This is a genomic window from Paraburkholderia jirisanensis (genome assembly GCF_054782355.1).
This window is the reverse complement of sequence record NZ_BAAGSQ010000021.1, coordinates 435,374-550,716: the sequence shown is the minus strand read 5'-3', so window position 1 is coordinate 550,716 and position 115,343 is coordinate 435,374. Positions and strand designations below refer to the sequence as shown.

85 protein-coding genes and 2 tRNA genes (2 of these 87 running past the window's edge) are annotated in these 115,343 nt (G+C 65.3%); 49 read left to right on the top strand and 38 right to left on the bottom strand.

What is annotated here, in order from left to right; genetic code table 11:
* From ACYVNQ_RS11600 to ACYVNQ_RS11570, 7 genes are all read right to left on the bottom strand, one after another.
* On the bottom strand, positions 1-712 hold the 5' portion of the coding sequence (locus ACYVNQ_RS11600) for a chromate transporter (RefSeq protein WP_460902704.1). The gene continues 500 nt to the left of window position 1, outside the view; only the first 712 of its 1,212 coding nucleotides appear in the window; it begins with the start codon at positions 710-712; its stop codon lies off the left edge, out of view.
* Positions 713-875: 163 nt separating this feature from the next.
* Positions 876-3,257, bottom strand: coding sequence for a bifunctional diguanylate cyclase/phosphodiesterase (locus ACYVNQ_RS11595; protein ID WP_460902615.1), 2,382 nt, complete (start codon positions 3,255-3,257; stop codon positions 876-878).
* 520 nt (positions 3,258-3,777) lie between these two features.
* Complete coding sequence (locus ACYVNQ_RS11590) at positions 3,778-4,695, bottom strand: PhzF family phenazine biosynthesis protein (protein ID WP_460902614.1); 918 nt, start codon at positions 4,693-4,695, stop codon at positions 3,778-3,780.
* 129 nt (positions 4,696-4,824) lie between these two features.
* Positions 4,825-5,289, bottom strand: a complete 465-nt coding sequence (locus ACYVNQ_RS11585; RefSeq protein WP_460902613.1) for a RidA family protein — start codon at positions 5,287-5,289, stop codon at positions 4,825-4,827.
* 100 nt (positions 5,290-5,389) lie between these two features.
* Entirely contained in the window at positions 5,390-6,595 is a 1,206-nt protein-coding gene (locus tag ACYVNQ_RS11580; RefSeq protein ID WP_460902612.1) for an aminotransferase-like domain-containing protein, read from the bottom strand.
* Between the two features lie 109 nt (positions 6,596-6,704).
* Positions 6,705-7,613, bottom strand: a complete 909-nt coding sequence (locus tag ACYVNQ_RS11575) for a DMT family transporter (protein WP_460902611.1) — start codon at positions 7,611-7,613, stop codon at positions 6,705-6,707.
* Between the two features lie 63 nt (positions 7,614-7,676).
* Positions 7,677-8,363, bottom strand: a complete 687-nt coding sequence (locus tag ACYVNQ_RS11570) for a VOC family protein (protein ID WP_460902610.1) — start codon at positions 8,361-8,363, stop codon at positions 7,677-7,679.
* Positions 8,364-8,717: 354 nt separating this feature from the next.
* Here ACYVNQ_RS11570 and ACYVNQ_RS11565 point away from each other — a divergent pair, with 354 nt between their 5' ends.
* Both ACYVNQ_RS11565 and htpG read left to right on the top strand, forming a co-directional pair.
* Positions 8,718-10,172, top strand: coding sequence for an aminotransferase-like domain-containing protein (locus tag ACYVNQ_RS11565; protein ID WP_460902609.1), 1,455 nt, complete (start codon positions 8,718-8,720; stop codon positions 10,170-10,172).
* Between the two features lie 123 nt (positions 10,173-10,295).
* Complete coding sequence (htpG, locus tag ACYVNQ_RS11560; protein WP_460902608.1) at positions 10,296-12,194, top strand: molecular chaperone HtpG; 1,899 nt, start codon at positions 10,296-10,298, stop codon at positions 12,192-12,194.
* Between the two features lie 156 nt (positions 12,195-12,350).
* Here htpG and ACYVNQ_RS11555 read toward each other — a convergent pair whose 3' ends face one another.
* Positions 12,351-12,617, bottom strand: a complete 267-nt coding sequence (locus tag ACYVNQ_RS11555) for a hypothetical protein (protein ID WP_460902607.1) — start codon at positions 12,615-12,617, stop codon at positions 12,351-12,353.
* Positions 12,618-12,735: 118 nt separating this feature from the next.
* Between ACYVNQ_RS11555 and ACYVNQ_RS11550 the strand changes: the two genes are divergently transcribed.
* The 11 genes from ACYVNQ_RS11550 to ACYVNQ_RS11500 all read left to right on the top strand — a co-directional run bounded on the left by ACYVNQ_RS11550 (position 12,736) and on the right by ACYVNQ_RS11500 (position 26,440).
* Positions 12,736-14,160: a hypothetical protein gene (locus tag ACYVNQ_RS11550; protein ID WP_460902606.1), complete on the top strand. Its 1,425-nt coding sequence runs from the start codon at positions 12,736-12,738 to the stop codon at positions 14,158-14,160.
* 119 nt (positions 14,161-14,279) lie between these two features.
* Positions 14,280-15,047 (top strand): chorismate--pyruvate lyase family protein, encoded by a 768-nt coding sequence (locus ACYVNQ_RS11545; protein WP_460902605.1) that lies wholly within the window; start codon positions 14,280-14,282, stop codon positions 15,045-15,047.
* Entirely contained in the window at positions 15,047-15,532 is a 486-nt protein-coding gene (locus tag ACYVNQ_RS11540) for a DNA-deoxyinosine glycosylase (protein WP_460902604.1), read from the top strand. Before ACYVNQ_RS11545 ends, ACYVNQ_RS11540 begins: the two co-directional genes overlap by 1 nt.
* 193 nt (positions 15,533-15,725) lie before the next feature.
* On the top strand, positions 15,726-16,658 hold the full coding sequence (locus ACYVNQ_RS11535) for a class I SAM-dependent methyltransferase (protein ID WP_460902603.1): 933 nt from the start codon (positions 15,726-15,728) through the stop codon (positions 16,656-16,658).
* A gap of 263 nt (positions 16,659-16,921) precedes the next feature.
* Positions 16,922-17,167: a DUF3311 domain-containing protein gene (locus ACYVNQ_RS11530; RefSeq protein WP_460902602.1), complete on the top strand. Its 246-nt coding sequence runs from the start codon at positions 16,922-16,924 to the stop codon at positions 17,165-17,167.
* Positions 17,164-18,714 (top strand): monocarboxylate uptake permease MctP, encoded by a 1,551-nt coding sequence (gene mctP, locus ACYVNQ_RS11525; protein ID WP_460902601.1) that lies wholly within the window; start codon positions 17,164-17,166, stop codon positions 18,712-18,714. The genes ACYVNQ_RS11530 and mctP overlap by 4 nt, the downstream gene beginning before the upstream one ends.
* Before the next feature lie 296 nt (positions 18,715-19,010).
* Positions 19,011-20,828, top strand: coding sequence for a methyl-accepting chemotaxis protein (locus ACYVNQ_RS11520; protein WP_460902600.1), 1,818 nt, complete (start codon positions 19,011-19,013; stop codon positions 20,826-20,828).
* Positions 20,829-20,952: 124 nt separating this feature from the next.
* Entirely contained in the window at positions 20,953-21,720 is a 768-nt protein-coding gene (locus ACYVNQ_RS11515) for a gluconate 2-dehydrogenase subunit 3 family protein (protein ID WP_460902599.1), read from the top strand.
* Between the two features lie 2 nt (positions 21,721-21,722).
* Positions 21,723-23,495, top strand: coding sequence for a GMC family oxidoreductase (locus tag ACYVNQ_RS11510; protein ID WP_460902598.1), 1,773 nt, complete (start codon positions 21,723-21,725; stop codon positions 23,493-23,495).
* A gap of 200 nt (positions 23,496-23,695) precedes the next feature.
* Positions 23,696-24,925: a c-type cytochrome gene (locus tag ACYVNQ_RS11505; protein WP_460902703.1), complete on the top strand. Its 1,230-nt coding sequence runs from the start codon at positions 23,696-23,698 to the stop codon at positions 24,923-24,925.
* 366 nt (positions 24,926-25,291) lie between these two features.
* Positions 25,292-26,440 (top strand): FUSC family protein, encoded by a 1,149-nt coding sequence (locus ACYVNQ_RS11500; protein WP_460902597.1) that lies wholly within the window; start codon positions 25,292-25,294, stop codon positions 26,438-26,440.
* A gap of 27 nt (positions 26,441-26,467) precedes the next feature.
* Here the strand turns inward: ACYVNQ_RS11500 and ACYVNQ_RS11495 are convergent, their stop codons facing one another.
* The 5 genes from ACYVNQ_RS11495 to ACYVNQ_RS11475 all read right to left on the bottom strand — a co-directional run bounded on the left by ACYVNQ_RS11495 (position 26,468) and on the right by ACYVNQ_RS11475 (position 31,874).
* Complete coding sequence (locus tag ACYVNQ_RS11495) at positions 26,468-26,899, bottom strand: VOC family protein (protein WP_460902596.1); 432 nt, start codon at positions 26,897-26,899, stop codon at positions 26,468-26,470.
* A 349-nt stretch (positions 26,900-27,248) separates the two neighbouring features.
* Positions 27,249-28,202 (bottom strand): transaldolase, encoded by a 954-nt coding sequence (gene tal / locus ACYVNQ_RS11490; RefSeq protein ID WP_460902595.1) that lies wholly within the window; start codon positions 28,200-28,202, stop codon positions 27,249-27,251.
* Positions 28,203-28,414: 212 nt separating this feature from the next.
* Positions 28,415-29,635, bottom strand: a complete 1,221-nt coding sequence (locus ACYVNQ_RS11485) for a benzoate/H(+) symporter BenE family transporter (protein WP_460902594.1) — start codon at positions 29,633-29,635, stop codon at positions 28,415-28,417.
* Positions 29,636-29,816: 181 nt separating this feature from the next.
* On the bottom strand, positions 29,817-30,992 hold the full coding sequence (locus ACYVNQ_RS11480; protein WP_460902593.1) for a vWA domain-containing protein: 1,176 nt from the start codon (positions 30,990-30,992) through the stop codon (positions 29,817-29,819).
* A 39-nt stretch (positions 30,993-31,031) separates the two neighbouring features.
* Positions 31,032-31,874: an AAA family ATPase gene (locus ACYVNQ_RS11475; RefSeq protein ID WP_460902592.1), complete on the bottom strand. Its 843-nt coding sequence runs from the start codon at positions 31,872-31,874 to the stop codon at positions 31,032-31,034.
* Between the two features lie 318 nt (positions 31,875-32,192).
* On the opposite strand from ACYVNQ_RS11475, the gene ACYVNQ_RS11470 reads away from it, so the two are divergent.
* Entirely contained in the window at positions 32,193-32,561 is a 369-nt protein-coding gene (locus ACYVNQ_RS11470) for a c-type cytochrome (protein WP_460902591.1), read from the top strand.
* Positions 32,562-32,622: 61 nt separating this feature from the next.
* Positions 32,623-33,009, top strand: coding sequence for a c-type cytochrome (locus tag ACYVNQ_RS11465; RefSeq protein WP_460902590.1), 387 nt, complete (start codon positions 32,623-32,625; stop codon positions 33,007-33,009).
* 310 nt (positions 33,010-33,319) lie between these two features.
* Here ACYVNQ_RS11465 and ACYVNQ_RS11460 read toward each other — a convergent pair whose 3' ends face one another.
* The 3 genes from ACYVNQ_RS11460 to rsxB form a co-directional block, all read right to left on the bottom strand.
* The gene (locus tag ACYVNQ_RS11460) at positions 33,320-33,754 is read right to left on the bottom strand and encodes a DUF1841 family protein (RefSeq protein ID WP_460902589.1); all 435 of its coding nucleotides are present in this window, start codon (positions 33,752-33,754) and stop codon (positions 33,320-33,322) included.
* A 216-nt stretch (positions 33,755-33,970) separates the two neighbouring features.
* Positions 33,971-34,615, bottom strand: coding sequence for an endonuclease III (nth, locus tag ACYVNQ_RS11455; RefSeq protein WP_460902588.1), 645 nt, complete (start codon positions 34,613-34,615; stop codon positions 33,971-33,973).
* Positions 34,616-34,632: 17 nt separating this feature from the next.
* A complete protein-coding gene (gene rsxB, locus ACYVNQ_RS11450) occupies positions 34,633-35,835 on the bottom strand; it encodes an electron transport complex subunit RsxB (protein WP_460902587.1) in 1,203 nt (400 codons plus the stop codon).
* A 641-nt stretch (positions 35,836-36,476) separates the two neighbouring features.
* Between rsxB and ACYVNQ_RS11445 the strand changes: the two genes are divergently transcribed.
* Positions 36,477-37,109, top strand: a complete 633-nt coding sequence (locus ACYVNQ_RS11445) for a TetR family transcriptional regulator (protein ID WP_460902586.1) — start codon at positions 36,477-36,479, stop codon at positions 37,107-37,109.
* Positions 37,110-37,219: 110 nt separating this feature from the next.
* Here the strand turns inward: ACYVNQ_RS11445 and ACYVNQ_RS11440 are convergent, their stop codons facing one another.
* Entirely contained in the window at positions 37,220-38,497 is a 1,278-nt protein-coding gene (locus tag ACYVNQ_RS11440; protein WP_460902585.1) for a polyhydroxyalkanoate depolymerase, read from the bottom strand.
* Positions 38,498-38,717: 220 nt separating this feature from the next.
* Entirely contained in the window at positions 38,718-40,586 is a 1,869-nt protein-coding gene (locus ACYVNQ_RS11435) for a glycoside hydrolase family 15 protein (RefSeq protein WP_460902584.1), read from the bottom strand.
* Between the two features lie 270 nt (positions 40,587-40,856).
* Between ACYVNQ_RS11435 and ACYVNQ_RS11430 the strand changes: the two genes are divergently transcribed.
* Complete coding sequence (locus ACYVNQ_RS11430) at positions 40,857-41,102, top strand: hypothetical protein (protein WP_460902583.1); 246 nt, start codon at positions 40,857-40,859, stop codon at positions 41,100-41,102.
* Between the two features lie 266 nt (positions 41,103-41,368).
* Here ACYVNQ_RS11430 and ACYVNQ_RS11425 read toward each other — a convergent pair whose 3' ends face one another.
* Entirely contained in the window at positions 41,369-41,509 is a 141-nt protein-coding gene (locus tag ACYVNQ_RS11425; protein WP_460902582.1) for a DUF3096 domain-containing protein, read from the bottom strand.
* Between the two features lie 369 nt (positions 41,510-41,878).
* On the opposite strand from ACYVNQ_RS11425, the gene ACYVNQ_RS11420 reads away from it, so the two are divergent.
* Positions 41,879-43,030, top strand: a complete 1,152-nt coding sequence (locus ACYVNQ_RS11420; protein ID WP_460902581.1) for a lactonase family protein — start codon at positions 41,879-41,881, stop codon at positions 43,028-43,030.
* 85 nt (positions 43,031-43,115) lie between these two features.
* Here ACYVNQ_RS11420 and ACYVNQ_RS11415 read toward each other — a convergent pair whose 3' ends face one another.
* Together ACYVNQ_RS11415 and ACYVNQ_RS11410 are read right to left on the bottom strand one after the other, a co-directional pair.
* Positions 43,116-47,333, bottom strand: coding sequence for an FtsK/SpoIIIE family DNA translocase (locus tag ACYVNQ_RS11415; RefSeq protein WP_460902580.1), 4,218 nt, complete (start codon positions 47,331-47,333; stop codon positions 43,116-43,118).
* 161 nt (positions 47,334-47,494) lie between these two features.
* Entirely contained in the window at positions 47,495-48,001 is a 507-nt protein-coding gene (locus tag ACYVNQ_RS11410; RefSeq protein WP_460902702.1) for an META domain-containing protein, read from the bottom strand.
* A gap of 494 nt (positions 48,002-48,495) precedes the next feature.
* Between ACYVNQ_RS11410 and purT the strand changes: the two genes are divergently transcribed.
* The 5 genes from purT (at position 48,496) to ACYVNQ_RS11385 (ending at position 68,608) form a co-directional block, all read left to right on the top strand.
* Complete coding sequence (gene purT, locus ACYVNQ_RS11405; RefSeq protein WP_460902579.1) at positions 48,496-49,710, top strand: formate-dependent phosphoribosylglycinamide formyltransferase; 1,215 nt, start codon at positions 48,496-48,498, stop codon at positions 49,708-49,710.
* Between the two features lie 233 nt (positions 49,711-49,943).
* Positions 49,944-50,303 (top strand): MliC family protein, encoded by a 360-nt coding sequence (locus ACYVNQ_RS11400; RefSeq protein WP_460902578.1) that lies wholly within the window; start codon positions 49,944-49,946, stop codon positions 50,301-50,303.
* 624 nt (positions 50,304-50,927) lie between these two features.
* On the top strand, positions 50,928-64,433 hold the full coding sequence (locus ACYVNQ_RS11395; protein WP_460902577.1) for an autotransporter-associated beta strand repeat-containing protein: 13,506 nt from the start codon (positions 50,928-50,930) through the stop codon (positions 64,431-64,433).
* Positions 64,434-65,289: 856 nt separating this feature from the next.
* Positions 65,290-66,777 carry a DEAD/DEAH box helicase gene (locus ACYVNQ_RS11390; RefSeq protein WP_460902576.1) on the top strand — a complete coding sequence of 496 codons (1,488 nt, stop codon included), beginning with the start codon at positions 65,290-65,292 and terminating at the stop codon, positions 66,775-66,777.
* Between the two features lie 454 nt (positions 66,778-67,231).
* Positions 67,232-68,608 (top strand): FAD-dependent oxidoreductase, encoded by a 1,377-nt coding sequence (locus tag ACYVNQ_RS11385; RefSeq protein WP_460902575.1) that lies wholly within the window; start codon positions 67,232-67,234, stop codon positions 68,606-68,608.
* A gap of 93 nt (positions 68,609-68,701) precedes the next feature.
* Here the strand turns inward: ACYVNQ_RS11385 and ACYVNQ_RS11380 are convergent, their stop codons facing one another.
* The 4 genes from ACYVNQ_RS11380 to ACYVNQ_RS11365 are packed head-to-tail and all read right to left on the bottom strand — an operon-like array spanning position 68,702 to position 73,844.
* Positions 68,702-69,568 (bottom strand): efflux RND transporter periplasmic adaptor subunit, encoded by an 867-nt coding sequence (locus ACYVNQ_RS11380; RefSeq protein WP_460902574.1) that lies wholly within the window; start codon positions 69,566-69,568, stop codon positions 68,702-68,704.
* A gap of 18 nt (positions 69,569-69,586) precedes the next feature.
* Positions 69,587-69,790: a DUF1656 domain-containing protein gene (locus ACYVNQ_RS11375; RefSeq protein WP_460902701.1), complete on the bottom strand. Its 204-nt coding sequence runs from the start codon at positions 69,788-69,790 to the stop codon at positions 69,587-69,589.
* On the bottom strand, positions 69,787-72,003 hold the full coding sequence (locus ACYVNQ_RS11370) for an FUSC family protein (RefSeq protein ID WP_460902573.1): 2,217 nt from the start codon (positions 72,001-72,003) through the stop codon (positions 69,787-69,789). The genes ACYVNQ_RS11375 and ACYVNQ_RS11370 overlap by 4 nt, the downstream gene beginning before the upstream one ends.
* A 17-nt stretch (positions 72,004-72,020) precedes the next feature.
* Positions 72,021-73,844, bottom strand: coding sequence for an efflux transporter outer membrane subunit (locus tag ACYVNQ_RS11365; protein WP_460902572.1), 1,824 nt, complete (start codon positions 73,842-73,844; stop codon positions 72,021-72,023).
* Between the two features lie 160 nt (positions 73,845-74,004).
* On the opposite strand from ACYVNQ_RS11365, the gene ACYVNQ_RS11360 reads away from it, so the two are divergent.
* Together ACYVNQ_RS11360 and ACYVNQ_RS11355 are read left to right on the top strand one after the other, a co-directional pair.
* Positions 74,005-74,943, top strand: coding sequence for a LysR family transcriptional regulator (locus tag ACYVNQ_RS11360; RefSeq protein WP_460902571.1), 939 nt, complete (start codon positions 74,005-74,007; stop codon positions 74,941-74,943).
* Between the two features lie 229 nt (positions 74,944-75,172).
* Positions 75,173-75,334 (top strand): hypothetical protein, encoded by a 162-nt coding sequence (locus ACYVNQ_RS11355; protein ID WP_460902570.1) that lies wholly within the window; start codon positions 75,173-75,175, stop codon positions 75,332-75,334.
* 50 nt (positions 75,335-75,384) lie between these two features.
* Here the strand turns inward: ACYVNQ_RS11355 and ACYVNQ_RS11350 are convergent, their stop codons facing one another.
* The 3 genes from ACYVNQ_RS11350 to wrbA form a co-directional block, all read right to left on the bottom strand.
* Positions 75,385-76,293 carry a metallophosphoesterase gene (locus ACYVNQ_RS11350; protein ID WP_460902700.1) on the bottom strand — a complete coding sequence of 303 codons (909 nt, stop codon included), beginning with the start codon at positions 76,291-76,293 and terminating at the stop codon, positions 75,385-75,387.
* 269 nt (positions 76,294-76,562) lie between these two features.
* Complete coding sequence (locus ACYVNQ_RS11345; RefSeq protein WP_460902699.1) at positions 76,563-76,892, bottom strand: DUF2069 domain-containing protein; 330 nt, start codon at positions 76,890-76,892, stop codon at positions 76,563-76,565.
* Between the two features lie 146 nt (positions 76,893-77,038).
* Positions 77,039-77,644, bottom strand: coding sequence for an NAD(P)H:quinone oxidoreductase (wrbA, locus tag ACYVNQ_RS11340; protein WP_460902569.1), 606 nt, complete (start codon positions 77,642-77,644; stop codon positions 77,039-77,041).
* An 87-nt stretch (positions 77,645-77,731) separates the two neighbouring features.
* On the opposite strand from wrbA, the gene ACYVNQ_RS11335 reads away from it, so the two are divergent.
* Complete coding sequence (locus ACYVNQ_RS11335; RefSeq protein ID WP_460902568.1) at positions 77,732-79,087, top strand: YihY family inner membrane protein; 1,356 nt, start codon at positions 77,732-77,734, stop codon at positions 79,085-79,087.
* Positions 79,088-79,168: 81 nt separating this feature from the next.
* On the opposite strand, the gene ACYVNQ_RS11330 is transcribed toward ACYVNQ_RS11335, so the two are convergent.
* The 3 genes from ACYVNQ_RS11330 to ACYVNQ_RS11320 form a co-directional block, all read right to left on the bottom strand.
* Positions 79,169-79,495, bottom strand: coding sequence for an Mpo1-like protein (locus tag ACYVNQ_RS11330; protein WP_460902567.1), 327 nt, complete (start codon positions 79,493-79,495; stop codon positions 79,169-79,171).
* A 213-nt stretch (positions 79,496-79,708) separates the two neighbouring features.
* Complete coding sequence (locus tag ACYVNQ_RS11325) at positions 79,709-80,551, bottom strand: alpha/beta fold hydrolase (protein WP_460902566.1); 843 nt, start codon at positions 80,549-80,551, stop codon at positions 79,709-79,711.
* Positions 80,548-81,909, bottom strand: a complete 1,362-nt coding sequence (locus tag ACYVNQ_RS11320) for an O-acetylhomoserine aminocarboxypropyltransferase (RefSeq protein ID WP_460902565.1) — start codon at positions 81,907-81,909, stop codon at positions 80,548-80,550. Before ACYVNQ_RS11320 ends, ACYVNQ_RS11325 begins: the two co-directional genes overlap by 4 nt.
* A 352-nt stretch (positions 81,910-82,261) precedes the next feature.
* On the opposite strand from ACYVNQ_RS11320, the gene ACYVNQ_RS11315 reads away from it, so the two are divergent.
* The 4 genes from ACYVNQ_RS11315 (at position 82,262) to ACYVNQ_RS11300 (ending at position 87,847) form a co-directional block, all read left to right on the top strand.
* Entirely contained in the window at positions 82,262-82,714 is a 453-nt protein-coding gene (locus ACYVNQ_RS11315) for a CBS domain-containing protein (protein WP_460902564.1), read from the top strand.
* 324 nt (positions 82,715-83,038) lie between these two features.
* A complete protein-coding gene (locus tag ACYVNQ_RS11310) occupies positions 83,039-84,976 on the top strand; it encodes an MFS transporter (RefSeq protein ID WP_460902563.1) in 1,938 nt (645 codons plus the stop codon).
* A gap of 186 nt (positions 84,977-85,162) precedes the next feature.
* On the top strand, positions 85,163-86,263 hold the full coding sequence (gene aroC / locus ACYVNQ_RS11305; protein ID WP_460902562.1) for a chorismate synthase: 1,101 nt from the start codon (positions 85,163-85,165) through the stop codon (positions 86,261-86,263).
* A 102-nt stretch (positions 86,264-86,365) separates the two neighbouring features.
* A complete protein-coding gene (locus tag ACYVNQ_RS11300) occupies positions 86,366-87,847 on the top strand; it encodes a glycosyltransferase family 9 protein (RefSeq protein ID WP_460902561.1) in 1,482 nt (493 codons plus the stop codon).
* A 114-nt stretch (positions 87,848-87,961) separates the two neighbouring features.
* On the opposite strand, the gene ACYVNQ_RS11295 is transcribed toward ACYVNQ_RS11300, so the two are convergent.
* Positions 87,962-89,635 carry an electron transfer flavoprotein-ubiquinone oxidoreductase gene (locus tag ACYVNQ_RS11295; protein WP_460902560.1) on the bottom strand — a complete coding sequence of 558 codons (1,674 nt, stop codon included), beginning with the start codon at positions 89,633-89,635 and terminating at the stop codon, positions 87,962-87,964.
* 187 nt (positions 89,636-89,822) lie between these two features.
* Here ACYVNQ_RS11295 and ACYVNQ_RS11290 point away from each other — a divergent pair, with 187 nt between their 5' ends.
* Positions 89,823-90,599 carry an SDR family oxidoreductase gene (locus tag ACYVNQ_RS11290; RefSeq protein WP_460902559.1) on the top strand — a complete coding sequence of 259 codons (777 nt, stop codon included), beginning with the start codon at positions 89,823-89,825 and terminating at the stop codon, positions 90,597-90,599.
* A gap of 80 nt (positions 90,600-90,679) precedes the next feature.
* Complete coding sequence (locus tag ACYVNQ_RS11285; protein ID WP_460902558.1) at positions 90,680-91,111, top strand: acyl-CoA thioesterase; 432 nt, start codon at positions 90,680-90,682, stop codon at positions 91,109-91,111.
* 23 nt (positions 91,112-91,134) lie between these two features.
* Here the strand turns inward: ACYVNQ_RS11285 and ACYVNQ_RS11280 are convergent, their stop codons facing one another.
* Complete coding sequence (locus ACYVNQ_RS11280; RefSeq protein WP_460902557.1) at positions 91,135-91,680, bottom strand: helix-turn-helix transcriptional regulator; 546 nt, start codon at positions 91,678-91,680, stop codon at positions 91,135-91,137.
* Between the two features lie 294 nt (positions 91,681-91,974).
* Between ACYVNQ_RS11280 and ACYVNQ_RS11275 the strand changes: the two genes are divergently transcribed.
* The 15 genes from ACYVNQ_RS11275 to ACYVNQ_RS11205 all read left to right on the top strand — a co-directional run bounded on the left by ACYVNQ_RS11275 (position 91,975) and on the right by ACYVNQ_RS11205 (position 106,394).
* The gene (locus ACYVNQ_RS11275) at positions 91,975-92,679 is read left to right on the top strand and encodes a CoA transferase subunit A (RefSeq protein ID WP_460902556.1); all 705 of its coding nucleotides are present in this window, start codon (positions 91,975-91,977) and stop codon (positions 92,677-92,679) included.
* A 2-nt stretch (positions 92,680-92,681) separates the two neighbouring features.
* A complete protein-coding gene (locus tag ACYVNQ_RS11270) occupies positions 92,682-93,323 on the top strand; it encodes a CoA transferase subunit B (RefSeq protein ID WP_460902555.1) in 642 nt (213 codons plus the stop codon).
* Positions 93,324-93,642: 319 nt separating this feature from the next.
* Positions 93,643-94,581 (top strand): alpha/beta fold hydrolase, encoded by a 939-nt coding sequence (locus ACYVNQ_RS11265; RefSeq protein ID WP_460902554.1) that lies wholly within the window; start codon positions 93,643-93,645, stop codon positions 94,579-94,581.
* Positions 94,582-94,697: 116 nt separating this feature from the next.
* Positions 94,698-95,051 (top strand): RidA family protein, encoded by a 354-nt coding sequence (locus ACYVNQ_RS11260; protein WP_460902553.1) that lies wholly within the window; start codon positions 94,698-94,700, stop codon positions 95,049-95,051.
* Positions 95,052-95,159: 108 nt separating this feature from the next.
* On the top strand, positions 95,160-97,466 hold the full coding sequence (locus ACYVNQ_RS11255; protein WP_460902552.1) for a RelA/SpoT family protein: 2,307 nt from the start codon (positions 95,160-95,162) through the stop codon (positions 97,464-97,466).
* A gap of 199 nt (positions 97,467-97,665) precedes the next feature.
* Positions 97,666-97,742, top strand: a tRNA-Val gene (locus ACYVNQ_RS11250).
* 330 nt (positions 97,743-98,072) lie between these two features.
* Entirely contained in the window at positions 98,073-99,980 is a 1,908-nt protein-coding gene (gene thrS / locus ACYVNQ_RS11245; protein WP_460902551.1) for a threonine--tRNA ligase, read from the top strand.
* 49 nt (positions 99,981-100,029) lie between these two features.
* Complete coding sequence (gene infC, locus ACYVNQ_RS11240) at positions 100,030-100,554, top strand: translation initiation factor IF-3 (protein WP_460902698.1); 525 nt, start codon at positions 100,030-100,032, stop codon at positions 100,552-100,554.
* Positions 100,555-100,854: 300 nt separating this feature from the next.
* The gene (gene rpmI, locus ACYVNQ_RS11235; RefSeq protein WP_460902550.1) at positions 100,855-101,052 is read left to right on the top strand and encodes a 50S ribosomal protein L35; all 198 of its coding nucleotides are present in this window, start codon (positions 100,855-100,857) and stop codon (positions 101,050-101,052) included.
* 30 nt (positions 101,053-101,082) lie between these two features.
* Positions 101,083-101,442, top strand: coding sequence for a 50S ribosomal protein L20 (gene rplT, locus ACYVNQ_RS11230; protein ID WP_006052502.1), 360 nt, complete (start codon positions 101,083-101,085; stop codon positions 101,440-101,442).
* Positions 101,443-101,618: 176 nt separating this feature from the next.
* Positions 101,619-102,632, top strand: a complete 1,014-nt coding sequence (pheS, locus tag ACYVNQ_RS11225; RefSeq protein WP_460902549.1) for a phenylalanine--tRNA ligase subunit alpha — start codon at positions 101,619-101,621, stop codon at positions 102,630-102,632.
* A gap of 176 nt (positions 102,633-102,808) precedes the next feature.
* Positions 102,809-105,241 carry a phenylalanine--tRNA ligase subunit beta gene (gene pheT / locus ACYVNQ_RS11220; RefSeq protein ID WP_460902548.1) on the top strand — a complete coding sequence of 811 codons (2,433 nt, stop codon included), beginning with the start codon at positions 102,809-102,811 and terminating at the stop codon, positions 105,239-105,241.
* An 88-nt stretch (positions 105,242-105,329) separates the two neighbouring features.
* The gene (locus tag ACYVNQ_RS11215) at positions 105,330-105,740 is read left to right on the top strand and encodes an integration host factor subunit alpha (RefSeq protein ID WP_460902547.1); all 411 of its coding nucleotides are present in this window, start codon (positions 105,330-105,332) and stop codon (positions 105,738-105,740) included.
* A 47-nt stretch (positions 105,741-105,787) separates the two neighbouring features.
* Complete coding sequence (locus ACYVNQ_RS11210; protein ID WP_460902546.1) at positions 105,788-106,198, top strand: MerR family transcriptional regulator; 411 nt, start codon at positions 105,788-105,790, stop codon at positions 106,196-106,198.
* A 119-nt stretch (positions 106,199-106,317) separates the two neighbouring features.
* Positions 106,318-106,394, top strand: a tRNA-Pro gene (locus ACYVNQ_RS11205).
* Positions 106,395-106,629: 235 nt separating this feature from the next.
* On the opposite strand, the gene ACYVNQ_RS11200 is transcribed toward ACYVNQ_RS11205, so the two are convergent.
* Together ACYVNQ_RS11200 and ACYVNQ_RS11195 are read right to left on the bottom strand one after the other, a co-directional pair.
* Positions 106,630-108,135 (bottom strand): MDR family MFS transporter, encoded by a 1,506-nt coding sequence (locus ACYVNQ_RS11200; RefSeq protein WP_460902545.1) that lies wholly within the window; start codon positions 108,133-108,135, stop codon positions 106,630-106,632.
* Between the two features lie 169 nt (positions 108,136-108,304).
* The gene (locus ACYVNQ_RS11195) at positions 108,305-108,754 is read right to left on the bottom strand and encodes a winged helix-turn-helix transcriptional regulator (RefSeq protein WP_460902544.1); all 450 of its coding nucleotides are present in this window, start codon (positions 108,752-108,754) and stop codon (positions 108,305-108,307) included.
* Positions 108,755-108,834: 80 nt separating this feature from the next.
* Here ACYVNQ_RS11195 and ACYVNQ_RS11190 point away from each other — a divergent pair, with 80 nt between their 5' ends.
* Complete coding sequence (locus tag ACYVNQ_RS11190; protein ID WP_460902543.1) at positions 108,835-109,707, top strand: NAD(P)H-binding protein; 873 nt, start codon at positions 108,835-108,837, stop codon at positions 109,705-109,707.
* Between the two features lie 170 nt (positions 109,708-109,877).
* On the opposite strand, the gene ACYVNQ_RS11185 is transcribed toward ACYVNQ_RS11190, so the two are convergent.
* Genes ACYVNQ_RS11185 through ACYVNQ_RS11175 form a run of 3 tightly spaced genes read right to left on the bottom strand, consistent with a single transcriptional unit; the run spans position 109,878 to position 114,081 of the window.
* On the bottom strand, positions 109,878-111,317 hold the full coding sequence (locus ACYVNQ_RS11185) for an efflux transporter outer membrane subunit (RefSeq protein WP_460902542.1): 1,440 nt from the start codon (positions 111,315-111,317) through the stop codon (positions 109,878-109,880).
* A gap of 8 nt (positions 111,318-111,325) precedes the next feature.
* Positions 111,326-112,897: a DHA2 family efflux MFS transporter permease subunit gene (locus ACYVNQ_RS11180; RefSeq protein ID WP_460902541.1), complete on the bottom strand. Its 1,572-nt coding sequence runs from the start codon at positions 112,895-112,897 to the stop codon at positions 111,326-111,328.
* The gene (locus ACYVNQ_RS11175) at positions 112,894-114,081 is read right to left on the bottom strand and encodes an HlyD family secretion protein (protein ID WP_460902540.1); all 1,188 of its coding nucleotides are present in this window, start codon (positions 114,079-114,081) and stop codon (positions 112,894-112,896) included. The genes ACYVNQ_RS11180 and ACYVNQ_RS11175 overlap by 4 nt, the downstream gene beginning before the upstream one ends.
* Before the next feature lie 284 nt (positions 114,082-114,365).
* Between ACYVNQ_RS11175 and ACYVNQ_RS11170 the strand changes: the two genes are divergently transcribed.
* A protein-coding gene (locus tag ACYVNQ_RS11170; RefSeq protein ID WP_460902539.1) for an alcohol dehydrogenase crosses the window boundary here: on the top strand, positions 114,366-115,343 show its 5' portion. Its footprint extends 48 nt past the window's final position; 978 of the gene's 1,026 nt are visible here — the first part of the coding sequence; the start codon lies at positions 114,366-114,368; the stop codon falls past the right edge of the window.

The window sequence follows — 115,343 nt, the reverse complement described above, 5'->3', positions numbered from 1 at the left end:
CCGCAAGGCGCGGCCACAACAGTGCGAGGTCGTAGCGATGCGGCAGCGGTACCGCGAACAGTGCGACCAGCACGGCCAGCGCGGCAATCAGCCGCCAGTCGTGCGCGCTGATCGACGTGACGAGGCGCACCCCGCGCACGGGGCTCGTGAACCAGCCGGCGCCGAACGCCGCCATCAGCATCAGCACATAAGCGGCGGCGCTGTGTGCGAACAGCAGCGCGATGCAACCGAGCACGGCTGCGCACCATTCGAGCGGCGTGCGCACCAGCGTGCGGGTCTGCTTGTACCAGGTGACGCCGATCAACGTGCCGAGCACGACGTTGAAGTGATGCAGCAGCGTGCCCGAAGCGGCCGCGCGTACCAGCGGCGTGCGATAGAACACCGCGAACGCGGTCATCAGCAGGAAGAACGGCAGCACACTCGCGATGCCGGCGATCCATGCGCCGGCGCGGCCGCGCAGCGCGTGCCCGAGTTGCACGGCGACGTTGCAGCCGACCGGCCCCGGCACCATCCACGCCAGCGCGATCAAGTCGGAAAACGCGAGCCGCGACAGCCGCGCTTCACGCTCGACGTAGTGGTTCTCGAGTTGCGCCATCAGAGCGAGGCCGCCCCACGACAGCGCGGACAGGCCGAACACCACGCGAAACAGCGTCCACAGCGGTTCGCGTTCGCCACGGCGGGTGGCGTCGTTGCGGGTGATGAGGGTCTGCATGCCGATGCGCAGCGCGCCGCCGTCGGCCGCTGCTTCTCCTGTTGAGGTTTGAATGGCTGCGCCGGCAGCGATGGGCACGTGAGCGAAAACCATGACCCAGCGAAGACGCAGCGAAAGCGCGACGACAAACCGGGCGATCGACCGACCGCGACGCCGCACGGTTTCAGGCAGACTGGCCGCTCGTGCTCGTGCTCGGTGCCGGTGCGTCGCTGGCGCCATCGTCGCTGCCGACCTGCAACGGCGGACGGCCGCGCATGCCGCACACGCCGAAGCGTTCGAGCAGCGCCGCAATGCCTTCCACCGGCACCGGCCGCGAGAACAGGAACCCTTGCGCCTCGATATGGCCAAGCGCCGCGAGCCATGCAATCTGCTCTTCGGTTTCGGTGCCCTCGACCACCACCGTCAGCCCGAGCGAGCGCGCAAGGTTCACGATCGCGGTGACCATCACGCAGACGCTGCGGTCGCCTGGAATCGCCTGCACGAACGAGCGGTCGACCTTCAGCGTATCCACCGAAAAGCGGTTCAGATACGACAGCGACGAATACCCGGTACCGAAGTCGTCGAGCGCGATGCGCACCCCGAGGCGCTTCAACGCGAAGATCTTTTCCGACACGAGATCCGGATACTCCATCATCGCGGTCTCGGTGATTTCCAGTTCCAGCCGGCGCGCCGGCACGCCGGCGTCTTCAATGGCGCGCGCGATCGTTTCGAACAGGTCGCCGCGCCAGAATTGCACGGCAGAGATATTCACCGCCAGCGACAGCGACTCATAACCTTGCTGCTGCCACTGCGCGAGCTGCCGGCACGCGGTGCGGATCACGAAGTCGCCGATCGGCACGATCAGGCCGGTCGATTCCGCGACCGGAATAAACTCGTTGGCCGGAATCAGCCCGTGCTGCGGATGGTTCCAGCGCACCAGCGCCTCGAAGCCGGTGATGCAGCGGCGCGTCAGATCGATCTTCGGCTGATACGCGAGGAACAGCTGGCCTTCGGCCAACGCGATGCGCAACTGCTGTTCCCACTTCATCAGATGGTCCGCGCGGTGCGACAGTTGCGGAGAATAGAACTGGTAGCAGTTCTTGCCCGCATCCTTCGCGCTATACATCGCGAGGTCGGCTTTCTTCAGCAGGTCGATCTCGCTTTCGTTGGCGATCGAGTACAGCGCGATGCCGATGCTCGCATGCAGCACGAAGGTGCTGCCGCGCACTTCGAACGGCTTGGCGAACACGTCGAGCGTCGCTTCGGCGAGCGTCACCGCGCGATCCTCGACTTCGTCGCCGCGGATGACCACGACGAACTCGTCGCCGCCGATGCGCGACAGCGTGCCTGCGTCGCCCACCGCATCGGCCAGACGCGCGGCGGTCATCTGCAGCACGATGTCGCCGGCGTTATGGCCGAGCGTGTCGTTGACGGTCTTGAAGTTATCGAGGTCGATGAAGAGGATCGCCAGGCGCCCGACGTTGGTGCTCTGCGCGACGTCGTGATGCAGGATCTGCAGCGTCGAATAGCGGTTGCGCAGGCCGGTCAGCAGATCGTATTCGACCAGATGCGTCATCTCGCGCTCGCGGCCGAGCAGCTTGCCGATCAGGCCGGTCGCGACCGCGAAGAAACCGAGCATCGCCAGCGAGATGAAGCTCGCCATCAACAGGTAGACGTTGCGCGTGTGGTTGTAGTCGGCGAACTCTTCGGCCTGCGACAGACCGACCAGCACGCCCAGCGGATAGCCGTCGATATGCCGGTACGACACGATGCGCGTGACGTTGTCGATCGAATCGACGTAGGTACCCGACACATGTTCCGATGTGGGGTAGGTGCCGCTCGCGGTGAACACGCCGGACGCGCGCTCGTTGCTGCCGGTGCGGCGCGCGAGCACGGTGCCGTTATCGGCGATCACCGAGATCACGCCGTCGCGGCCGATCGCCGCGTTGTTGTAGAAATCGCTGGTGAAATAGCTCGGATCTTCCGAGACCACCACCACACCCGCGAACGAGCCATCCGGATGATTCAGACGCCGCGTCATCTGCAGCGTCCAGTGGCCGGACACCCGGCCGAGCACCGGCTTGCTGATATACAACTGGTCGTCGTTCTCGTGCTCGTGAACCTTGAAATGGTCGCGGTCCGACAGGTCGATACGCTTCGGATTCTGCTCGGCGGTGGTCGAAACCAGCGTGCCGCGCTCGTCGATCAGCGACACTTGCACGAGCGTCTCGCTCTGCACCACACCTTTCTCGACCGTGCTGGCCAGGTCGAAATGCTCGGGCGACTTCTCGAATTCGTATTTGACGAAGCGGGTGATCTGGTCGACCTGATGGATCGCCTTCACCGTATGCTGTTCGAGCGCGGCAGAGAGGATGGCTGCGGAAGCCATTGCTTCACGGTTAGTGGAGTCCTTCTCCACCGAAAGACGCGCGAAGATGACGGTCCATAGCAGCACGAGCACCAGCACGCCGAGCGCGGGAATCGCGAGCAGCGCGCGGCGGCGCGAGGCGGCCGGGTCGGGCCGGTGCCGGGCGTCGCGGGCACTTGAGTGTGGATGCTGATTCATCGAATAAACCGTGACCTGTGCTTGGCGGCGCTATGAGTTTCGATCGACGACTACGCTCTTTGTGAACCAGGCTGCATGGTAAGCGAAGTATCGCTATCGCTGCGGAAATTGGCGGAGCGTCGTGCCGAACCATCGGGGGATCATCGGTTGCGTTTTCGATATTACTGAATGGCCGGGGATTAAGAAAGAGCCGGGCCTGGGGGTATACGCGCGGCCCGTCGGGCACGCGTGAGCCGCGCGGGGCGGGCGTGGCGTCGGCATCGGGCTGGCTATTTCGCCAGTCATTTCATTCAATTTGTCAACAAATGTCGGCGATTTTTTGAAAGCACGGCCGTATCGAATTGCGAATGCGCTTTGCAATAGGGTTTGCAAATGCTTGATGAATGATGCATGTCGCATCGAGCGCGCGGCAAATGGTGGGATTCACCGGCGCTATGCGATATTTCGGTAGGGGTATTGAAAGTACTTCAATTCGTGTTGCGAATCGCGGCGGGGCGCGGCACCGCCTGGGCCACAGGCGTCAAGCGAGCCTGAACGTGCCGTCGACGATCGTCACCGAGGCGCCGCCGATCCACGTCTTGCCGGCGTCGTCGTCGTAGAGCACCTCTATGTCGCCGGCGCGGCCGATCGCGGTGCCCTGGCGGACCGTGTAACGCGGGCCGGGGCGCCGCTGCTGTGCGGTGAGCAGTCCCGCCAGCGCGGCGTTGGCGCTGCCGGTCACCGGGTCTTCCCCATTGCCGAATGCGCGGCCGACCATCAGGCAGCGCACTTCGAGGGTTGCCGGGCCTCCCGGCGGATGCGGCGCATAGGCTGCGAGACCATGGGCGCCGACACTTGCGGTGATTTGCGCCAGTGCTTGCGTATCGGGCGCGAGCGCGAGGCAGTCCGCGGCAGTCGCCATGCGCACCACGAGCCACGGCGCGCCGTTGTCGACACCACACGGCGGCGCGCTGAAATCGATCGCATCGCTATGCAGCGCCGCGGCAAGCGCTGCGTATTGCGTCGGAGCAAGCGGCGTGACGCGTGCCGGCGGTGCGGCAAAGGCCCACGCGCCGGTGGCCGCGTGGCCGTTGCCGGCACCGTGACGGCTGTCGAGCGCCTTCAGTTCGACCAGCCCCGCGCCGCATTGCTGTACGAGGCGCCCCGGCTGCTTCGGCTGGTAGCCGCTTTCGAGCAGCGCGTGCGCGGTGCCGAGCGTCGGATGGCCGGCGAACGGCAACTCGCGTCCCGGTGTGAAAATGCGCACGCGATAGTCGGCTGCGGCGTCGGTCGGCGGCAGCAGGAAGGTCGTCTCGGACAGATTGGTCCAGCGCGCGATGGCCTGCATCTGAGCGGTGTCGAGCGAGTCCGCATCGAACACGACGGCGAGCGCATTGCCCTTGAAGGGCACAGACGTGAAAACATCGACCTGCTTGAAGCGGACAGTGCGGTGGTTCATCGGATCTCCTCGTTGAGCGATGGCGGCGTGCGTATTCAGGTAGCGCTTAGCCGCACAAAACAACGCGCCACGGGCAGTGAGCTGCCGGTGGCGCGAAATAAGGCATCGCGCGTCGCCGCGCGCGGCGGATCAGCCGACTTCAGCGATCAGTTCGATTTCGACGCATGCGCCCAGCGGAATCTGCGCGACGCCGAACGCCGAGCGCGCATGCTTGCCGCGTTCGCCGAACACTTCGACAAACAGTTCGGACGCGCCGTTGGTTACCAGATGCTGTTCGGTAAAAGCGAGCGTCGAATTAACCAGACTCATCACTTTGACGATACGCGTAACGCGGTTCAGATCGCCGACGTGCGCATGCAGCGTTGCGATCAGGTCGATCGCGATCGAGCGCGCCGCGGCCTGGCCTTCCTGGGTGGAGAGGTTGTCGCCGAGCTTGCCGACGTACGGCTTGCCGTCCTTCTTCGCGATGTGCCCCGACAGATATACGGTGTTGCCGCTTTGCGCGCTCATCACATAAGCGGCGGCGGGTGCGCCGGCCGTCGGCAATTCGATGCCGAGTTCCTTCAGCTTGTCATATACATTTGCTTGAGCCATGACCGTGTCCTTTCGACGAGTGTGAATCAGTGTGGAGCGCGACGACGCGCTACGAGGCATCATGCCAGCCGCGCTGGCAGCGGCACGATGCGCAGAGACTTCAGGCATACGCACGGATCAGTGCTGCGAGCCGCGCGATGCCTTCATCGATCTTCGCCGGCGGCACCGTCACGAACGACAGACGCAGCGTGTTGAGTTGCGCGTCGTCCGCAAAGAACGGCGCGCCCGGCACGAATGCGACGTTCTGCGCGATGGCCTGTTCGAGCAGCTTCATCGAATCGATTGCCGCCGGCAGTTGCACCCAGATAAACATGCCGCCTTCCGGACGATTCCAGCTGACGCCTTCGGGCATCTCGCGGGCGAGCGCCGTCAGCATCGCTTCGCACTGGTCGCGATAGAGCGTACGGATCTGCGGCACGTGCGTGTCGAGAAAACCATCCTTGACCACTTCGTGCACGATGCGCTGCGTGAAGCTCGGCGTATGCAGGTCGCTGGCCTGTTTGGCCTGCACGAGCTTGAAGTGCAGCGGTTCGGGCGCGACGATGTAGCCGACCCGCAAGCCCGGCGCCAGCACCTTCGAGAACGAGCCGAGATGCACGATGTGCTCGGGCGCCATCGACAGCAGCGTCGGCAGCGGTTCGCCGCGATAGTCGAGTGCGCCGTACGGATCGTCTTCGATGACCGGAAACGCGGCGCGTTGCGCGAAGGCGGCCAGTTCGCGGCGGCGTTCGACCGGCAGGCGGCGCCCGGTCGGATTCTGGAAGTTCGGCTGCGCATACAGCAGGCGCGCGCCGGCGGTCAGCTCCGGCGTGAGGCCGGCGGGAATCAGGCCGGATTCATCGGTCGGCACCTGCACGTAATTCGGCTCGTACATCGAGAACGACTGCAGCGCGCCGAGATAGGTCGGCGTTTCGACCAGCACCGGGCTTTGCGGACACACCAGCACCTTGCCGAGCAGATCGAGCGCCTGTTGCGAGCCGGTGGTGATCAGCACCTGCGACGTACGGATCTGCACGCCGCCCACCGAATAGCGCGCGGCCACCCATTCGCGCAGCGGCAGATACCCTTCGGTGGCGCTGTATTGCAGAGCGGCGCCGGGCGCGTCGCGCAGGATCCGGTCGGACGCGGCGCGCATCTGTTGCGCGGGGAACGTGGCCGGCGAAGGCAGGCCCCCGGCGAATGAAATGACCTCGGGCCGCTCGGTCACCTTCAGGATCTCGCGGATCGCGGAACTGGTGAGCTTGCGGGCGCGTTCGGACAGTTGCCACGCGCCGGCGCCGACGTTGGTCAGATCGCTTTGATCCATGATCTCCTCGATATATTGAGCGGTGAAAGCGTGATGGGGCGGTTCGACGCTGCGTGCGGATGCTGGGGGCGTTGTCGCAATGCAGCGCAAAGGTCAATTATGCGCGATTTCAGTTGACGCCCGCGGGCCGCGGCGCAGTCTGAATCGATGCCCGGCGGCCGAGCATCACAGTGGCGATCACTGCGGCGGCGAACAGCCACGTCGACGGCGCGACCGTCTCGCCAAAGAACCGCGCCGAAAACGCCATCGTGAAGAAGATCTGCAGCAGCTGCACCTGGCCGACCCGCGCGATGCCGCCGATCGCAAGGCCCGCGTACCACGCGAAAAAGCCGAGGAACTGCGAGAAGAACGTGACATAGGCGAACGCGAGCCACGTCTTGAGCGCGACCGGTTCGGGGTGATGCACATGCTGCTGCCACGCGAGCCAGCTGACCGGCAGCAGCAGAAACGGCGCGGATACCACCAGCGCCCAGCAGATCACCTGCCAGCCGCCCATCTGTCTGGCGAGGCGCGCGCCTTCCGCATAGCCGAGCGCGCCGATGCCGACAGCCACCAGCATCAGCAGATCGCCGGTCTGCGGCGTGCCGCCGCCGGCCTGCAGCGCAAACACGACGACGATCGCGCTACCGGCCAGCGCGCTGACCCAGAACATTTTCGACGGCCGCTCGTGCGACAGCCACGCCGCATAGAGCGCCACGCACAGCGGCTGCAAACCGTTGACCACCGCGCCATGCGAGGCCGGCACGGTCTTCATCGACCATGCGGAGAACACCGGAAACGCGACGATCACACCGAGCGATACCACCGCGAGGCTTTTCAGCTGCGGCCAGGTGGGCCAGCGTTCGCGGCGCCATGCAAGCAGCGCGGCGGCCGGCAACGCGGCGAGCAGCGCGCGCCCGAGGCCGTTCAGCAGCGGATGCCACTGCGCGACGACGATGCGTGTCATCGGCAGCGTCAGGCTGAAGACGATCACGCCGGCGAGGCCGAGCAGCATGCCGTGGGATTCGCGGGACTTCATGGCAGTGGGGGTCTCCGTTGATGAGCGGCAGGCGCGCGATGCGCGTGCGCGATTTGAGTGTGGTTATCTGAGCGTGCGCAGGCCGGCCGGCGTGTCGAATTCGGCGATCAGTGCGGGCGCTTCGGCACTGGCCGACAGTTCCAGCAGATGCGCGGCGCCAAGCCACGTCAGATGCGTGGCGATCAGTTCGGCCTGCGGGTGGTGGGCGCGCAGGGACTTCAGCGCGATGCCCGAATCGGGCAACACGTGGGTCGGATGGTGCGCGGTATCCCATTGAATCAGCGACGGCACGACACCGTCGCCAGCTTGCTGCCACGCGGGAAACGCGCCGTCGTCGGGCACCGTCAGGCCCCACGTGAAATCGCCGCGCGTCATCGGCACGACCGGCGGGATGTGCTGCGGGTATTGCGACTGCCAGCGTGCCAGGTCCTTCGGACGCTCGACGCGCGCCACCCAATGCGACAGATAAGGGCCCTGCGCGAGCCGCGCCTCTACGGCGGGCGCGTCGAGCGCGAACAGGCGCGGGCGGGGTGCTTCGGTATCCGGCGCGCCGGCTTGCGGGTCGATCGCGATCACTTCGAGGTACACGCCGTCCCACAGGTTCAGCAGCCGGTTGGCGGTGCGCATCAGCGGGTGCGAGCCGCCGCCGGACGGCGCGACGCCGAGCGTATCGGCGACATATTGCGTGCCTTCGTCGAGCGTGCGGGCGGAAACGACGAGGTGATCGAGGCGAAGCGAATGAACGGTCATGGCGAGTCGAAAACGGTTGTGCTGCGGGCGGTGAGCGGCGGGCGGCTGCGCGGCGGACTGCGGCTTGGCTGGTGGCGATCCTGCAAATTGCGTTGTCAATGGGGCTGCCGACCACAGGGCTGCCGACCAGGTTGCAGGTGCCGTTGCCTGCTGCACTGCGGCGCGAACCCGCGCGGACCAACGGTGAAAGCTTGAAGCATAACCGCCGGCGACACCGCCGTCGCGCTGTTCGCAACACCGGCCAGCCACCTCCCGCCCAAGGCTGCCGTTCGAATGTATCGTCAGCGACCTGCACAGTAACGGTACAATCGCGTCGGTAGTCTTCAGTACAGTTGCAGACAATGGAGCCCCGCCGTGTCCGTTCCGCTCGACCAGATTCCCGCCCCGCATGACGCTTCCGCGTTGACGCTCGTCGATCAGCTGGTGCAGTGGGCGCGCCGGCGCATCGAGGAGCGCGTGTTCCGCCCCGGCATGCGCATGCCGTCCATCCGCAAGCTCGCGCTCGACAAGGGCGTGTCGCGCTTTACCGTGGTCGAGGCGTACGAGCGGCTGGTCGCCCAGGGCTTGCTCGACTCGCGGCGCGGCTCCGGCTTCTACGTGCGCGAGCGTTTCATGGCGCCGGTGCCCGGCGAGCGCCGGCCGCTGGTCGAAGCAGCGCCCGCGCCGAGCACGATCGACGTGGTCTGGCTGTTGCGCAATATGCTGCATACGTCCACGCGCCCCGAGCGCGGCCCGGGGCTCGGCTATCTGCCGTCGCGCTGGCTCGACGGCGAACTGATCTCCGGCGCGTTGCGCACGATCGGCCGTCAAAGCGGCGCGCAACTGCTCGGCTTCGGCACGCCGCAAGGCTTCCTGCCGCTGCGCCAGCAATTGCAGACGCGCCTCGAAGAGCTCGAGATCGGCGCCTCGCCGGAGCACATCGTGCTGGTGTCCGGCATCACCCAGGCGATCGATCTGCTTGCGCGGCTCTACGTGCAGCCCGGCGACGCGGTCGTGGTGGGCGACCCGGCGTGGTTCCAGATGTTCGGCCGCTTCGCGTCGCAGGGCGCACGCCTGATCGGCATGCCGTACACGCCCGAGGGCCCGGACCTCGACGCGCTGGAAGCGCTGGTCAAGGCATGGCGGCCCAGAATGCTGGTGATCAACTCGGTGCTGCACAACCCGACCGGCACGTCGTTGTCCGCGGCGCAGGCGTTCCGCATCCTGCGGCTCGCGGAGGAATACGATTTCATCGTGGTCGAAGACGATATTTACGGCGACCTGTGCCCGCCCGGCTATCCGGCAACCCGTCTGGCGAGCCTCGATCAGCTCAAGCGCGTGATCTACCTTGGCAGCTTCTCGAAGACACTTGCCGCGAACCTGCGGGTCGGTTTCGTCGCGTGTGCGCCGGACATCGCGCAGGCCATCGCCGACCAGAAAATGCTGGTCAATATGACGACGCCGGAACTCAACGAGCGTCTGCTGTACAAAATCCTCACCGAAGGACACTACCGGCGCCATGTCGAGCGGCTGCGCGCGCGGCTCGACGGGGTGCGCGACAAGGCCTGCCGGATGCTCGAGCGAACCGGGCTGCGGCTCTTCCTGACGCCCGGCGCGGGCATGTTCGTGTGGGCCGATACGGGCGTCGATGCCGATGCGCTGGCCGCAGCCGGCCACGAAGGCGGCTTCCTGCTGACGCCGGGCAGCCTGTTTTCGCCGCAGCAGTCGCCGACCACGTGGATGCGTTTCAACGTGGCGAACTGCGCCGATCCGGCGTTGCCGGCGTTTCTTTCGGACTATCTGGAGAGCGTGGTGCGCCGCGCCTCTTGAAATCACGCGCGGCGCCCTCATTTGGGCCGGCGATTCGCGAGTCCGCGCACCGCATCGCGCGGCGCCGCATTCATTCCGAATTCTGAATTCTGAATCAACCTGCAATCGAGAGGACGTCCGACCATGGCACAAGAAACCATGAGCTTCCAGGCGGAAGTGAAGCAGCTTCTGCACCTGATGATTCATTCGCTGTACAGCAACAAGGAAATTTTCCTGCGCGAACTGATTTCGAACGCATCCGATGCCGCCGACAAGCTGCGCTTCGAAGCGATCGCCAACAACGCGCTGTACGAAAACGATCCGAACCTGCGCATCCGCGTGGCGTACGACAAGACCGCGCGCACCATCAGCATCGACGACAACGGCATCGGCATGAGCCGCGACGAAGCGATCTCGAACCTCGGCACGATCGCGCGCTCGGGCACCAAAGAGTTCTTCGGCAAGCTGTCGGGCGACCAGCAGAAAGATGCGGCGCTGATCGGCCAGTTCGGCGTAGGCTTCTATTCGGGCTTTATCGTCGCCGACAAGATCACCGTCGAGACGCGTCGCGCCGGGCTGCCGGCCGCCGAAGGCGTGCGCTGGGAAAGCGCGGGCGAGGGCGACTTCGAGGTGGACACGATTGAACGCGCCGCACGCGGTACGACGATCACGCTGCATCTGCGCGCCGAGGAAGACGAGCTGCTGTCCACCTACAAGCTGAAGTCGATCATCCAGAAGTACTCGGATCACGTCGCGCTGCCGATCCTGATGCAAAAGGAAGAGTGGGACGCGGAAAAGAGCGAGATGGTCACGAAGGATGAAGACGAGACCGTCAACCAGGCCAGCGCGCTGTGGACCCGCTCGAAGAACGACATCACCGAAGAGCAGTACAAGCAGTTCTATCAGCATCTGTCGCACGACCATCAAGACCCGCTGACGTGGACGCACAATCGCGTCGAAGGCCGCAGCGAGTATACGCAGCTGCTGTATGTGCCGGCGCATGCGCCGTTCGATATGTACAACCGCGATCACCGCGGCGGCCTGAAGCTGTATGTGAAGCGTGTGTTCATTCTCGACGACGCCGAACAGCTGCTGCCCGGCTATCTGCGCTTCGTGAAGGGCGTGGTCGATTCGAGCGATCTGCCGCTCAACGTGTCGCGCGAACTGCTGCAGGAAAGCCGCGACGTGAAGGCGATTCGCGAAGGCGTGAGCAAGCGCGCGCTGTCGATGCTCGAAGAGCTGGCGAATGCGGAGACCGACGCGGACAAGGAAAAGTACACGACGTTCTGGAGCGAGTTCGGCCAGGTGCTGAAGGAAGGCATCGGCGAAGACTTCGCGAACAAGGACCGCATCGCGAAGCTGGTGCGCTTCGCGTCGACGCATAACGACACGGCCCAGCAGAACGTGTCGCTGGCCGACTATGTCGCGCGGATGAAGCCGGAGCAGTCGAAGATTTACTACGTGACCGCCGATACGTGGCAGGCCGCGAAGAACAGCCCGCATCTGGAAGTGTTCCGCAAGAAGGGCGTCGAAGTGCTGCTGCTGACCGATCGCGTCGACGAGTGGATGCTGTCGTTCCTGAATGAGTTCGATGGCAAGCCGCTGGCCAGCGTGGCGCGCGGCGATCTCGATCTCGGCGAGTTGAACGACGAAGAGAAGCAAGCGCAGGAAAAGGTCAGCGAAGAACTGAAGCCGCTCGTCGAGCGGATGAAGGATGCGCTGAAGGACAAGGCCAAGGACGTGCGCCTGACGTTCCGGCTGACCGATTCGCCGTCGTGCCTCGTCGCCGACGAAGGCGATATGAGCGGCTACCTGCAGCGCATGCTGAAGGCCGCGGGCCAGCAAGGGCCGGCGTCCCAGCCGATTCTCGAAGTGAACCCGGAGCATCCGCTGGTCAAGGCGTTGCATACCGATAATGCGAACTTTGACGATTGGGCGCATCTGCTGTTTGACCAGGCGATGCTGGCCGAAGGCGGTGCGCTTGAAGATCCGGCGAGTTTCGTCAAGCGTACGAATGCGCTGCTGTTGACGCGCGCGGGATAAGTTCGTGGCGGCAGTGTGCCGTGCCGCTAGCTTGTGATTTTTTGTTGTTTGAAGATGCGCTGCATTTGAAATGCAGCGCATTTTTTTTGCCTGCTGCTTTGAGTGTTTTGTTTGCTTTGCGGCGGGCGATGCGCTTGCCCGCTTGTCCGCTTGCGACTAGCGCTCGGGCATCCGTTCCGCTAGACCACGCACTTGCGCCAGAACCGAGCCGGCCAACTCCTTAGCCTCGGCGCACGCTTGCAGATCGGCCAGTACCTTGCCGGCTACTTTACCGATGGCCGTGCTGGTGTGCTTGGTTGTGTGATGTTGCGCCAAGGCCGAGCCGGCTAATTCTTTTTCGATATGAGACACGCCGGGTTTTTTAAGAACCACGGCCGCGAGATGCGCGATTCTATCGGATGTTTCCTTCGTATTCTTATTCAAGTCTTACTCCTTTTGGATGGCTTTTTTAATACGGGAATCTGCGTTCAAATATGTCCGCGCCGAACGCTTTTTAAGTATGGGTTACTGATCAATAATTTTCAACGCGGGGAGGTTTGTCATGTCGATGAATATGTCAGGCAGGGCGGCGGAGCGTCGCGATGCGTTGTTGCGGGCGTGCGCGCTCGACCCGCATCTCGATGCCGCGTTGCGTTTGCAACTGGTGCTGGTATTTCGTGAAGCGCGCGACTGGCGCACGGTGGCGCAAATCGCACGCGCCGCGTTGGCGCGCGATCCGGCGGACGCGGAAATGGCGTGGCAGTTGAGCCATGCGCAATGGCAATGCGGCGATGCGCAGGCCGCCGAGCTGACGATGGGCGCGGTCGGCGCGCGTGCGCGAAGCAATGGCGCGGTGCTGGCGGCGATCGGCACCTATCGCGCAGAGCAGGCGCGCTATCGCGACGCGGAGGCGGCGTTACGCGAGGCGCTGACGGTCGAGCCGGACCTGGTGCAGGCATCGGTCGATCTGGCGGAACTCGAATTGCGCCGCGGCATATGGACAGGCGCGTGGCTGCGCTACGAGGCGCGGCTCGCGCGCACCGATCGCGAGCCGAACAATGTCGTTCATCTGTTCGCGCAGTCGTATCCGCGCTGGTGTGGCGAACCCGTCGACGGAAAAACGCTGGTCGTGTATAGCGAACAGGGCTGCGGCGACGATATCCAGATGGTGCGTTTCGTGCCGACGTTTGCCGCGCGCGTGCGGCAACAGGGCGGGAGTCTCGTGCTGGCTTGCCGTCATGCGTTGCAGCCGTTGTTCGCGCGGTTTTGCGCGCCGTGCTCGGTGCCGTGTGTCGCGATCGAAGAGGGGGTACCCGACGCGCACTACGCATTGCCGATGATGAGCCTGCCGTATGAAATCGGCTTGCTGCCCGAGCAGGTGACGGGCTCACAATATCTGCGCGCGGACAACGGATTGATCGCGGCGTGGCGCGAGCACGTGCAGGCGTTCGAGCGTGCCAATCCGCAGGCGCGTGGCGAGCGGCATCGCGCCTTGCGTGTCGGCCTCGTCTGGTCGGGGAGCGCGACGCACCGGCGCGACGCAAAGCGATCGGTTCGACTGGACGCATTGGCGCCGCTGGCGGATTTGCAAGGCGTCGTCTTTCATCCGCTGACTCCGGGCAAGGAAGCCGACACAGCCGCGCTCGCCGCGCAGGGTCTCGCTGTTTGCGATCTGACTGCCCAGTATCGCAACGGCTTTGACGACGTGGCGGCGCATATGTCCGCGCTCGACGTGCTAGTTACGATCGACAGCGCGCCACTTCATCTGGGCGGTGCATTGGGACGCCCGGTGCTGGCGCTGCTGGATCATGTGTCGCATTGGTGTTGGGGCATTGGCGAATCGCAGAACTGGTATGACTCGGTCGAACTGTTCCGGCAACCGGCGCCAGGCGAATGGGGGCCGGTGGTGGCGCGGGTAACGGGGCGGCTCGCAGAAATCGCGCAGGCGGTCGTGGCTGACGAGACGGTTCTCACGCAATCGGGCTAGAGGGCATAGGTAGCGACCATCGCAGCGTGCCAGCTGGCGTGCGCGCGATGGCTCAGGCGACAGATTGATGACCGGCCGTGTTGCTGCACGGGTGCCTCGCGCACCCTATAATGCGGCGCATGCCTACCTGTTTCGATCCTGCCGACGCGCATTGGCGCGTCGCCCCATTGCCTCGCTTCACCTCCGACCAGAAAGACTGGCTCACGCGTGGCGGTTCGCTGACCGCGCATTTGCGCATGCTTGGCACGGTGGCCGTGCGCGTGACACGCGAGGCGGTTGCACAACCGTGGGCCGACGAGCATCGCGCGTTGGGCGCGAGCGCGCGTGCGCCGGTGTGGGTTCGCGAGGTGGTGTTGTCGGTCGACGGCACACCGTTCGTGGTTGCGCACAGCATCGCGCCGGTGGCGGCAAGCGTAGGCGTGTGGCAGGCGATGCGGCGTCTGCGTACGCGGCCGCTTGCTGAGCTGCTGTACAGCGACAGCAGCGTGGCGCGCTCTGCGTTGGTGAGCCGGCGCCTGACGGCGCGGCATCCGCTGTATGCACTGGCGGCGCGCGAGCTTGACGCGCGCAGTGAAGCACAGCCGCATTCGCTGGTGGCGCGCCGTTCGGTATTCGAGCGGCACGGCGAGCCACTGATGGTGACCGAGTGCATGTTGCCGGCGCTGTGGGCATATCTGTCGGCGCGCGCGGCAAATCAGCGCGCAGGTCAGCCTACAACCCAGCCTGCAACCCAGCACGAGCAGCGTCAGGTCTCCCGTGAACACGGAAGAGCGCTTGAACACACGTCGGCGCGCTCGCATCAGATCGCCGCGCACGGCACGCACAACGCACACACCGCGCGCGATGCCACCGCTGCCCACGCAGCCGATAGCGAGACCCAACGCTGATGTTGCGCGGCTTCCCACCCATCGCCGGCGCCGACACGCACACGATGATTCTGGGCAGCTTCCCCGGCGAGGCATCGCTGGCGGCCACGCAGTATTACGCGCATCCGCGCAATCAGTTCTGGCGCCTGCTGGGCGCCGTGCTTGGCGAAACGCATCTGCACGACATGCCATACGACGCGCGACTCGAACGCGTGCTGTCGCACGGCATCGGCATCTGGGACGTACTCGACGCGTGCCATCGCGAAGGTAGTCTCGATTCGGCGATCCGCAACGCGCAGCCGAACGATTTTGCGTCGCTGCGCGAGCACGCGCCGTTGCTGCGAAAAGTCTGCTTCAACGGCAAGACGGCAGGGCGCTTCGCGCCGGTCATCGCGGCGGCCGGCTACACGACGCTGGTGTTGCCGTCGTCGAGTCCTGCTCACGCGACACTATCCTTCGAGCAGAAACTGACGCTATGGCGCGAAGTACTGGCCTGGCCGAATTAGCGCGCGATCGCCGCGCAGACATCGGCGTAATAGCGCTGAAACGTGAAATCGCGACATCACATGAGGCATGCAATACAAGCTACACATGACATGCCGCCGGCCTCCAGCGAGCCCGCATTTGCCCGCCAATGCTATCCTCTCGTTCGCCTCAAACCTCACGCACCTCAAACGCTCCCAAGCGCTCCCCAGATAGATGACAAAACTGATCAAACGCGCGTCAGCCGAAGCGCGCGCCTTCCGCCGCGAAGCTACCGACGAAGTCGCCACGAAACTGAAGCAACCGCGCGCCAAGACCCGCACGCCGCGCGGCGCGAACGTCGACGCTGACGGCAGCATCGCCCATGCCCCGCAAATCGAAGCGCCGCGCAAGCCGCGCTTCGCGCCGGTGACGTTCTCGGAAGAGGGCGGCGTGCGCTATCTGCATTTCGGCACGGAATGGGTGCAAGGCGCGATGCGTCTGCGCAAGCCCGACCAACTCGAACTCGAATACGCGCAGCAGATGATGGCCTGGCTGCTGTTTATCGAAACGCCGAAGCGCATCGTGCAACTTGGCCTCGGTTCGGCTTCGCTGACAAAGTTCGCGTATCGCTTCCTGAAGCGCGCACACGTCGAAGCGGTCGAACTGAACCCCGCCGTCGTGGTCGCCGCCCGCACGATGTTCGATCTGCCGCCGGACGATGCGCGTCTCACCGTGCGCGAAGCCGACGCATGGGACTTCGTCAACGACCGCACCAACCACGGCACGATCGGCGCACTGCAAATCGACGTCTACGATGCAACCGCGCGCGGCCCGGTGCTCGATAGCGTGGCGTTCTATCGCGCGGCGCGCGCGTGCCTGACGGATGCGGGCGTGGTCGCGGTCAATCTGTTCGGCGATCATCCGAGCTACGTGCGCAACATGAAGCGCATGAACGAAGCCTTCGACGGCCGCGTGGTCGCGCTGCCCGAAGTGCATGACGGCAACCGCATTGCGCTCGCATTCTCCGGCCCCGCGCTCGAAGTGCCGTATGCGCAGTTGCAGCAGCGCGCGAAACTGATCGAAGCGCAACTCGGCTTGCCGGCGCGCAAGTGGATCAAGGGCCTGCAGGCATCGTTGCCGCAAGACGGCACTGCTTTCCGCATCTAGGCCACAGCAAAGCCAAAGCAACCGCAAAGCAACCGCAAAGCAACACCAGCAAACCCCACGCAACACACGGCAAGCCCACGGGCTTGCCGCTCTCCCTTTCATACCCCTTCCGCACATTCGCGCTGCATTGCCGCTTGACAAGTGCGCAACGCATCGGGTCCGCCCTGCTTGACCGGTCGTTCGCCACTCCTATACTCTTTCGAAGCTTTCGGGGTACCCGACCGAGCTCACATCACAATTCAAAACACGAAAGAGGAGACGTCATGGCTCATGACGCCAACAAGTCCAGCAAGCATTGGTTATGGCTGCTGTTGCTGCCCTGGATCGCGATGATCTGGGTGCCGTCGTACAACAGGCTCGAGCCGACGCTGTTCGACTTCCCGTTCTTCTATTGGTACCAGCTGTTGTGGGTGCTGATCAGCGCGGTGATCACGGCGCTGGTCTACTTCAAGACCAAAGCGAAGAAGCCCAACAACCTGAAGAACGGTTCGCAAGGAGGCACGCGATGAATCCGATCGCTACTTTCGTGTTCGTGCTGTTCTTTATCGGCGTGACGATTCTCGGTTTCGTCGCCGCGCACTGGCGTCGCGGCGACCTCGCGCATCTGGAAGAGTGGGGTCTCGGCGGCCGCCGCTTCGGCACCATCGTCACGTGGTTTTTGCTCGGCGGCGACCTGTACACGGCGTACACCTTCGTCGCGGTGCCGGCGCTGGTATTCGGTGCGGGCGCCACCGGTTTCTTCGCGCTGCCTTACACGATCCTGATCTATCCGTTTGCGTTCGTGGTGTTTCCAAAACTGTGGAGCATCGCGAAGCGTCAGGGTTACGTGACCTCGGCGGACTTCGTCAACGCGCGCTACGGTAGCCGCATGCTCGCGCTCGCGGTGGCGGTGACCGGCATCGTCGCAACCATGCCGTATATCGCGCTGCAGCTGGTCGGCATCGAAGTGGTGATCGGTGCGCTCGGCTTCGATACCACCGGTTTCGTCGGCGACCTGCCGCTGATCATCGCGTTCGCGATTCTCGCCGCTTACACGTACACGTCGGGGCTGCGCGCGCCGGCGATGATCGCGGTGGTCAAGGACGTGCTGATCTACATCACGATCGCCGCGGCGGTCATCTGGATCCCGCCGCAACTGGGCGGCTTCGGCCATATCTTCAGCGTGGTGCCGCCGGCCAAGCTGCTGCTGAAGGCGCCGGACGTGTCGAGCCTGAACGGCTATAGCGCATACGCGACGCTCGCGGTCGGCTCGGCGCTCGCGCTGTTCCTGTATCCGCATTCGATCACCGCGGTGCTGTCGTCGTCGTCGGGCAATACGATTCGCCGCAACATGGCGATGCTGCCGGCGTACTCGCTGGTGCTGGGTTTTCTGGCGCTGCTCGGCTTTATGGCGCTCGCGGCCGGTGTGAAGGACATGCCCGAGTTTGCGCCGTACTTCAAGGCGTTCGGCCCGAACTTCGCGGTGCCCGCGCTGTTCCTGCACTTCTTCCCGTCGTGGTTCGTCGGCGTCGCGTTCGCGGCGATCGGCATCGGCGCGCTGGTGCCGGCCGCGATCATGTCGATTGCGGCGGCGAACCTGTACACGCGCAACATCCATAAGGAGTTCGTCAATCGCAACATGACGCACGAGCAGGAAACCAACATCGCGAAGCTGGTGTCGCTGATCGTCAAGGTGGGGGCGGTAGCGTTCATTCTCGGCTTGCCGCTCACGTACGCGATCCAGCTGCAACTGCTGGGCGGCATCTGGATCATCCAGACGCTGCCGGCCATCGTGCTCGGCCTGTACACGCGCGTGCTCGATTATCGCGGCCTGTTGATCGGCTGGGCGGTGGGCATCGCGACCGGCACGTGGATGGCCGTTTCGCTGAAGCTGGCCGGCTCGATCTACGTCGTGCATATCGGCGATTTCGCGATTCCGGGTTATGCCGCGGTGTGGTCGCTGATCGTCAACCTGGTGGTGTCGGTGCTCGTGAGCCTGCTGGTGCGCGCGATCGGCATGAAGCGCGCGGAAGACCGCACGCGGCCCGAAGATTATCTGGACGTAGTCGAAGGCTGAAGCAACGAAGTTTATTCGCGCGATACGCTCAACCCCGAAAGCCGGATATCCGGCTTTTGGGGTTTTTATTTACTGGCGCAAGCAATTCTTTCATTTACTTCTTTCGCCTGCTTCTTTCGCATTGAAAGACTGTTGCTGAATGGTTCGATAGCGCACCGGCCCTGTGCAATACAAGCTGAACCGCTCACGCCGCAATGAGTTTTGAAGCCTTTGCTAAAGATACTGGCGTGGTCGTCGTTAACCCCGACATTACCCAAATCAAATCAAATCAAATCAAAAGCCCAGGGGCTCGGACCATGCGTCTCTCGATCAAATCTCGTCTCGCGTTTGCGATGGGTCTGCTGTCGGTGCTGTTGCTGGTGATCGGCGCGCTCGGCATTACCGGCATGACCAACAGCAACGATGCGAACCGCGACACCTACAGCAACAAGCTGCCGAGCACGACCTACATCGGCGACGCCGAGACCAGCCTGCAGCGCGAACGCGCGACGCTGGCGCGCGCGGCGCTCAATCCGACGACGCCGGACCTGCGCAGCATCCTCGCGCACTCGCGCGACTATCGCACCGAAGCGCGCGCGAGTCTCGACAATTACATGAAGCTTCCAAGAGACGACGACGAAGACAAGCTGGCCCGCGACCTGTTGCAGAAGCGCGCCGCGATGGACGAAGGTCTCGAGGCATTTTCGAAGGCGCTGCTAAGCGGCGACAGCGCGCAGATCATGCACGCGACGGTGGCCAACAACGAGCTGTTCGCCACGTATCACACCAGCAGCGCGGCGCTGCGCGCCTACCAGTACACGTCGGCGAAGAAGAGCTTTATCGCGCAGGAGCAGTCGTTTTCGCTGTTCCGCATCGTCACGCTCGCGGCGGTCGCGCTGGGTCTCGTCACCGCGATCGCGAGTTTCTTCAACCTGCAGCGCGCGATCGGCCGGCCGCTCGACGATGCACTCGAACATTTCGACCAGATCGCACAAGGCGACCTGACGCGCCTGATTCAGGCCAGTTCGCACGACGAGATGGGGCAACTGCTGCAAGGCATCGCGCGCATGCAGGAGCGTTTGTCGGGCACCGTGCGCAACGTGCGCAGCGGCAGCGAAGCGATCGCCACCGCGACGCGCGAGGTCGCGGCCGGCAATCAGGACCTGTCCGCGCGCACCGAGGAGCAGGCGGCGTCGCTGCAGGAAACCGCGGCGAGCATGGAAGAGCTGACCTCGACGGTCAAGCACAACGCCGATAACGCGCAGCAGGCCAGCCAGCTGGCAGCGACGGCGCGTCAGGTGACCGTGGAGGGCAACCAGATCGTCGGCCAGGTGGTGCAGACGATGACCGGCATCGGCGACAGCTCCGGCAAGATCGCGGAAATCACCAGCATCATCGAAGGCATCGCGTTCCAGACCAACATCCTTGCGTTGAATGCGGCGGTGGAAGCCGCGCGTGCCGGCGAGAACGGCCGCGGCTTCGCGGTGGTGGCGGCCGAAGTGCGTTCGCTCGCGCAGCGTTCGAGCTCGGCGGCCAAGGAGATCAAGGACCTGATCGGCACCTCGGTGACACGGGTGCGCGAGGGTACCGAACTGGTCGCGCGGGCGGGCAATACGATGGAGCAGATCAGCCAGTCGATCGAACGGGTGCACGACATCGTCGGCGAGATAGCGGCGGCGTCGAACGAGCAGAGCCGCGGCATCGAGCAGGTCAACCAGGCGATCTCGCAGATGGACCACGTGACGCAGCAGAATGCCGCGCTGGTCGAGCAGGCTGCGGCTGCAGCAGCTTCGCTCGAAGACCAGGCGGGGCAGTTGCGCGCGGCGGTGGTCAGCTTCAAGATCGAGCAGGGCGGCTTTGCGGCACAGGCGCTTGCGCCGCGTGTTGCGTTGGCTGCGGCGTCGCCGTCGGCGAGCGCGGCTGCCGTGCGTCCGGCGGCAAGCCATGCACGTCCCGCGCGTCGCGCGGCGGGTGCGAGCCCGGCGGCACAAACGCAGGCAGGCGCGGGCAGGAAGGCTGCAAGCGGCGCCGCCAGCACTACCGCTTCCACTGCTTCTACCGCGCAAGCGGCCCAGCCGGGCGTTGCAGCGGCGACCGCGACGACCGCAGCCGCGGACGACTGGACAACCTTCTAACCGCACGCAGTCCGCACTACTTGCGCGACCTGCTGCGCGTCGCGTTCGCTGCAAGCCCACGCTTTTTACCGCACCGGCCGTGTGCCGGTGCGTTCCACGCATTAGCCGAACCCCACGCTACCCAATGAATAACGACGATCAGCCGCGCAGAAAATTTCTGCGTCAGGTATTCACGATTCTTCCCGCGACGGCGTTGACCCCGGTGCTGGTCGCACAGGAAGGCTGTACCCGCTCGAATGCGGCGGTCGATCTGGGCCCGGCCGCGTCCGCCGCAGTGGCACCGGCACCGGCCGCAGCGAGCAACGACAAGGCGGAGTACGCGCCGGTCTACTTCACCACGTCGGAATGGACCTTCCTGCACGCGGCCGTCGACGAGCTGATTCCCGCCGATGCAACCGGCGCCGGCGCACTCGAAGCCGGCGTGCCCGAGTTCATCGACCGCCAGATGGAAACGCCCTACGGCCACGGCAAGCTGTGGTACATGCAGGGCCCGTTTCATCCGGAGGTGGCCACCGAACTCGGCTATCAGTTGGGCCTCGTGCCGCGCGACATCTACCGGCACGGTATCGAAGCGTGCAACGTGTGGTGCGTGCACGAACACGGCCAGCCGTTCGCGTCGCTGCCGCCTGCGGTGCGCGTGCAGATTCTCGATCAGCTCGAAGCGGGCCAGATCCATCTCGACGCGGTGCCGTCGAAGCTGTTCTTCAACACGCTGCTGCAAAACACGAAGGAAGGCTACTTCGCCGATCCGATGTACGGCGGCAACAAGGGCATGGCCGGCTGGAAGATGATCGGCTTCCCGGGTGCCCGCGCGGACTACGCGGACTGGGTTGAGCAGCCAGGCGAAAAGTACGCGCTGGGTCCGGTATCGATTCTTGGAGAGCAGGCGTAACGATGGCGATCAAAAAAGACAAGGTCGATGCGGTGATGGTCGGGTTCGGCTGGACCGGCGCGATCATGGCGCAAGAGTTGACCGAAGCGGGCCTCAGCGTGCTCGCGCTCGAGCGCGGCGAAATGCAGGACACCGCCAACAACGCGAAGTATCCGAATGTCGCCGACGAACTCGCGTATGCGATTCGCGGCGAGCTGTACCAGGATCTCTCAAAGGAAACGCTGACGTTCCGCCACGCGCCCGATGGGCTTGCCGTGCCGTACCGTCAGCATGGTGCGATGCTGCTGGGCAATGGTGTGGGCGGCGCGGGCTTTCACTGGAACGGCCTGACGTGGCGGCCGCAGGCGTCGGACCTGCAATTGCGCAGCCACTATGAGGCGCGTTACGGCAAGCAGTTCATCCCGGATGACATGACGATTCAGGATTTCGGCGTGACCTACGACGAACTCGAGCCGTACTTCACGCGCTTCGAGGAGGTGGCGGGCATCTCGGGCAAGGCCGGCAATCTGAACGGCACGGTGGTGGCGGGCGGCAACCGGCTCGAGGCGTGGCGCGGCAAGGAGTTTCCGCTGCCGCCGCTGAAGGACGTGTACGGCGCGCAACTGTTCGCGAAGGCGGCGCGCGAACTCGGTTACGAGCCGTTCCCGATACCGGCAGCCAATGCGTCGCAACCGTATACGAACCCGTACGGCGTGCGGCTCGGACCGTGCAACTTCTGCGGCTTTTGCGAGGACTTCGGCTGCTACATGTACGCCAAGTCGTCGCCGCAGACGACGATTCACCCGGTACTGCTGCAGAAGAAGAACTTCGAGTTGCGCACGCGCTGCCAGGTGCTGCGCGTCAATCGCGATGCGAGCGGCAAGGTCGCGACCGGCGTCACCTATATCGACGCGCAAGGCCGCGAGATCGAGCAGCCGGCCGATATCGTGGTGCTGAGCGCGTTCCAGATGCACAACGTGCGCCTGTTGCTGCTGTCGGGGATCGGCGAACCGTACGATCCGGCGAGCGGCGCAGGGGTAGTCGGCCGGAACTTCGCATACCAGATGAACGGCGGCGTCAACGCGTTCCTGCCGAAGGGCACCCAGTTGAATCCGTTTATCGGCGCGGGCGGGGGCGGCCAGGCGATCGACGATTTCAACGGCGACAACTTCGATCATGGTCCGCTCGGTTTTATCGGCGGTGCGAATGTGCGTCACAACCGCACCGGCGGACGGCCGATCGGCCAGGCAGGCGCGCCCAAAGGCGCAAAGAACTGGGGCAGCGGCTGGAAAGCCGCGGTGCAGGACAGCTACCAGCGGATGATGACGATCGTCGCGCAGGGCTCGGTGATGTCGTACCGCGACAACTATCTGAGTCTCGATCCGAGCTATCGCGATGCGTATGGCCAGCCGCTGTTGCGCGTCACGTTCGACTGGCACGACAACGAGCTGAAGATGACGCAGTACACGGTGGGCCAGGCCGAGCGCGTCGCGCGCGTGCTGACGAACCAGGTCGATTCGAACGCGCGCAAGCTGGGCTCGCACTTCGATACGCGCGTTTATCAGAGCACGCATACGACCGGCGGCGCGGTGATGGGCGCCGATCCGAAGACGAGCGTGGTGAACCGGTATCTGCAGAACTGGGACGTGCATAACGTGTTCGTGCTGGGGTCGTCGGCGTTTCCGCAGAATTTTGGCTACAACCCGACGGGGTTGGTCGGCGCGCTCAGCTATTGGGCCGCGCGTGCGATTCGCGAGCAGTATCTGAAGAACCCCGGACCGATGGTGCAGGCATGAGAAAGAAGGCGATTGCGCTTCGTTTGGGGGCGGTGGGGCTGGTCGCGGCGATGGCGGTTGCGGCGAGCGGAACGGCGGTATTGGCGGCTGTGACTGGAGATGGGGGTGCGGCTTCGACGTCGGCTGCGGCGCTCGCTTCGGCACCGAGTGCTGCCTCCGCGGTGACTTCGTCCGCGGCGCCGGTTGCGACGCCGTCTGCGATGCGCGCCGTAACTGTATCCGCCGCCGACGCCGCGCTCGTCAAACGCGGCGAATATCTTGCGCGTGCCGGCGATTGCGTCGCCTGTCACACCTCAAAGGGCGGCAAGCCGTTTGCCGGTGGCCTGCCGCTCGCGACGCCGCTTGGCACCGTCTACTCGACCAACATCACGCCGGACGCGCAGACCGGCATCGGCAGCTATACCTACGCCGACTTCGACCGCGCGCTGCGCCACGGCGTCGCGCAGGCCGGCTATTCGCTGTACCCGGCGATGCCGTATCCGTCGTACGCCCGCGTTCAGCCCGACGACGTCAAGGCGCTTTACGCGTACTTCATGCACGGCGTCGGCGCGGTTCATCAGGCGCGGGTGGCCAATACGATTCCGTGGCCGTTGTCGATGCGCTGGCCGTTGAGCCTGTGGCGCCGCGCCTTCGCGCCCGGTGTCGCGCTACAGGCCGACGCGGCTGCGCTGGACGGCAGCACGGTGTCGCTCGAGCGTGGCCGCTATCTGGTCGAAGGGCTGGGTCACTGCGGCGCCTGCCATACGTCGCGCGGCACCTTGCTGCAGGAACAGGCGCTGAGCGATGCCGGCGGCCTGTCGTTCCTGCGCGGCGGCGTGGTCGAGCAATGGTTCGCAAACAACCTGCGCGACGACCGCGCGGACGGCCTCGGCGACTGGAGCAGCGACGACATCGTGAGCTTCCTGAAGGCCGGCCGCAACGCGCACTCGGCCGCATTCGGCGCGATGCACGACGTGGTGCAGGACAGCACGCAGTATTTGAGCGACGCGGATCTGAACTCGATCGCCGAGTATCTGCAGGCGCTTGCGCCGGCGGGGCAGCGGGCGTCGCTGGTGTACTCGGACGAGACGGCGCAGGCGCTGCACGCGGGGCAGGCCACGCTGCCGGGCGCGCGCACCTTCCTCGACAATTGCGCCGCCTGCCATCGCAGCGACGGCAAAGGCTACGACGGCGTATTCCCGCGGCTCGCGCTGAGCTCGACGGTCAACGCGCAGGATCCGACTTCGCTGATCAATATCGTGCTGCACGGCGCGTCGATGCCGGGCACGCAAACGGCGCCGACCGTGTTCACGATGCCGTCGTTCGCGCAACGGCTCGACGACAGTCAGATCGCGAGCGTCGTGACGTTTATCCGTAGTGCATGGGGCAACGACGCGCCGGCGGTCGATGCGGATGCGGTGCGGCGCGCGCGCAAGCAAAGCGGGCCGTGACGGTGGGCCGCTGAGCGCACCGGCGCCAGTCGTGTGCGCCGCTAGCGCGTGAGCGCGAGCGCGCCGTGCATGGCCAGCCGCACAGCGCGGAAGACGCGTGTGTCAGGCGACGTGTGATGCGGAGCCGCTGTGCGCCGCGGACAGTTCCGCAACGTCACGCGCCCACGCCACCGCACGCCCATACCGCCGCGCGCTGCTGCAATGCAGCGTGCAAGTCTCACTCCACCTCCCATCGCCCGGCCGACCCCCGCCGGGCTTTTCTATTTGTGCGCCGCGTTGCTGTCAGACGCCATCAGGTGCGCGATACTGCGCACTTCACCCCCGCGCTGCACCGATCCACGATTCGAACCATTGCGAGGACGAACCATGGCTCTGGACCATTCCCCCTCGGCTGGCCGCGCCAGCCTGGCGCACGGCGGGCACCGCCGCTCCGCGATCGCGCGCCTGCTGCGCACCATCACCTCACCGTATTACCGCTACCGTCACGCCAGGGTGCTGCACGGCTTGCGCGTCGGCGTCGCGATGCTGGTGTCGGTGCTGCTGACCGCGTACTTCGAATTGCCGCACGGTATCTGGGCGTCGATCACCGTGCTGATCGTGATCGGCGGCCTGCAGCATCACGGCAATATTCGCCGCAAGGCAGTCGAGCGGACCATCGGCACGTCGATCGGCGTGATCTTCGGGCTCGGTCTGATCGTCCAGCACAGCGTGTTCGGCTCGCTCGCGGTGACCGCCGCGCTGATGTCGGTGTTCGCCGGCGTATGCAGCTATTTTGCGATCGGCTCGACCGGCTATATGGCGCTATTGACCGCGATCACGATGTGCATCGCCGGCGGCTTCGGCGACAACCATATCGCCGACGGTCTGTGGCGCTCCGCCGACGTCGCGCTCGGCACGCTGATCGCGCTGGTGTTCTCGTTCGCGCTGCCGCTGCATGCGACCTATTCGTGGCGCTATCTGCTGTCGGACAACCTGCGCGAATGCGCGCGCATCTACGCGCGCCTCGCGAACGGCGAGTGGCTGTCGGAGGAGGAGCAGGCGGCGTCGTATCTGCGCATGGCGCGGCGGCTCGTGCAATTGCGCGCCGTGATGCCGTGGGTTGCAAAGGAGACCGATATTGCGCAGGCGCGCATCGACCAGATCCAGCAGTTGCATCGCAGCCTGCTAAGCGCGCTCGAGATCATGTCGAACGATGTGCTGACGCGCGCCGATCAGGCGACTCGCGAAGCATTCGCGCGGCAATGCCGGGCCAATGCGTTCGCGGTGCGGGCGGTGTTGCTGGGGCTGGCGCGGGCGCTGCGTTTTACGCACGCGGAGCAGGTGCGGATGCCGGCGCCGTGTCCGGCTACCGCGCTCGATCCGGCGGGCGCCGCGCGGGTCGCGCCCGAACTGCAGGGGCCGTACTGGCTCAACGAACGGCTCGCGGAGCAGGTCGAGCGGCTGCGCACGTTGATCGTCGAAACCGAGCCGGGCTGGAATATCGAGCGGCACGTGCGACGGCCGGCGCCGCGTTGAGCCCGGCGTTGCGCTTAAGGGCTACGCCTACGCGCCCGCGTCCGTTTCGTGCGGAATCGTCACCATCCACATCACGCCGAAGCGGTCGATCAGCATGCCGAAACCCTTCGACCAGAACGTCTGCTGCCACGGCAAGGTGATCTGCCCGCCGTCGCTTAACGCATTGAAGAGTTTTTCGCCGGACGCGGCGTCGTCGGCGGTCAGCGACAGCGCGTAGCCGCTGTGCGGGCCAGCCGACGTATCGCAGTTGCCGTCGGAGGCCATCAGTTCGGTCGAGCCGATGCGCAGCGTCGTGTGCATGATCTTCTCTTCGGTGCCGGGCGTGATCGGGCGTTCGGGGTTCGGCGGCGCGTCCTTGAAGCGCATCTGCAGCAGCACTTGCGCGCCGACCTTGTCGCTGTAGAACCTGAGCGCTTCTTCGCAGCGGCCGTTGAAGAACAGGTAGGGCTGAACTAGCATCGTCGTCTCCTGGTGGGGTGCCGCGGAGTGACCGCGGGGGTGTCATTTCGCACAGCACGTTGGTGCGCCTTGTGGACGCAACGTAGCTGTGCCGACGATTCTAGTCTTCGCGTCGCGGCGCTCTGTGAAAGTTTGTAGGCGACGCGCAATCGGTCGCCCGACGCTATACGGAGCGCAGTATCGGGCAGCCGCGATGCAGCACAAAAGCAAACGGCGCATGCCGCGGAAATCCGCGGCATGCGCCGTGCCTGATGACGGCTGCGAGGCGTCGATACGTCGGGCATAGCGACGCCGCGCGTGCTTGGCCGGGCGCCGCTACGCCAGGCGCCGCTGCGCGCCCGCTGTCTTCTTACCGCAACGCCTCGATCATCTTCTCCAGCTTGACCGCGTCCGCCGCGAACACGCGGATGCCTTCCGACAGCTTTTCAGTCGCCATCGCCTCGTCGTTGACGAGGAAACGGAACGTCGGCTCATCGACCGGCACGCGCGCGATGTCCTCACCCTTGCTCGCGTCCGGCGACAGCTTGCGTTCGACCTTTTCGGTGCTCTCCTGCAGCTTCTGCAGCAGGTCCGGGCTGATGGTCAGCAGGTCGCAGCCGGCCAGTTCGAGCACCTGGCCCGGCGTGCGGAAGCTCGCGCCCATCACTTCGGTCTTGTAGCCGTACTTCTTGTAGTACGCGTAGATGCGCTGCACCGATTTCACGCCCGGGTCGTTGGCGCCGCCGTCGCGTGCCTCGTCCCAGTTGCTGCCGGCGTTCTTCTTGTACCAGTCGTAGATCCGGCCGACGAACGGCGAGATCAGCTGCGCGCCGGCTTCCGCGGCCGCGACGGCTTGCGCGAGCGAGAACAGCAGCGTCATGTTGCACTTGATGCCTTCCTTCTGCAGCACTTCGGCGGCGCGGATCCCTTCCCACGTCGACGCGAGCTTGATCAGCACGCGCTCGCGGCCGATGCCGGCCTTCTCATACAGCTTGATGATCTCGTGCCCCTTGTCGATCGACGCCTTGGTGTCGAACGACAGGCGCGCATCGACTTCGGTCGACACGCGGCCCGGCACGATTTTCAGGATTTCGGTGCCGAACGAAATCAGCAGATGGTCGATGACCTCGCCAACCGGCTTGCCGGCGTTGTCGCGCACGGCTTTTTCGAGCAGCGGTTTGTATTCGTCTTTCTGCACGGCCTTCAGAACCAGCGACGGATTGGTCGTCGCGTCCTGCGGCTTGTACTGGGCGAGTTGCTGGAAGTCGCCGGTGTCGGCAACGACCTTCGTGTATTGCTTCAGTTGATCGAGTGCAGTAGTCATGTCGAGCCTTTGAGGCGCGTGGGCGCCGTGGTTCAGAAAATGATGACGCTGCCGGTGCCGAGCTGCGGACGGCGGCCGGGGCAGCGGGTCATCCCGCAAGATCCCGTCGTGCCTGGGCGGTGCACCGTCGATAGTAGCGCGCAACGGTGCCCGGTCCCTTCATTTTATGGCGGATCGGCCGCGCATGGCTCGCGAAGCGGTGTGAGCCCTGTTCAGCCGCGCTTCGCGTGCAATACGGCCTGGGTCGCGAGGCCGGCGACCAGTCCCCAGAAAGCCGGGCCGATCGACAGCAGCGTGAGGCCCGAGGCGGTCACCATGAAGGTGACGAGCGCCGCCTCGCGCTGCTTCAGGTCGCCCATCGCGTTCGCGAGGCCGCTCATGATCGAACCGAACAGCGCGAGCGCCGCGATCGACACGACCAGCGCCTTCGGCAGCGCGGCGAACAGCGCCGCGATGGTGGCGCCGAAAATCCCCGCGACGAAATAGAACACGCCGCACCAGACCGCGGCCATGTAGCGTTTCGAGCGGTCTTCGTGCGCTTCGCGGCCGGTGCACATCGCCGCGGTGATCGCCGCCAGATTGACCGCGTGCGCGCCGAACGGCGCCAGCACGAGCGACGCGATGCCGGTGGTCGAGATCAGCGGCGACGACGGCGTGGTGTAGCCGTCGGCGCGCAGCACCGCGATGCCCGGCACGTTCTGCGACGCCATCGTGACGACGAACAGCGGAATCCCGATGCTGACGATCGCCGCCAGCGAGAACGACGGCACCGTCAGCACCGGCACGGCCAGCGCGATATGGAAGTGGCTGAAATCGAGCAGCCCGAGCGCGCCGGCCGCGGCCATGCCGAGCACGAGCGTGACCACGATCGCGTAGCGCGCGGCAATCCGTTTGACGATCAGATAGGTGAAAAACATCGTCAGCACCAGCGCGGTCTGATACTGCGCCGCGCGGAAGATCTCGATGCCGATCTCGAACAGGATGCCGGCCAGCAAAGCAGAGGCGATGCCGGCCGGAATTTTTTTCATCAGCGTATCGAACCAGCCGGTCAGACCGACCGCGGTCAGCAGCAGCGCGCAAGCAATGAACGCGCCGATCGCCTGCGCATAGGGCACGTGCGGCAGCGACGCGATCAACAGCGCCGAGCCGGGCGTCGACCACGCGATCACGATCGGCGCGCGAAAGCGCAACGACAGGCCGATGGTGGTCAGCGCCATGCCGACCGAGAGCGCCCAGATCCACGACGAGATCTGCGCGTCGGACAGGTGTGCGGCCTGGCCGGCCTGGAAGATCAGCACAAGCGAACTCGAATAGCCCGTCATCATCGCGACGAAGCCGGCCACCATCGCCGATAGCGACGAATCGGCAAACGGTCGCAGCGGTGCGCGCGGAGGCGCCGGAAGATCGGCGGAAGAGGGCGAAGGCGAGGTCATGCAGGCGGTTTTCCGTGGTTTTGTTGCGTGATTGCGACGCTCCCGCTGCGGCATTGCGCCGCATCGGGGGTTTATTTTAACGGGGAAGAACCGGGGTTGAGTGGGGCGGCCCGGGTTTGCGACCGGGTTTGCGATCGGGTTTGCGACCGGTTGTGCGACCGGTTGCGGGAACGCGCAGCGCCTACTTGCTTAGCGTGCGCATCGCCGCTTCGAGACCGGCGAGCGTCAGCGGATACATCCGGTGCCCGAGCACCTCGCGGATCATCGCGACCGACTGCCGGTATTCCCACAAACCTTCCGGTTCCGGATTCAGCCACGCATGGCGCGGGAAGTGATCGGCGAGCCGCCGCAGCCACACGGCGCCGGCTTCACGGTTGTTGTATTCGACCGAGCCGCCCGGCTGCAGCACCTCGTACGGGCTCATCGTCGCGTCGCCGACGAAGATCAGCTTGTAGTCGGGCGTGAACTTGTGGAGCACGTCCCACGTCGCGGTGCGCTCGGCGTGGCGGCGCCGGTTGTGCTTCCACAGGAAGTCGTACACGCAGTTGTGGAAGTAATAGAACTCGAGGTGCTTGAATTCGGCCTTGGCCGCGGAAAACAGCTCTTCGGTACGGCGGATGTGGTCGTCCATCGAGCCGCCGACGTCGAGCAGCATCAGCACTTTCACGTTGTTGTGCCGCTCCGGCACCATCTTCAGATCGAGCCAGCCGGCGTTCGCGGCCGTGCTGCGGATCGTGTCGGGCAAGTCGAGTTCGTCCGCTGCGCCTTCGCGCGCAAAGCGGCGCAGCCGCCGCAGCGCCACCTTGATGTTGCGCGTGCCGATTTCGACCTGATCGTCGTAGTCGCGGTAGGCGCGCGCTTCCCATACTTTGACCGCGCTGCGGTTGCCCGCGCTGTCGCCGCCGATGCGGATGCCTTCCGGGTTGTAGCCGCCATTGCCGAACGGCGACGTGCCGCCGGTGCCGATCCACTTGCCGCCGCCTTCGTGGCGGCCTTTCTGCTCGTCGAAGACTTCCTTCAGGCGCTCCATCAGCTTGTCGAGGCCGCCTAGTGCCTCGATCTGCGCCTTTTCTTCCGGCGACAGCTCGCGCCGCAGCTTTTTGGCCAGCCAGTCTTCGGGCAGGTCGAGCGCCAGTTCGGCGGTCTGCGCGACACCGTTGAAATACTCGCCGAACGCCTGGTCGAACTTGTCGAAATACTGCTCGTCCTTCACCAGCGTCATGCGCGACAGGTAGTAGAACTCGTCGAGCGACGGCGCGATCACATCCGCTTTTAGCGCTTCGAGCAGCGTCAGGTATTCCTTCACCGAAACCGGCAGTTTTGCCGCGCGCAGCGTATAGAAAAAGTCGATCAGCATGCTGGGTTCTCCGCGTCGGTCGGGGCGCTCGCGTGCCGTTTAGCGGTTGTTGCGGTTCATCAACACGAGCCGTTCGAACAGGCTCACGTCCTGCTCGTTCTTCAGCAGCGCACCGGACATCGGCGGCACGATCTGCTTGTGGTCGCTCGAGCGCAGCGCTTCGGGCGGGATGTCCTCGGCGAGCAGCAGCTTCAGCCAGTCGAGCAGTTCGGAGGTGGACGGCTTCTTCTTCAGGCCCGACACGTTGCGCAGCTCGAAGAAGCTCTCGAGCGCCGCCGTCAGCAGTTCGCGCTTGATGCCGGGATAGTGCACCTCGACGATCTGCTGCATCGTCGCCGGCTCGGGGAATTTGATGTAGTGGAAAAAGCAGCGGCGCAGGAAGGCGTCCGGCAGCTCCTTCTCGTTGTTCGACGTGATGATCACGAGTGGCCGCTGTTTGGCTTTGACCAGCTCGCGCGTCTCGTACACGTAGAACTCCATGCGGTCGAGCTCGCGCAACAGATCGTTCGGAAACTCGATGTCGGCCTTGTCGATTTCGTCGATCAGCAATACCGTTTGCTGGTCGGCGTCGAACGCCTGCCACAGCACACCTTTCACGATGTAATTGCGGATGTCCTTGACGCGCTCGTCGCCGAGCTGCGAATCGCGCAGGCGCGACACCGCGTCGTACTCGTACAGGCCTTGCTGGGCCTTGGTGGTGGACTTGATGTGCCATTGCAAGAGCGGCATATCGAGGGCCGCGGCGACTTCCTCGGCCAGCATCGTCTTGCCGGTGCCGGGCTCGCCTTTGATCAGCAGCGGGCGTTTGAGCGTCATCGCGGCGTTGACCGCGAGCTTGAGGTCGTCGGTGGCGACGTACTGCGAGGAGCCTTCGAAACGCATGACAGGACGCTCGTTCGGGAAAAAAACCAGTATAAGTCAGAAGGGCTGTTGGGCTGGGCGGCGAGGGGCTTATCGTAGCGGCTGGTGGTAGCGGCTGCGCTGACCGCTTCAGCGGCCGATGCGCCGATCACTCGTGAGGCAACTCCAGCCGCCCGTCCGGTGGACGCCCGTCGCAGCGACGCGGTACAATTGGGCCGATTTTTTTGGCCTGCGTGGCAATCAGGAATAAATGACGGCGCAGGTCGTCGCTTTTTTGAGCGCCGCGATTTGAGGCCCTCGTTTTTGAGCCGTTTCCCCTCAAGCCAGGTTACAAGAGCTATGAAAAAATTCGTCGGCAAACATGTCGTGATCGCAGCGTTGTCGGGCATCGCGGCCTTTGCGGCCAGCGCGCAGGCAGCGGATGTCGTCGGCAACGCGAAAGCGGGGCAAGGCAAGGTCGCGATGTGTATCGGTTGCCACGGCATTGCCGATTACCGCACGGCCTACCCGGAGGTCTACCGGGTACCGATCCTCGGCGGCCAGAACGCCACCTATCTGGCCAACGCGCTGCACGCATACAAGAAGGGCGACCGCCACTTCGACACGATGCGCGCCATTACCGCGTCGCTGTCGGATCAGGACATCGCGGACATCGCCGCGTATTACGCAGCGCAAACTGCCACTTCAAAGAACAACCCCGACAAATGACCGGCTGCGCAGCGCTGAAGTCAGTCGCTCGGTCATTTCCTTACGCGGGCCAGGAGAATTCATGAAGAAGCACCCACACGGTTTCAACACGGTGTTCAAGACGGCATGCGCATCACTGGCGCTGGCCGGCTTCGTCGCCGCATCGAGCGCGGCGCATGCGGCGGACGCCTCCAACGGCCAGGTGCTGGTCGAAAACCATAACTGCGCGGCCTGTCACGGCGCGAAGCTGAATAACCCGGTGAGCCCGGAGTATCCGAAGCTGGCGGGCCAGCACTCGGATTACATCTACTGGGCGCTGCGCCAGTATCAGATGGGCACCGGCAACCCGCATCTGGGCCGCAACAACCCGATCATGCAGGCGCAGGTGCAAACCCTGTCGCAAGGCGATATGAAAGACATCGCCGCGTATATCGAATCGCTCAGTGGCGATCTGGTCGAGAAGAAGTAAGCGGTTTTTAGCGCTTTTGCTTGTCTGGATGCGAAAACACCCCGCTGCGGCGGGGTGTTTGTTTTTGGGGCGGGGGTTTTGCGCGATGGGTGGGTGGCGGGATCGCTCGCGGCGGCGTTTTCTGCGCGTTGCTGATACGGCTGGCTTTGTCGTAGTCGCAACCGCAACCGCAACCGCAACCGCAACCGCAACCGCAACCGCAACCGCAACCGCAACCGCAACCGCAACCGCAACCGCAACCGCAACCGCAACCGCAACCGCGAGCCGTAGCCGCAGCCGTAGTCGCAACCACAGCGGTGACCAGTTTGGGTCAGTCGCGTGATGCGCGCCGTTCGATGCGCTGCAAATATGCATCGGTATCGGGCGGCGTATTGGTGCGTTGCGCTTCCCAGATCGTTTCGCCCAGGCACTCCATGATCGCGTGCTGTGCATCGTGCGTCGAGCCCAGTCGCGCTGCCAGCCGCTCGTGTGCCGTACGAATGCCGGGTGGCTGATCGATCGACAACTGCTCGCTGATCGCCAGATGCATCGACAGGTGCAGGAACGGATTGCTCTGCCCGCGCTCGGGTGAATAGTCTTCGGCGGCAGCGGCTTCGGCGTCCTTCAACTGCGCGTGATACTCGGGATGCTCGACGATCCAGTCTGCCGCGATCGATTCGAGCGGCGTCATGATTTCGCCCGCGCGCTGCTTGCGCCAGGTGTCGGTGAAGAAACGTCGGACTTCGTCGCGGCTAGGATTGAACATCGGCAGTGGTGAAAATGGAAAGCGGGGAAGGCGGAGCGGGGTCGCGCAGCGCAAGCGTTGGGCGTTTGGCGTTTGGCGTTGGGCGTTTGACGTCACTCGTCGCGCGCGGTATGACCGTCGCGCCCCGCATGCATGAGCCATGCATTTTACGCTGCTGTCCCGAGCCGTGCCGGCCGCGGCATTGCCGCGCGTGCCCGTCCATTGCGCACGCGCCCGTCACAAATCGGGCGGCGGCGTCTTCGGCCTGAATTCGCACAGCGGTTCGATCGCGCAATGCCAGCATTCGGGACGGCGCGCCTTGCACACATAGCGGCCATGCAGAATCAGCCAGTGATGCGCATCGTGCCGGAACTCGGCGGGCGTGAATTTTTCCAGCGCCGTCTCGACTGCGCGCACGTCCTTGCCGGGGGCGAGACCCGTTCGGTTCGCAACCCGAAAGATATGCGTGTCGACCGCGATGGTCGGCTCGCCAAACGCCGTGTTCAGCACCACGTTCGCGGTCTTGCGGCCGACGCCCGGCAGGCTCTCCAGCGCCTCGCGCGCGGCGGGCACCTCGCCGCCGTACTGGTCGAGCAGGATGCGGCACGCGGCCACCACGTTCTTCGCCTTGGTGCGGTACAGGCCGATCGTCCTGATGTAGCCGGCGACGCCTTCCTCGCCCAGTTCGACCAGTTGCTGCGGCGTATTGGCGACCGGGAACATCTTGCGCATCGCCTTGTTCACCGACACGTCGGTCGCCTGCGCCGACAGCATCACGGCGATCAGCAGTTCGAAGGGTGTCGTGTACTCGAGCTCGGTGGTCGGGTGCGGGTTCAGGCTTTGCAGCGTCTCGTAGATCGCGCGGCGTTTATTCGCGTTCATGCGGGGCGGTCGGCGTTTTAGCGCTTCGGGTTGGTATGGGGAGCGGGCGGCGGGTTGTCGCCGGCTGTCTGATTGGCGGTGCCGGGTGAATTGTTTGATGGACGACTGCCGGATGGCTCACCGCCTTCACTCGCAGCGTCACTCGCAGGGGTGGCACCGGTCGGGCTGCTTGCCGGTTGGTTCGCCTGCGTCGTCTGCGCGCTGTTTGCTTCGCGTGCTTCAGGCGCATGGCGCGTGGGTTGTCGCTCATCGCCCGATTCTTGCAGGCCCGGTTGCGTTTCAATACCGAGCCGCTGGCGGCGTGCTTCCGCGGCATTGATCTGCGCCTGCACGTCGGCGCTGACGTTCGCGGTGTTCTGTGGCGCCTGGCCTTTTGCTGCCAGTTCTTCTTTCTTTTTTCGGGCACGCTCGAGCGCGGCCTGGATGATGGCGCGCTTCTTTGCGTCGGCGTCGTTTACCGGCGCAGATTGAGCGGCGCCGGCGTCAGCGCCTGCCGCGGCGAGCGCGCCTGCTGCGTTTGTGTTTGCGTTTGCTGCATTCGCGTCGACACTTGCGCTCGCCGTTGCGCCGGTGTTTGCATCTGCACCTGCGCTAGCACTTGCACCCGTGCCCGTGCCCGTGCCCGCGCCCGCGCTTGCCGTCGCGCGCCGCGCCGCAGCGCGCGCCTCCGAGGCTTCGCGTTCACGCTCGAGCCGCGCGAGGTGCCGATCGTGACGCACGCGCGCGGCGTCGGCCTGTTGCTGGGTCCACGCATCCCAGCCGGTCGCCTCGCCAGTGACAGGTAGCATCGCGATGCAATCGACCGGGCAGGGCGCAACGCATAGATCGCACCCTGTGCATAGCTCGGCGATGATCGTGTGCATCTGTTTGGCCGCACCGGCGATCGCATCGACCGGACACGCCTGCATGCACAGCGTGCAGCCGATGCACAGGCTCTCGTCGATAAAGGCGACCGGTCGCGGGCGCTCGACGCCGTTGACCGGATTGATCGGAATCACCGGCTTGCCGAGCAGCGCCGCGACGCGCGCGACCCCTTCGACGCCGCCCGGCGGGCACTGGTTATAGTTCGCAGTGCCGTGCGCGATGGCTTCGGCATACGGACGGCAACCGTCGTAGCCGCACTTCGTGCACTGGGTTTGCGGGAGCAGATCTTCGATGCGCTCGGCGAGGGTTTTCGGATCGGTCACGGTGACGGCGTTGGGGCTTCTGCTGCGATTCATCGATGCCGGCGCGGCCGGCACGTTTGCGCATGTGGTTTGAGTTCGGTGTTTCCGGGCGGCCTGGCCGTTGGTGTCGTGCATGCACTGCAGCTTGTTGTTACGCGGCGAGTGTGCGCTGCCGCACACGCCAGACGTCGCTCGGTTCGCGACGCCCATCGACGCCCATCGACATGCATCGACACGCATCACACCGCTGCACAGGCAGCGACAAGGCGCTCGCCGGACCGCGCAAACACCCTGCAAACGCCGCGCAAAACCGCGATGCCGATGCGCGATCGACACGCAGGCCGCGTGCCGCCGACGCGCAACCAGACTCAATCGACGCGCAATCAATGCCCACGCAACACACCACGAACCAGCGACAAATATGCTGCGAATGTGCGCCGCTTCACTGCCGGCCACCCACCCAAGCCACCCGCTACAAGCGCTGCGCGGCTTGCGCGACAAGGCTTTGGCCAAATGCACATTATCGCCGATTTCCCCCATTGCCATTGCCGAACCATGTGCCATAATCGAAGCGCTTTACGAATGACCGCAGGAGGGTGCATCCACCAACCAGCCCGCGCTCATCGCCGTTTTGCAAGGCCAGGCAAAGCCGGCGATGTGATCCGGAATACGCGGCTCACGAAGCACATGCCACCATGAATCAGCCCAAAATCAAAAGAGATCCTGAAGGCACGCGGCGTCGCATCCTGTTGGCGGCGGCCGAGGAGTTTGCCAATGGTGGGTTGTTCGGCGCACGCGTCGATCAGATTGCCCGCCGAGCCGAGACCAACGAACGCATGCTCTATTACTACTTCGGTAGTAAAGAGCAGTTATTCACTGCAGTACTCGAGCACGCATTCAGCGCGCTCACCGAAGCCGATCGCACGCTCGACCTGGCAGGCGTCGCGCCAGTCGAGGCGATGACGCGGCTCGCGCATTTCGTGTGGGATTACTACCGCGATCACCCGGAACTGCTGCGTCTGATCAACAACGAGAATCTGCACGAGGCGCGTTATATGCAGAAGTCGACGCGCATTCGCGAGATGATCTCGCCGATCGTCACGACGCTCGGCGGCATTCTCGAACGCGGCCAGCGCGCAGGGCTGTTTCGCGCGAATGTCGATCCGCTGCGGTTTTATGTGACGTTATCGGGGATGGGGTACTACATCGTGTCGAACCGCTTCACGCTTGAAGCGACGCTCGGCCGCGATTTCAGTACCGCGGCCGAACGCAGCGAGATGGTGCAGATGAATACGGAAATTCTGCTCGCCTACCTGTTGCGTCGCTGATTCGGCGAACTGAGTACCGGCTCTTGAATGCGACAGCGGCCTCATCAAGAGGCCGCTGACGTATTGCGCGCTGCGTTTGGGGCAGCTCAGGTGCTCGAGCGCCTGGGCACTCAGGCTTCGACCTGCTCCTTCTCCTGCTTGCGCGCCTTGTTGTGCTCGAGGATGAAATCGCGCAACTGCGGATAGATGATGGTGCGCCAGCGGCGGCCCGAGAAAATGCCGTAGTGGCCGCACTTCTCCGCGGTGAAGTGGCGCCGGTTTTTAGCCGGAATGCCGGTGCACAGTTCATGTGCCGCGCGGGTCTGGCCGCTGCCCGAGATATCGTCGAGCTCGCCTTCGATGGTGAACAAGGCGGTGTGCTTGATGTCCTGCGGCCGCACCTGTTCGCCGGCAACTTCCCACGTGCCTTCAGCGAGACTGAATTCCTGGAACACCACCTGGATCGTCTGAAGATAGTACTCGGCGGCCATATCGAGCACCGCGTTGTATTCGTCGTAGAAGCGGCGATGCGCTTCCGCGTCTTCTTCGTCGCCGCGCATCAGGCTCTGGTAGAAGTCCCAGTGCGATGCCGCGTGACGTTCCGGGTTCATCGCCACGAAACCGGTGTGCTGCAAAAAGCCCGGATAAACCTTGCGCCCGACGCCCGGATAGTTCGACGGCACGTTGTAGATCACGTTGGCCTCGAACCAGCTCAGCGAATGCTGCGTGGCCAGCGAGTTGACCGAAGTCGGGCTTTTGCGCGCATCGATCGGGCCGCCCATCATCGTCATCGTGCGCGGCGTCTCTTCGCCGCGGCTCGCCATCAGCGCAATGGCCGCGAGCACCGGCACGGTCGGCTGGCACACCGAGATCACGTGCAGGTCTTTCGCGCCGATATGGCGGATGAAGTCCTGGATGTACGCGATATAGTCGTCGAGATCGAACTGGCCGTGCTCGAGCGGCACCATGCGCGCGTCGATCCAATCAGTGATGTACACCTTGTGGTCTTGCAGCAGCGTGCGGACGGTGTCGCGCAACAGCGTCGAATGGTGGCCCGACAGCGGGGCGCATACCAGAACGACAGGTTCGTCTTTCAATTGGGTTACGGCTTCGGTATCATCGGCAAAACGCTTGAAGCGCAGCAGCCGGCAAAACGGCTTTTCGATGATGGTCTGCTCGACGATCGGAATGTTGTGGCCATCCTTCACGATCTGATGCAGATTGAACTCGGGCTTTTCATAGTCCTTGCCGAGCCGGTACAGCAGCTCGTAGCCGGCCGATAGCCGCGTGGCGCCAGGAATGTACGCAAGCGGGCTCGCCGGATTGGCGAACGATTTCGAGGCCGCCTGGGCCCAGGCGGTGAGCGGGCTCAGCAGAGCCCGCTGGAATTCATGAAATTGGTAGAGCATGAGTGCTCCAGCGTTAGCGGTGCGCGGGGCTGCGCGAAAACACGCGTAGCGTCAGGCTGGCCGGATGGGTTGTCAGGGTTGTGAAGGTCCATTAGCGGCCGTCAAACTTGTTCGATGATATCCGGCGGCGCGATGTTGTGCAATGCAACAACGGTGCGCCGTCCCACAATAAAAGCGTGTTATCGATGTGTGGCCGGATGTCATCAGGAAAGTCATCAAGTCATGCTACAGGCGTTGGCTCGGCGCCCGTATTCAGTGTGCCAGCGGAAGGCCCATGGCCGTTGTGCGGCGGCTGTCCGGTGGCCTTGGCCATTTCCTGCTCGTGCTTCATCAGATTGAGCCCGGTGTGAACCAGCGCAACATGGGAAAACCCTTGCGGGAAATTGCCGACCAGGCGGCCCGCCACCGGGTCGTATTCTTCGGCGAGCAACCCGACGTCGTTGGCGAGCGACAGAAGGCGTTCGTACATCTCGCGCGCTTCGGCTACGCGCCCTTGCAGGGCGAGGTTGTCCACCATCCAGAACGAACAGGCGAGGAAGGTTCCCTCACCCGGTGGCAGCCCGTCGTTGAATTCGGTCGTGCGGTAGCGCATCACGAAACCGTCATGCATCAGCTGTTGTTCGATTGCGACGACGGTGCCGGCGATGCGCGGATCCTTCGGCGGCAGAAATCCGAGCAGCGGCAACAATAGCACGCTTGCGTCGAGCTCGCTGCCACCGTAAACCTGCGTAAACGCGTTCAGTTCGGCGTTAAAGCCCCGCGCGCAGACATCCGCGTGAATCCGCGCGCGCATTTCGCGCCAATGGTCGATCGGTCCGGGCAAGTCGAACATTTCGGCAGACCTGACCACCCGGTCGAACGCCACCCACGCCATCACTTTCGAAAACGTGAAATGCTGGCGGCCGCCGCGCGTTTCCCAGATGCCCTCGTCGGGTTCCTGCCAGATGTTCTCGAGATGCACGAGCATCGCGCACTGCACGTTCCACGCCGTTTCATCGGCCTGCAGGCCGCCGACGCGCGCCAGATGCAGCGCGTTCATCACTTCGCCGTACACATCGAGTTGCAGCTGGCCGACCGCGTTGTTGCCGACCCGCACCGGCTTCGCGCCCTGGTAGCCGGGCAGCCAGTCGATTTCGATCTCGGGCAGGCGCCGCTCGCCGGCGAGCCCATACATGATCTGCAACTGCTCGGGCGAGCCCGCCATCACGCGGCCGAGCCACGCGCGCCATGCGCGCGCTTCGTCGTAGTAGCCGCCGCGCATCATCGCGAGCAGCGTGATGGTTGCATCGCGCAACCACACGTAGCGGTAGTCCCAGTTGCGGGTGCCGCCGAGCTGTTCCGGCAGCGACGTGGTCGGCGCGGCGACGATGCCGCCGGTCGGCTCATACGCGAGTGCTTTCAGGGTCAGCAGCGAACGTTGGATCGGCCCGGCATAGCGGCCCTCGACGGTGCTGCGCGCGGACCACTCGGCCCAATGGTTTTCGGTGCGCGCGAGCGCGGTGAGCGGATCGTGCGCGGGCGGGATGCGCAGGTGCGATTGCGAGTAGGTGAGCGAAAACGGCACGCGCTCGCCTTCGGATACGTCGAATTCGGCGACCGTGCGCATGTTCTCGCCTTGCAGGTCGACCGGCGTGCGCAACGTGACGGTATCGGGACCGACGATCGCCTTGATGCCGTTTTCGTGCGCGAGGCGGCTCACCCACGGCACCGAGAAGCCGTAATCGAAACGCAGCACCAGCTCCATCTTCATCCTGACGGTGCCGCGCCGGCCGACCACCACGCGGATCAGCTCCGACCAGCCGTTGCCGGGCGGCATGAAGTCGATCACGGTGACGGCGCCTTCGGCGGTTTCGAAGTCGGTTTCGAGGATCATCGTTTCGCCGCGATAGCGGCGCCGGCTCGGGCTCGACTGTTCGGCGCACGGGCAGATCAGCCAGCGGCCGTGATCGGGCGTGCCGAGCAGGGCGGCGAAACATGCGCCGGAATCGAAGCGCGGCCAGCATAGCCAGTCGACCGAACCGTTGCGGCAAATCAGCGCGGCCGTGTGACCGTCGCCGACGAGTGCATAGTCTTCAATAGGAGCGGGCATGGGATCAAAAATGGACAGAGGGAGAACAGGCGCGTAAAAAATACGCGCGACAGCATGCCGTCTGAATCTCAGACGTTGATATTACCGGACCCGCGACTGCCGGACCCGTGCGCTTCAAATTGATTCCGCGCGGCAGCAGAAATTGAGTATTGGCGTGGTTCGTTTTGCCTGCTTACAATCAGACCTTCTGGACGTGTCATGTGACAGGCAGCCCGTTCGCGTCCGCCCGTACCGCCATGTGCACAACGTGCAGTTTCGAGGATGAAAGCCATGCTGAACCCGTCGAAATCCGATTGCATCACGATCCTGTCCGCCGCCAGCGAGTTGACTGACGGCACACTTCTACCACTCGACAGCCGTACGCTCGGCCTGTCCCGCAACGGGATGGAAACCGCCGCCGCGTTTCTGGTCGAGCGTGCGTGCTTCAAACGTTATAGCGAAGCTGACGGCCATTATGCCGTCGGCGGTCTGTCGCTGCAGGGCAGACTGCGTCTGGACCAGCTGTCGAACGGTTGAGCGCTGTGCCGGACGCGTTTCGCTTATCTGAGCCGGTTACCTGTCTCGCCTGTTTGCTGCAGCGCTCCGCGCAAGCGGGGCCTGCCACACGAGTAACCGCGAATCGCGCGGCACACGCATAACCGTATCAGCGGGCTCTATCGCATAACGTTCGCGAGCCATCGGCCGTGCGCTGTACGCAATGCGTGCAGCGCGAGCGGCTGTGCGCGTCGTGCAAACCGTGTCTATCTCACACGTCGCGCACTTCGCGCATCTCGACACGCGGGTCACTTCATGCCGACCAGCCCCATCACGCCGATGATGATCAGGTACAACGCGACGATGTAGTTGAGCAGACGCGGCATCACGAGGATAAGGATGCCGGCGATCAGCGAAACGAGCGGGCCGAGACTAAGCGTAACGTTCATGAAGACTCCGTGGTTTGAACAGGTCTCGACGAGACCGACTGCGCCACTGTCTTGCGTAGCCGCCGACATGGGCCGGCCTTGCGCATGACTGGGCGATTCTTTGCGACACTTCTATACTTGCGGCTTCAACCGCGGTTACGACTGCGGCTACAACTGCGGTTATAACGACAACGAGACATCTCAGGCACGCCTTCATGGCCGCGCGTGGCAGACCAGCGACACCACAATAACCGAACAAACCCATGTCAGGAGGTCGTCATGCACCGTCGCCGACAGCGTCTGCCCACACTGCATCTCGCCGCACCGCATCTACCCCGACCGCATTTACCCCAACGTTTGACAGCCTCGATAATAAAGGGTCTCGCACTGATGGTCATGGCAACCTCCGCACTTGCACAAGGGCCTGCCGCCGCACCGGCAGACGGCGTCTACGATCTGCTGGTCGGTACTTATACCGGGCCGCGCAGCGAAGGCCTCTACGTGTACCGCTTCGATACGAAAACCGGTGCCGCGACGCGCATCGGTTCGGCGCGTACCGTCAACCCTTCGTATCTGGTCGCGAGCCGCGACGGCCGCTTTGTGTACGCAGTCGAAGAGCTGCCCGGCGATAACGGTCCGGCTTCGCAGCGCGGCGGCGTCAGCGCGTTCAGCTTCGACGCGAAGAGTGGGCAACTTGCGTTCCTGAACAAGGTTTCGTCCGAAGGCAACGATCCGTGCTACCTGAGCATTTCGCCGGATGGCCGCTATCTGACCACCGCGAACTATTCGGTCGCATCGGACCCGGGCGGCAGCTTCGCGGTATTTCCGCTGCAGGCGGACGGCCATGTCGGGGCGGCGGTGCTGAGCGTGCATCACGACGGCAGCGGCCCGGTGAAAGGGCGGCAGGACAACGCGCATGTCCATTCGACGGTGTTCTCGCCGGACGGCCGTTATCTGTTCGCGCAAGACCTCGGCGCGGACAAGCTGTACTCGTACCGCTATACGCCGGATGGCAGCCGCGGCCTGATCGGGCCGACCGAGCGCCGCTACGTCGACGTGAAGGCGGGCTCGGGGCCGCGTCATCTGGTGTTCGGCGCCGACGGCAAATACGCGTATCTGACCAGCGAGCTGGCAGCGACCGTCACCGTATTCCGCTACGACGACGGCACGCTGCATCAGCTGCAGGTGGTGCCGATGACGAAGCCAGGCTTCAAGGGCGAGGTGGGCGCGGCAGCGATTCACGTGTCGCCGGACGGGCGCTTTGTGTACGCGAGCAACCGCGGCGATGCCAACGAGATCGTGATCTACGCGGTCGACGCGGCCAACGGACATCTGCGCGAAGTCGGGCGCCAGTCGAGTCTTGGCAAGGCACCGCGCGAATTTTCGATCGATCCGACCGGGCAATGGCTGATCGTCGGCAATCAGAATAGCGATACCGCGTATGTGTTTCGCCGCGATGCGCAAAGCGGCTTGCTCGACGCGAAGCCGGCGCGCATCGAGATCGGCGCGCCGGTGGACTTCAAGTGGGTGTCGCCGTCGTAGACACGGTGGGCTGCGCGGGTCGGTCGGCGCTTAGTTGCCCCTTAGGTGCTCCTTAGTTGCCCCTTAGGTGCCGCGCGCGGCCGGATTACTCCGCCGGCCCCGGCGCGAGTACTTCCCGGCTGCCGTTGATACCCATCGACGACACCAGTCCCGCCGCCTCCATCTGCTCGACCAGCCGCGCCGCGCGGTTATAGCCGATCCGCAGTTGACGCTGCACCGCCGAGATCGACGCGCGCCGCGTGCGCACGACGAACGCGACTGCCTCGTCGTACAGCGGGTCCGCTTCGGCATCCGGCGCATCGCCGAACAGGTCTTGCGGCGCGCCGTCGCCGCCGGTGGGGCCGTCGAGAATGCCTTCTTCGTACTGCGGCTCGCCGAACTGCTTCAGATGCTCGACGATGCGATGCACTTCCTCGTCGGCGACGAACGCGCCGTGCACACGCTGCGGGTAGCCGGTGCCGGGCGGCAGGAACAACATATCGCCCTGGCCCAGCAGCGACTCGGCGCCCATCTGGTCGAGAATCGTGCGCGAATCGATCTTCGACGACACCTGGAACGCGACGCGAGTCGGAATGTTCGCCTTGATGAGGCCCGTGATCACGTCGACCGAAGGACGCTGGGTGGCGAGAATCAGGTGAATGCCGGCGGCGCGCGCCTTCTGCGCGAGCCGTGCGATCAGCTCTTCGATCTTCTTGCCGGCCACCATCATCAGATCGGCAAGCTCGTCGATCACGACGACGATCATCGGCAGCGGCGACAGCGGCTCGGGGTTCTCCGGCGTCAGCGAGAACGGATTGCCGATCTTCTTTTCATGAGCGCGCGCATCGCGGATCTTCTGGTTGAAACCCGCCAGATTGCGCACCCCGACCGCGGACATCAGCCGGTAGCGCTTTTCCATTTCACCGACACACCAGTTGAGCGCATTGGCCGCGAGCTTCATATCGGTGACGACCGGCGCGAGCAGATGCGGAATGCCTTCATAGACCGACAGCTCGAGCATCTTCGGATCGATCATGATGAGGCGCACGTCTTCCGGCGTGGCCTTGTACAACAGCGACACGATCATCGCGTTGATCGCCACCGACTTGCCCGAACCGGTTGTGCCCGCAACCAGCATGTGCGGCGCCTTGGCGAGATCGGTGACGACCGGATGGCCGATGATGTCCTTGCCCAGCGCGATCGTCAGCTGCGATGTGGAATTCTGATAGACGCCGGCCTCGAGAATTTCGGACAGGCGAATCGTCTGGCGCTTCGCGTTCGGCAGTTCGAGGCCCATACAGGTCTTGCCGGGAATCGTCTCGACCACGCGGACCGACGTCAGGCCGAGGCCGCGCGACAGGTCCTTCATCAGCCCGACGATCTGGCTGCCGCGTACGCCGAGCGCGGGTTCCACCTCGAAGCGCGTGATCACCGGGCCCGCGGACGCGCCGACCACGGTCACCGGCACTTTGAATTCCTGCAGCCGCTGCTCGATCAACTGGCTGGTTTCGGCGAGTTTTTCGTCGGAGACGGCTTCGACTTCGTTCGACGCGCGCGCGAGCAGGTCGAGGCTCGGCAACTCGATCTGCGACGCGGCGGGCGCGTGGAATTCGAAGCTGGTGGGGGCGTGGCCGCGCAGCGGGCGAGGGGCGGTGGTGGGTTCTGGCGGTGGCGGGGTGGGTTCGGCGATGCCGATGCTGCTGCTGTCACCTATGCCGCTGCCGCTGCTGTCGGGTACGCCGCTGTGGTTGCTGTCGCCGTTGTCGTTGCCGTTGCCGCTGTTTGCGGGTTGGACTGCGGATGATTGCAGGTCCGTGATGGTTGCGCTCGGGGCTGGGGTGGCCAGCGGATGCGGTTGTATGTCTGCGGCTGTGGTTGTCGTTGCATCCGCGTCTGCGTTCGCAACTGACGTTTCGAGTGTGTGTGCCGTAGGCGTGGACGCCTGTTCGAGCATGTCGTGCGCGGTGCTGTGCACCGTGAGTGAAGCTGGCGTGCCAGGGAAACGCACGACGTTCGATAGGGCAGGGGTGTCCGGCGTCTGCCGGATGTCGCTGTCTATGGTGCCCGGGTTGACGACATGCAGCCTCGGCGCGGCGTGAGGCGTGCCATTTCCGTCGGCCGGCGTGCTTACGCTCGGCACGTGCTGCGCCGATGACACCGGGTGCGCGGCGACCAGCTCGTCATTGACAGCGTCCTCCCAAGGCGGAATCGCGGCGGACGTCTTCGGATCGGCTGCGTGACTTGTACCAGTTGCGTTCCCGGATGCGGATGGGCCTGTGGCTTCGCGGGTTGCAGCGGCCGGGTCTGCGGACGTTTGGGCTACGACGTTTTGCGCCGGTATGTTTGCCGTGACGGTGGCCGCGATATGCAGTGCGGTCGGGAACGCGTGCGCTGCGAACTGTTCGCCGGATGGTTGCGACTGGGCTGCGGCGAGCGCAGGGAGGTCGGCAGGCGTAACGAACGCAGGTGCAGCCGGTGCGGACGTGTGATGTTCGGTCGACGGCGGTGCCGGCTGCGTTGCGGGCGATGCCGTCGGCGCAGATGCTGCGGGCGGAATTGATGGCGCAGATGCGGCGGGCAATGCGGATGCCGCCGGTGTTGTCGCAGGCTCTGGCGTGCCGCTAACCGGATCGCGCTCGGCAGGTAACGGGGGGAGTGCTGGGGGCAGTGCCGGGTGCAGTGCCCGGCCGTCATGCACTTCGGGCGGCGGTACATCGTTCGGTGCTGCGGATGTCGATAGCGGCGGCGTGCTTGCTGTGACCGGACTTTGTTGCTGTGTCTGCGCGTTCTCGTCGGACGTGGGGGATGCGGCGGTTGCCTGTGACGGAGCGGTTGCCTGTGACGGAGCAACCGCCTGCAAAGGGACAGCCGCCTGCAAAGGAACCGCCGCCTGCAAAGGAACCGCTGCCTGTGAGGGATCCATCACAGGCAGCGAATCCGCCGCCAACCCGGCAACATCTTCCGCCGGTTCCACCGCATTCGGTGCTCCGGGTACCAGCGCTTCATCACCTTGCACACTCGCCGCGCCCATCGCATCGCCTGCGACTTTCGCGGGTTCCCCTTGACCACGCCGCGCGAGGCTGGCGCCTGCGAGCGTCGTCCAGCGCGCGGTGTTTTCTTCGATGCTGCGCAGCGTTTCCCGTACGCTCGGAGCCGGTTCGGTGTGCGGCGAGCCTGGTGCGGGCCGCGCGTAGGCCGGCGCCGGTCTGTGCGCAGTCGTGCCGCCAACCGGAGCGGGCGGGCGAGTAGTTTGTGCCGTAGGCACCTGCTGTCCGTGTCTCATGCCCGCCGGCTGAGCGGGCACAGACCGCGCCGGCGCGTTGCGTGTCGCATTGACCCCGCTGCTGCGCGCTGCTGCAGCGGCAACCTGTGCGGGCGCTGTCGCGCTGCGCACCGGAGCGGCCGGCATGGTCGGCGCGGCTGCTGCACCGCGAGCCGCAGCGTGTCCCATTGTCGACAGCCCCGGTTGTGACGCCGCTTGCGACGCATGCGAAGCCGCAGCCACAGCCGCGGAGCCGGTCGCCAACCCTGCCACACCTGCATTCGGTCCGGCATGGCCAGGCCGGTTTTCGCGCATTGTCCGCTCGCGCGGCTTACCTGCTTCGCTTTCTGCCCGCAACCATCCGGCGGGCGCGGTCGGCTCAGCCTGCGACCAGGCGGCCGGTTGCTGCGTGGGTACGCGCGCCGTCGCGCCGGCGCCGCCCGCGGCGGCTTCACCCCGAGTTGCGCCTGCAGGGCCGCCTGCGCCTGCCGCTGTTCCTGTCGCTACACCTGCCCCAGCCGCTGACGATGCGCCTTTGCCACGCGTCGGAGCCTGCGGACGCCACACGGTCGGGCGCGCATAACGCCCATTCGAGCGAGGCGTCATCGCACCGGCATGATGCGTCGCCTGCGCAGCTGCCGCCACGTCGTTCGAACGCCGGCCGCGAGCTTCTTCGTGATGGGGTTTGCCCAGACGCGGCAGCCCGAGCCCGAACGTCGCATCGGCCCAGGCGGCTGCCCGCGTCCAGCGAAAGCCGAGCAGCCAGGGCAGGCTCACTACCAGCAGCACGAGCATGGCGAGCGGCGTGCCGAAGTGTCCGAGCACATGCCCGAACAGCCCGGCAAGCGCGTGACCAACATGATCGACCCCGTCGAGATTCAGCAGCGACGCCTCGAGCGTGCAACTGGCCACGAGTACGCAGACAAAGCCAAGCCACAGGCGGATCGTGCCGGGCCCACGCAAGCCGGAGCCGCCCGGCAGCATGGCTCTCGCAAGGCGCCAGAAAAGAGGGAGAAACCAGACCGTCGAGCCGCCGAACCAGCTGAGAACTACCGTATGCATGCTCTACACATCAACGAATGACAGACGCGCCCGGCACGAGCGCAACTTGTCGAGTTTAAACTGCAGCAACACTGCACCGCGAAAGCCACGAGTCTCATGCGCCACCGCATCAAGCGTGAGCCGCATTGACGACAACATGAAGACAGCCGCCGCGCCTGCGTTCATTGGCCATGGCGAGCGAACGTCAAGGTGTCCCCGTTTGCGACGATCAGCTGCAGTTGCTGCGGCGGCTGCATTTGCACGCCACTGCGCTCGACGTGCGCAAGGGCGTCGAGATACGCCGGCTCGAGCTCGCCGGCCGCGCCGGCACATGCCATACGCGTGCTCGCCAGCGGGCCGAAGCTGAGTTTGCCGTCGCGCAGCAGATACGTGCCGGTGAAACGGTTGCAGCCCGAATAACCACTGGCGAGCCGCTGGCCATTGGCAGTCGACAGCGTCAGGGTGAGCGCTTGCCCGTCGTCGCCGTGCGGCACCGTGCGCGCCGCGCCCCCTGGCTGGGTCCAGCCGGTGAGATCCCAACTCGTGTTGTCGAGCAGCTGCGTCGCGGCGGGGTTGAACGGATCGGGCGGCGGTGCGTTCGCGTCGAGGTGCTTCGGCATCGTGCACGCCGCGCACAACAGCGCGGCCGCGGCGAACGCGAAGGCGCCGCGCGGCAGACCTGCGTGCAGGGAACCCGCTTGAGAGAAGCGGCTCCGCGCAGAGCCATCGTCAAGCGCAGCGCTGCGCGGTGCATGCGCGTGCGACGCAAAACCGTTCTGCGCGCCCGCGCTCTGAGCATGCGCACTTCGCGCCGCCGCGCCGCAGACGCGGCGCGCCAGCCCGGCAGTGTGCGAGGCGGCAACGGACGCAGCGCAAGCAACGGCTGCGGCAGCGCGGCCGCGAACCGCTGCAAGCAGATACGCAACGCATCGCGCGGCGGACGTGGAGACCATGGCGTCGTTCCTGTTGAAACTGGCGAAGGCGTAAGGGTAACGCACTACGCTTGCAGCACGCGAGCGCGAAAACGCGCGCGGCGCGCCGCCCACAGCGGCTGCGTGGGGGCTAGCCTCTGCCGAATGGCTAACGGAGGCCAACCCGTGCGGGCGCTGGGGTCGCGCATGTTAACATCGCCGCAGTCATTGATCCACCTTCGCGTCACACGCGTTATTTCTCCGGAGCTTTCATGCAGATCGGCCAACGTATCGGCACACCGCTTTCCCCATCGGCCACGCGCGTCATGCTGCTCGGCGCGGGCGAACTGGGCAAGGAAGTGATCATCGCGCTGCAGCGGCTCGGCGTCGAAGTGATCGCCGTCGACCGCTACCCGAATGCGCCCGGCCACCAGGTCGCGCACCGCGCGCACGTCATCGACATGACGGACGCATCCGCGTTGCGCGCACTCGTCGATAGCGAACGGCCGCATCTGATCGTGCCGGAAATCGAAGCGATCGCGACCGACGCGCTCGCCGCAATCGAAAGCGCCGGGATCGCCGAAGTGATCCCAACGGCGCGCGCCACGCAACTCACGATGAACCGCGAAGGCATCCGGCGCCTCGCCGCCGAAGAGCTCGGCTTGCCCACCTCGCCGTATGCGTTTGCCGACTCGCTCGACGAGCTGAAGGCCGGCATCGCGAAGGTTGGCTACCCGTGCGTGGTGAAGCCGGTGATGTCGTCGTCAGGCAAGGGGCAGTCGGTTCTGAAAAGCGACGCGGACGTCGAGCCGGCATGGCAGTACGCGCTCGCCGGCGGCCGTGTGAATCACGGGCGCGTGATCGTCGAGGGCTTTATCGATTTCGACTACGAGATCACACAACTGACGGTGCGTGCGATCGACCCGGCGAGCGGCGCGACGCAAACCTGTTTCTGCGATCCGATTGGCCATCTGCAGGTGGCGGGCGATTACGTCGAGTCGTGGCAGCCGCAGCCGATGAGCGCAAAGGCGCTCGAGCGCTCGCGTGACGTTGCACACAAGGTTACCGAGGCGCTCGGCGGCCGCGGCCTGTTCGGCGTCGAGCTGTTCGTGCGCGGCGACGACGTCTGGTTCTCCGAAGTGAGTCCGCGGCCGCACGACACGGGGCTCGTCACGCTGGCGTCGCAGCGCCTGTCGGAGTTCGAGCTGCATGCGCGCGCGATTCTCGGCCTGCCAGTGGATACCGCGCTGCGCGCGCCGGGCGCGTCGGCGGTGATCTACGGCGGGCTTGACGAAGCGGGCATCGGGTTTGAAGGCGTGGCGCAGGCGTTGGCGGTGCCCGATGCGGACCTGCGTCTGTTCGGCAAGCCGGAAAGCTTCGTGAAGCGCCGCATGGGCGTCGCGGTGGCGAGCGGCGCAAGTATTGATGAAGCCCGCTCGCGCGCGAAGCAGGCTGCGGCAGCGGTGCGGCCCGTGTCGTCCCGATAACGCGTCGCCGCGGTTCGGCACGAGCCGCGGCGCAAGCAACGCAAGCAACGCAAGCAACGCAAGCAACGCAAGCAACGCAAGCAACGCAAGCAACGCAAGCAACGCAAGCAACGCAAGCAACGCAAGCAACGCAAGCAACGCGCACTCCGGTCGCCGGCTAACCGGTCTGCATCACGAAGCAGGTCCAGCATCAAGCGAGGGATTCGATGAACAGGTGTCTGACTCGAATCAACATGGCCATCGCGCTGTCCGTGGCACTCGGCGGCGCAGGCTATTCAAACACTGCCGATGCCGCGCCCCCGCGCTTCGGCGAAGCGCAGCCGCGGCACCCGCGCACGCAGAAATACACCTGCGCGACCGGCAAGATCCTGCAGGTTACCTATCTGTCCGCCATCAATGGCCAGAGCTTCGCGATCGTGCCGGTCAAGGGTCGGCCGATGCTGTTCGTCAATACGCTGTCCGGCTCCGGTGCCAAATACCAGGCAGGCAGCTACACGTGGTGGACCAAGGGCCCGCGCGCCGACCTCTACGATCTGATGACGGGCCCGGACGCGCCGCCTGTCGTTGCCGACTGCGTGACGATCATCCGCTGAGCGACACCTTGGGCGCGAGTCCCCGCGCCAACCACACGCCAACCACAACGCGAAGCCCAGTCATCACCCAGTGCCAATGGCCGCACAAATCCCACCCGACAAACTCAGGCCTCAGCCCAACGAGAATCCCGGCCCAATCCCATCTCAAAATCAAGCGCACCGGGTTTTTCTCTATTCACACCCATTCAGATCGCTTTAAAAGCGCTGTCATTAATACTGCGTAATCGGTAGTTTAGGCATATTTACCGTATGCCTATGCATTTTGATTTTGGAGTTAAAAAAATATAACCAGGACACCCTTGCGGCAAAAATAAGTTTGTATATGCTGATGAAAGCCGTTCAAGTTGATAACAAAGGTCTACGAGAGAGCGTATCAATCTGGGGGTCGTCAATCATGTGCTTTTCCTGAGCAGGCGTCTCGCCTGTAGCCGGTTCCATTACTGCTTTCGCTAAACCGCGCCCAGCGAGGCGCGGCGGGCACGCGCGCGCCGCGAAACGATGAACCGGCATAACCGCTGCAAGTGTTGCCTGTCGATATTCGACCGGGCTGGACGATGTCGTCTGTTTAAAACGCATAACCGTCCAGTTCGATTTTCAGTCGATTCACGTTCTTGAGGGGGAGCAGTGAAAGGCGCCGTCAGTCGAAACAAATTCAATCTGCAAAAGACCGCGCTCGCGGTGAGCGTGTTTCTCGCATTCAACACTGTCGGCATCGAAGAAGCAGAGGCGGTCTGTTCGACCGCCGGCGTGGTTGTCACTTGCACTGGGTCAGCCAATCCGCTGGCGCCCAATTTCGCAAGCTCGACCAACAACCTGACGGTCACGACCAGCTCGACTTCTACCCTCGGCGTGCTGCTGGGCGTCGGCGGCACGGCGCTGACGCTGACCGGCAACAATGTGTCGCTGATCAACGCCGGTACCATCGACCCGTCGCTGCTCGGTGCGATCAGCATCCTGTCGAGCGGCACCGTGATCGGCAACACGTCGGCCAGCACGGTCAGCGTCAACAACAGCGGCATCATGAAGGGCACGTCAGCCATCCTCGGCGTGAATCTGTCAGGCCTGAGCGGCCTCGCGCTGGCGGTGCAGAACGGAATCGGCGGCACGACCAGCATCACGAATACCGGCTTGATGGGCGGCAACGCACTGGTGGCCGGCACCGTCGGCGTTGGCGACATCCCGACAGTCGCCGTGTATGGCGGCGGCCAGACCACCTTCACGAACGACGCCGCCGGCATCATCAATGGCCGGGTCGCGTTCCAGGCGCCGGGCACGGCGGGCGCCGGCAATACGTTTACCAACGGTGGCACGATCACCGGCAGCGTGTCGCTGGGCGCGGGCGCGACCAACACGTTCAATGCGCTGACTGGCTCGGTCGTGCAGGCCGGCACCGGCGTGAGCGGCAATATCCTCGGCGTGGTCGGCATTTCGATCGGCTTCGCCGCGGCAGGCATAGTCGACGGCGGCGCGGCCGGCAACAACACGCTGCATCTGCAGCAAGGCTCGGGCGGACCGACCACCGGGTCGATCAGCATGCCCAACTACATCAACTTCCAGCATCTCGCGCTCGATAGCGGCTCGTGGACCATCAGCGGCGCGTCGGCGGTGAGCGATGCGACGCTTTCCTCCGGCGCCGTGGCGAACATCGATAACGCCACGAGCCTCGGCACCGGCGTCATCACGTCGAACGGCGGCGCGCTGGCGGCGACCGTAGCCGGGCTCAATCTGAACAACACGCTGCTGTTCGGCACCGGCGGTCTGACGGTACAAGGCACCAACGCACTTACGCTGTCCGGCACCGCCACCGGCAGTGGCGGCCTGACGCTGGCGGGCACCGGTGCGGTGACGCTGACGGGCGTCAATACCTATACGGGCGGCACGAACCTGAATGCGCTGGGTGCGGGGCTCGTGCTCGGCAATGCCGGCGCGATCGGCTCGGGTGCGCTCAACGTGAACGCAACCGGCGCGCTCGACACCACGACCGGCATGACGCTAGGCAATAGTGTCAATCTTGCCAGCGGCGCGGTGCTGAACCTCGGCGGCAGCAATGCACTGACTTTGAGTGGCGCGATCAGCGGCGCCGGCGGCCTCGCGAAGAACGGCGCGGCCACGGTGACGCTGACCGCCGCGGACACCTTCACCGGCTCGACCACGGTCAACGCCGGCACACTCGCGTTGAGCGGCGCCGGCAGCCTGGCTTCGACCGGCGCGGTCGTGCTCAACGGCGTCGGCACGGTCTTCGACATCAGCGCCGCCGCAGCCAACCAGACGATCGGCGCACTGTCGGGCAGTGGCAACGTGACCCTCGGCACGCGCACGCTGAGCTTCGGCGACGCGACCAACGTCGCATTGAGCGGCGTGATCAGCGGCACTGGCGGCATCATCAAGCAAGGCACCGGCACGGAGACATTGAGCGGCGCGAACACGTACACCGGCGGCACCACCATCAGCGCCGGCACGCTCGCGCTATCCGGCGCCGGTAACCTCGTGTCGACCGGCTCGGTCAACCTGAGCGGCAGCGGCGCACAACTGGATATCAGCGCCGCGAGCGGCGCGCGCACCATCGGCACGCTGTCGGGCGTGGCGGGCAGCGCGCTGGCGCTCGGCGCCAACACGCTGAGCTTCGGCGACGCGACCAACCAGAGCTTCGGCGGCGCGATCAGCGGCACCGGCGGCATCACCAAGCTAGGCGCGGGCACCGAGACGTTCAGCGGCGCCAGCACGTACACCGGCGGCACCACGATCAGTGCGGGCACGCTCGCGCTGTCGGGGGCCGGCAGCCTTTCGTCGACGGGCGCGCTGAATCTTGCCAACACCGGCGCGACGCTCGATATCAGCGCGGCCAGCGGTGCGCGCTCGGTCGGCGCGCTGATCGGTGCGACCGGCAGCTCGATCGCGCTCGGCGCGAACTCGCTGACCTTCGGCGATACCACCAACCGTGTGTTTAACGGCGTGATCAGCGGCACCGGCGGTATCACCAAGCAAGGCGTGGGTACCGAGACACTGACCGCGGCCAACACGTACACCGGCGGCACGACGGTCAATAACGGCACGCTCGCGCTCGGCGCGGGCGGCAGCCTTTCATCGGGCGGCCTCGTCACAATGGGCGGCGCGGGGGCCACGTTCGACATCAGCTCTTCCGGCGCCAACCAGACGATCGGCGCGCTGGCCGGCACCGCCGGCCTGGTATCGCTCGGCGCGAACACGTTGACGTTCGGCAATGCGACCAGCCAGACCTTCGGCGGCGTGATCAGCGGCACGGGCGGCATCGTCAAGCAGGGCACCGGCACCGAGACGCTGACCAATACCAACGCGTTCACCGGCGCGGCTACCGTCAACAGCGGTACGATCGCATTGTCCGGTGCGGGCGCGCTGTCCGCGTCGACCAATCTGAACCTCGCCAGCGCGGGCACCGGCTTCGACATCAGCGGTGCGAGTGGCAACCGTTCGATCGGCACGCTGACCGGCGTGGCCGGCAGCGCGGTGTCGCTCGGCGCACGCTCGCTGACGCTCGGCGGCACGGCGAGCAGCAGCTTTGCCGGCACGATCGGCGGCACCGGCGGCCTCGTCAAGCAGGGCAGCGGCACGCAGACGCTGCTGGGCACCAACACCTACACGGGCGGCACGACCGTCAGTGCCGGCACGCTCGCGCTCGGCGCGGGCGGCAGCCTCGCATCGACGGGCGCGGTGACGCTAGGCGCCGTGGGCGCCGGCTTCAGCATCGCCGCGTCCGGCGCGAACCAGACGATCGGCGCGCTGTCGGGCGCGACCGGCAGCGCGCTGTCGCTCGGCGCAAATTCGCTGAGCTTCGGCGACGCGACCAATCAGACCTTCGGCGGCGCGATCGGCGGCAGCGGCGGTCTCGTCAAGCAAGGCACCGGAATCGAGACGCTGTCCAGCGCGAACACCTATAGCGGCGGCACGGCGCTCAATGCAGGCGGGCTGATTGTCGGCAACAACGCGGCGCTGGGTACCGGCGCACTGTCGGTCAATGCGGCGGCGACGCTCGATAGCAGCACCGCCGCGACGTTGACCAACAACATCGCACTGAACGCGGGCCTGACCGTGCTCGGCTCGAACGCGCTGACACTCGGCGGCGTGCTGTCGGGCAGCGGCGGCCTGACCAAGAATGGCGCGGCCGCGCTGACGCTGGCCGGCACCAATACGTTCACCGGGCCGCTGACCGTCAACGCGGGCACGCTGGCCCTGTCGGGTGCAAGCAACCTGTCGGCACTCACCGACGTGAACCTCACGAATGCGGGCGCGAGCTTCGACGTCAGCGCCGCAACCGGCGCACCGGTGATCGGCGCACTGGCCGGCGTGGCCGGCACCAGCGTGTCGCTCGGCGCCAACACGCTGACACTCGGCGATGCCAACAACGCCACCTTCGGCGGCACGATCGGCGGCACCGGCGGCATCGTCAAAAACGGTAGCGGCATCGAGACGCTGAGCGGCGCGAACACCTACACCGGGGGCACCACGATCAATAGCGGCACGCTCGCGCTCGGCGCGGGCGGCAGCCTTGCGGCGAACGGCGCGGTGTCGCTTGCCGGCGTGGGTGCGGCGTTCGATCTGAGCGCCGCGGGCGCGAACCAGACCGTCGGCGCGCTGTCGGGCGTGGCGGGCAGCACGCTGGCGCTCGGCGCGAACACGCTGAGCTTCGGCGATGCGACCAACCAGACCTTTAGCGGCACGATCGGCGGCACGGGTGGCCTCGTCAAGCAGGGCGTGGGCACCGAGACGCTAACCGCGGCCAACACCTACACCGGCGGCACCACGATCAATAACGGCACGCTTGTGCTCGGTGCGGGCGGCAGCCTCGCGGCGACCGGCGCCGTGACGCTAGGCGCGCCTGGCGCAGGCTTCGATATCAGCGCATCGGGGGCGAACCAGACGATCGGCGCACTCGCCGGCAGCGCCGGCAGCACGCTGGCGCTGGGCGCAAATTCGCTGAGCTTCGGCGATGCGACCAATCGCACCTTCAGCGGCTCGATCGGCGGCACCGGCGGTCTCGTCAAGCAGGGCACCGGCATTGAGACGCTGGCTGGCGTGAACAGCTATTCCGGCGGCACCGCGCTCAATGCGGGCGGCCTCGTGCTCGGCAACGGCGGGGCACTCGGCACCGGCGCGCTGTCGGTCAACGGTGCGGCGACGCTCGATAGCAGCAGCGCCGTGACGGTGGCCAACAACGTTGCGCTGAACGCGGACCTGACGGTGCTCGGCTCGAACGCGCTGACCCTCGGCGGCGTGCTGTCGGGCACTGGCGGCCTGACCAAGAACGGCGCAGCGACCCTGACGCTGACGGGCGCCAATACCTACACGGGCCTGACCACGGTGAATGCGGGCACGCTGGCGCTGTCTGGCGCGGGCAGCCTCGCGGCCGGCGGCGACGTCAACCTCGCGAATGCGGGCGCGGCGCTCGATGTCAGCGGGGCGACCAGCGCGCCTGTGATCGGCGCGCTGTCGGGCGCAGCCGGCACCAGCGTGCTGCTCGGCGCGAATACGCTGACGCTTGGCGATGCCAACGACGCGACCTTCGGCGGCACGATCGGCGGCACCGGCGGCCTGATCAAGCAGGGCACCAGCACCGAGACGCTGACCGGTGCGAATACCTTTACCGGCGGCGCGACGATCAATAACGGCACGCTCGCGCTCGGCGCGGGAGGCAGCCTCGCGGCGGGCGGCGCAGTGAATCTGGCCGGCGGCAGCGCGGTGTTCGATCTCAGCAACGCGGGCGCGAACCAGACGATCGGCGCGCTGTCGGGCGTCGCGGGCAGCACGCTCGCGCTCGGCGCGAACACGCTGAGCTTCGGCGACGCAACCAATCAGACCTTCGCTGGCCTGATCAACGGTACCGGCGGCATCGTCAAGCAAGGCGCCGGTACGCAGACGCTGACGGGCGTCAACACCTACACCGGCGGCACCACCGTCAACAGCGGCACGCTCACGCTCGGCGCGGGCGCGAGCCTCGCGGCGACCGGCGCGGTGAATCTGGGCGGCCTCGGAGCGACCTTCGACATCAGCGGCTCCGGTGCGAACCAGACGATCGGCGCGTTGTCGGGCGTCGCGGGCAGCACGCTCGCGCTCGGCGCGAATACGCTGAGCTTCGGCGATGCGACCAATCAGACCTTTGGCGGCACGCTGAGCGGCACCGGCGGCATCGTCAAGCAAGGCACCGGCGTCGAAACGCTAGCCGGCGCGAACACCTATACCGGCGGCACCGCGCTCAACGCGGGCGGCCTCGTGCTCGGCAACGCGGGCGCGCTCGGCAGCGGCGCGCTGTCCGTGAACGGTGCGGCGACGCTCGACAACACCGCTGCGCTGACGCTTGCCAACGACGTTGCGTTGAACGCCGGCCTGACCGTAGTCGGTTCGAACAACCTGACGCTCGATGGCGTGGTGTCGGGCGCCGGCGGCCTGACCAAGAACGGCGCGGCCACGCTGACGCTGGCGGGCGTGAACACGTTCACGGGTCCGGCCACGGTCAATGCCGGCACGCTGGCGTTGTCGGGCGCGGGCAGTCTGTCGGCGACTACCGACGTCAACCTGGCCAACGCAGGCGCGGCGCTCGATGTCAGCGGTGCGGCCAGCGCACCGGTGATCGGCGCGCTGTCGGGCGCAGGCGGCACCAGTGTGCTGCTCGGCGCGAACACATTGACGCTTGGCGACGCCAACGACGCGACCTTCGGCGGCACGATCGGCGGCACCGGCGGCCTGATCAAGCAAGGCACCAGCACCGAAACGCTGACCGGCGCGAACACCTTCACCGGCGGTGCCACGATCGATGCAGGTGTGCTCGCGCTCGGCGCAGGTGGCAGCCTCGCGGCGAACAGCGCGCTCACGATCGCCAACGCGGGCGCGGGCTTCGACATCAGCAACGCGGGCGCCAACCAGACGGTTGGCGCGCTCTCCGGCGCAGCAGGCAGCACGCTTGCACTCGGCGCCAACACGCTGAGTTTCGGCGATGCCACCGACCAGACCCTTGCCAGCACGATCAGCGGCACGGGCGGTCTGGTGAAACAGGGTGCGGGCGTCGAAACGCTGAGCGCTGCCAATACGTACAGCGGCGGCACCACGCTGAATGCGGGCGGCCTCGTGGTCGGCAACAACGCGGCGCTCGGCACCGGCACGCTGACGGTCGGCGGCGCAGCGACGCTCGACAGCAACGCAGCGACCACGCTTGCCAACAACGTCGTGCTGAACGCGGGCCTGACGGTACTCGGCGGCAACGACCTGACGCTGAACGGTGCGATTTCCGGCATTGGCGGCCTGACCAAGAACGGCCTCGCCACGCTGACGCTGAACGGCGCGAACAGCTATACCGGCGGCACGCAGATCAACGCCGGCACGCTCGCGCTCGGCGCGAACGCGAGCCTCGCGGCTTCGGGCATCGTCGACGTCGCGACCGGCGCGACCTTCGATCTGTCGGCGGGCAACGGCACGCAGAGCTTCGGCACGCTGACCGGCGGCGGCAACGTGATCCTCGGCGCGAACCAGCTGACCATCGGCGGTCCGACCGATGGCACGTTCAGCGGCTCGATCGGCGGCGCGGGCAATCTGGTCAAGGTCGGCACGGGTACCGAAACCTTGACGGGCACCAACACCTTCACCGGCGGCACCGCGATCGATGCGGGCATTCTCGCAATCGGCGCCGGCGGCACGCTGGCCGCTACCGGCAGCGTTGCGCTGAACGGCATCGGCACGGGCTTCGACATCAGCGGCGCGGGCGCGAACCAGACGATCGGCGCGCTGTCCGGCGTGAACGGCAGTGCGGTGACGCTCGGCGCGAACACGCTGACGTTCGGCGACGGCTCGGATCAGACCGTCGGCAGCGCGATCAGCGGCACCGGCGGCATCGTCAAGGAAGGCAATGGCAGCGAGACGCTGACCGCAGCGAATACCTTTACCGGCGGAACCACGATCAACGCCGGCACCCTCGCGCTTGGCGCAGGCGGCAGCCTCGCGGCGGGCGGCGCGGTGAATCTGGCCGGCGGCAGCTCGGTGTTCGACCTCAGCAACGCGGGCGCGAACCAGACAGTCGGTGCGCTGTCCGGCGCAGCAGGCAGCACGCTCGCGCTCGGCGCGAACACGCTGAGCTTCGGCGACGCCACCGACCAGACGCTCGCCAGCGCGATCACGGGCACGGGCGGCCTCGTCAAGCAGGGCGCTGGCGTCGAAACGCTGACGGGCGCGAGCACCTACAGCGGCGGCACGACGCTGAACGCCGGCGGCCTGATCGTCGGCAGCGACACGGCGCTCGGCAGCGGCACGCTGACGGTCGGCGGCGCGAGCACGCTCGACAGCAGCACCGCGACCACGCTCGGCAATAGCGTGGTGCTGAACGCCGGCCTGACCGTGCTCGGCAGCAACGACCTGACGCTGAACGGCGGGATTGCCGGCACCGGCAGCCTGACCAAGGACGGCCTCGCCACCTTGACGCTGAATGGCACCAACACGTACACCGGCGGCACCGCGGTCAATGCGGGCACGCTGGCGCTCGGCGCGAACGCGAGCCTTGCGGCGAGCGGCATCGTCAACGTCGCGACGGGCGCGACCTTCGATCTGTCGGCGGGCAACGGCCAGCAGACCTTCGGCACGCTGACCGGCGGCGGCAACATCATTCTCGGCGCCAACGTGCTGACGCTCGGCGACGCCACTAACGGTACCTTCAGCGGCTCGATCGGCGGCACCGGCAGTCTGGTGAAGGTCGGTACAGGCACCGAAACCTTGACCGGCACCAACACCTTCACCGGCGGCACCGCGATCGATGCCGGCACGCTCGCGCTCGGCGCGGGCGGCACGCTGGCCGCCACCGGCGGCGTGACGCTGAACGGTATCGGTTCCGCCTTCGACATCAGCGCTTCGGGCGCCGACCAGACGATCGGCGCGCTGTCCGGCGTGAATGGCAGTGCGGTGACGCTCGGCGCGAACACGCTGACCTTCGGCGACGCGACCGACCAGACGCTGGGCAGCACGATCAGCGGCACGGGCGGCATCGTCAAGGCGGGCAGCGGCACCGAAACGCTGACCGGCGCGAACACCTTCACCGGCGGCACCACGATCGCCGACGGCACGCTCGCGCTCGGCGCGGGCGGCAGCCTCGCGGCGACCGGCGCGGTGAATCTGGCAGGCGCCAGCTCGGTGTTCGACCTCAGCAACGCCGGCGCCAACCAGACGATCGGCGCGTTCTCCGGCGCGGCGGGTAGCGCGGTGCTGCTCGGCGCGAATACGCTGTCCTTCGGCGATGCGACCAATCAGACCTTCGGCGGCACGATCGGCGGCAGCGGCGGCATCGTCAAGAACGGCATCGGCACCGAAACGCTGACCGGCGCGAACACTTACACGGGCACCACCACGATCAACGCCGGCACGCTCGCGCTGGCGGGCGCGGGCAACCTGTCGGCGTCGAGCGACGTGAACCTCGCGAACGCGGGCACAGGCCTCGACGTGAGCGGCGCAACCAGCGCACCGACAATCGGCGCGCTGTCCGGCGTAGGCGGCACGAGCGTGACGCTCGGCGCGAATACGCTGACGCTGGGCGATGCGAACAACGGCACGTTCGCCGGCACGATCGGCGGCACCGGTGGACTCGTCAAGAACGGCAGCAGCACGGAAACGCTGACCGGCACGAACACTTATACCGGCGGTACCACGATCAACGCGGGCACGCTCGCGCTGGCGGGCAACGGCACGCTGGCGGCGAGCGGTGCGGTGAACGTCGCGGGCGCGGGGGCGACTTTCGACATCAGCGGTGCGGTGGCCGGCCAGACGGTCGGCGCGCTGGCGGGTGCAGCGGGCAGCACGATTGCGCTCGGCGGCAATTCGCTGAGCTTCGGTGACGCCACCAACCAGACGGTAGCCAGCACGGTCACCGGCACCGGCGGGCTCGTGAAGGACGGCAGCGGCGTCACGACGCTGTCCGGCGCGAACACGTATAGCGGCGGCACCACGCTGAACGCGGGCGGCCTGATCGTCGGCAACAACGCGGCGCTCGGCACCGGCACGCTGACGGTGAACGGTGCGGGCGCGGCGACGCTCGACAGCAGCGCCGCCACGACGCTCGGCAACAACGTCGTGCTGAACAGCGGCCTGACGGTGCTCGGCACCAACGATCTGACGCTCAACGGTTCGATCTCCGGTGTCGGCGGCCTGACCAAGGACGGTCTCGCCACGCTGACGCTGAACGGCGTCAACACCTACACCGGCGGCACGACCATCAACGCCGGCACGCTCGCGCTCGGCGCGGCTGCCAGCCTCAACGCGAACGGCATCGTCGATGTGGAAACCGGTGCGACCTTCGATCTGTCGGCGGGCAACGGCCTGCAGACCTTCGGCACGCTGACCGGCGGCGGCACGATCAATCTCGGCGCGAATACGCTGACGCTCGGCGACGCCACCGACGGCACCTTCAGCGGCGCGATCGGCGGCAGCGGCGGCCTGATCAAGGTGGGCACCGGCACCGAAACGCTGACCGGCGCGAATACGTTCACGGGTGGTACCGCCATCAATGCCGGCACGCTCGCGCTCGGCGCGGGCGGCAGTCTCGCGGCGACCGGCAGCGTGACGCTGGGCGGCCCGGGCACGGGCTTCGACATCAGCGCGTCGGGCGCGAACCAGACGATTGGTGGGCTGGCCGGCGCAGGCGGCGACGTGACGCTCGGCGCGAACACGCTGACTTTCGGCGACGGCTCGAACGAGATCTTCGGCGGCTCGATCGGCGGCACGGGCGGCATCGTCAAGGCCGGCAACGGGACCGAAACGCTGCTCAACGCCCAGACGTACACCGGCGGCACCACCATCAACGCGGGTACGCTCGTGCTGGCGGGCTTCGGCAGCCTTGCTGCGGGCGGCGCGGTGAACCTGGCCGGCGCAGGCGCGGGCTTCGATATCAGCGGTGCGGTCGGCAGCCAGACGGTCGGCGCGCTGTCGGGTGTGGCGGGCAGCACGATCTCGCTGGGCGCGAATTCGCTCAGCTTCGGCGATGCGACCAACCAGACCGTGGCCAGCACGATCAACGGCACGGGCGGACTCGTCAAGAATGGTTCGGGCGTGACGACGCTGTCTGGCCAGAACGCTTACAGCGGTGGCACCACGCTGAATGCGGGCGGACTGATCGTCGGCAGCAATACGGCGCTCGGTACCGGCACGCTGACGGTGAACGGCGCCGCGACGCTCGACAGCAGCACGGCGGTTACGCTGGCCAACAACATCGTGATGAACGCCGGGCTGACGGTGAACGGCACCAACGACCTGACGCTCAACGGTGCGCTGTCCGGCACCGGCGGCCTGACCAAGGACGGTCTCGCCACGTTGACGCTAAACGGCGCGAACACCTACACCGGCGGCACGCAGATCAACGCCGGCACGCTCGCGCTCGGCGCGAACGCGAGCCTGAACGCGAGCGGCATCGTCAATGTCGCCGATGGCGCGACCTTCGATCTGTCGGCCGGCAACGGCATGCAGACCTTCGGCACGCTGACCGGCGGCGGCGCGATCAACCTCGGCGCCAACACGCTGACGCTCGGCGACGCGACCAACGGCACCTTTACCGGCGGCATCGGCGGCACCGGCGGCCTGATCAAGCAGGGCACCGGCACCGAAACGCTGACCGGCACGAGCACCTATACCGGCGCGACTACCGTCAACGCCGGTACGCTTGCGCTGGCCGGCAACGGCACGCTGTCCACCACGACCAACGTGAATCTGGCCAACGCCGGCACCGCGCTCGACGTGAGCGGCGCGACTGGTACGCCGACGGTCGGTTCGCTGTCCGGCGTGACGGGCACCAACGTCACGCTCGGCGCGAATACGCTGACGCTCGGCGGCGGCACGGACGGCACCTTCAGCGGCACCATCGGCGGCAGCGGAGGCCTGATCAAGGCGGGCGCCGGCACGCAGACGCTGCTGTCGGCCAACACCTACACCGGCGGCACGACGCTGACCGGCGGCACGCTGATCGTCGGCAACAACGCGGCGCTCGGCACCGGTGCGCTGACTGTCAACGCACCGGCCACGCTCGACGCGGCGGGCGCCGTCAACCTTGCGAACGCGGTCGTGCTGAACGCCACTGCCACCATCGGCGGCAGCGCGGACACCACGCTGTCGGGCGTCGTGTCGGGGATGGGCGGTCTGGTCAAGAACGGCGCAGCGGACCTGACGCTGTCCGGCAACAACACGTTCTCAGGCGGCACGGTAGTCAATGCCGGCACGCTGACGCTCGCTTCCAGCGGCGCGCTCGGCACCGGCGGCCTGACGATGAACGGCGGCATGCTGAACGCGTCCGGCGCCGTCGGCGCGCCGCCGCTGCAACTGAACTTCGCGTCGCTGAATGGTGTCGCCGGCGCGGCGATCAACCTCGGCAACGCGAACCTGACGGTGAACGGCGGCGGCAGCTTCGGCGGCACGCTGTCGGGCACCGGCTCGGTGACCAAGTCCGGCGGCGATACGCTGACCTTGAGCGGCACCAACACCTACAGCGGACCGACCACGGTGGCCGGCGGCACGCTCGCGGTGACCGGTTCGGCGGCGAACTCGACGGTCACCGTGCAATCCGGTGCGGGCCTGACCGGCACCGGCACGGTCGGCGGGCTGATCGTGCGCACCGGTGCGACCGCGACGGTCGGCACGCCGGGCCAGAGCCTGAACGTGACCGGCAACGTGCTGTTCGAACAGGGCTCGCAGCTGAACGTGACGGCCACGCCGCAGCAAAGCGGCGCGGTGAGCGCGAGCGGCGGCACCACGCTGGCCGGCGGCCAGGTGCAGGTGCTGGCCGGGCAGGGCATCTACACGCCATCGACCACTTACTCGATCGTCACGTCGACCGGCGGTGTGAGCGGCACCTTCAGTGGCGTGTCGTCGAACCTCGCGTTCCTGACGCCGACGCTGTCGTATGACCAGACGCACGTGTTTATCCAGTTGCAGCCGAACGGCGCGGCGTTCTCGTCGGTGGCGGCAACGCCGAACGAAGGCTCGGTGGCCGGCGCGCTGGCCACCGTCCCGACCACCGGCACGCTGATCCCGGCGCTGCTGTCGACCGATGCATCGACCGCGCGCACCGCGTTCAACCAGCTCGACGGCGAACTGCATGCGAGCACCAAGAGCATGCTGCTGATCGACAGCCGCTATCTGCGCGATGCGGTCACCGACCGGGTGCGCGAGGGCCTCGCGCCGTCGAGCGGACCGCTGGCGGCGCTGTCGTCGGGTTCCGCGCAGTGCGACACGCGGCTCGCGCAGGGCGCGCTGCCGGGCTCGGCCGATACGGTGCACGGCGGTTCGCGCGATGCCTGCGTGGATCCGCGGCCGTACCAGCCGGTGGTGTGGGCGCAGGCCTACGGCTCGGAAAGCAAACTGGCCGGCAACAACAACGCGTCGGGCATCGACCGCAGCACCACGGGCTTTATCGGCGGCGCGGATATGGCGTTGAACGACAAATGGCGCATCGGTCTGGCGGGCGGCTTCGCGCACAGCTCGCTCGACAACGATCTGAGCTCGTCGGCTTCGGTGGACAGCTACCACGTCGCGATGTACGGCGGCGCGCAGTACGGGCCGATCGGCGTGCGGCTCGGGGCGTCGTACTCGTGGAACGATATCGGCATGGACCGCTACCCGAACTTCACCGGCTTTAGCGATCACGACCAGGCCGACTACTCGTCGAAGACCGCGCAGGTGTTCACCGAGGTCGGCTATGCGATCCCGCTGAACCGCTTTGCGATCGAGCCGTTCGCCGGTCTCGCGTATGTGAACCTGCATACCGACGGCTTTACCGAGAACGGCGGCGATGGCGCGCTGCGCGGCAACGGCGAGACCGACAACATCGGCTTCTCGACCCTGGGTCTGCGGATCGCGACGCGGCTCGGCTCGCTGCCGCTTGCGGCGTTCACCGCGCATGCGATGGCCGGCTGGCGGCACGCGTTCGGCAACACGCAGCCGAGCTCGACGCTCGCGTTTGTCAGCGGCGGTTCGTCGTTCGACGTGGCGGGTGTGCCGATCGCGCGCGATACCGCGGTGGTCGAACTGGGCATCGATGCGAATATCGCGAAGAACATGACGCTCGGGGTGTCGTACAGCGGCCAGTATGGCGGCGGCTCGCACGACAACGCGATTGGCGGCCGCTTCGCGTGGAAGTTCTGACGACGGCACGGCGCGCGGGCGGCGGTTGCGCTGCGCGTGCCGTACGGCGGCGTGTAGTGTGGCGTACCGGTGGCCGCGGCTGGGCGCTGTCTTGCTGAGCGCTGCTGTGGCGCACCGCGTGGTGACGGACGCTGCGGCGCGCGGCAACAGACGCCGTGCCGCGCGCCGCCCCGCGTGATGGCGGAGCCCACGCCGCGCATCCCGCACGAAATCCGCTGGTGTCACGCTACTGCCGTTTGCGCTCGCTACGCTGTGCCGATGAGACGGCGTGCCAGCCCGCAATCCGCAACCCTCCGCGCGTCGACCTGCGTGTCGACTTACGCGTCGACCTGTTCCGCTGCGCGTTGCCCGACCGTGTGCGGCATAGGCTGCCGTGCCGTTGCCGCGTACGGTTGCGTCAAAAGCCTTTCCGTTGAAGTGCTACAATACCGCCCTTTGCGGCGAGTATTTCCGCCGCCCGGAGCCAGCAGCTGCGCGCGGCGGCGAATGCGATACCAAAGCAGACACCAAAGCAATGCGCAGCGGCAAGTGCGGGAATGCGACAGCGCGCGGCACGCAGCCTCGCGCGAAAGCCCGGCCAGCCCTACGTGCAGCCGCTTTCGTGCAGTGTTTTTCAGGCGCGCGCGAGCAGGCGCGCGCAAGCAGGCGCGTGCAAGCACCATCGTGGCTCCGCCTTCATCCTGATGTCCTGCGCGGCGCCGGCCGCTGCTGCAACAAGTCTTTACGGCACGACCCGCCCGTTCGAGGCCACTTCAGGGCGATTTCTGAAGTGCGCTTCAGAGATCGTTTTTCAGGCCAGATCAGGGTCACGCGCGAGCCACACCGCGTTTAAGCGCATTTATTAGCGAAAGCCACCATGTCCGACACAGTTGCCAACGACTCCGTAGCCCCCCAAAGCATCGCGACCTTCGATCAGTTCGGTCTTGACGCCGACATTCTGAAAGCCGTGGTGGATTCGGGCTACACGACGCCCACGCCGATTCAGGCCGAGGCGATTCCCGTCGTGCTGGCTGGCCGGGACGTGATGGGGGCCGCCCAGACCGGTACCGGCAAGACCGCGAGCTTCTCGCTGCCGATCATCCAGCGGCTGCTGCCCACGGCGAGCACCAGCGCGTCGCCGGCGCGCCACCCGGTGCGCGCGCTGATCCTCACGCCTACCCGTGAGCTGGCCGACCAGGTTGCGGCCAACGTGCAGGCGTATGCAAAGCACACCGCGCTGCGCAGCCTGGTGGTGTTCGGCGGCGTCGACATGAACCCGCAGTCGGCCGAATTGCGGCGCGGCGTCGAAATCCTGATCGCAACACCGGGCCGTCTGCTCGACCACGTGCAGCAGAAAACCGCCAATCTCGGCCAGGTGCAGATCCTCGTGCTCGACGAAGCGGACCGCATGCTCGACATGGGCTTTCTGCCCGACCTGCAGCGCATCCTGAACCTGCTGCCGAAAGAGCGTCAGACGCTGCTGTTTTCAGCCACCTTCTCGCCCGAAATCAAGAAGCTTGCGGCGACCTATCTGCGCAACCCGCAGACCATCGAGGTGGCGCGCAGCAACTCGACGGCGGTCAACGTCACGCAGATCGTCTACGAAGTGGCCGAAGGCGACAAGACCGGCGCGGTCGTGCAGCTGATCCGCGGGCGCAACCTGAAGCAGGTCATCGTGTTCTGCAACAGCAAGATCGGCGCAAGCCGTCTGGCCAAGCAGCTCGAGCGCGACGGCGTGGTCGCCACCGCGATTCACGGCGACCGGTCGCAGAGCGAGCGGATGCAGGCACTGGACGCGTTCAAGCGCGGCGAGATCGAAGCGCTGGTGGCCACCGACGTCGCCGCGCGCGGTCTCGACATCGCCGAACTGCCGGCGGTGATCAACTTCGACTTGCCGTTCAACGCGGAAGACTACGTGCACCGGATCGGCCGTACCGGCCGTGCTGGCGCGTCGGGCGATGCGCTGTCGCTGTTTAGCGGCAACGAGCGCAAGCAGCTCGCCGACATCGAAAAACTGATCAAGCGGCCGCTCACCGTCGAGCGTCTGGTGGTCGATACGCCGGTGCGCCACCATCACGAAGAGCGCAGCGCCCCGCGGCGTGGCCGTGACGAGCGCGACGAGCGCGGCAGCAGCAGCCGTCGCCGCACCGGTGGCTTCGAGCGTGGCGCGTCGCATGCGACGCACCGTCAGGCGCCGGTCGACGATTTCTTCCTGAAGCCGTATGAGCCGTCGGCAGCGGCGTTGTCCGCGGCGTCGGCCAAACACGACGAGAACCAGGACGCGCCGCAGAAACAGGCTTCGCGGCAGCCGCTGGCGGCGTTGCTGGGCGGCTTCGGGATGCCGCGCAAGACGACGTCGTCCTGATCTGTCAGGTAGTGAAAGATTGAACGCGGTGGCGCGGATGCGCCACCGCGTTTCTTTTTGGGCGGATGGTTCCGCGACGCGGTGCGAGAACTGCTCACCACCTCCGCCCGCCGGCAGCACTGGCCCATCCCCCGCCCCCCTCGCATCTCCAGCATTCTCCGCATCCGCATCCGCATCCGCATCCCGCATCCCGCGTCCCGCATCCCGCATCCCGCATCCCGCATCCCGCATCCCGCATCCCGAACCTGCACCCGCATCTCGCCTGCGCGAATCCCGCCTGCCCGAATCCTCGCCAAAGCTCAACTCGCTGTGGTGGCCGGAATATTCCTTTCCGCCACTTGTTGTCAGAAGCGTGGGCCGTATTCGCATCCACTGCCACGTCGTGCGCGGCGCGATGCACCGGCCCGGCGACGCGCATCGTGTCGCGTGCGGCAATCGGACGAGGAGAGCAAGGATGTTCATCGGCAGACGTGCGGTAGTGATCGGGGCGGGCATCGGCGGTCTGGCGGCGGCGCAGGCGCTGTCCGGCAAGTTCGAGAAAATCGTGGTGCTCGAACGCGACGTGTTGCCCGCGCAGCCCGAAGCCCGCATGGGTGTCCCGCAAGGCCGCCACGCGCACGCGCTGTTGCCGGGCGGCGCGGCGGCGCTCGATGCGCTGTTCGACGGCTGTTCCGCGAAGCTGGTAGAGGCCGGCGCAAAACATTCCGACTTCTGCACGCGCTTCGTCTACGAGGTGGGCGGGCGGTCGATGCCCGAGCGGCCGATCGGCACGCAACTGATCAAATGCTCGCGGCCGCTGATCGAGGCGGTTGTGCGCAGCTTCGTTCAAGAGCGCAACGACATCGCGATTCTGGACGGTCGCCGCGTAACCGGCATCGTCGCCGCGGCGGACGGCCGCGCGGTGAGCGCCGTGACCTGCGATGCGCGCGACGGCATGCCGGAGCGCTACGAAGCCGATCTGGTGGTCGACGCATCCGGCCGCGGCGAGCTGACCCTCGCGTTTCTCGCGGCCTCCGGGCGGCCGGCGCCGGAAGAAACCACAATCGGCATCGATGTCGCGTATTCGACCGCGATCGTCGAGTTTCCTGGCAGCGCGATGCCGGACTTCCACGTGATGGTGACGATGCCGAAGGCGCCGGACAATCCGCGCGCCGGCTTGGTCCTCGCGCGCGAAGACAACAGCTTTTTCGCGTCGTTGAGCTCGCGCGGCGGGGATGCGCCTCCCGCCGATTGGCCGAGCTTCATCGAATACTCGGCCAAACTGACGACGCACACCCATCACGACCTGATGAAACGCGCGAAGCTGCGCGGCCGCATCATGCAGTTCAAGTTTCCGGAAAGCCGGCGCGTCCATTTCGACCAGCTCGCGGACTGGCCGCGCGGTCTCGTGCCGTTCGGCGATGCGCTGTGCCGCTTCAATCCGGTATACGGCCAGGGGATGAGTTCGGCCGCGCAGCAGGCGGTGCTGCTGCGCGATCTGCTGGCGGGGCGGCAAGGCAACGCACAGCCGCTCGACGGCCTGTTCGGCGCGTTCGCGGCTGCGATCGCACCGACCCTCGACAACATCTGGTCGCTATCCGCGCTGCCGGATCTCGCGTATCCACACGCGCGCGGCGTACGGCCGGATGGCATGCAGCAGGCGCTCGACTTCAACGTCGCGGTACATCAGGCGGCCTTTGTCGATGCCGAGATTCAGCGGCGGCTGTTCGAGGTGATCGGACTGCTGAAGCCGGCCTCGGCGCTGCGCGAGCCGGCGTTCGTCGACAAGGTCGAGCGGTTGGTCGCGCAGATCCGGGCTGAGGCACAGGACAACGTGCCGGTACGCGCCTGACGCGGCGGGCTATGGCGCAGGGCTCACGGCGCCCGGTAGCGGGTCAATCGGCACGGGACCGCACGGCGCGCGCAAGCTCCGTTGCACCGCCCCTCAATGCACCGACGGCGTCACCACCACCGTGCAGGTGGTGCCCGCCGATAGCAGCACGTCGCCCGGCACCGAGTCGATCTTGATCCGCACCGGCACGCGTTGCGCGAGGCGCACCCAGTTGAAGGTCGGGTTCACGTCGGCGAGCAGTTCGCGGCTTTGCGGATTGTCGCGGTCGTAGATGCCGCGCGAAATGCTCTCGACATGCCCGCGCAGCACGCCGCCGCTCATCAGCCGCATCTGCGCCTGGTCGCCGATGCGCACGTGCGGCAGCTTGGTTTCCTCGAAGTAGCCGTACACCCAGAACGAATGGCTATCGACGATCGCGAGGCGCGGCGAGCCGGCGATCGCATAGTCGCCGCGATACACGGCGAGGTTCGTCACATAACCGTCGACCGGCGCCACCACGTGCGTGCGCTCGAGGTTCAGCTTCGCCGCATCGAGCTGCGCGAGCGCCTGCTGATACTGCGCCTGCGCGGCATTGGCGGTGTGCGACGCGTTTTCGCTGCTTTCTTTCGACACCACGAGGCTGTCCATGTCGCGGCGGCGCTTCGCGTCGTCGAGGCGCATCTGCAGTTCCGCCTTGCGTGCGGCCACCGCGGCCTGCGCCTGTTCGACCGCGATCTGGAAGTGCGACGGGTCGATCTGCATCAGCAGGTCGCCTTTCTTCACGAACTGGTTGTCGCGCACCGGCAGCTCGACGACCGCGCCGGACACGTCCGGTGCGATGTTGATCACTTCGGCGCGCACGCGGCCGTCGCGGGTCCACGGTTCGTCCATGTAGTGGATCCACAGCACGCGGCCGATCAGTACCGCGATCGCGAAGATCACCGCGGTCGCGACGAAGCCCAGGATATTTCGGATGGTCATGATGCGGCTCTTCTGAGGTCAGCTGTAAACGGCAAGTCCGAGCGCCCCGCACACGCAGACCAGCAGGCTTGCGCGGAACAGGGACGGGTGCCAGACGAAGTTGTAGAGGCCCGTGAACGCAAGGATCCGGTCGATGAACCAGGTCAGCGCGGCGCCGGCGAGGAATAGCAGCACCACGGTCGGCATATAGGCGTCGAGGACGGCGATCTCACGAGGCATCAGGTGCTCCTTGGGGGCTGGCTCGGGGCGGTGGGGGCGGCAGGCGTCGTGGGCGCGGCCAGTTCGCCGAGCGGCGATTGAGGGTCGAGCAGCGCGCTGCGGATAAAGTGCGCGTGGCTCAGGATGCGTTGCAACTGGTGCCGTTCTTCGCGCGGCGGCTCGAGCGCGACGAGGATTTGCTGGACCGCCGCGATCGCATCGTTGGTGGCGGCGAGCGCGCGATCGAGACGCCGCGCGTGCGGTTTCTCGAACAGCCGGCCGACCGCTTCGCGCATCGCACGCAGCTTCACGCGCCACGGCATCGACGCGTCGTAGCGCGCATCGCGCGGCAGCGAGCCGATCTCGCGGCGCAGGTCGATGATCGCGTTGCCCACTTCGAGTACCGCGAACAACCAGCGCAGCGTCTCGTGTTTTTGCCCGGCGTCGCTGGCGAGCGTGTTGATCTGGAACATCAGGTCGCGCGCGCCGCTTTCGAAGCGCGAACGCAGCCCGTTCAGGCGGCCGCGACAGCCGCTCACCACCTGGCTGCGCAGTTCGCTCAGCATGCGCTTGCGCAGCCATGTCGACGATGGCGGCAGCAGCACGGTGAACGCGAGCGCGGTGGCAAATATCGACAGCACCAGCGCGAGCGCGTCGTTCATGAAGCTCATCGGGTCGTAGACGATCAGGTTGTCCGGCCCGGCGAGAAAGCAGAAGTAGATGCAGTAGCCGACGCCGTAGCCGGCCAGTTTCGGTCGGGTCGTCATCCAGACGCCGAGCAGCAGGAACGGCGCGAGCGCGACGCACAGCAGCGGGAAGCCGTCGATATGCGGATAGATGCCGAAGGTCAGCAGCATCGCCAGCATCGACGACAGCGCCGTACCGAGCGCCATCTGCCATGCGGTGCGCGGCGGATTCGGCGACGACGATGCGAGCGCGCAGATCGCGGCCGCGTTCAGCGTCAGCGTCGAGCCGCTCGGCCATGCGGTGGCGATCCAGAACGCGCCGAGCACGCACATGACGATCGCCGCGCGCACGCCGGAGATGCCGGCCGACAGCAGATTCGTTTTCGGTTCGTAACGCTCGGCCCAGCGCTCGCGTTCGTGCGACGTGACCGCGAGCGACGCGTAGGTCGCGGTGTACGCGTGCAGGTCTTCGAGGAAGCGGTACAGCAGTTCGGATGCGGTATCGAAATCGAGCAGCGGTGCATCGGGATGGGTGCGCTCGAGTTCGGCGCGCGTCGCATGGATGCGTCTGGGCAGCGCAGCCTTGTACGCTTCGAGCTGGGTCGCGGCGGCGCTCGCATCGGCGGCGCTCAGCACCGGCTCGCCGGACTTGCGCAACAGCGGCGAGATTTCCTTGAAGTACGGTTCGAGCGCATCGATGGTCGACCATGCAACGGCGGTGTGCAGACGGTTCATCAGCTGATGGAGCGCGTGAAAGCGCGTCGACGCCGCCATGAACTCGCTGTTCAGCCGCGACAGCCGGCCGCTGCGCAGCCGCGCGGCGGGGTTTTCGAACACTGCCATGCTGCGCATCGCTTCGAGCCCGACGATGTCGGCGATGAACTGCGCGTTGGTCGCCTCGATCTGCGCGCGTTCGATGCGGCCCGCGAGCACCATGCCGACGTAGTCGACGAACGAGCTGAAGCGCGCGCGGATCGTGCCGCGCATCTTTTCGCCGGTGTGCTCGGGGAACACCAGCGCGCTGACCGTGCCTGCGCAGACGATGCCGAGCAGCACTTCGGAGACGCGGGTCAGCGCCGACAGCAGCGCGCCATCCGGATGCTGCGAAGCCGGGATGCCGATCAGCGCAGCGGTGTAGCCGGCCAGCACGAAGCCGTACGAGCGGAAATTGCGGTTGCGCGCGGCGCCCGCAGTGCAGATGCCGACCCACAGCGCGGTGGCGAGGAGGAACAGTTCAGGCTGCTGCGGAAACAGGCCGAGCAGCGCGAGCATCACAACGAGGCCGACCAGCGTGCCCCCCGCGCGGTAGAAGCTCTTCGCGAACACCGCGCCGCTTTGCGGCTGCATCACGATGAACACGGTGGTCATCGCGGTGCGCGGCTGCGGCATCTCGAGCTTCATCGCGATGGCGAGCGACAGGAAGGCGGCTGCCAGCGCCTTGAACAGATAAATCCAGACGCGGCCGTCGGTGTGCGCCCAGCCGGCGGCTGCCGCGTACAGCGACGCCGCCGACCCGGACGGGCGGGGTTGTGCGGAAGACGGAGTGGACATGGTGAGCGGCTCCTCGGTCAGCGCGCGGCGGTGGCGGCCGTGGCCGCAGCTGCGGCGGGCGGCGCGGCGGCGCTGGTGGATGCGCGGGCAGCGGTGTCGGCGGTTGAAGCGGCAAGGGCGGTGGGGGATGCGGTGGCCGCTGCCTGGGCTTTGGGCTGTCCCTGTGTCGCGGGCTTCGCGTCGCCGGTTACGCCGGTTACGCTGACTGCACCGACTGCACCGACTGCACCGACTGCACCGACTGCACCGACTGCACCGACTGCACCGACTGCACCGGCTGCACCGGCTGCACCGGCTGCACCGGCTGCACCGGCTGCGGCCGCGGCCGGGCTTGCACCGCCCGTCGCTCCTTTGCCGCGACCATGCGCAGGCAGCACGTCGTCCTGCGCCGGCCCGTCCGCCGGGCTCGCCAGGCCGCCGCCAAGCGCGACCACCAGCGTTGCGCGTGCATTCAGGCGCTCCGCCTCGACCCGCGCGACGCCTTCCTGCGCGCGCAGCAGCTGGGTCTGCGCGATCAGCACGTTCACGTAGTCGGTCAGGCCGCGCCGATAGCCCTCGCGCGCCAGCTGATAATTGCGGCTCGCGATGTCGACCGCGCGCTGCGCTTCCTTCGCCTGGGTTTCGAGCGAACGGATCCGCACGACCTGATCGGCGATGTCCTTCAGCGCGCCGACGATCGCCTGGTTGTATTGCTGCGCGGCTTCGTCGTAAGTGGCCGACGCGGAGCCGAGCTGCGCGCGCAGCCGGCCGCCGTCGAAGATCGGCAGCGACAGCGCCGGGCCGGCGCTCCAGCTGCCGTTAGGCGCTTTCAGAAACTGGAACAGCGGGCCCATCGCCGCATAGCCGCCGATCGAAGCGAGCAGATCGATGTTCGGGTAGAAGTCCGCATGTGCGACATCGATGCCGCGCGCCTGTGCCGCCACCGTCCAGCGCGCCGCGACGATGTCCGGGCGATGGCCGACCAGCTCGAACGGCAGCGTCGACGGCAGGCCTGCCGGGCCGCCCAGCACCAGTTGCGGACGCGTGATCGAATCGCCCGCGCCCGGGCCTTTGCCGGCCAGCGCGGCCAGCTGGTTGCGGCCGAGCGCGATCGCTTCTTCGAGCGCATCGATGCGCCGTTCGTCTTCGGGCAGCGGCGTTTGCGCCTGGGTCACTTCGAGCTGCGTGCCGAGGCCGCCCTTGAGCCGCCGGCTGGCCAGCGCCGCGACCTGCTGCTGCTGTTCGAGCGTGCTCTTCGCGCTGTCGAGCAGCGCGTAGTTCAGCGACATCTCGATATAAGCACGCACCACGTTCGCTTCGATTTCAAGCTGCGCCGCGCGTGCATCGGCGGCGCGTGCGTGCGCGAGGTCGAGCGCGCTTTCGGCGGCGTTCTTGTCGCGGCCCCACAAATCGAGGTGATACGACAGACCGAGCGAGGCTGTGTTGTTCCAGGTGGTCTGATCGGCAAGCGGGCCCGGCCCGTAGTACACGTTGTCCGGCCAGTGCTCGCGCTGGATCGACAGACTGCCGTTGACCTGCGGCGCCAGGTCGGCGGCGACCGTGGCCGCCAGCGCCCGCGCATTGCGCACCCGCGCTTGCGCGGCGGCGAGCGTCGGATTGCCGGTCAGCGCGCTTTCCATCCACGCGTCCAGTTGCGGATCGCGATACGCACGCCACCAGTCGAGGTCCGGCCATTGGGCATCGACGTCGGCCGCGCGGATCGCCGCGCCGACATCGAGCGTTGCCGGGTCGTTGCCGCCGCTGGTTTGCGGTGCAACACCGCCGGGTGTCGCGCAACCGGCTGTTAGCGAGATCGCAAGAACCGCGAGTACGGCGCTCCATTTTTTCACCGCAACCTGCACGATTCTCTCCCTAATCGACGATGAAGCTGTGTGCGCCATTATATTTTTCGGCGGATTGGTAAAATACCGGCAAAGGTGCAAGGGATCTTTACGGAAATTGAGATAATCACCCTTACCGATTGTGCAACAATCAGCACCAGTTTGCAGTTGAGGGATCTCCATGGATACGCTTCAGAACATGCGTGTGTTCGTCCGCGTCGTCGAAGCGGGCAGTTTCACCGCCGCCGCGCAGCACCTGAACACCACGACCGCGTACGCGTCGCGTGCCGTGTCGGACCTCGAGGCGCACTTGCGCACGCGGCTCCTGAACCGCACCACGCGCCGCATCGCGTTGACCGAGGCGGGGGAGCGATATCTGCACCACTGCGAGCAGATCCTCGCGTACGTGGATCAGGCGGAGGCCGAGGCGAGCGACGCGCACGCGCGGCCGTCGGGCAAGCTCAAGGTCCACGCGATGACGAGTTTCGGCCAGCACTACGTCGTGCCGGCAGTGGGCCGCTACCGGCAGCGCTATCCGGATGTGCAAGTCGAGCTGACGCTCGCGCAGCGGCTGCCCGATCTGCTCGATGAGGGTTACGACGTGGCGCTCGTGCTGGCGCACAATCTGCCCGATTCGGGGCTGGTGTCGCAGCGCCTGGGCAGCGTGTTCAGTATTACCTGCGCATCGCCGCAGTATCTGGAGCGCTATGGCGTGCCGCGTACGCCGGGCGACTTGCTGCAGCACACCTGTCTGCAGATGATCACGCCGGTGTCGCCGGCCGACGAGTGGGTGTTCAACGGCCCGAACGGACAGGAGACCGTCGCGCTCGGCGCGGGAAGCTTTTCGGTGAACGTGGCCGAGGCGCTTGCGGTGGCCGTGCGCGAAGGCATGGGCATCGGGCTGCTGCCGATCTATTCGGCCATCGCCGGGCTGCGCAGCGGCCAGGTGGTGCGCGTGATGCCGGAGTACACCGCGCAGGAGATGGCACTGTATGCGCTGTACGCGTCGCGTCAGTACCTCGACGCGAAAATCCGCACGTGGGTGGAGTTTCTACGCGACGAGCTGCCCGCGACGCTGGCCGGCGATCAGGCTGAATTGCGCAGGTTTGTGCGCACCTGAGCGGGCGTGGGCGTTGTCACAGGGGGCTGCTTCGGGCGGTGTCGGGTGCGGTGCCCGGTGCGGTGTTTTGCCTGGTGATCGGGGCGGTTATCCGCGCTGCTGTTACATGTGCGCCGCATCGCAACACTTGCTTACTTTCCGGGCGCGCCTCTTTTGTTAACGTGGAGACCATGCTGCTGCCGGAGTTCGCACCGGCGCACGCGGTAATCCGCAATGAAAGAGGAACAGCATGGATACGAATCTGATGATCGGTGTGGCCGTGATTTTTGGACTGATCGGCATTGCCGCGACGCGCGATCTGCTGCGCCGCATGCGGACGCAGCAACGGCTCGTGCCCATCAAGGTGCGCACCGGGCGCCCCCCGCGCAGAGATGATGCGAGCGGGTTGTGATGCGCGGCGTGGATGACGGACGCAGGTGACGGACGCAGGTGAGCGGTGCTTCAGATCTCGACCACCTTGTCCCACGCGAACTGCTCGTTTTCCAGCTTTCCCGTGCGTAGATCGAAATAGCCGCGTGGATTGCAGACTACCCGTGTGCCGTTCTCCACGTAATCGAACGCGGTGTGCGTGTGGCCGTGCACCCACAGTGCAACCGGCGCGCGCACCAGATCCGTCAGATCGCTGACGAAACCCGACGACACGAGATCGTGCGCATACTGCAATGCGAGGCTGCGTCGATGCGGCGCGTGATGCGTGACCACGATCGTCTTGCCGGCAAATGGCTGTGCGAGCTGCTGTTCGAGCCACGCGCGGGCGTGCCGATGCATCGCGAGCGAATCGGCCGGCGTGAAATTGCGCGCTGTGCTGGGCTTTGGCGTTGATGCTTGTGGCGCGGTGGGTTGCTGGGCGTTGACGTCGATGCCGGCTTGAGCGGTAGCCGCTGTTTGTCCGGATGGCGGGAGCGTGTCGTCCGCCTGGCTTGCCCACGTCACCTGAATGAGCCCGCGATAGTCGAGCATCGCACGTTGCGCGGCGGCAATCGAAGCGGTGCGCTGCGCATCGCTTGCACCATACAGGTCGAAATCGGTCCACAGCGTCGTGCCGAGCACGCGCCAGCGGCCCTGTGGATCGACCAGCGCCGCGTTGTTCAGAAAGTGAATGTTGTCGACCGAGTGGGCGGCATCCTGCATCGCCGCTTCCATCGCGCCGAATTCACCGTCGTAGTACTCGTGGTTGCCGGGCACGTAGACCACCGGTACCGCGCCGTCGAACGCCTCGGCAGCCCAGCGCAAACCCTGCGCGTGATTGTGGATGTCGCCTGCAAGCACGATCAGGTCGGCTGCGGCGTGCGGAATCACGTCGGGCTCGTCGCATTCGAGGTGCAGGTCGGACAGCACGCGGATCTTCATCGGTAGGGCTCCCATGTCCTGTGCGCCGGGCGGGCGGCGCGGTGTGGGTAGCGTAGCACCTGTGCAGTGGCTGCGATGCGTGTCGCGCGGGCCGGGTGTGGCGGGTTTGTGCAGCGCGCTTAAGCGCGGGGTTTGTGCGAGGTATTTGTGCGTGACGCTCACGCCCGGCGTTCATGCGAGGCGCGCTTGTCTCATCTGGCGGTTCGTCTGGCTGGCGATGCAGTGCGAAGGGCTCGCTGGTCGCGCCAACGGGCCGATCGCGTTTTCTGTCATTGTTCGGCTTTTTTTGCGCGGCGCGCGGCGCGTTTGAACGGTGCGAGATAGGCCAGCGCGCATCCGAAGAATGCTGCCGCGAGCAGCGCTTCCAGCCAGCCGAGCCATGCGCTCAGGCCGGCATCGCTCATGCCGCGCACGATGCCTTCCATCAGATACAGCAGGATCAGCATCGACGCCCATTGCAGCGTGTACAGGCTGCGGCGCGCGACGCCGCGCAACGCGAGCAGCAGCGGCACGGCTTTCAGCACGAGCAGCGATCCGCCCGGACGCAGCGGCGCAACGCGCCATTCCCATGCAATCGATAACGCGATCAGCAGGAGCAGTGCGGCGAGCGCGCCATATGCGGCGAGTGGGGCCGTGTGCGTGGGGCGGGCGGACGGCGTGGGTGGCGTGGACGACGCAGACGACGCAGACGACGCAGACGACGGCGCCGGCGCCGGCGCTTTTGACGAACCCGACCCGGGCGTGTTCACAGGCGCGCGTCAGCCAGCGCCGCCGCGGCACGCGCGATGCGCACGCCCAGTGCGACGGCCAGCGTTTTCTCGTCAGCCGAGATGCCTTGCGAACCCGAGCCGACGCGCGCGAAATGCGACGCGCCGTACGGCGTGCCACCGGTCTGCGTGGTGTTCAGCGTGCTTTCGGTGTACGGGATGCCGGCAATCAGCATGCCGTGGTGCAGAAGCGGCAGCATCATCGACAGCAGGGTGCTTTCCTGGCCGCCATGCAGGCTACCGGTCGACGTGAACACGCAAGCCGGCTTGCCGGACAGCGCACCCGACAGCCATTGCGGCGTGGTTCCATCGAGAAAATATTTGAGCGGTGCGGCCATATTGCCGAAGCGGGTGGGCGAGCCGAGCGCGAGGCCCGCGCATTGTTCGAGGTCGCGCAACTCCGCGTACGGCGGACCTTCTGACGGAATGTCCGGCGCGGTGGCTTCGCAAACCGTCGACACCGGCGGCACCGTGCGCACACGCGCCTGCATGCCGGCCACGCTGTCGACGCCCTGCGCGATGGCCAGCGCAAGGTCGCGCGTGGCGCCGTGCCGGCTGTAATAAAGCACGAGGATGTCTTTCATAGGCCCATTCGAGTGAGCGGGTATTATAGGGGCTCGGTTCGACGCTCAGGCCACGCACACGGGCATCGGGGCATGACGGAGAGATTCATGAAGTGGAAGGGGCACGATTTGCTGTCGCTGCTGTCCCGTTTGCGGGTCGATTTCGACACGATCAAACGGCTCGCAAAATTCGCCGCGCAACGCAGCGGCGAAGACCGTATCCCGCAGGTGGCCGGCAGCCTGACGTTCACCTCGATGCTTGCCTTGGTGCCGCTCGCCACCGTCGCTTTCGCGTTGTTCACGGCCTTCCCGATTTTCGCTTCGTTTCAGAGTTCGCTGCAGGGTTTCCTCGCCGATCATCTGATGCCTGAGCAGTTCAACAGCCAGATCTTCAAATACCTGAACCAGTTCGCGTCGAAGGCCAAAGGGCTGACGACCCTCGGCATGATCGTGCTGTTCGTCACGTCGGTGATGACGATGATGACGATCGAATCCGCCTTCAACGTGATCTGGCGCGTGCGCAAGGCACGGCCGTTCGCGCAGCGCGTGCTGGTGTACTGGGCGATCCTGACCCTCGGCCCGATTCTGATCGGCGTGAGCCTGTCGATCTCGTCGTATCTGTTTACGCGCTCGATGGCTTTCACGGCCACGCATATTCCTTCGCTGATCGAGTGGGCGCTGACCGGCGCGGCGCTGCCGCTCACCGTGCTCGCGTTCACGATGATGTACGTCTATCTGCCCAACTGCCGCGTCGAGTGGCGCGATGCGGTGGTGGGCGGCGTATGCGCGGCGATCGCGTTCGAATTCGCCAAACGCGGCTTCGGTTTCTATATCCGCCGCATGCCGACCTATACGGCCGTGTACGGTGCGTTTGCGGTGGTGCCGCTGTTCCTGCTGTGGATGTACCTCAGCTGGTTCATCACGCTGATCGGCGCGATGGTGGCCTCCGCGTTGCCGGCCATACGCGTTGGGCAATTTCACCGGCCGTACTTTGCAGGCAGCGACCTGCTGTACGCGCTCGAACTGCTCGCGACGCTGCGCGAAGCGCGCGACGATCCGCGCAATGATGGCGCGCGCGGCTATACGGTGGCGCAGCTCGCACGCATGCTCGGCCGCGACATGGATACGACGGTGCGTCTGCTGCAGCAGCTCGAGGCAGCGGGCTGGATCGTGAAGCTCGAAGAAGGCGGTGCGCAGCCGCGCTTCCTGCTGCTCGCCAACTCGCAGCAAATCACCGTACGGCAGCTGTACGAGCGCTTTGTGATCGAGCGCGGCGAACTTGAATATCAGCTCAATCTCGACTCCACACGCATTCACGGCGCGATGCTGCTTGCCGCACTCGATAACGACAAGCTCGACGTTTCGCTTGCCGCGCTACTTGCGGCGCGCGAAGCGGAGCGAACCCAGCGCGCGGCTGACGGCCAGACTGACGCGGCTTCGGCGCTGCCGCATCGGGTGGCGTGATGCAGCGGCCGGGCGTCTGGCAGATTGCCGCGCCGCGAGTCACACTGCATCGCGCATGCAGGCCGCGTTTATCTATTCTCGTTACAGCGAGATCTTTCCGACGCAAATGTCCTTGAACATCACCCAGTCGCCCATCAGGCTATAGAGCGGGTGGCGGAAAGTGGCCGGACGATTCTTTTCGAAGAAGAAATGGCCTACCCACGCGAAGCCATAGCCGCATACGACGGCCGCCGGCAGCCACAGCCAGTCGCCTGTCGCGAGCGCCATCGCGACACAGCCGATCACCCCAAGCGAGCCGACGAAATGCAGGCGCCGCGACGTCAGATTGCGATGCTCGCCCAGATAGAACGGATAGAACTGCGCGAAGTTCGTGAACTGCGGTTCATTGCGAGTGGATTGCTGGGTCATCATCGGCTCCCATGGCAGCTGGCGCGTCCGCCGGGTGAAAACAATTGTGCTGCGAGTGCCGCGGCGGCGCAACCTGGCCGTTCGGCGGATGGTGCGTTGGGTCGCGTCCGGTTAAGGTAGCGGTGCTGCGGCGGACTGCGCATCCGGTCTTGCGATATGCCGCGCAAGGCTCGTGGCGAGCATGTGCCGTGCCTTGGCCTGCGAGGCACGGCGCTATGCGGGCAGTTGCGTATCGCGCTGGGAGCGCGTCGCGAATGAATAGAGCGCATCGAGTGTCGCATCAGGCTGCTCGGTCATTAGCGCGTGGCCTGCGTCGAGCGTGACGACGTCAACCGGCACCTGCGTGGCGCGCAGTGCGTCGGCCAGCGCACGGGTGGCGCGCGGCGGCGTCATCAGGTCGCGGCGGCCGACGATCATGCGCACTGGGCAGCGCACCTGTGCGGCGCGCGCGAGGCCATCCGCGTAGTCGTTACACGCGCTGAAGTCGGTATGAAACAGGTGCGCCTCGCCCACGGCGGCCACGCGCTCCATCAGGCGCTGGTTCATACCGTGCAGCCAGAAGCCCGGCGCGGGGCAGGATGGCTTGGCCGCGATGGTCGAATGCGACCACTGGTTCACCATGTCGATCGCCTGCGCTTCGCGGTCGCGGGCGGCGTCGAGCAACGCATCGGAGACGGCCATCGGCACGGCTGTCGCAAGCAGCGCGAGATGGGTTGCGCGGGTGGGGTAGCGGGCTGCGAACTCGAGCGCGACCAGCGAGCCCATGCTGTGGCCCGCAACGAATGCGCGCGCGGCGCCGGCGGCGTCGAGCAGCGTCGCCACCCAATCCGCCAGCGCGGCAATGCTGGCGAGCGCCGGTCCGGCGCTGCGGCAGTGCCCGGGCAGATCGACCGCCAGCACGCTGAAACCGTGGTGCGCGAAGTAGCGGCTTTGCAGCGCCCACACGCTATGGTCGTGCTCGGCGCCGTGAATCAGGATGGCGGCCGGCAGCGCCGGGTCGAATCGTTTGCCGCCGGTGTACGCGTAGGCAGCCTTGTCGTGCACGTCGAGGATCATGCGGACTCCTCGCGCGACGTATCGCTCGAAGGCGCCTCAGGTGCGCGAGGCGGCGTGCGTGTAGCGTCGCCGGCGGATTTTTGCGCGGCTTTCAGCGCGCGTTTGAGGTCGTCGATCAGGTCGTCCGGGTCTTCGAGTCCGATCGACAGCCGTACCGTGCCCTCTGCAATGCCGGCAGCGGCGAGTGCGGCGGCGTCCATGCGGAAGTGCGTGGTGGAGGCCGGGTGGATCACCAGCGAGCGGGCATCGCCGACGTTCGCGAGGTGCGAGAACAGCGCGAGCGATTCGATGAAACTGCGTCCGGCCGCGCGGTTGCCGCGCAGATTGAAGCTGAACACCGCGCCTGCGCCGCGTGGCAGCAGACGCTGCGCGAGTGCGTGATCCGGGTGCGACGGCAGGTCCGGATAAGCGACCGATTCGACCGCCGGATGCGCGACGAGAAACTCGACCACCTTGCGGGTGTTCGCGATATGGCGCTCCATGCGCAGCGGCAACGTTTCGATGCCCTGCAGCAATTGCCACGCAGCCTGCGGGTGCAGGCACGCGCCGAAGTCGCGTAATCCTTCGCGGCGCGCACGCAGCAGGAACGGCGCCACCGTGCTTTCCTCCGCGAACACCATGCCGTGAAAACCCGCATACGGCTCGGTGAATTCGGGAAAGCGCCCCGACGCGGCGAAGTCGAAGGTGCCGCCGTCCACCAGCACGCCGCCGATGGTCGTGCCGTGACCGCCGAGAAACTTCGTCGCCGAGTGGTAGACGAAGTCGGCGCCGTGCTCGAACGGCTTGACGAGCCACGGTGTCGTGAAGGTCGAGTCGACCAGCAGCGGTACGCGATGCGCGTGGGCGATCTGCGCGACCGCGGCGATGTCGAGCACGTCGAGCCCAGGGTTGCCGAGCGTTTCGCCGAACAGCAGGCGCGTGTTTGGCCGCAACGCCGCGCGCCAGCCGTCCAGATCGCGCGGCTGGACGAAGGTCGTCTCGATGCCGAAGCGCGGCAGCGTGTAACTGAGCAGATTGTGCGAGCCGCCGTACAGCGCGCTCGACGCGACAATATGCGAACCCGCGCCCATCAGTGTGGCGATCGCCAGATGCAGCGCGGCCTGGCCGCTTGCGGTGCCGATCGCGCCGGCGCCGTTTTCGAGCGCAGCCACACGCTCTTCGAATACCGCCACCGTCGGGTTCGAGATACGCGAGTACACGTGGCCCGCGCGCTCCATGTTGAACAGCGCCGCAGCATGGTCGGTGTCGCGGAACGCGAACGACGTGGTCTGATAGATCGGCGTCGCGCGGGCGCCGGTCGCGGGGTCGGGGGCGGCGCCGGCATGCAGCGCCAGCGTGTCGAAGCGGTTGGCGGGCATCGTGAGGCGGCAGGCGGACTGGCCTGCGCGAAGGTGAGGGTGGAGGCATCGTAGCACCCGCGCCGCGCCGTTCCACCTCTGGATAACGCCTGGCCGGCGGCGTGCATGGTAGTTTGTGCAGACACACGCAAGAGCGCTGTCGATGCTCCGGGACCGGCCTGGGCAAGCCCGTGGGCAAGCCCCCGAGCAGCCCCTTGAGCAGCCCACGGAGCCGCACAATCAGGCCGCGCAAGCAGCCCGCGTAGTCAGCCCAGACAGGCAGCTTTCCTTTTAAGGGCCTTTCCGCTAGGATCGAAAATCATGCCAGTTTGAGCCTTTAAGCCTATTCCGCCGCTTCATCAGGAGACGAATCATGCGAGTCAGCGACATTCTCAAAGTCAAAGGGAATACCTTATTTACGGTTACTCCCGATACCCCGCTCATTGAAGCGGTCAATGCCATGGCCGAGCACGACATCGGCTCGCTTGTCGTGATGGAGTATGGCGATCTGGTCGGCATGCTGACGTTCCGCGAAATCATCCTGGTCTTGAGCCGCAACGGTGGCGCGGTCGGCACCAACACGATCCGCAAGGTCATGGACGACCACCCGCTCACCTGCACGCCGGAAACCGATGTCAACGAAGTGCGCCGCATGATGCTCGAGCATCACGTACGTTATCTGCCGGTAATGGAAAGCCGCGCGCTGATGGGCGTGATCTCGTTCTACGACGTCGCGAAAGCGGTGGTCGAGGAGCAGGGCTTCGAGAACCGGATGCTCAAGGCTTACATCCGCGACTGGCCGGAAGAGCGCGAGCAGGCGCAATAAGGGTTGTCGGCAGCGCGGCATCGGCGTTTCGTAAAGAACCGGCGTGCGGCAAACACCACGACCTGAGCGCAGCATGCGAAGCGGGCCTGCCCGGCTCGCGCCAATGTGTCAGCGGCCTGGTGTAGGGTGCCGGTATCCCGATGTCGCATGCATCAGATGCGAGCGGAGCGTGCGCGAAAGCGCGCGCTTTTTTGTATCCGCTGTCGCAGCAACAGCCGCAACGCATAGGCTGCTGCGACTGTGTCGTAGCGGAGCATGGGTTGTGGCCCGCTGCTGCCAGTGGCCCGTTATTGCGCGTTCCTGCTTTTTCACCCGCACAACTTCATGAGCGATCGCCCGCTACCCACCGCCAGCCGTGCCGCCCGTACCGGCACCGCCCACGAATCGCAGTTCCGCCTGCTGCGTCTGCGCCGCTTCGCGCCGTTCTTCTGGACGCAGTTCCTCGGCGCGATGAACGACAACGTGTTCAAGATCGGCTTCACGTCGCTGGTCACGTATCAGGCAGCGCGCTTCTCCGGCGTCAATCCGGAGACGGCCGCGTTTCTGATTTCCGCGATCTTCATCCTGCCGTTCGTGCTGTTCTCCGCCACCTCCGGCCAGATTGCCGATAAATACGACAAGGCGATGCTGACGCGCTTCGTCAAGACCTTCGAGATCGGCGTGATGCTGGTGGGCGGCGCGGGCTTCTGGCTGCACAGTGCGCCGCTGCTGTATCTGTGCACGTTCCTGATGGGCGTGCATTCGACCCTGTTCGGCCCCGTCAAGTATGCGTATTTGCCGCAGCACCTGGAGAAGGACGAACTGGTTGGCGGCAACGGAATGGTCGAAATGGGCACCTTCGTCGCGATCCTGCTCGGCACGATCGCGGGCGGCGCCGCGGCCGGCGCGTCCGCGCACGGCGAAGCGATGCTCGCCGGCGGCTGCATTGCGATCGCGCTGGTCGGCCGGGTGGTGTCCGGTTTCGTGCCGCCGTCGCGCCCCGCGCAGCCGTGCCTCGACATCAACTGGAATCCGGTCAGCGAAACCTGGCGCAATCTGAAACTGGCCAAAGAGAGCCGCACGGTGTTTCTGAGCCTGCTCGGCATTTCGTGGCTGTGGTTCGTCGGTGCGACTTTCCTGTCGTCGTTTTTCCGCTTCGCGAAAGACGTGCTGTTCGCCAATCCGGACGTGGTGACCGTGCTGCTCGCGACGTTTTCGACCGGCATTGGCATCGGTTCGCTGCTGTGCGAGCGGCTGTCGAAGCGGCGTATCGAAATCGGCCTCGTGCCGCTCGGCTCGATCGGCCTCAGCGTATTCGCAATCGATCTGTTTTTTGCCAGCCATGCGCTGCCGCCGGCGTCGCATCTGCTGACGGTGGGCGAATTCATGGTGGTGCCGTCGCACTGGCGGGTGCTCGCCGATCTGTTCCTGCTGGCGATGTTCGGCGGCTTCTACAGCGTACCGCTCTATGCGTTGATTCAGAGCCGCAGCCAGCCGAGCCACCGGGCGCGCATCATCGCGGCGAACAATATCCTGAACTCGCTGTTCATGATCGTCTCCTCGCTGATGGCGGTGGCGTTGACTTCGGCAGGCGTCGGCATTCCGGGGTTGTTTCTTGCAACTGCGCTGCTCAACGTGCTGGTCGCGGTCTACATCTATTCGCTGGTGCCGGAGTTTCTGCTGCGCTTCGTGGCGTGGATATTGGTGCACACCTTCTACCGGATCCGCCTCGTGCATGCCGAGCGGATTCCGCACGAGGGCGCGGCGGTGCTGGTTTGCAACCACGTGAGCTATGTCGACGCGCTCGTGATCATGGCCGAAAGCCCGCGGCCGATCCGCTTCGTGATGGATCACCGCATTTTCCGCACGCCATTGGTCGGCTGGCTGTTCCGTCATGCGAAGGCGATTCCGGTGGCGCCCGCGCATGAAGACGCCGCGCTGCTCGAGCGCGCTTACGCCAGCTGCGCGCAGGCGCTGGAGGCGGGAGAACTGGTCTGCATCTTCCCCGAGGGCAAACTGACCAGAACCGGCGACATGAATCCGTTCAAACACGGCGTCACCGAGATTCTGCAGCGCGCGCCCGCGCCGGTCATACCGATGGCGCTACGTGGGCTGTGGGGCAGCGTGTTTTCGCGCTCGGGTGGCGGAAGCTGGCCGCGGCCGCTTCACAAGGGCGTGATGAGCCGGCTGACGCTCGCAGTCGGCGAACCAATCGAGCCGGCACAGGTCACGCCCGACGGACTGCAGCAGATCGTGATGGAACTGCGCGGCGCGCGGAAGTAGTGGCGCGTCGTAACGCGCGTTCGCGAACCGGCCGCGGGCAGGCCAGGCAGGCGGCAAGCCGGTAGCGAGCCGCCACGAACCACCACGAACCACGGCCACGACAAGCCCCGCCACAGCCCGCGCGGCCCCTGGCCCCTTACGGGCTGGCATAATAGCGTTTTCCCCGCCTTACTTTGGACGACGCTCATGTCCGGCAATACCCTCGGTACGCTCTTCACCGTCACGACTTTCGGCGAGTCGCACGGTCCGGCCATCGGTTGTGTGATCGACGGCTGCCCGCCGGGCATGGCGCTCGCCGAGCCCGACATCCAGCACGAACTCGACCGCCGCAAGCCCGGCACGTCGCGCCACGTCACGCAGCGTCAGGAAGACGACAAGGTCGAGATCCTGTCCGGCGTATTCGAAGGACGCACCACCGGCGCGCCGATCGCGCTGTTGATCCGCAACACCGACCAGCGCAGCAAGGACTACGGCAACATCGCTGAAACCTTCCGCCCCGGCCACGCCGATTACACCTATTGGCAAAAGTACGGCATTCGCGATTACCGCGGCGGCGGCCGTTCGTCCGCGCGTCTGACGGCGCCCACCGTGGCAGCGGGCGCGGTGGCGAAGAAGTGGCTGCGCGAGCAGCTCGGCACCGAGGTGCGCGCCTACATGTCGGCGCTGGGCGAAATCGCAGTGCCGTTCGTCGACTGGTCGCATGTGCATGAAAACCCGTTCTTCGCGGCGAATGCGGACGTCGTACCGCAGCTCGAGGCGTATATGGACGCGCTGCGCAAGGATGGCGATTCGATCGGCGCACGCATCAACGTGGTGGCGTCGGGTATGCCGGTCGGTCTGGGCGAACCGCTGTTCGACAAGCTCGACGCAGACATCGCGTACGCGATGATGGGCATCAACGCAGTGAAGGGCGTCGAGATCGGTGCAGGGTTCGCGAGCGTTGCACAGCGCGGCTCCGTGCACGGCGACGAACTGACGCCGGCCGGTTTCGTCGGCAATAACGCGGGCGGTGTGCTCGGCGGTATTTCGACGGGGCAGGACGTCACCGTGTCGATCGCGATCAAGCCGACTTCGAGTATCCGCACGCCGCGCCGCTCGATCGACAAGGCGGGCCAGCCGGCCATCGTCGAAACGTTTGGGCGCCACGATCCGTGCGTCGGCATTCGCGCTACGCCGATCGCCGAAGCGATGCTCGCGCTGGTGCTGATCGATCACGCGCTGCGGCACCGTGCGCAATGCGGCGACGTGGTCGTCGCGACGCCGAAAATCGCGGCAAGCGCGCCGTAATGCCGCGTTAGCGGTAGACACGCAGGCACGTAGACGCGGCCCAAGCGTGGCGACATGCGGACCCAGGCGGTCCGGTCGACGCGCAAGCCGCACCGCATGGCCATGACAGATTTCCCTCTAACGCCTGCCACCGACCCGTTCGCGCAATTGCAGGCTCGAGCGGCTTCTCCCGATGCGCAGGCAGCCGACTGGCTCGCTTACGGCAGCGCGCTGCTCGAACGCGCGGGCCGCGATCCGCAGCGGCTGCGCGCGGCGCTCGACGCGCTGGTGCGCGCGCACCAGCTTGCTGGTTCAGCCAATCCGGCGCTGCTCTCAACGATTACACAGACCGCGTTCATGCTGCGCGACTGGCCGCTTGTCGAATCGGCGAGCGCGTTGCTGCTGGCAGGCGACACAGCCGACCTGAACGCGCTCGTCTGGCGCTCGGCTGCCGTGCAGCAGCGTGACGATTTCGACGAAGCGGAGCGCTTGCTGTGCGAGGCCGCGCGCGTTGCACCGCTCAACCCGATAGTGCTGCACAAGCTTGCACTGTGCATCAAGGAGCAGGGCCGTTTCGCCGAAGCGGAACAGTTGCTGCGCCGCGTGCTCGAACTGGCGCCATACAGCCCGCATGCCCGCTTCGATCTGTCCGAACTGGAAATCCGCGCAGCGCGTTTCGTACCGGGTTGGGCGAACTACGAAGCGCGCCTCGCCTTCGACGATGCTGCGAACGCCGCGCAGCAGGCTCTGGCTGCGTTGAGCCCGTATTGGCACGGCGAGCCGTTGACGGGCAAGACGCTGCTTGTCTACGGCGAGCAGGGTCACGGCGATTGCCTGTGGGCGATGCGCTTTGTGCCGCAACTGGCGCAGCGGGTGCGCGACGAAGGCGGCCGGCTGATTTTCGGGTATGACGGACCGCTGCGGCCGCTGATCGAACGCGTGCTGCCGGCGGACGTGCCGCTCGAAACCAGCCTGAACACGCATCCGGATTTTCATTGCGCGCTGATGAGCTTGCCGTTGCGATTAGGCGTCGCCAATGCCGCGAGCGGCGGCCAGCCCTATCTATGCGCGGACGCCGCGCGCAGCGAAGCGTGGCGCGCGCGAATAGCCGATGTTGCGAGCAACGGACGCAAGCGCGTCGGCGTCGTGTGGAACGGCAACCCGGAGCACGTACGCGATGCGCGCCGCTCGGTGCCGGCCGTCCAACTCGAGCCGCTGCTCGCGACGCCGGGCGTCAGCTGGTTTGCGTTGTCTCCGGGACGCTCCGCGAGCGTCGCGCAATGGCGCGCGCAGGGCATCGATATCGTCGATCCGACCGTTCACTACACCGAGGGCTTCGACGACGTCGCGGCGCTGATGGCGAATCTCGATCTGGTCGTGACGATCGACAGTGGGCCCGCGCATCTGGCGGGCGCGCTGGGCGTGCCGACCTGCCTGCTGATCGACCATGTGTCCGCGTGGTTCTGGGGCGCCGATACGGTCGCACAGCGCACGCCGTGGTACGACTCGGTCGAACTGCTCCGCCAGCCGGCGCCCGGCGCGTGGGCGCCGGTACTGGCACGCGTGCGTGCGAAGCTGGAAGCGCCGGGCACGCAGCACAAGTAAAAAGCGCCGCAAAAGTGCGGCGCGCGGTGATCGCAACGCATGAATCCGGCGCGTAGCGGCAAGCCAGCAAGAAAGCCACCAACGAAGCTCGCCCGCCGTCTGCCCGCCGCTTCATCACATGTTCGGATAGTTCGGCCCGCCGCCGCCCTCCGGTGTGACCCATACGATGTTCTGCGTCGGATCCTTGATGTCGCAGGTCTTGCAATGCACGCAGTTCTGCGCGTTGATCACCAGCTTTTCATTGCCGTCGTCGGCCTTGACGAACTCGTACACCGCCGCCGGGCAGTAACGGCTTTCCGGACCGGCATAGGTCTTCCAGTTCACGTTCACCGGCACGCCCGGATCTTTCAACGTCAGATGCGCCGGCTGGTTTTCCTCATGATTGGTGTTCGAGATAAACACCGACGACAACCGGTCGAAAGTCAGTTTGCCGTCCGGCTTCGGATACTCGATCGGCTTGCATTGCGAAGCCGGTTTCAGCATCTCGTGGTCCCAATGCTCGTGATGCAGCGTCCACGGCACATTGCCGCCGAACACCTTCTGCTCGATGCCGACCATCAGCGTGCCCAGGTACAGGCCTTTGCTCATCCACTGCTTGAAATTGCGCGCGCGATGCAGTTCGGTATGCAGCCACGACTGCCTGAACGCCTCGGGGAAGGCGCTCAGCTCGTCGCTCTGGCGGCCGGCCTGCACCGCGTCGAACGCCGCTTGCGCGGCCAGCATGCCGGTCTTGATCGCCGCGTGCGAACCCTTGATGCGCGACGCATTCAGAAAGCCCGCATCGTCGCCGACCAGCGCGCCGCCCGGAAACACCAGCTTCGGCAGCGACAGCAGGCCGCCCGCGGTGATCGCGCGCGCGCCGTACGACACGCGTTTGCCGCCTTCGAGAAAGGCGCGGATCGACGGATGCGTCTTGTAGCGCTGGAATTCCTCGAACGGCGACAGATACGGATTCGAATAACCGAGCCCGACCACGAAGCCGACCATCACCTGGTTGTTGTCGATGTGATAGAGAAACGAGCCGCCGTAGGTCTGGTTGTCGAGCGGCCAGCCGGCGGTGTGGATCACGAGACCGGGTTTGTGCTTCGCCGGATCGATTTCCCACAATTCCTTGATGCCGATGCCATACACCTGCGGCTCGGCGCCGTCGCGCAGCTTGAACTTGTCCTGCAGCTGGCGGCCCAGATGGCCGCGCGCGCCTTCGCAGAACAGCGTGTATTTCGCATGCAGTTCCATGCCGAGCTGGAAGTTCTCGGTCGGCTCGCCGTCCTTGCCTATACCCATGTTGCCGGTCACGACGCCCTTCACCGAACCGTCTTCGTGGTACAGCACCTCGGCGGCCGGAAAGCCCGGGAAGATCTCGACGCCCAGCGCTTCGGCCTGTTGCCCAAGCCAGCGAGTCACATTGGCAAGGCTGATCACGTAGTTGCCGTGATTCTTGAAGTTGTCGGGCAGCGCCCAGTTCGGCACCGTCTTCGAACCCGTTTCCGACAGGAACAGGAAGCGGTCTTCGCTCACTTCGACGTTGAGCGGCGCGCCTTTTTCCTTCCAGTCGGGCATCAGTTCGTTGAGCGCGCGCGGGTCCATCACCGCGCCCGACAGGATGTGAGCCCCGATCTCCGACCCCTTCTCGAGCACGCACACGCCGAGTTCGGCGCCTTTTTCCTGCGCCAGCTGCTTGAGCCTGATCGCCGCGGCAAGACCGGCCGGGCCACCGCCGACGATCACGACGTCGTATTCCATCGACTCGCGAGGGCCGTACTGCTCGATGAGACTGGCGGGGGTCATTGATGCTCCTCTTACCGTTAGAATGCTTTTTTCGGGATCGTATTGTGGGCGAACGGTCCCGGCGCTGCAACAGAATGCGAGAAGATTAGCACGATCGTACTATTAAAGGCACCCGGGTTTGACGAGATGTCAACCCACGCGTGCCGCGGTCGCCCAGACCGCTCTAACGAAATTCAAGGAAAAGCAAATGGGCCGTTCGATCAATCTGGAAGGCAAGGTCGCGCTGATTACCGGCGCCTCCACAGGGCTTGGCAAGCGGTTCGCCCAGGTGTTGTCGCAAGCGGGCGCGAAGGTGGTGCTGGCGAGCCGCCGCACCGAACGGCTGAAGGAACTGCGCGCGGAAATCGAGGCGTCCGGCGGCGCCGCGCACGTCGTGTCGCTCGACGTCACCGACTATCAAAGCATCAAGGCCGCGGTCGCGCATGCGGAAACCGAGGCCGGCACGATCGATATTCTGGTCAACAACTCGGGCGTGTCGACCACGCAGCGTCTGTCCGAAGTGACGCCGGCCGACTTCGAATACGTGTTCGATACCAATACGCGCGGCGCGTTTTTCGTCGCACAGGAAGTGGCCAAACGGATGATCATGCGCGCCGGCAGCGGCGGCAAGCCGTCGTACCGGATCATCAATATCGCTTCGATGGCGGGCCTGCGCGTGCTGCCGCAAATCGGCCTGTACGCGATGAGCAAGGCCGCGGTCGTGCATATGACGAAGGCCATGGCGCAGGAGTGGGGCCGGCACGGCATCAACGTGAATGCGATCTGCCCGGGCTACATCGAAACCGAAATGAACCGCCATCACTGGTCGACCGAGCAGGGGCAGAAGCTGGTGTCGATGCTGCCGCGCCATCGCGTCGGCCATCCGGAAGATCTCGACGGCTTGCTGCTGCTGCTCGCCGCCGACGAGTCCCAATTTATCAACGGCTCGATCATTGCCGCCGATGACGGCTTCGGGCTGTCGTAAGCCGATTCGCTATGGGTTCCGCGCGCGGCCCGCAAGCCGCGATGATCGCGGAACCTGTTTTTACCCGTAGAAGAAGTCTGATGAACGAATACCACGCCGTTTTCGAGATGTCGATCCAGATCCGCTGGGGCGACATGGATGCCTTCGGGCATGTGAACAACACCGTCTACTTCCGTTATATGGAACAGGTGCGCATCGGCTGGCTCGAGTCGCTCGGCACGCCGCCGGATAGCTCGGCGGGGCAGGGGCCGGTGATCGTCAATGCATCGATGGAGTTTTTGAAGCAGTTGCACTATCCGGGCGACGTGATCGGCCGGATGTCGGTTGGCCAGCCGGGGCGCAGCAGCTTCGACACGCGCTTCGAACTGGTGCGCGCCGACGATCCGCATACCGTCTATGCGCGCGGCGCGGCGCGCTGCGTGTGGGTCGATTATGCGGCGGGCAAGTCGATGCCGATGCCTGACATGCTGCGTGCGGCGATCGAGAATGCGCCGTTGACCGACGTGGCCTGAGGTTTTCTCCTGCTCGTGCGCCGCTAATTCCCCAGCAGCCGCTGCAACAATTCTGTCGCATTGCCGGTATCGTATTTGCGCATCAGCCGCGCACGATACACGTCGACGGTGCGCGAGCTGATGTCGAGCACGCGCCCGATCTGCTTGCTGGTCTTGCCGGTTACCAGTTGCGCGGCGATCTCGCGTTCGCGCGGCGTCAGCTCGACCGCCACGCGCCGCGTCGCGCTCAGATCCTCGAAGGTCCACACGCCGGCCGCGTGCGGATCCTGCCGTTCGAGCGAGCGGCCGGTCACGTGGCACCAGAACAGCTCGCCATTGGCGCGCTTCATGATGCGGTCGTCCGCGTAGCTGCCTTGCGAGGTCATGATCGGCGGAATGCGCGCGCCGATCCGCTCGAATTCGTCCGGCGACGGATACAGCACCTGAAACGACTGTCCAAGCAGCGACGCGCGCGTGCAGCCGAAGATCGATGCGAGTTCGTCGTTGCAGTCTTCGATGATCCGCGCACGCGACAGCACGAGTCCGATCGGAGCGAGATGAAAGGCGGTTTGGTAATCCAGGGCGGGCATGAGATGCGGGTCGAATACTTATGTATTTTTGCGTATTGTGCCGGATTGCCTCGCCAGCGTACCCTTTCGTCACTACAAGTCACGACAACGGGCGTCGCGATGGTGGCGATGGTTGGTGGTAACGAAGGTCGTCAGGCTCAAAGGCGCGAACACCGGCCGGCCGTGCCTGCCTCACCTTTTGTACGCCGCGCGCCGCCAATGACTAGAATGACGTCTCGGGCGCAAGCCCGATGCACGTTCGATCGCAGCGCGCCGCGTGGCGTTTGAATTTCCATTCAAGGAAGGGACATATTGATGAACAAGGTCTATCCGAGCGCGGCCGATGCGCTCAAGGACATCGTCAAGGACGGGCAGACGTTCGCCGTCGGCGGCTTCGGCCTGTGCGGCATTCCGGAGGCGCTGATCGCGGCACTGCGCGATTCGGCCGTCAAGAACATCACGTGCATCAGCAACAATGCGGGCGTCGACGGCTTCGGTCTCGGCCTGTTGCTGGAAACGCGCCAGATCAAGAAGATGATCTCGTCGTACGTCGGCGAGAACAAGGAGTTCGAGCGGCAGTTCCTGGCCGGCGAACTCGAGCTTGAATTCACGCCGCAAGGCACGCTCGCCGAAAAACTGCGCGCGGGCGGCGCCGGCATCCCGGCGTTCTTCACCAATACCGGTTACGGCACGGTGATCGCGGAAGGCAAGGAAACCCGCCAGTTCGGCGACAACCACTACGTGCTCGAACCGTCGCTGACGGCCGACGTCGGTCTCGTCAAGGCGTGGAAGGCCGACAAGTCCGGCAACCTGATCTATCGCCGCACCGCGCGCAACTTCAACCCGATGTGCGCAATGGCCGGCCGCATCACCGTGGCCGAAGTCGAAGAGATCGTCGAAGTCGGCGAACTCGATCCGGACCATATCCATACGCCGGGCATTTTCGTGCAGCGCCTCGTGCTGAACGCGCATCCGGAAAAACGCATCGAACAACGCGTGGTCCGCGCGAAAGGAGAGTGACCATGGCATGGAATCGTGACGAAATGGCCGCACGCGCGGCAAAAGAACTTCAAGACGGCTTCTATGTGAACCTCGGCATCGGGCTGCCCACGCTGGTCGCCAATCACGTGCCGCCGGGCATCGAAGTGTGGCTGCAATCGGAAAACGGCCTGCTCGGCATCGGCCCGTCGCCGACCGAAGAGGAAATCGATGCTGATCTGATCAACGCGGGCAAGCAGACGGTGACCACGCTGCCGGGCTCGTCGATTTTCTCGTCGGCGGATTCGTTCGCGATGATTCGCGGCGGCCATATCAACCTCGCGATCCTCGGCGCAATGCAGATCAGCAAAGAGGGCGACCTGGCCAACTGGATGATCCCGGGCAAGATGATCAAGGGCATGGGCGGCGCGATGGATCTGGTGGCCGGCGTCAAGCGCGTGATCGTGCTGATGGAGCACGTCGCGAAGGGCGACCAGCACAAGATTCTCGAAGCATGCACGCTGCCGCTGACAGGTGTCGCGGTGGTCGACCGGATCATCACCGATCTGGGCGTGATCGACGTCACCGATAACGGCCTGAAGCTGGTTGAGCTCGCACCGGGCGTGACGGTCGACGAGATCAAGGCGAAGACTGGCGCGCCGCTGGATGTGAGCGCGGTGCACTAAGCTGAGAGGCTGATTGTTTCGGAAGGCAGAGGCGGGCGCGGCGTGAGTCGCGCCCGTTTTGCTTTTGGGGCGTTTTGCGCAGCGACGCAGCGACGCAGCGCGTGGTGCGCGAGCCGCGTCGAACGCGCGGAATACGCGACAACGCTGTCGAAAATGAAGCGGATACAATCGGTCGGGTTGCGGCTCGCTCCGCATGCCGATTTGCATAGGGGTTCGCACACCGGTTCGCTTATGGGTTCGCGTGGCTCGTCGCGGCAACTGCCGCGTTGCCCAGTCGGCTCGTGCGCCGATGTGTCGCCCCGCTCATGAGGAAATCACGATGACCGCCACGCCCGTCGCTGTACCCGCCGCCTTGTCGTCAAGCGTCGCCGGCACCACGCCTGCGCCGCGCCAGCGCTACGTTCAATGCATCAGCCCAGGCGGTCTGCACCGCATCGCCTATACGGAATGGGGCGAACCGCACAATCCGCGCGTGCTGGTCTGCGTGCATGGCCTGACGCGCAGCGGCCGCGACTTCGACCGCTTCGCTGCGGCGATGGCCGCGACGCATCGCGTGGTGTGTCCTGACGTGGTGGGCCGCGGGCTGTCGTCGTGGCTCGCCGATCCGAACTATTACGGCGTGCCGCAGTACGTCGCCGATATGGTCACGCTGATCGCACGGCTCGAAGTGGAAACCGTCGAGTGGTTCGGCACGTCGATGGGCGGGCTGATCGGCATGGCGCTTGCGGGCCTCAAGGACTCGCCGATCCGCAAGATGCTGCTCAACGACGTCGGCCCGCATATCGAGCCCGATGCGCTGACGCGCATCGGCAGTTATCTCGGCAAGCCGGCGCGCTTCGATACGTTACAACAGGGCGTCGAGCAGGCGGCGCTGCTCGCGCAATCGTTCGGGCCGCTGACGCCCGACGAATGGCGCGAGATCAATACGCCGCTTTTGCACGAGCGCGACGGCGCGTGGCAATTCCGTTACGACCCACGCATCGCGCAGCCGTTTGGCGCGATCACGCCCGAGGTGGCGGCGCTTGGCGAGGCGGCGCTGTGGAAATCGTTCGCGGCGATCGAAGCGCCGGTGCTGGCGGTGCGCGGCGCGCAATCGGACCTGCTGTCGCGCGAGACGCTTGCGCAGATGGTCGAGCGCGGGCGCAACGTGACGAGTGCGGAGATCGCGGGCGTCGGGCATGCGCCGGCCTTTCTCGATGCGGCGCAGATCGGTCTGGCGCGGCAATTCTTTATCGGTGCGGCGGGCGACGCGTCATAATACTGGGTTCTACGTCGATCGGCCGCATGGGCTTCGGCGTGTCGATCCAGGTTTTCGGTGCGGGTTTTCGTCCGCTTTTTGGTCCGGGTTTTCGTCATCCAGCATAGGGATTCGTCATGGCAGTCATTCGTCACCACGTCGGCAAGCGTCTTTCGGAAATCGCGGTGCACAATGGCACCGTCTATCTCGCTGGCCAGATTGCAGAGGACACCGATCAGGACATCGGCGGCCAGACCCGCGAAGTGCTCGGCCATATCGACCGGCTGCTCGGCGAAGCAAACAGCGACAAATCGCACCTGCTGTCGGTGCAGATCTATATCGCCGACATGGTGAATTTCGCCGGCATGAATGCAGTGTGGGACGAGTGGGTCGCGCAGGGCGCGACGCCGCCGCGCGCCACCGTCGAGGCGAAGCTCGCGAACCCGAAGTGCCTCGTCGAAATCGTCGTGGTGGCTGCGCAGCGCGGTTGAGGCCCGGTTGTCCGTCGATACACCGCATTGCATTGAAACACCGGCTTCGAAGCACGCGCTTTGAAATACCTGTGCCCGCGCTGAGCCGCGGGCTTGCCGCACGATGAGATGAATACCGAACCGCTGAGCACCGCCCCTTCGTTCGACGCTGCACTTGCGTTCGTGCGCGAGCACGCGGGCGACGCACGGCTGTCCACCGGCGAACTGCTGGTCGATCATGCGGCGGGTACCGCGGCGATCATGCGCACGCTGGACGTCGATCCGCCGGCGGTGCTGGCCGCGGCGCTGTTCGGCCTGACGCCTCATCTGGAAGACCCGGCGAATGTGATCGCCGAACGCTTCGGCGACGAAGTCGCGCAGCTGGTCGGCGACGTGCGCAAGCTGCTGCGCCTCGGCACCGTGAGCCTGCGCGCCGCGCAGCACGTGCCGGCCGATGCCGGACGCGAAGCCCAGGCCGCGCGTCGTGCACAGGTCGAGGCGCTGCGCAAGATGCTGCTCGCGTTCGCGCAGGACATTCGCGTGGTGCTGATCCGGCTCGCGTCGCGGCTGCAGTCGCTGCGCTACTACGCGGCCGCGAAGCTCGCGCCGTCGCCGGATGTCGCACGCGAGACGCTCGATATCTACGCGCCGCTCGCGAACCGGCTCGGTATCTGGCAACTGAAGTGGGAACTCGAAGACCTCGCGTTTCGCTTCGAAGAGCCGGTCACCTACAAGCGCATCGCCAAACTGCTGGATGAGAAGCGCGTCGAGCGCGAGACCTATGTGGCCGAAGCGATCGCGCGGCTGCAGCGCGAGCTGGCCGCGGCGCACATCCGCGCCGAGGTGAGCGGCCGGCCGAAGCATATCTACAGCATCTGGAAGAAGATGCGTGGCAAGGATCTCGACTTCTCCGAGCTCTACGACGTGCGCGCGTTCCGTGTGATCGTGCCGGACATCAAGGATTGCTACACGGTGCTTGGCATCGTGCACAACCTGTGGCAACCGGTGCCCAGGGAATTCGACGACTACATCTCGCGGCCGAAGCCGAATGGCTACAAGTCGCTGCACACGGTGGTGATCGGCGACGACGGCCGCGCATTCGAAGTGCAGATCCGTACGCAGGACATGCATGAGTTCGCCGAGTACGGCGTGGCTGCGCACTGGCGCTACAAGGAAGAGGGCGCGCGCGGCTATGCCGGGCAGTTCAGCGCGAGCGACAAATACGACGAGAAGATCGCGTGGCTGCGGCAACTGCTCGCATGGAAAGAAGACGTTTCCGAAGGCGAGCACGACAGCGAGGGTGAGCAGGGCGGCGCGCAGGAACGCCACGGTGCCGCGGGCGACGGAGGCGACCTCGAGTCGCACGCGAGCGCCGGCACGCGGCAAACCTGGCGCCATCTGCGCGAAGCGACGCTCGACGACGACCAGATCTACACGCTGACGCCGCAAGCCCGCGTGATCGCGTTGCCGCAAGGCGCGACGCCGCTCGATTTCGCGTATCACCTGCATAGCGAACTCGGCCACCGCTGCCGCGGCGCGCGCGTCGACGGCGCGATGGTGCCGCTCAACACGCCGCTGCAAAACGGGCAGACGGTCGAGGTCATCACGGTGAAGGAAGGTGGGCCGTCGCGCGACTGGCTCAATCCGCAGCTCGGCTATCTGCAAAGCAACCGCGCGAAACAGAAGGTACGCGTGTGGTTCAACGCGATCGATGCGGCGGAGAACATCGCCAACGGCCGCGCGCTGGTCGAAAAGACGCTGCAGCGCGAAGGCAAGACGTCGGTCAATCTCGAGCAGCTGGCGGCGAAGCTCGGCTTCAAGGCGCCGGAAGAACTGTATGCGGTGGTCGCCAAGGAAGAGTTCAGTCTGCGCCTGATCGAGCAGGCGTTGAACGATGCGCCGCCGGCCGAGCCCGAAGTCGAAGCGCCCGAGCAGTTCGAGAAACGCAGCAGCGGCGCGAGTGTCGCGCACGGGGCATCGACCGGCGTGCTGGTGGTCGGCGTCGATGCGTTGCTCACGCAGCTCGCACGCTGCTGCCGCCCGGCGCCGCCCGACGAGATCGCGGGGTTCGTCACGCGCGGCAAGGGTATGTCGATTCACCGCAGCGATTGCCCGACCTTTCTGCGCATGGTGGCGCGCGCGCCGGAGCGCGTGCTGCAGACCGCGTGGTCGGCCGATGTGATGAACGGCCGCGGGCAGTCGGTCTACCCGGTCGATCTCGCGATCGAAGCAACCGACCGGCAAGGCCTGTTGCGCGACATCTCCGAAGTCTTCGCGCGCGAGAAGATGAATGTGATCGGTGTGAAGACGCAATCGCGACGCAACGCGGCGTATATGTTGTTCACCGTCGAAGTGTCGAGTGCGTCGCAGATTCAGCGCGCGTGTGCGCTGCTGGGTGAGGTGAGTGGTGTCGTGCGTGCGGGGCGCAAAGGGTGAGTGTGGTCAGCGCGAATCACGTGAGCTCGCGTGTCGCGACGCATCGAGATGTTGCCGTCAATGCGCTGCAATCGACGCGCTGCAATCGAGCTGTTGTGCGATGGATTGCGCTGCGCTGTAAACACGCCGCGTGTTTTTGATGTCGCCGCATAAAAACACTTGCCAACTCTCAGGGTGCTCCATATAATCTCGTTTCTTCAGGCTCGTAGCTCAGCTGGTTAGAGCACCACCTTGACATGGTGGGGGTCGTTGGTTCGAGTCCAATCGAGCCTACCAACGAAAGTGAAACATCGGTGTGCGATCGTAGTTGTTCAAGCTTCATGCGAGCGTTGCCGATGTTTCGAAAACCGCAGTACGTACCTCCGGGTGCGAACAAGGTGAATAAGGTTATGACACCGCGAACGTTGACCGAAACCACTTCGGAACGACGCTAGTCGAGGACCTCTTTCGCCACTGCAGTTTGATGGAAAGTGAATGCGGCCCCTCGAAAGCGGGGCCGCATTTTTTTTGTCCCGGCATTGCGCCCGAGAACGCGCACTTCCAGTACGCCGAGCTGTTTAATAGAGTTGTTGTAGCCGCCGACCGGTCGGCATCACGGAGAACACAATGGTTTCGATACGTCTGCCTGATGGTTCTGTTCGACAGTACGATCACCCCGTGACGGTCGCCGAAGTCGCGGCATCGATCGGTCCGGGGCTCGCGAAGGCCGCGCTCGGCGGCAAGATCGATGGCGAGCTCGTCGATACGTCTGCGCTGATCGACCACGACGTGTCGCTTGCAATCGTCACGGATAAAGATGCGGATGGCCTCGACATCATCCGCCACTCGACGGCGCACTTGCTCGCGTATGCGGTGAAGGATCTGTTCCCCGAGGCGCAGGTGACGATCGGGCCGGTGATCGACAATGGCTTCTACTACGACTTTGCGTATAGCCGTCCCTTCACGCCGGAAGATCTCGAGAAGATCGAAAAGCGCATGCAGGAGCTCGCGAAAAAAGACGAGCCCGTGTCGCGCCGCGTCGTGTCGCGCGACGAAGCGGTCGACTACTTCAAGAGCATCGGCGAGAAGTACAAGGCCGAGATCATCGAATCGATTCCGGCCAGCGACGACATCAAGCTGTACTCGCACGGCGGCTTCACGGATCTGTGCCGCGGCCCGCACGTACCGTCCACGGGCAAGCTTAAAGTCTTCAAGCTGATGAAGGTGGCGGGCGCGTACTGGCGCGGCGACGCGAAGAACGAGCAGCTGCAGCGCATCTACGGCACGGCCTGGACGAAAAAGGAAGACCAGGACGCGTATCTGCACATGCTCGAAGAAGCGGAGAAGCGCGATCACCGCAAGCTCGGCAAGCAGCTCGACCTGTTTCATATGCAGGACGAGTCGCCGGGCATGGTGTTCTGGCATCCGCGCGGCTGGACGCTGTGGCAGCAGGTCGAGCAGTACATGCGCCGCCGCGTCAACGACGCCGGCTACCTCGAAATCAAGACGCCGATGATCATGGACCGCTCGCTGTGGGAAGCGTCGGGCCACTGGCAGAACTATCGCGAGAACATGTTCACGACGGAATCGGAGAAGCGCGACTACGCGATCAAGCCGATGAACTGTCCGGGGCATGTGCAGGTGTTCAATCACGGCCTGCGTTCGTATCGCGACCTGCCGCTGCGCTTCGCGGAATTCGGTTCGTGCCACCGCAACGAGGCGTCGGGCGCGCTGCATGGTCTGATGCGCGTGCGCGGCTTCGTGCAGGACGATGCGCACATCTTCTGTACGGAAAGCCAGTTCATCAGCGAGTCGATCGCGTTCAATACGCTCGCGATGAGCGTATACACGGATTTCGGCTTCGATCAGGTCGACATCAAGCTGTCGCTGCGCCCCGACGCGCGCGCCGGCACGGACGAAACGTGGGATCGCGCGGAAGAAGGCCTGCGCGAAGCGCTGCGCGCGTGCAACGTCGAGTGGGAAGAGCTGCCGGGCGAGGGTGCGTTCTACGGCCCGAAGGTCGAATACCACATCAAGGATGCGCTCGGCCGTTCGTGGCAGTGCGGCACGCTGCAGCTCGACATGGTGCTGCCGGAGCGCCTCGGCGCCGAGTTCGTCGCTGAGGACAATAGCCGCCGCCGGCCGATCATGCTGCACCGGGCAATCGTCGGATCGATGGAGCGTTTTCTCGGTATTCTGATCGAGCACCATGCTGGTGCAATGCCCGCGTGGCTTGCGCCGCAGCAGGTTGTGGTGATGAATATCGCAGAAAGTCAGTCCGAATATGCGAAAAATCTTGCTCAAACGTTGCAAAAACAAGGGGTTAGAGTCGAAGCCGATTTGCGCAACGAGAAAATAAGCTATAAAATACGCGAGCACACGCTACAGAAGGTCCCGTACCTGCTGGTTGTCGGTGACAAAGAGCGTGATGCACAAACGGTAGCCGTGCGTGCCCGTGGCGGTGTCGATCTGGGTGTGATGCCCGTCGATGCCTTCATTGAGCGTCTGCGCCAGGAAGTGCAGTCGTTCAAGTAACCACTTGGCAGCGCGGCTCGTTTTTTTCAATTTTTAGAGGAAACGTAACATCGCTACTGATAAGTCGTCGCATCGCATCAACGGTGAAATCTCTGCACCCGAGGTGCGTCTGGTCGGAGTCAACAACGAACCGCTAGGCATCGTAAAACTCGCTGACGCGTTCCGTTTGTCGGAACAGCAGGACGTTGACCTGGTCGAAATTGCCCCACAAGCAGTCCCACCGGTATGCCGGCTGATGGACTACGGCAAATTCAAGTACCAGGAAGCGAAGAAGCAGCACGAGGCCAAGCTCAAGCAGAAGGTCATCCAGGTCAAGGAAGTCAAGTTCCGCCCGGGTACCGACGATGGCGATTACACCGTCAAGCTACGCAATCTCGTTCGCTTCCTCGAAGACGGCGACAAGACGAAAATCACGTTGCGTTTCCGTGGCCGCGAAATGGCTCACCAGGAAATCGGTATGCGCATGCTGGAACGCCTGCGCACCGACCTCGACGAAGTCGGGCAGGTTGAGCAGATGCCGAAGATGGAAGGGCGCCAGATGATCATGGTGCTTTCGCCGAAGAAGAAGAAGTAAGCTCGCGCACGTCGGTTTCGATGTGCGCCGGCCGCAGCAGGTTGAGTTGATGTTGGAATCGAACGGTGCCTTGCCGCAATGCATGTGGCGGGGGCCGGCAAAGTTTCGGATCGACGCCCGCGCAAAGCAGTACTGCGGGCGTTTTGTCTGAAAAGCAGGGGTCGAAACGGTGTGCGTCGTTGAATACGCATCAACGTATCGGCCAACTGCATACCAAGTGGACTGGGTTTCGAAGGGCGGGTGAAGGGCCATCAAGGCCAACCGCACACCCAAATCCATCAAATAATGGAGTGGTTCGTCATGCCTAAGATGAAGACGAAGAAGAGCGCTGCCAAGCGCTTCAAGGTGCGTCCGGGCGGTACCGTCAAGCGCGGTCAAGCCTTCAAGCGCCACATCCTTACGAAGAAGAGCACGAAGGTCAAACGCCATCTGCGCGGCTCCACGTCGGTCCACGCGACCAACATGGACTCCGTACGCGCAATGCTGCCGTTCGCGTAACCCTTTAACCGATACTCACAGGAGCGAAACATGCCTCGAGTTAAACGTGGGGTTACCGCACGGGCCCGTCACAAGAAGATCATCAAGCTGGCCAAGGGTTACCGCGGCCGTCGCAATAACGTCTATCGCATCGCCAAGCAGGCGGTCATGCGCGCAGGCCAATACGCCTACCGCGATCGCCGCAACAAGAAACGTGTGTTCCGCGCATTGTGGATCACGCGTATCAACGCGGCGGTGCGTCAGCACGACATGACGTACAGCGTGTTCATCAACGGCCTGAAGAAGGCGTCGATCGAACTCGACCGCAAGGTGCTGGCCGACATGGCTGTGTTCGACAAGGCCGCTTTTGCTGCGATCGTTCAGCAGGTGAAAGCCGCCGTTGCAGCCTGATAGCGCTGAGGGGCGCCCGCTTCCTGGGCGCCTCGCACACTGCAGGGTTCGTGGCAGCGAACATCCGGTCGTTTCGGTGACGCTGCAACAAAAACGGGGCTCCTCACCGAGCCCCTTTTTTGTTGGTCGAGCCGCTTTTGCATCAAATGAACATTGACGTTGAGAAGATGGGATCAATGGACCTGGACCAGATTGTCGCCGACGCGAAAAGCGCCTTTGAACACGCCGCCGACGTCACGACGCTCGAAAACGAGAAAGCGCGTTTTCTCGGCAAGTCGGGCGTGCTGACGGAACAGCTGAAGGGGCTTGGCAAGCTCGATCCCGAAGCGCGCAAGACCGAAGGGGCGCGCATCAACGTCGCCAAGCAGCAGGTCGAAGCCGCGTTGAACGGGCGCCGTCAGGCATTGGCCGACGCGCTGATGAACCAGCGGCTCGCCGCCGAAGCGATCGACGTGACGCTGCCGGGCCGTGGCCCGGGCAAGGGCAGTCTGCATCCGGTGATGCACACGTGGGAGCGCGTCGAACAGATTTTCCGCACGATTGGCTTCGACGTGGCCGACGGTCCCGAGATCGAAACCGACTGGTATAACTTCACGTCGCTGAACAGCCCGGAAAACCATCCGGCGCGTTCAATGCAGGATACGTTTTACATCGACGGCAAAGATGCCGACGGCCGCCCGCTGCTGCTGCGCACGCATACCAGCCCGATGCAGGTTCGCTACGCGCGCACCAACACGCCGCCGATCAAGGTGATCGTGCCTGGCCGCACCTATCGCGTCGACAGCGACGCGACCCATTCGCCGATGTTCAACCAGGTCGAAGGCCTGTGGATCGAAGAGAACATCAGCTTCGCCGACCTCAAAGGCGTCTACAGCGATTTCCTGAAAAAGTTTTTCGAGCGTGACGACATTCAGGTGCGTTTCCGCCCGTCGTACTTCCCGTTCACGGAACCGTCAGCCGAAATCGACATGATGTTCGAGCATGGCAAGAACGCCGGCCGCTGGCTCGAAATTTCGGGCTCGGGCCAGGTGCATCCGACGGTGGTGCGCAACATGGGCCTCGACCCGGAGCGCTACATCGGCTTCGCGTTCGGCAGTGGCCTCGAGCGCCTGACGATGCTGCGTTACGGCGTGCAAGACCTGCGTCTCTTCTTCGAAAACGATCTGCGATTTTTGCGGCAGTTCGCGTAAGCGCGCAATGCATCACGCGTGCCTCGCGTGGGCGTCGCGCGGTGCGGCGGCACCCACAGGGCCGTCGCCCTCTACCGTGTCTTCGGCGGGCAACGCATGCTGCATGCGAACGCTAGCAAGCCGTGCCGGCAGGACGCCGAGCGATTGAGTTCAACCTGTTTAGAACGTACAGAACCATGCAATTCCCGGAATCCTGGCTTAGAACCTTTGTCGCTCCGCAACTGACGACCGAACAGCTGTCGCATGCGCTGACCATGGCCGGTCTCGAAGTGGAAGACCTGCGGCCGGTCGCGCCGCCCACCACGAAGATCGTGGTCGGCCGTGTGCTCGAAGTTGCGAAGCATCCGGATGCGGACAAGCTCAACGTCTGCCAGGTCGATGCCGGCACCGGCGCGACGCTGAACATTGTGTGCGGCGCGCCGAATGTGGCGGTGGGCATCAAGGTGCCGGTCGCGCTGGTCGGCGCGCAACTGCCGCCGTCGGAAGCGGGCGGTGCGCCGTTCGCGATCAAGCTGTCGAAGCTGCGCGGCGTGGAAAGCCAGGGCATGTTGTGCTCGGCGCGCGAACTGAAGCTGTCCGAAGACCATAGCGGTCTGCTGATCCTGCCGGACGATACGCCGATCGGCCAGGATATCCGCGAAACGCTGAAGCTCGACGATACGATCTTCGAAGTGAAACTCACGCCGAACAAGGCGGACTGCCTGTCGGTGTTCGGTATCGCGCGCGAAACCGCAGCGATCACCGGTGCGCCGCTGAAGCCGGTCGAGATCAAGCCGGCGCCCGTCACACTGAACGAAACGCTGCCGGTGAAAATTTCGGCGCCCGATCTGTGCGGCCGCTTCTCGGGCCGGGTGATTCGTGGCGTCAATGCGCGCGCAAAGTCGCCGCACTGGATGGTCGAGCGCCTCGAGCGTTCGGGCCAACGCAGCATTTCCGCGCTGGTCGATATCTCGAATTACGTGATGCTCGAACTGGGCCGGCCGTCGCACGTGTTCGACCTCGACAAGATTCACGGCGCGATGGACGTGCGCTGGGGCAAGCGCGGCGAAACGCTGAAGCTGCTGAACGGCAACACCGTCGAACTGGACGAAACCGTCGGTGTGATCGCCGACGATCGCCATATCGAAAGCCTCGCCGGCATCATGGGCGGCGACAGCACGGCGGTCACGCTCGACACCACCAACATTTATCTCGAAGCCGCGTTCTGGTGGCCCGACAGCATTCGCGGCCGCTCGCGCAAGTACAACTTCTCGACCGACGCAGCGCATCGCTTCGAACGCGGTGTCGACTATTCGACGACGGTCGAGCATATCGAACGCATCACGCAGCTGATCCTCGACATTTGCGGCGGCAATGCCGGCCCGGTCGACGATCAGGTCGTCAACCTGCCGCAGCGCGCGCCGGTGAAGATGCGCGTCGCGCGTGCACAGCGCATCATCGGCATCGCGATCGGCGCGGATGAAATCGCCGATATTTTCACGCGTCTCGGTCTGTCCTTCGAGCGCGACGGTGACACCTTCGCCGTGCAGCCGCCGCCATATCGTTTCGACATCGAGATCGAAGAAGACCTGATCGAAGAAGTCGCGCGCATCTACGGCTTCGAAAAGATTCCGGCCAATCCGCCGGTCGCACGCAGCGAAATGCGCCGCACGAATGAAACGCAGCGCTCGATTCACATGCTGCGCCACGCGCTCGCCGCACGCGACTACGCGGAGACGGTGAACTTCAGCTTCGTCGATGCCGAGTGGGAACAGGACTTCGCCGGCAACAGCAATCCGGTGCGTCTGCTCAATCCGATTGCGAGCCAACTGTCGGTGATGCGCACGACGCTGTTCGGCAGTCTGATCAGCGTGCTACGTCACAACCTGAATCGCCGCGCCGAGCGCATCCGTGTGTTCGAAGCCGGCCGCGTGTTCCTGCACGACCCGGCGATCAAGGCCGGCGAGATGACGGTCGAAGGCTTCGCGCAGCCGAAGATGCTCGGCGCGCTTGCGTATGGTCCGGTGCTCGAAGAGCAGTGGGGCGCGCCGTCGCGGCAAGTCGACTTCTTCGACGCGAAGGGCGACGTCGAAGCGCTGTTCGCACCCGCGGTCGCGCGCTTCGTGAAGGCGGAACACCCGGCGCTGCATCCGGGCCGCAGCGCGCGCATCGAAGTCGATGGCCGCGCAGTCGGCTGGATTGGCGAACTGCATCCGCGCTGGCTGCAGAAATACGACCTGCCGCACGCACCGATCGTATTCGAAATCGAAGCCGAAGCGCTGATGCAACGCGCATTGCCGAGCCCGACCGAAGTGTCGAAATTCCCGCCGGTCCGGCGCGATATCGCGCTGGTCGTGGATCAGAAAATCGAGGTTCAGGCACTGCTCGACGAGCTGCAAAAGGCGCTGTCGGACGACGCCTGCAAGACCGTTCAGAGGGTTGCACTTTTCGACGAATTTCGTCCAAAATCAAGTACTTCCGGTGGGCTGGCAGCCCACGAGAAAAGCCTTGCGTTCCGTGTGACGTTGCAAGATACTGGCGGGACCCTTCAGGACGAAACGGTCGATCTGGCCATTCAAACCCTGGTGGATCGTCTGGCTCGAGCATATGGCGCGCGGTTGCGCGGATAACCCGCGGTAACGTTTCTGGTTACGTGTGGGTTACAGAAAGGCGGCAGTTGCGGCCTATCCGTTTCAGGTAGTGCGCCATTTGATAGATATGAATGAAATGAACTCGAGTGATTTCGAAGCCCTTCTTACGGCGCAGCGTAGCGCCATGATTCGCGACATCCCGACATCACCGGCCAGCGCGTCGGGCGAAACGCCGACGCTGACGAAGGCCGAACTCGCCGAGTTGCTGTTCGATAACGTCGGGCTGAACAAGCGCGAAGCGAAGGACATGGTCGAGGCGTTCTTCGAGGTGATTCGCGACGCGCTTGAAAGCGGCGACAGCGTGAAGCTGTCCGGCTTCGGCAATTTCCAGTTGCGCGACAAGCCGCAGCGTCCCGGCAGAAACCCGAAGACGGGCGAGGCGATTCCGATTGCCGCGCGCCGTGTCGTGACGTTTCATGCAAGTCAAAAGCTGAAAGCGCTGGTCGAGAACGGCGCCGAGGCGAGTCTCACGCGCTGACACGCAAGGCGCGTGCGCGCGCAACCATCACGACGGCCTAACTGACGATGACAGCGACGATCGAAAAAGTCGTCTTGCCTCCGATACCGGCGAAGCGCTACTTCACGATTGGCGAAGTGAGCGAGTTATGCGGTGTGAAACCGCATGTGCTGCGCTATTGGGAGCAGGAGTTCACGCAGTTGCGGCCGGTCAAGCGCCGCGGCAATCGCCGTTACTACCAGCATCACGAGGTGCTGTTGATCCGGCGGATTCGCGACTTGCTATACGAGCAAGGCTTTACGATCAACGGCGCGCGCAACCGGCTCGATTCGCATGGCAGCGCGCATGCGCAGGCCGATAGCGCCGAGCGTGAAGAGGCGCAGGAAGCAGCGGCGGCGACGCCTGCGGCTAGCGCTGCGGTCGATGTCGATCAGTTGCGCAAGGAGCTGTTGCACGTGATCGATTTGCTTGGGCACTAAGTTGCGCATTGAGTTGGGCACCAAGGCGCAAACGCCGATCTTGTTGCGATCCTCAAAGTGCGATCTTCATGTCCGCGAGGGTACTCAGCCACGTTTGGCTCTGTTATACTCGCTGGCTTCGGGGCGTAGCGCAGCCTGGTAGCGTACCTGCATGGGGTGCAGGTGGTCGGAGGTTCAAATCCTCTCGCCCCGACCAGGAAAAATGAAAAAGGACTTACGGTGAAAGCCGTAAGTCCTTTTTCATTTGCGCAGCATTGTCCATCAGTAGCGCCGCTGACAGATGCCGGACACTCTGCAACCAACGCGACATTGATCAGCTTGCCTAAGAACGAACTCGGTACACGTTCGCTTCCTGAAGTGGCGCACGCCCCAAGACTTTCTTTTAGCCGATGAAGGCGCCAGCTTCAGCGCTTAGCGCCTGCCAGATCATCCTATGCATCCAGTTTGTCGCGCGAGACCTCATCTGTTTTTTCGCGCACACGCATATCGTTTCCCTTACCGGCAATGGGAATGAGCCAGGCGCTCACGACGGCAAGCACCGCGACCACGACGACGCCCCAAAAACTCCAGTACAAAGCCTGAAACAAAACGGCCCGCACGTCATGGTTGCTAGCGAGCTGCGCAAGCCCAGTCGGTTCGTCAAGCAGGTGAAGAAGCCGGGTGGCCAGTTCGCCGTTGCCGTAATGCGTGATGCCCAGATTGAGAATCGCGCCGAGCGCGGCGGCACCCAAGGTATTGCCGAGGCTGCGCGAAAAAGTAATCGACGCGGTAGCGCTGCCGCGCATCGACCATTCGACGCTCTCCTGTACCAGCACGATGCCGGTGATGCTGACGAGCCCCATCCCGAAGCCCATCAGAAATGACGCGAATGCGGCCACTGCGGGATGACTGTGCGGCGTCAGCAACAGCAGAAAGACGGCTCCGAACGGAAAAATCAGGCTGCCCACCCGCACCGAGCGACGGATGCCGAAGGTCTTGAAGAGTCGACTGGAAAGCATCACGGCGAGCGGCCAGCCGACGATGAGCGAGGTCAGCGTGGTACCCGCCGTGATCGGTGAAAGGCCGAGCACACCTTGCACGTAGATCGGCAGGATGGTGGTCAGTCCGATCAGCGCCATGCCGGCAAGCAGGGTGGTCGCGTTACTGGTCGCGATGAGGCGGCGTGTCCACAGTTCGAGCGAAATGATGGGCGCGGCGGCACGCCGCTCCTGCAAAATAAACAAGCCACCGCTGACCAAAAACAGCAGCGCGAGACCGGCGAGCACCCAGCCCGATGCGTCCGTTTCCGTCAGCATAAGCAGCAGCGAGACGATCGCGACTGAAAAAAGCAGCGCGCCGGCATAATCGATTCTGACTGCGCGATGCTCAAACTTCTCGCGTAGAAAGCGTGAGAAGCCGATGATCGTCAGCACGCCGAGCGGCAGGTTGATCCAGAAGATCCAGGCCCACGAGAAACGGTCGATGATAATGCCGCCGGCGAGCGGCCCGACGACCGCGGAGGCGGCCCAGACTATCGCGATCATGCCTTGCGCCTTGCCGCGTTCCTCAAGCGTGTACAGATCGCCGATGAGCGTCATCGCGATGGGGTAAATAGCCCCCGCGCCGAGACCCTGCAGCACACGGAACGCGATCAGCGACGTCATCGACCAGCCGAAGCCGCACAGCAAAGAGCCCGCAAGAAACAGCACGATGCCTGTCAGCAGCACGGGCTTGCGACCGAACATGTCGGCGAGTTTTCCATAGATGGGCGTAGTGGCCGATTGCGCGAGCAAAAACGCGGAGAACACCCAGCTGTAGTACGCGAATCCGCCGAGTTGACCGACGACACGTGGCATCGCAGTGGCCACGATCGTGGCCTCGATCGATACCATGAAGGTTGCCAGCATGATCGTGCCGAGGATCAGCGAGCGCTGCGAAGCAGAGACGGAGTGGGGCATGCGAATCCATCAAAAGTCGATATGGCCGGCGGCATCGACGGATTTATACATGCATATGCACTCTCAGGCAAGATCGAATACTCAAATGTTGAAGTTGTGCTTCGTGCGACGTGACGGCGTTGCGTTTCGCTGCCGTCGGCGGCGGCCGCTTACGGTAGCGGCACGAACCTCAATCTTGTGGCGCTACTGCGCTATCGAAATGCTTTCTCGCATCGACGATCTTGTCGAAGCTGATCTCAGCCCACGCGGTCAGCGTATCAAGCGGCGCCATCGCCGATTGGCCTAGCGACGAAAGCCGATACTCGACACTCGGCGGCTTGGTCGGAAACACATGACGCGTTATCAGCCCATTGCGTTCCAGCGTGCGCAGCGACTGCGTCAGCATGCGTTTCGAGATATCCGGAATCTGTCGATGCAGTTCATTGAAACGGCGCGCCTTGCCCGATAGCGACATCAGCGTGAGCGTCGACCACTTGTCGCCGATCATATTGAGTACGTTGCGCAACGGGCAGCGCTCGGCGTCAAAGCCCTGCGTCTGCCATTCGTTAAAGCGCGTTGCTGCCGAGTGTCGGGCCGCGGTGGCGTCGTCGACAAGGTTACTGTCGGGTAACTTGGACACGGAAAACTGCCTCCTTACGCGTTCGGAACTTGGCCTCTATGATAGACCGAGTCTCAACCACAGACAGTAGGAGCTCTTCGATGTCCACTCAACCGACTATCCTCGTCACCGGCGCTGCCGGGCAACTAGGGCAACTCGTGCTGCGCGCGCTGCTTGACACCACGCCGGCAAACCGGATCCATGCACTGGTGCGCAGCGAACGCGCCGCCGCGAGCGTCGCGGCGCTGGGTGTGCAGGTCCGCATCGGCGACTACACCGCACCACGTTCACTCGATGCCGCATTTCAAGGCATCGAACGCGCGCTGCTGATTTCGTCGAATGACCTCGGCCAGCGCGTTGCGCAACACGCGAACGTCATCGATGCGGCGAAACGCGCCGGCGTCGGCTTGCTGGCGTACACGAGCTTGCTGCACGCCGATACCTCGCCGCTTGGACTGGCCGAAGATCATCGGCAGACGGAGGCCGCATTGCGTGCGTCGGGGTTGCCGTTCGTGCTGTTGCGCAACGGCTGGTACACCGAGAATTACACGGCTGGAATTCCCGCCGCGCTCGCGCACTCGGCGCTATTTGGCAGCGCCGGCGCTGGCCGCATTTCGTCCGCGGCGCGCGCCGACTATGCGGCCGCGGCGGCTGCCGTGCTGACGGCTGCGCACGTGCAAGCCGGGCGAATTTACGAGCTCGCGGGCGACCATTCATTCACGCTAGCGCAATTCTCTGCTGAGTTGTCGTCACAGACGCACAAGTCGATTGCGTATAACAATCTGCCCGAAAGCGAATTCAAGGCCGCGCTGCTCGCAGCCGGACTGCCCGAGCCGGTCGCGGCGCTGCTCTCCGATTCGGACAAGTGTGCAGCCGACGATGCGCTGTTCGACGACAAAGGCGAACTGCGCGCGCTGATCGGCCGTCCGACGACGCCTTTTGAAAAGACGATGGCAGCAGCGCTCGCGGCGTGATGGCCTGATCGCATCACGACGGCACAGCTACGCGTTGTGCACGCAAAGCGATCCATCCGCCCGCGCGGCGATACGCCCGGTGTGAACGGTGCACTGTAACAGCCGGCCTCGCACATGACGGAAGGGCGAGGCTGCGCTACGCCGGCCATGGCGCAGCGCCAGCGCGTGCGTCAATCGCGGCCCGCATCCGCCAGCGCGGCCGTTTCCGGCGCCACTTCCCAGCCGCCGCCGAGCGCACGATACAGCGCAACGGCGGCCTGCGCATGCGCACGCCTCGCCTGATTGAGCGCTTGTGCGTCCCGCAGATAAACCCGTTGCGCGTCGATCACATCGAGAAAGCTCGACGCACCGCCTTTGTACAACTGCGTCGACAACGTCAATGCGTGCTTCGACGCGTCGCATGCCGCGCCTAGCCGCTCGGTCTGCGTCGCGTCGTTCACCAGGTCGCTGCGCGTGTCTTCGATTTCCTTGAGCGCGTTCAGCATCGTCTGATCGAGTGCGAGCTGCGACTCGCGCATCCGGCTTTCGCTCGCGTCGATGTGTGCGGCGATCCGGCCGGCATTGAAAATCGGACTGGTCGCGCTCAACGCCGCACTGAACAGATTGTCGGTGAGCGTCGGGCTGTTGACCCACGACGCTGCCAGCAAACCGTCGCTCAGGCTGAGCTGGAACTTCGGGTAGCGCTCGGCGCGCGATACACCGACTTCCGCGGCGCGCTGCTCGACCTGCGCATACGCGGTTCGCACATCGGGGCGCTGCAGCAGCGCGGCGGACGGCAGCGTGTGCGGCACGCGTTGCGACGGCACCGGAATGTCGCGCGCGTCGATCGATAGCGATTGCCCGATGCTTTCGGGCGTACGGCCTGACAACACAGCGATCAGACTCAGCTGATGCTGGATCTGCGCATCGATACGCGGCATGCGAGCTTCTACATCCAGCAGTTGGTTCTGCGCGCGCACCACGTCGAGCTGGGTCGACAGGCCGAAGCGCAAGCGGTCCTGCGTCAGCTTCAGCGCGCGGCGGCTGATTCGCTGGTTGTCGTCGAGGATGCGCCGTTCCGCCTGTGCCCAACGCAAGTCGATATATGCGGCAGCGGTATCCGCCGCCAGCGCAAGACGCAGCGCATGCAAGGCCGACTCGCGGCCCGCGACCAACGCCTGGCTGGCCAGCACCGCGAGCCGTTCGCCGCCGAACACGTCGAGGTCCCAGCTGGCCGTCGCGCCGAAGCCGGCCGAATCGACGTAACCGAGCGGTGGCGGCGTGATTTGCCGCGCGTGCGCGGCGAGGGCGCCCGCGTCGAGTTGCGGCACTAGCGCGGCGTGGCGCTGCCTGACTTCGTCCTGCGCCTGCGTGATGCGCTCCTGCGCGGCTCGTGCGTCGAGGTTGCCGTGCAACACCGTTTGCACCAGCTCGTGCAGCGTCGCGTCGCCGAACTGCGACCACCAGCGGTTTGCATCGAGCGGATCCTGCGGCGTGTCGACGCTCCACGCAGCGGGCGCCAGCGCGCCGACGGCGGCCGGCAAATCAGCATGCGTGGCGGGCTGCACCGCACAGGCGGCCAGCGTCAGCGCGGCCGCTGCGGCGAGCGCCGTTTCGATCATCTTTACCATGGTTTTTTTCAGTGTGCGTCCTGGGGCGGCGCGGTATGGCCGAACGGTTTCGACAGCAGCATCGCAAGCAACGCGACGCCGAAACACAGCGCAACCGCAACGAAGGTATCGGAGAAGGTCAGCACCAGCGCTTCGCGCATCAGCAGTGCGTGCAGCATGCCGATGCCGCCTGCGGTGCCGTTCAGCGTATCGCCGGCCAGCGCATGCAACTGCGCGATCTGCCGGCCCAGGGCGAGGTCGATCCGCGGCCGGCCGGCGTTCACGTGTTCGGCAAGCCGCTCATAGTGCAGGTTCAGGCGGTCGTTCAGCATCGTGCTGACCACCGCGATGCCGATCGCCCCGCCCAGGTTGCGCATCAGGTTGAACAGGCCGCTCGCCGATTTGAGCCGCGCCGGCGGCAAGCTGCCGAGCGACATCATCACGATCGGCGAGATGCAGAACTGCTGCCCGAAACCGCGCAGCATTTGCGGTATCAGCAGTTGTTGCCAGCCCCATTCATGGGTGACCGGCGCGTACAGCACGCAGCCGAGCCCGAACAGCACGAGCCCGAACACCAGCAGCGTGCGCAGCGGTACAAAGCGTGCGAACCACGTGTACGCGACGAGGCCGACCAGCTGCGCACTGCCGACCGATAGCATGGCCACGCCGATCTGCAGCGAATCGAAACCCCGCACGCGCGACAGGAAGCCCGGCGTCAGAAACACCATGCAGTAGATGCCGATTCCGATCACGAACGACAACACGCTGCCGATCGCGAAGTTGCGCAGCGCGAGCGCTTTCAGATCGACGATCGGGTCCTTCGCGGTGAACGCGTGCACGATGAACAGGAAGCCGGCGACGCCGGCAATCCATGCGCACGCAACGATCGCATCATCGCCAAACCAGTTCTTGCGCGGTCCTTCTTCGAGCACGTACTCGAGGCAGCCGAGCGCCGCCGACATCAGCAGGATACCGAGGTAATCGCCGCGCCTGAGCAGCGACAGATCGGGCTCGTCGACATGCACGAACTTCGGCACCAGCACGGTGACCAGCACGCCGGGCACGAGATTGATGAAGAACAGCCAGTGCCACGACCACTCGCCGGTCAGCCATCCGCCGATCACCGGGCCGATGGTCGGCGCGAGCGACGCCAGCGTGCTGACTGCGGTCGACGCAATCAGCCGCTGCTTGCCGGGCGGAAACAGCACGAACACCGTGGTGAACACGGTGGGGATCATCGCCGCGCCCAGTGCGCCTTGTAGCGCGCGAAACAGGATCATCGAATCGATGTCCCACGCGAGACCGCACACCATGCTGACCACAGTGAAGCCGAACGCGGACGCGGTGAACAGCCAGCGTGTCGAGAACACGCGCGACAGCCAGCCGGACATCGGGATCACGATGATTTCGGCGATCAGGTACGAGGTCTGCACCCACGACAGCTCGTCCTGGCTCGCGGACAGCCCGCCGCCGATATCCTTCAGCGACGACGCGACGATCTGGATATCGAGCGTGGCCATGAAGAAGCCGACGCACATCAGCACGAACGCGAAGACTTTGGCGCGCAACGGCTGGTCGGCGGGATTGAGGGCGGCGGTCATCGCGCGTCGCCGGTGGCAGGCGCGGTGGCGGACGCAGCCGAATCACGGGCGGCGCCGGCGGCCTGCGGCAGGCCCGCGCTGGAACCCCCGCCGGAACCCCCGCCGGCGGTGTCCAGATGCACGCGCACGGTGGCCGACAGGCCCGGGCGCAGCACCTGCTGCATGTCGTTCGGCACATCGAGCCGGATGCGCACCGGCACGCGCTGCACGATCTTCGTGAAGTTGCCGGTCGCATTCTCGGCCGGCAGGATGCTGAAGGTCGCGCCGGTGGCCGGCGCGAGGCTTTCGACAACGCCCGCGAGCGGCTGGCTCGACGCATCGAGTTGCACGTCGACCTTGTCGCCCGGCCGCATCCGCCGCAACTGGTCTTCCTTGAAGTTCGCATCGACCCACAAGCCGCGCGCGGGCACGACCGTAAGCAGCGCCGCGCCGATATTGGCCAGCATGCCGGTGCGCGCGGTGCGGTTGCCGACATAGCCGTCGAGCGGCGCGCGCAGCGTGGTGTATTCGACGTTCAGCTCGGCCACGCGTTGTGCGGCCGTCGCGGACAGCACGTGAGCCTTTACGGCCTCGACTTGCGCATCGAGCACGGCGAGGCGGCGCTGCGCAGCCAGCAGCGTCGCGTTGCTGCGCGCCAGCGCGGCGCGCGCCTTCGACAGGTCCGCGTCGGCGCGCTCGGTCAGCTGGCTCGACACGGCCTCGTCCTTTACGAGCTCGCGATAACGCGTCTGATCGGCTGCGCTGCGTGTCAGTTCGGCGTTCGCGGCCTGCACGCCGGCCGCCTGTTCGTCGATCACCGCAAGCTGCAGCGCGCGTTGCGCGGCAAGCTCGCTGGCGTCGGCGTGCGCGCGTTGTAGCTGGGCATTCGCGTCGGCAAGCCGGGCATCGTAGTCGCGCGCATCGAGGCGGATCAACACGTCGTTGGCATGCACGTACTGGTTGTCGGTAACCGCGACGTCGGTCACGAAGCCGCTCACGCGCGGCGCCATCACCGTGACGTCGCCGCCGACATAGGCGTCGTCGGTGGTTTCGATGAAGCGCCCCGCAAAGTACCAGTAGCCGCCCGCGGCGAGCGCGATGGCAACCACCAGCAACAGCGCCAGCCACATCCACGGAAGGGAGCGTGCGCGAGCGGGAGCCTGGGCGTTCCCCGGTGGAACGCCCGCTGTTGAAGAAGAGGTCATGGTGTGGTGTGTGATGCAATGAAATGATTCGCGCTGCGCCTGAACGAGCAGCGTCGGCGTTACTGTGACAGAACCGACGCTGCGAACAAATTCCCCATTCGCTCGCGCTGGATGCGCAAATTTGCAGGGCCGGCAGCGCCGTGCAACATCGCAGGTCCGGCGTGCGCGTACGGCCAGTTACGAGCCGCTTGCGACGCATCGATAATCCCTTAGGAATTCGACTCTTTTGACAACCGGCGCCGCTACGCTAGTGGTGCGCGCCAACGCTTGATGGGATGCGCGACATGAAAGGGACTTACAGGGCGATCCAGGCGATCGCGCCCGGCCAGCTGGAAATGGTGGAACTTGCTTTGCCCGAACCGCCGCCAGCGCATGTGCGAATCCGCGTCGAAGCATGCGGCGTGTGCCACAGCGATTCGTGGACCGTCGACGGCACCGTTCTGCCAGGCATCGCGTATCCGCGTGTGCCGGGCCACGAAGTGGTCGGGCGGATCGATGCGCTCGGCGCGCTGGCCGAACCGTGGCGAATTGGGCAGCGGGTCGGCGTCGGCTTTCTTGGTGGCCACTGCGGTATCTGCCAGCATTGCCGGCGCGGCGACACGGTGAGCTGCGAGGCGCGCGATTTCACCGGTATTAGTGTCGACGGCGGCTATGCGGAGGTGATGATCGCGAAGGCCAACGCGCTCGCGTCGATTCCGGACGAACTGCAGTCCGTCGACGCCGCGCCGCTGCTATGTGCGGGCCTGACGACCTTCAACGCGCTGCGCAACGCCAAAGCGCGCAGCGGCGAACTGGTCGCGATCCAGGGCGTGGGCGGCCTCGGGCATCTGGCGATCCAGTATGCGGCGCATATGGGCTACCGGGTTGCGGCGATCTCGCGCGGCGCCGACAAACTGCCACTGGCGGTGCAGCTCGGCGCGCATCACTACATCGACAGTGCCGCGCAGGATGTGGCCGCCGAACTGCAGAAACTCGGCGGTGCGAAGGCGATTCTTGCGACCGCGGCGGTCAACCAGTCGATGGCGGCGCTGACCGCCGGGCTTGCGCCACGCGGCGAACTGTTGATCGCGGGGTTGGGCGGTAGTGAGGCGATGGCGGTCGATGCGCTGCCGCTGGTGCGTGGCAGCCGCTCGATTGCCGGCTCGCTGACCGGCAGCCCCAGCGACAGCGAAGACACGCTGGATTTCAGCGTGCTGCAGCGGATCAACGCGATGACCGAGACGTATCCGCTTGAACGCGCCGGCGAAGCGTATCAGCGGATG

What these genes read in the sequence shown, in the direction of transcription:
- aroC (WP_460902562.1), top strand. Translation starts at nt 85,163, where the DNA reads ATGTCCGGCAATACCCTCGGTACGCTCTTCACCGTCACGACTTTCGGC.
- nth (WP_460902588.1), bottom strand. Translation starts at nt 34,615, where the DNA reads ATGAACGCGAATAAACGCCGCGCGATCTACGAGACGCTGCAAAGCCTG.
- ACYVNQ_RS11385 (WP_460902575.1), top strand. Translation starts at nt 67,232, where the DNA reads ATGTTCATCGGCAGACGTGCGGTAGTGATCGGGGCGGGCATCGGCGGT.
- ACYVNQ_RS11355 (WP_460902570.1), top strand. Translation starts at nt 75,173, where the DNA reads ATGGATACGAATCTGATGATCGGTGTGGCCGTGATTTTTGGACTGATC.
- ACYVNQ_RS11290 (WP_460902559.1), top strand. Translation starts at nt 89,823, where the DNA reads ATGGGCCGTTCGATCAATCTGGAAGGCAAGGTCGCGCTGATTACCGGC.
- ACYVNQ_RS11390 (WP_460902576.1), top strand. Translation starts at nt 65,290, where the DNA reads ATGTCCGACACAGTTGCCAACGACTCCGTAGCCCCCCAAAGCATCGCG.
- ACYVNQ_RS11350 (WP_460902700.1), bottom strand. Translation starts at nt 76,293, where the DNA reads ATGAAGATCCGCGTGCTGTCCGACCTGCACCTCGAATGCGACGAGCCC.
- ACYVNQ_RS11510 (WP_460902598.1), top strand. Translation starts at nt 21,723, where the DNA reads ATGGCGATCAAAAAAGACAAGGTCGATGCGGTGATGGTCGGGTTCGGC.
- ACYVNQ_RS11590 (WP_460902614.1), bottom strand. Translation starts at nt 4,695, where the DNA reads ATGAACCACCGCACTGTCCGCTTCAAGCAGGTCGATGTTTTCACGTCT.
- ACYVNQ_RS11380 (WP_460902574.1), bottom strand. Translation starts at nt 69,568, where the DNA reads ATGACCATCCGAAATATCCTGGGCTTCGTCGCGACCGCGGTGATCTTC.
- ACYVNQ_RS11270 (WP_460902555.1), top strand. Translation starts at nt 92,682, where the DNA reads ATGGCATGGAATCGTGACGAAATGGCCGCACGCGCGGCAAAAGAACTT.
- ACYVNQ_RS11310 (WP_460902563.1), top strand. Translation starts at nt 83,039, where the DNA reads ATGAGCGATCGCCCGCTACCCACCGCCAGCCGTGCCGCCCGTACCGGC.
- ACYVNQ_RS11435 (WP_460902584.1), bottom strand. Translation starts at nt 40,586, where the DNA reads ATGCCCGCTCCTATTGAAGACTATGCACTCGTCGGCGACGGTCACACG.
- ACYVNQ_RS11320 (WP_460902565.1), bottom strand. Translation starts at nt 81,909, where the DNA reads ATGCCCGCCAACCGCTTCGACACGCTGGCGCTGCATGCCGGCGCCGCC.
- ACYVNQ_RS11485 (WP_460902594.1), bottom strand. Translation starts at nt 29,635, where the DNA reads ATGACCTCGCCTTCGCCCTCTTCCGCCGATCTTCCGGCGCCTCCGCGC.
- ACYVNQ_RS11430 (WP_460902583.1), top strand. Translation starts at nt 40,857, where the DNA reads ATGCTGAACCCGTCGAAATCCGATTGCATCACGATCCTGTCCGCCGCC.
- ACYVNQ_RS11425 (WP_460902582.1), bottom strand. Translation starts at nt 41,509, where the DNA reads ATGAACGTTACGCTTAGTCTCGGCCCGCTCGTTTCGCTGATCGCCGGC.
- htpG (WP_460902608.1), top strand. Translation starts at nt 10,296, where the DNA reads ATGGCACAAGAAACCATGAGCTTCCAGGCGGAAGTGAAGCAGCTTCTG.
- ACYVNQ_RS11535 (WP_460902603.1), top strand. Translation starts at nt 15,726, where the DNA reads ATGACAAAACTGATCAAACGCGCGTCAGCCGAAGCGCGCGCCTTCCGC.
- ACYVNQ_RS11570 (WP_460902610.1), bottom strand. Translation starts at nt 8,363, where the DNA reads ATGACCGTTCATTCGCTTCGCCTCGATCACCTCGTCGTTTCCGCCCGC.
- thrS (WP_460902551.1), top strand. Translation starts at nt 98,073, where the DNA reads ATGGTTTCGATACGTCTGCCTGATGGTTCTGTTCGACAGTACGATCAC.
- ACYVNQ_RS11475 (WP_460902592.1), bottom strand. Translation starts at nt 31,874, where the DNA reads ATGCGTTTCGAAGGCTCCTCGCAGTACGTCGCCACCGACGACCTCAAG.
- ACYVNQ_RS11260 (WP_460902553.1), top strand. Translation starts at nt 94,698, where the DNA reads ATGGCAGTCATTCGTCACCACGTCGGCAAGCGTCTTTCGGAAATCGCG.
- ACYVNQ_RS11540 (WP_460902604.1), top strand. Translation starts at nt 15,047, where the DNA reads ATGTTGCGCGGCTTCCCACCCATCGCCGGCGCCGACACGCACACGATG.
- ACYVNQ_RS11440 (WP_460902585.1), bottom strand. Translation starts at nt 38,497, where the DNA reads ATGCTCTACCAATTTCATGAATTCCAGCGGGCTCTGCTGAGCCCGCTC.
- pheT (WP_460902548.1), top strand. Translation starts at nt 102,809, where the DNA reads ATGCAATTCCCGGAATCCTGGCTTAGAACCTTTGTCGCTCCGCAACTG.
- ACYVNQ_RS11585 (WP_460902613.1), bottom strand. Translation starts at nt 5,289, where the DNA reads ATGGCTCAAGCAAATGTATATGACAAGCTGAAGGAACTCGGCATCGAA.
- ACYVNQ_RS11185 (WP_460902542.1), bottom strand. Translation starts at nt 111,317, where the DNA reads ATGGTAAAGATGATCGAAACGGCGCTCGCCGCAGCGGCCGCGCTGACG.
- purT (WP_460902579.1), top strand. Translation starts at nt 48,496, where the DNA reads ATGCAGATCGGCCAACGTATCGGCACACCGCTTTCCCCATCGGCCACG.
- ACYVNQ_RS11280 (WP_460902557.1), bottom strand. Translation starts at nt 91,680, where the DNA reads ATGCCCGCCCTGGATTACCAAACCGCCTTTCATCTCGCTCCGATCGGA.
- rsxB (WP_460902587.1), bottom strand. Translation starts at nt 35,835, where the DNA reads ATGAATCGCAGCAGAAGCCCCAACGCCGTCACCGTGACCGATCCGAAA.
- ACYVNQ_RS11520 (WP_460902600.1), top strand. Translation starts at nt 19,011, where the DNA reads ATGCGTCTCTCGATCAAATCTCGTCTCGCGTTTGCGATGGGTCTGCTG.
- ACYVNQ_RS11255 (WP_460902552.1), top strand. Translation starts at nt 95,160, where the DNA reads ATGAATACCGAACCGCTGAGCACCGCCCCTTCGTTCGACGCTGCACTT.
- ACYVNQ_RS11335 (WP_460902568.1), top strand. Translation starts at nt 77,732, where the DNA reads ATGAAGTGGAAGGGGCACGATTTGCTGTCGCTGCTGTCCCGTTTGCGG.
- ACYVNQ_RS11420 (WP_460902581.1), top strand. Translation starts at nt 41,879, where the DNA reads ATGGTCATGGCAACCTCCGCACTTGCACAAGGGCCTGCCGCCGCACCG.
- mctP (WP_460902601.1), top strand. Translation starts at nt 17,164, where the DNA reads ATGAATCCGATCGCTACTTTCGTGTTCGTGCTGTTCTTTATCGGCGTG.
- ACYVNQ_RS11400 (WP_460902578.1), top strand. Translation starts at nt 49,944, where the DNA reads ATGGCCATCGCGCTGTCCGTGGCACTCGGCGGCGCAGGCTATTCAAAC.
- ACYVNQ_RS11300 (WP_460902561.1), top strand. Translation starts at nt 86,366, where the DNA reads ATGACAGATTTCCCTCTAACGCCTGCCACCGACCCGTTCGCGCAATTG.
- ACYVNQ_RS11330 (WP_460902567.1), bottom strand. Translation starts at nt 79,495, where the DNA reads ATGACCCAGCAATCCACTCGCAATGAACCGCAGTTCACGAACTTCGCG.
- ACYVNQ_RS11315 (WP_460902564.1), top strand. Translation starts at nt 82,262, where the DNA reads ATGCGAGTCAGCGACATTCTCAAAGTCAAAGGGAATACCTTATTTACG.
- ACYVNQ_RS11595 (WP_460902615.1), bottom strand. Translation starts at nt 3,257, where the DNA reads ATGAATCAGCATCCACACTCAAGTGCCCGCGACGCCCGGCACCGGCCC.
- pheS (WP_460902549.1), top strand. Translation starts at nt 101,619, where the DNA reads ATGGACCTGGACCAGATTGTCGCCGACGCGAAAAGCGCCTTTGAACAC.
- ACYVNQ_RS11480 (WP_460902593.1), bottom strand. Translation starts at nt 30,992, where the DNA reads ATGCTGATCGACTTTTTCTATACGCTGCGCGCGGCAAAACTGCCGGTT.
- ACYVNQ_RS11465 (WP_460902590.1), top strand. Translation starts at nt 32,623, where the DNA reads ATGAAGAAGCACCCACACGGTTTCAACACGGTGTTCAAGACGGCATGC.
- ACYVNQ_RS11215 (WP_460902547.1), top strand. Translation starts at nt 105,330, where the DNA reads ATGAATGAAATGAACTCGAGTGATTTCGAAGCCCTTCTTACGGCGCAG.
- ACYVNQ_RS11545 (WP_460902605.1), top strand. Translation starts at nt 14,280, where the DNA reads ATGCCTACCTGTTTCGATCCTGCCGACGCGCATTGGCGCGTCGCCCCA.
- ACYVNQ_RS11370 (WP_460902573.1), bottom strand. Translation starts at nt 72,003, where the DNA reads ATGTCCACTCCGTCTTCCGCACAACCCCGCCCGTCCGGGTCGGCGGCG.
- ACYVNQ_RS11495 (WP_460902596.1), bottom strand. Translation starts at nt 26,899, where the DNA reads ATGCTAGTTCAGCCCTACCTGTTCTTCAACGGCCGCTGCGAAGAAGCG.
- ACYVNQ_RS11550 (WP_460902606.1), top strand. Translation starts at nt 12,736, where the DNA reads ATGTCGATGAATATGTCAGGCAGGGCGGCGGAGCGTCGCGATGCGTTG.
- tal (WP_460902595.1), bottom strand. Translation starts at nt 28,202, where the DNA reads ATGACTACTGCACTCGATCAACTGAAGCAATACACGAAGGTCGTTGCC.
- ACYVNQ_RS11175 (WP_460902540.1), bottom strand. Translation starts at nt 114,081, where the DNA reads ATGACCTCTTCTTCAACAGCGGGCGTTCCACCGGGGAACGCCCAGGCT.
- ACYVNQ_RS11505 (WP_460902703.1), top strand. Translation starts at nt 23,696, where the DNA reads ATGCGCGCCGTAACTGTATCCGCCGCCGACGCCGCGCTCGTCAAACGC.
- ACYVNQ_RS11210 (WP_460902546.1), top strand. Translation starts at nt 105,788, where the DNA reads ATGACAGCGACGATCGAAAAAGTCGTCTTGCCTCCGATACCGGCGAAG.
- ACYVNQ_RS11575 (WP_460902611.1), bottom strand. Translation starts at nt 7,613, where the DNA reads ATGAAGTCCCGCGAATCCCACGGCATGCTGCTCGGCCTCGCCGGCGTG.
- ACYVNQ_RS11285 (WP_460902558.1), top strand. Translation starts at nt 90,680, where the DNA reads ATGAACGAATACCACGCCGTTTTCGAGATGTCGATCCAGATCCGCTGG.
- ACYVNQ_RS11470 (WP_460902591.1), top strand. Translation starts at nt 32,193, where the DNA reads ATGAAAAAATTCGTCGGCAAACATGTCGTGATCGCAGCGTTGTCGGGC.
- ACYVNQ_RS11415 (WP_460902580.1), bottom strand. Translation starts at nt 47,333, where the DNA reads ATGCATACGGTAGTTCTCAGCTGGTTCGGCGGCTCGACGGTCTGGTTT.
- rpmI (WP_460902550.1), top strand. Translation starts at nt 100,855, where the DNA reads ATGCCTAAGATGAAGACGAAGAAGAGCGCTGCCAAGCGCTTCAAGGTG.
- ACYVNQ_RS11500 (WP_460902597.1), top strand. Translation starts at nt 25,292, where the DNA reads ATGGCTCTGGACCATTCCCCCTCGGCTGGCCGCGCCAGCCTGGCGCAC.
- ACYVNQ_RS11580 (WP_460902612.1), bottom strand. Translation starts at nt 6,595, where the DNA reads ATGGATCAAAGCGATCTGACCAACGTCGGCGCCGGCGCGTGGCAACTG.
- ACYVNQ_RS11515 (WP_460902599.1), top strand. Translation starts at nt 20,953, where the DNA reads ATGAATAACGACGATCAGCCGCGCAGAAAATTTCTGCGTCAGGTATTC.
- ACYVNQ_RS11530 (WP_460902602.1), top strand. Translation starts at nt 16,922, where the DNA reads ATGGCTCATGACGCCAACAAGTCCAGCAAGCATTGGTTATGGCTGCTG.
- ACYVNQ_RS11295 (WP_460902560.1), bottom strand. Translation starts at nt 89,635, where the DNA reads ATGACCCCCGCCAGTCTCATCGAGCAGTACGGCCCTCGCGAGTCGATG.
- ACYVNQ_RS11200 (WP_460902545.1), bottom strand. Translation starts at nt 108,135, where the DNA reads ATGCCCCACTCCGTCTCTGCTTCGCAGCGCTCGCTGATCCTCGGCACG.
- ACYVNQ_RS11275 (WP_460902556.1), top strand. Translation starts at nt 91,975, where the DNA reads ATGAACAAGGTCTATCCGAGCGCGGCCGATGCGCTCAAGGACATCGTC.
- ACYVNQ_RS11325 (WP_460902566.1), bottom strand. Translation starts at nt 80,551, where the DNA reads ATGATCCTCGACGTGCACGACAAGGCTGCCTACGCGTACACCGGCGGC.
- ACYVNQ_RS11180 (WP_460902541.1), bottom strand. Translation starts at nt 112,897, where the DNA reads ATGACCGCCGCCCTCAATCCCGCCGACCAGCCGTTGCGCGCCAAAGTC.
- ACYVNQ_RS11460 (WP_460902589.1), bottom strand. Translation starts at nt 33,754, where the DNA reads ATGTTCAATCCTAGCCGCGACGAAGTCCGACGTTTCTTCACCGACACC.
- rplT (WP_006052502.1), top strand. Translation starts at nt 101,083, where the DNA reads ATGCCTCGAGTTAAACGTGGGGTTACCGCACGGGCCCGTCACAAGAAG.
- wrbA (WP_460902569.1), bottom strand. Translation starts at nt 77,644, where the DNA reads ATGAAAGACATCCTCGTGCTTTATTACAGCCGGCACGGCGCCACGCGC.
- ACYVNQ_RS11190 (WP_460902543.1), top strand. Translation starts at nt 108,835, where the DNA reads ATGTCCACTCAACCGACTATCCTCGTCACCGGCGCTGCCGGGCAACTA.
- ACYVNQ_RS11265 (WP_460902554.1), top strand. Translation starts at nt 93,643, where the DNA reads ATGACCGCCACGCCCGTCGCTGTACCCGCCGCCTTGTCGTCAAGCGTC.
- ACYVNQ_RS11360 (WP_460902571.1), top strand. Translation starts at nt 74,005, where the DNA reads ATGGATACGCTTCAGAACATGCGTGTGTTCGTCCGCGTCGTCGAAGCG.
- ACYVNQ_RS11445 (WP_460902586.1), top strand. Translation starts at nt 36,477, where the DNA reads ATGAATCAGCCCAAAATCAAAAGAGATCCTGAAGGCACGCGGCGTCGC.